The sequence below is a fragment of the Bradyrhizobium sp. BR13661 genome (genome assembly GCF_029892425.1).
Classification (GTDB): domain Bacteria; phylum Pseudomonadota; class Alphaproteobacteria; order Rhizobiales; family Xanthobacteraceae; genus Bradyrhizobium.
Window position 1 is genome coordinate 223,697 of sequence record NZ_JARXWB010000007.1, and the last position, 112,244, is coordinate 335,940.

Annotated in this window: 113 protein-coding genes, 2 tRNA genes and 3 pseudogenes (2 of these 118 running past the window's edge); 64 read left to right on the forward strand and 54 right to left on the reverse strand. The window is 60.8% G+C overall.

The genetic code is table 11. The features are described from left to right. Together M2427_RS14515 and efp are read right to left on the reverse strand one after the other, a co-directional pair. On the reverse strand, nt 1–1,618 hold the 5' portion of the coding sequence (locus M2427_RS14515; RefSeq protein ID WP_280707035.1) for a M23 family peptidase. It extends 2 nt beyond the left edge of the window; the window shows 1,618 of its 1,620 coding nt (coding positions 1–1,618); it begins with the start codon at nt 1,616–1,618; the stop codon is cut by the window's left edge — 1 of its three bases falls inside, at nt 1. 26 nt (nt 1,619–1,644) lie between these two features. Beyond that, nucleotides 1,645–2,211 carry an elongation factor P gene (efp, locus tag M2427_RS14520; RefSeq protein WP_195798251.1) on the reverse strand — a complete coding sequence of 189 codons (567 nt, stop codon included), beginning with the start codon at nt 2,209–2,211 and terminating at the stop codon, nt 1,645–1,647. 162 nt (nt 2,212–2,373) lie between these two features. Between efp and epmA the strand changes: the two genes are divergently transcribed. Genes epmA through M2427_RS14535 form a run of 3 tightly spaced genes read left to right on the forward strand, consistent with a single transcriptional unit; the run spans nt 2,374 to nt 4,813 of the window. Beyond that, nucleotides 2,374–3,426 carry an EF-P lysine aminoacylase EpmA gene (epmA, locus tag M2427_RS14525; RefSeq protein ID WP_280707036.1) on the forward strand — a complete coding sequence of 351 codons (1,053 nt, stop codon included), beginning with the start codon at nt 2,374–2,376 and terminating at the stop codon, nt 3,424–3,426. Continuing rightward, nucleotides 3,423–4,517 carry a lysine-2,3-aminomutase-like protein gene (locus tag M2427_RS14530; protein WP_280707037.1) on the forward strand — a complete coding sequence of 365 codons (1,095 nt, stop codon included), beginning with the start codon at nt 3,423–3,425 and terminating at the stop codon, nt 4,515–4,517. Before epmA ends, M2427_RS14530 begins: the two co-directional genes overlap by 4 nt. Before the next feature lie 44 nt (nt 4,518–4,561). Beyond that, nucleotides 4,562–4,813 (forward strand): hypothetical protein, encoded by a 252-nt coding sequence (locus M2427_RS14535; RefSeq protein ID WP_280707038.1) that lies wholly within the window; start codon nt 4,562–4,564, stop codon nt 4,811–4,813. A gap of 54 nt (nt 4,814–4,867) precedes the next feature. Here M2427_RS14535 and M2427_RS14540 read toward each other — a convergent pair whose 3' ends face one another. The 7 genes from M2427_RS14540 to M2427_RS14570 all read right to left on the reverse strand — a co-directional run bounded on the left by M2427_RS14540 (nt 4,868) and on the right by M2427_RS14570 (nt 11,483). Next, on the reverse strand, nt 4,868–5,953 hold the full coding sequence (locus M2427_RS14540; RefSeq protein WP_280707039.1) for a 3-deoxy-7-phosphoheptulonate synthase: 1,086 nt from the start codon (nt 5,951–5,953) through the stop codon (nt 4,868–4,870). Between the two features lie 234 nt (nt 5,954–6,187). Continuing rightward, nucleotides 6,188–6,766 carry an HdeD family acid-resistance protein gene (locus M2427_RS14545; RefSeq protein WP_280707040.1) on the reverse strand — a complete coding sequence of 193 codons (579 nt, stop codon included), beginning with the start codon at nt 6,764–6,766 and terminating at the stop codon, nt 6,188–6,190. A 70-nt stretch (nt 6,767–6,836) separates the two neighbouring features. Beyond that, complete coding sequence (locus tag M2427_RS14550) at nt 6,837–7,877, reverse strand: PrsW family glutamic-type intramembrane protease (RefSeq protein WP_280707042.1); 1,041 nt, start codon at nt 7,875–7,877, stop codon at nt 6,837–6,839. Nucleotides 7,878–8,497: 620 nt separating this feature from the next. Then, nucleotides 8,498–8,755 (reverse strand): hypothetical protein, encoded by a 258-nt coding sequence (locus M2427_RS14555; RefSeq protein WP_280707044.1) that lies wholly within the window; start codon nt 8,753–8,755, stop codon nt 8,498–8,500. A 137-nt stretch (nt 8,756–8,892) separates the two neighbouring features. Continuing rightward, nucleotides 8,893–9,900, reverse strand: a complete 1,008-nt coding sequence (locus M2427_RS14560) for an acyl-CoA desaturase (RefSeq protein WP_280707045.1) — start codon at nt 9,898–9,900, stop codon at nt 8,893–8,895. A gap of 117 nt (nt 9,901–10,017) precedes the next feature. Next, entirely contained in the window at nt 10,018–10,644 is a 627-nt protein-coding gene (locus tag M2427_RS14565; RefSeq protein WP_280707046.1) for a PilZ domain-containing protein, read from the reverse strand. Between the two features lie 197 nt (nt 10,645–10,841). After that, nucleotides 10,842–11,483 (reverse strand): hypothetical protein, encoded by a 642-nt coding sequence (locus tag M2427_RS14570; RefSeq protein ID WP_280707047.1) that lies wholly within the window; start codon nt 11,481–11,483, stop codon nt 10,842–10,844. 371 nt (nt 11,484–11,854) lie between these two features. Here M2427_RS14570 and M2427_RS14575 point away from each other — a divergent pair, with 371 nt between their 5' ends. From M2427_RS14575 to M2427_RS14585, 3 genes are all read left to right on the forward strand, one after another. Beyond that, nucleotides 11,855–13,306 carry a bifunctional class I SAM-dependent methyltransferase/glycosyltransferase family 2 protein gene (locus M2427_RS14575; protein ID WP_280707049.1) on the forward strand — a complete coding sequence of 484 codons (1,452 nt, stop codon included), beginning with the start codon at nt 11,855–11,857 and terminating at the stop codon, nt 13,304–13,306. Nucleotides 13,307–13,347: 41 nt separating this feature from the next. Beyond that, the gene (locus tag M2427_RS14580) at nt 13,348–14,955 is read left to right on the forward strand and encodes a hypothetical protein (RefSeq protein ID WP_280707050.1); all 1,608 of its coding nucleotides are present in this window, start codon (nt 13,348–13,350) and stop codon (nt 14,953–14,955) included. 273 nt (nt 14,956–15,228) lie between these two features. Beyond that, nucleotides 15,229–16,545 (forward strand): site-specific integrase, encoded by a 1,317-nt coding sequence (locus tag M2427_RS14585; protein WP_280707051.1) that lies wholly within the window; start codon nt 15,229–15,231, stop codon nt 16,543–16,545. 754 nt (nt 16,546–17,299) lie between these two features. On the opposite strand, the gene M2427_RS14590 is transcribed toward M2427_RS14585, so the two are convergent. From M2427_RS14590 to M2427_RS14600, 3 genes are all read right to left on the reverse strand, one after another. Continuing rightward, nucleotides 17,300–17,953, reverse strand: a complete 654-nt coding sequence (locus M2427_RS14590; RefSeq protein ID WP_280707052.1) for a hypothetical protein — start codon at nt 17,951–17,953, stop codon at nt 17,300–17,302. Between the two features lie 32 nt (nt 17,954–17,985). Beyond that, complete coding sequence (locus tag M2427_RS14595) at nt 17,986–18,354, reverse strand: hypothetical protein (protein ID WP_280707053.1); 369 nt, start codon at nt 18,352–18,354, stop codon at nt 17,986–17,988. A 160-nt stretch (nt 18,355–18,514) separates the two neighbouring features. After that, complete coding sequence (locus M2427_RS14600) at nt 18,515–19,831, reverse strand: hypothetical protein (protein ID WP_280707055.1); 1,317 nt, start codon at nt 19,829–19,831, stop codon at nt 18,515–18,517. A gap of 90 nt (nt 19,832–19,921) precedes the next feature. Here M2427_RS14600 and M2427_RS14605 point away from each other — a divergent pair, with 90 nt between their 5' ends. From M2427_RS14605 to M2427_RS14675, 15 genes are all read left to right on the forward strand, one after another. Further along, nucleotides 19,922–20,179: a hypothetical protein gene (locus M2427_RS14605; RefSeq protein WP_280707056.1), complete on the forward strand. Its 258-nt coding sequence runs from the start codon at nt 19,922–19,924 to the stop codon at nt 20,177–20,179. 321 nt (nt 20,180–20,500) lie between these two features. After that, on the forward strand, nt 20,501–21,640 hold the full coding sequence (locus M2427_RS14610) for a hypothetical protein (protein WP_280707057.1): 1,140 nt from the start codon (nt 20,501–20,503) through the stop codon (nt 21,638–21,640). A gap of 18 nt (nt 21,641–21,658) precedes the next feature. Beyond that, nucleotides 21,659–21,955: a hypothetical protein gene (locus tag M2427_RS14615; RefSeq protein WP_280707058.1), complete on the forward strand. Its 297-nt coding sequence runs from the start codon at nt 21,659–21,661 to the stop codon at nt 21,953–21,955. Continuing rightward, on the forward strand, nt 21,948–22,139 hold the full coding sequence (locus M2427_RS14620; RefSeq protein WP_280707059.1) for a hypothetical protein: 192 nt from the start codon (nt 21,948–21,950) through the stop codon (nt 22,137–22,139). Before M2427_RS14615 ends, M2427_RS14620 begins: the two co-directional genes overlap by 8 nt. Continuing rightward, the gene (locus M2427_RS14625; RefSeq protein ID WP_280707060.1) at nt 22,132–22,461 is read left to right on the forward strand and encodes a hypothetical protein; all 330 of its coding nucleotides are present in this window, start codon (nt 22,132–22,134) and stop codon (nt 22,459–22,461) included. The genes M2427_RS14620 and M2427_RS14625 overlap by 8 nt, the downstream gene beginning before the upstream one ends. Nucleotides 22,462–23,161: 700 nt before the next feature. Next, a complete protein-coding gene (locus tag M2427_RS14630; RefSeq protein WP_280707061.1) occupies nt 23,162–24,187 on the forward strand; it encodes a hypothetical protein in 1,026 nt (341 codons plus the stop codon). Nucleotide 24,188: 1 nt separating this feature from the next. Continuing rightward, complete coding sequence (locus tag M2427_RS14635) at nt 24,189–25,997, forward strand: hypothetical protein (RefSeq protein WP_280707062.1); 1,809 nt, start codon at nt 24,189–24,191, stop codon at nt 25,995–25,997. Nucleotides 25,998–26,454: 457 nt separating this feature from the next. After that, nucleotides 26,455–26,967, forward strand: a complete 513-nt coding sequence (locus tag M2427_RS14640) for a hypothetical protein (protein WP_280707063.1) — start codon at nt 26,455–26,457, stop codon at nt 26,965–26,967. A gap of 114 nt (nt 26,968–27,081) precedes the next feature. Further along, nucleotides 27,082–27,306, forward strand: coding sequence for a helix-turn-helix domain-containing protein (locus tag M2427_RS14645; protein WP_280707064.1), 225 nt, complete (start codon nt 27,082–27,084; stop codon nt 27,304–27,306). Nucleotides 27,307–27,359: 53 nt separating this feature from the next. Next, nucleotides 27,360–27,686, forward strand: coding sequence for a transcriptional coactivator p15/PC4 family protein (locus M2427_RS14650; RefSeq protein WP_280707066.1), 327 nt, complete (start codon nt 27,360–27,362; stop codon nt 27,684–27,686). Then, entirely contained in the window at nt 27,683–27,997 is a 315-nt protein-coding gene (locus M2427_RS14655) for a hypothetical protein (RefSeq protein WP_280707067.1), read from the forward strand. The genes M2427_RS14650 and M2427_RS14655 overlap by 4 nt, the downstream gene beginning before the upstream one ends. Next, nucleotides 27,987–30,134, forward strand: coding sequence for a DUF6371 domain-containing protein (locus tag M2427_RS14660; protein WP_280707068.1), 2,148 nt, complete (start codon nt 27,987–27,989; stop codon nt 30,132–30,134). The genes M2427_RS14655 and M2427_RS14660 overlap by 11 nt, the downstream gene beginning before the upstream one ends. A 56-nt stretch (nt 30,135–30,190) precedes the next feature. Further along, nucleotides 30,191–30,583 carry a terminase small subunit gene (locus M2427_RS14665; RefSeq protein ID WP_280707069.1) on the forward strand — a complete coding sequence of 131 codons (393 nt, stop codon included), beginning with the start codon at nt 30,191–30,193 and terminating at the stop codon, nt 30,581–30,583. 51 nt (nt 30,584–30,634) lie between these two features. Further along, nucleotides 30,635–30,841, forward strand: coding sequence for a hypothetical protein (locus tag M2427_RS14670; protein ID WP_280707070.1), 207 nt, complete (start codon nt 30,635–30,637; stop codon nt 30,839–30,841). Between the two features lie 1,092 nt (nt 30,842–31,933). After that, nucleotides 31,934–32,551 (forward strand): recombinase family protein, encoded by a 618-nt coding sequence (locus tag M2427_RS14675; RefSeq protein ID WP_280707071.1) that lies wholly within the window; start codon nt 31,934–31,936, stop codon nt 32,549–32,551. A 51-nt stretch (nt 32,552–32,602) separates the two neighbouring features. Here the strand turns inward: M2427_RS14675 and M2427_RS14680 are convergent, their stop codons facing one another. Both M2427_RS14680 and M2427_RS14685 read right to left on the reverse strand, forming a co-directional pair. Further along, nucleotides 32,603–32,803, reverse strand: a complete 201-nt coding sequence (locus tag M2427_RS14680; protein ID WP_280707072.1) for a hypothetical protein — start codon at nt 32,801–32,803, stop codon at nt 32,603–32,605. Between the two features lie 423 nt (nt 32,804–33,226). Then, a tRNA-Glu gene (locus M2427_RS14685) sits at nt 33,227–33,301 on the reverse strand. 227 nt (nt 33,302–33,528) lie between these two features. On the opposite strand from M2427_RS14685, the gene M2427_RS14690 reads away from it, so the two are divergent. Together M2427_RS14690 and M2427_RS14695 are read left to right on the forward strand one after the other, a co-directional pair. After that, the gene (locus M2427_RS14690; protein ID WP_128951962.1) at nt 33,529–33,783 is read left to right on the forward strand and encodes a PilZ domain-containing protein; all 255 of its coding nucleotides are present in this window, start codon (nt 33,529–33,531) and stop codon (nt 33,781–33,783) included. A gap of 46 nt (nt 33,784–33,829) precedes the next feature. Beyond that, nucleotides 33,830–34,060 (forward strand): hypothetical protein, encoded by a 231-nt coding sequence (locus M2427_RS14695; protein WP_280707073.1) that lies wholly within the window; start codon nt 33,830–33,832, stop codon nt 34,058–34,060. Between the two features lie 109 nt (nt 34,061–34,169). Here the strand turns inward: M2427_RS14695 and M2427_RS14700 are convergent, their stop codons facing one another. The 3 genes from M2427_RS14700 to M2427_RS14710 form a co-directional block, all read right to left on the reverse strand. Further along, complete coding sequence (locus tag M2427_RS14700; RefSeq protein ID WP_280707074.1) at nt 34,170–34,808, reverse strand: glutathione S-transferase; 639 nt, start codon at nt 34,806–34,808, stop codon at nt 34,170–34,172. A 374-nt stretch (nt 34,809–35,182) separates the two neighbouring features. Further along, a complete protein-coding gene (locus tag M2427_RS14705) occupies nt 35,183–35,635 on the reverse strand; it encodes a VOC family protein (protein ID WP_280707075.1) in 453 nt (150 codons plus the stop codon). A gap of 306 nt (nt 35,636–35,941) precedes the next feature. Beyond that, nucleotides 35,942–36,922, reverse strand: a complete 981-nt coding sequence (locus M2427_RS14710; RefSeq protein ID WP_280707168.1) for an alpha/beta hydrolase — start codon at nt 36,920–36,922, stop codon at nt 35,942–35,944. A gap of 119 nt (nt 36,923–37,041) precedes the next feature. Here M2427_RS14710 and M2427_RS14715 point away from each other — a divergent pair, with 119 nt between their 5' ends. After that, nucleotides 37,042–37,485 carry a MarR family transcriptional regulator gene (locus M2427_RS14715; RefSeq protein WP_280707076.1) on the forward strand — a complete coding sequence of 148 codons (444 nt, stop codon included), beginning with the start codon at nt 37,042–37,044 and terminating at the stop codon, nt 37,483–37,485. Nucleotides 37,486–37,587: 102 nt separating this feature from the next. Continuing rightward, nucleotides 37,588–38,016, forward strand: a complete 429-nt coding sequence (locus tag M2427_RS14720; protein ID WP_280707078.1) for a hydrogenase — start codon at nt 37,588–37,590, stop codon at nt 38,014–38,016. Nucleotides 38,017–38,196: 180 nt separating this feature from the next. On the opposite strand, the gene M2427_RS14725 is transcribed toward M2427_RS14720, so the two are convergent. After that, nucleotides 38,197–38,436: a hypothetical protein gene (locus tag M2427_RS14725; protein ID WP_280707080.1), complete on the reverse strand. Its 240-nt coding sequence runs from the start codon at nt 38,434–38,436 to the stop codon at nt 38,197–38,199. Between the two features lie 55 nt (nt 38,437–38,491). Here M2427_RS14725 and M2427_RS14730 point away from each other — a divergent pair, with 55 nt between their 5' ends. From M2427_RS14730 to M2427_RS14740, 3 genes are all read left to right on the forward strand, one after another. Continuing rightward, the gene (locus M2427_RS14730) at nt 38,492–38,755 is read left to right on the forward strand and encodes a hypothetical protein (protein WP_280707081.1); all 264 of its coding nucleotides are present in this window, start codon (nt 38,492–38,494) and stop codon (nt 38,753–38,755) included. Nucleotides 38,756–38,860: 105 nt separating this feature from the next. Next, nucleotides 38,861–39,079: a hypothetical protein gene (locus tag M2427_RS14735; RefSeq protein ID WP_280707082.1), complete on the forward strand. Its 219-nt coding sequence runs from the start codon at nt 38,861–38,863 to the stop codon at nt 39,077–39,079. A 6-nt stretch (nt 39,080–39,085) separates the two neighbouring features. Continuing rightward, nucleotides 39,086–39,250, forward strand: a complete 165-nt coding sequence (locus M2427_RS14740; RefSeq protein ID WP_280707083.1) for a hypothetical protein — start codon at nt 39,086–39,088, stop codon at nt 39,248–39,250. A 7-nt stretch (nt 39,251–39,257) separates the two neighbouring features. On the opposite strand, the gene M2427_RS14745 is transcribed toward M2427_RS14740, so the two are convergent. Together M2427_RS14745 and M2427_RS14750 are read right to left on the reverse strand one after the other, a co-directional pair. Then, nucleotides 39,258–39,494, reverse strand: a complete 237-nt coding sequence (locus M2427_RS14745; RefSeq protein ID WP_280707169.1) for a PilZ domain-containing protein — start codon at nt 39,492–39,494, stop codon at nt 39,258–39,260. A 680-nt stretch (nt 39,495–40,174) separates the two neighbouring features. Further along, entirely contained in the window at nt 40,175–40,477 is a 303-nt protein-coding gene (locus M2427_RS14750) for a hypothetical protein (RefSeq protein WP_280707085.1), read from the reverse strand. 350 nt (nt 40,478–40,827) lie between these two features. Here M2427_RS14750 and M2427_RS14755 point away from each other — a divergent pair, with 350 nt between their 5' ends. Continuing rightward, nucleotides 40,828–41,124, forward strand: coding sequence for an HU family DNA-binding protein (locus tag M2427_RS14755; protein ID WP_280707086.1), 297 nt, complete (start codon nt 40,828–40,830; stop codon nt 41,122–41,124). A gap of 448 nt (nt 41,125–41,572) precedes the next feature. After that, nucleotides 41,573–41,713: a hypothetical protein gene (locus tag M2427_RS14760; RefSeq protein WP_280707087.1), complete on the forward strand. Its 141-nt coding sequence runs from the start codon at nt 41,573–41,575 to the stop codon at nt 41,711–41,713. A 201-nt stretch (nt 41,714–41,914) separates the two neighbouring features. Here the strand turns inward: M2427_RS14760 and M2427_RS14765 are convergent, their stop codons facing one another. Next, nucleotides 41,915–42,220 carry a hypothetical protein gene (locus M2427_RS14765; protein ID WP_280707088.1) on the reverse strand — a complete coding sequence of 102 codons (306 nt, stop codon included), beginning with the start codon at nt 42,218–42,220 and terminating at the stop codon, nt 41,915–41,917. Here M2427_RS14765 and M2427_RS14770 point away from each other — a divergent pair. Further along, on the forward strand, nt 42,219–42,569 hold the full coding sequence (locus M2427_RS14770; protein WP_280707089.1) for a GrlR family regulatory protein: 351 nt from the start codon (nt 42,219–42,221) through the stop codon (nt 42,567–42,569). The two genes, M2427_RS14765 and M2427_RS14770, sit on opposite strands and share 2 nt — an antisense overlap. A gap of 343 nt (nt 42,570–42,912) precedes the next feature. Continuing rightward, nucleotides 42,913–43,185: a hypothetical protein gene (locus M2427_RS14775; protein ID WP_280707090.1), complete on the forward strand. Its 273-nt coding sequence runs from the start codon at nt 42,913–42,915 to the stop codon at nt 43,183–43,185. 70 nt (nt 43,186–43,255) lie between these two features. On the opposite strand, the gene M2427_RS14780 is transcribed toward M2427_RS14775, so the two are convergent. Beyond that, on the reverse strand, nt 43,256–43,636 hold the full coding sequence (locus M2427_RS14780) for a hypothetical protein (protein WP_280707091.1): 381 nt from the start codon (nt 43,634–43,636) through the stop codon (nt 43,256–43,258). Nucleotides 43,637–43,691: 55 nt separating this feature from the next. On the opposite strand from M2427_RS14780, the gene M2427_RS14785 reads away from it, so the two are divergent. From M2427_RS14785 to M2427_RS14800, 4 genes are all read left to right on the forward strand, one after another. Further along, on the forward strand, nt 43,692–44,453 hold the full coding sequence (locus M2427_RS14785) for an NAD-dependent protein deacetylase (protein WP_280707092.1): 762 nt from the start codon (nt 43,692–43,694) through the stop codon (nt 44,451–44,453). A gap of 199 nt (nt 44,454–44,652) precedes the next feature. Further along, nucleotides 44,653–45,285: a cold-shock protein gene (locus M2427_RS14790; RefSeq protein WP_177243663.1), complete on the forward strand. Its 633-nt coding sequence runs from the start codon at nt 44,653–44,655 to the stop codon at nt 45,283–45,285. Nucleotides 45,286–45,444: 159 nt separating this feature from the next. After that, the gene (locus tag M2427_RS14795) at nt 45,445–45,930 is read left to right on the forward strand and encodes a DUF192 domain-containing protein (protein ID WP_280707094.1); all 486 of its coding nucleotides are present in this window, start codon (nt 45,445–45,447) and stop codon (nt 45,928–45,930) included. Between the two features lie 93 nt (nt 45,931–46,023). Further along, nucleotides 46,024–46,100, forward strand: a tRNA-Pro gene (locus M2427_RS14800). A gap of 930 nt (nt 46,101–47,030) precedes the next feature. Here the strand turns inward: M2427_RS14800 and M2427_RS14805 are convergent. The 8 genes from M2427_RS14805 to M2427_RS14840 form a co-directional block, all read right to left on the reverse strand. Beyond that, entirely contained in the window at nt 47,031–48,824 is a 1,794-nt protein-coding gene (locus M2427_RS14805) for a ThiF family adenylyltransferase (protein ID WP_280707095.1), read from the reverse strand. Nucleotides 48,825–49,145: 321 nt separating this feature from the next. Further along, a complete protein-coding gene (locus M2427_RS14810) occupies nt 49,146–49,493 on the reverse strand; it encodes a hypothetical protein (protein ID WP_280707096.1) in 348 nt (115 codons plus the stop codon). A 232-nt stretch (nt 49,494–49,725) separates the two neighbouring features. Beyond that, complete coding sequence (locus M2427_RS14815) at nt 49,726–49,962, reverse strand: AlpA family phage regulatory protein (RefSeq protein ID WP_280707097.1); 237 nt, start codon at nt 49,960–49,962, stop codon at nt 49,726–49,728. Further along, complete coding sequence (locus M2427_RS14820) at nt 49,959–50,459, reverse strand: hypothetical protein (RefSeq protein ID WP_280707099.1); 501 nt, start codon at nt 50,457–50,459, stop codon at nt 49,959–49,961. The genes M2427_RS14815 and M2427_RS14820 overlap by 4 nt, the downstream gene beginning before the upstream one ends. Further along, complete coding sequence (locus M2427_RS14825; protein ID WP_280707100.1) at nt 50,452–53,271, reverse strand: DUF927 domain-containing protein; 2,820 nt, start codon at nt 53,269–53,271, stop codon at nt 50,452–50,454. Before M2427_RS14825 ends, M2427_RS14820 begins: the two co-directional genes overlap by 8 nt. A gap of 194 nt (nt 53,272–53,465) precedes the next feature. Further along, a complete protein-coding gene (locus M2427_RS14830) occupies nt 53,466–53,708 on the reverse strand; it encodes a hypothetical protein (protein ID WP_280707101.1) in 243 nt (80 codons plus the stop codon). 142 nt (nt 53,709–53,850) lie between these two features. Further along, nucleotides 53,851–54,726 carry a hypothetical protein gene (locus M2427_RS14835; RefSeq protein WP_280707102.1) on the reverse strand — a complete coding sequence of 292 codons (876 nt, stop codon included), beginning with the start codon at nt 54,724–54,726 and terminating at the stop codon, nt 53,851–53,853. A gap of 682 nt (nt 54,727–55,408) precedes the next feature. After that, nucleotides 55,409–56,872, reverse strand: coding sequence for an AAA family ATPase (locus M2427_RS14840; RefSeq protein WP_280707103.1), 1,464 nt, complete (start codon nt 56,870–56,872; stop codon nt 55,409–55,411). 1,106 nt (nt 56,873–57,978) lie between these two features. Between M2427_RS14840 and M2427_RS14845 the strand changes: the two genes are divergently transcribed. Then, nucleotides 57,979–58,218 carry a hypothetical protein gene (locus M2427_RS14845; RefSeq protein WP_280707104.1) on the forward strand — a complete coding sequence of 80 codons (240 nt, stop codon included), beginning with the start codon at nt 57,979–57,981 and terminating at the stop codon, nt 58,216–58,218. Nucleotides 58,219–58,830: 612 nt separating this feature from the next. Further along, a complete protein-coding gene (locus M2427_RS14850) occupies nt 58,831–59,352 on the forward strand; it encodes a hypothetical protein (RefSeq protein WP_280707105.1) in 522 nt (173 codons plus the stop codon). On the opposite strand, the gene M2427_RS14855 is transcribed toward M2427_RS14850, so the two are convergent. Next, the gene (locus M2427_RS14855; protein ID WP_280707106.1) at nt 59,315–59,596 is read right to left on the reverse strand and encodes a hypothetical protein; all 282 of its coding nucleotides are present in this window, start codon (nt 59,594–59,596) and stop codon (nt 59,315–59,317) included. The genes M2427_RS14850 and M2427_RS14855 overlap by 38 nt on opposite strands. 163 nt (nt 59,597–59,759) lie before the next feature. Between M2427_RS14855 and M2427_RS14860 the strand changes: the two genes are divergently transcribed. The 5 genes from M2427_RS14860 to M2427_RS14880 all read left to right on the forward strand — a co-directional run bounded on the left by M2427_RS14860 (nt 59,760) and on the right by M2427_RS14880 (nt 63,349). Further along, nucleotides 59,760–60,635: a metallophosphoesterase family protein gene (locus tag M2427_RS14860; protein WP_280707107.1), complete on the forward strand. Its 876-nt coding sequence runs from the start codon at nt 59,760–59,762 to the stop codon at nt 60,633–60,635. A gap of 1 nt (nt 60,636) precedes the next feature. Next, nucleotides 60,637–61,056, forward strand: coding sequence for a hypothetical protein (locus tag M2427_RS14865; protein WP_280707108.1), 420 nt, complete (start codon nt 60,637–60,639; stop codon nt 61,054–61,056). 6 nt (nt 61,057–61,062) lie between these two features. Continuing rightward, a complete protein-coding gene (locus M2427_RS14870) occupies nt 61,063–61,626 on the forward strand; it encodes a metallophosphoesterase family protein (RefSeq protein ID WP_280707109.1) in 564 nt (187 codons plus the stop codon). 102 nt (nt 61,627–61,728) lie between these two features. After that, nucleotides 61,729–61,989 (forward strand): hypothetical protein, encoded by a 261-nt coding sequence (locus tag M2427_RS14875; RefSeq protein ID WP_280707110.1) that lies wholly within the window; start codon nt 61,729–61,731, stop codon nt 61,987–61,989. 391 nt (nt 61,990–62,380) lie between these two features. Continuing rightward, a complete protein-coding gene (locus M2427_RS14880) occupies nt 62,381–63,349 on the forward strand; it encodes a DUF2971 domain-containing protein (RefSeq protein WP_280707111.1) in 969 nt (322 codons plus the stop codon). Nucleotides 63,350–63,499: 150 nt separating this feature from the next. Here the strand turns inward: M2427_RS14880 and M2427_RS14890 are convergent, their stop codons facing one another. The 3 genes and pseudogenes from M2427_RS14890 to M2427_RS14900 all read right to left on the reverse strand — a co-directional run bounded on the left by M2427_RS14890 (nt 63,500) and on the right by M2427_RS14900 (nt 66,516). Then, the gene (locus M2427_RS14890) at nt 63,500–64,942 is read right to left on the reverse strand and encodes an HAD-IC family P-type ATPase (protein WP_348521924.1); all 1,443 of its coding nucleotides are present in this window, start codon (nt 64,940–64,942) and stop codon (nt 63,500–63,502) included. Nucleotides 64,943–64,972: 30 nt separating this feature from the next. Beyond that, nucleotides 64,973–65,122 (reverse strand): annotated as a pseudogene (locus M2427_RS14895) (DNA-binding response regulator); the annotation flags it as partial. 131 nt (nt 65,123–65,253) lie between these two features. After that, entirely contained in the window at nt 65,254–66,516 is a 1,263-nt protein-coding gene (locus M2427_RS14900; RefSeq protein WP_280707112.1) for a DUF4010 domain-containing protein, read from the reverse strand. Between the two features lie 273 nt (nt 66,517–66,789). Here M2427_RS14900 and M2427_RS14905 point away from each other — a divergent pair, with 273 nt between their 5' ends. The 6 genes from M2427_RS14905 (at nt 66,790) to M2427_RS14930 (ending at nt 74,205) form a co-directional block, all read left to right on the forward strand. Then, complete coding sequence (locus M2427_RS14905) at nt 66,790–67,854, forward strand: AI-2E family transporter (protein WP_280707113.1); 1,065 nt, start codon at nt 66,790–66,792, stop codon at nt 67,852–67,854. A gap of 236 nt (nt 67,855–68,090) precedes the next feature. Further along, complete coding sequence (locus tag M2427_RS14910; RefSeq protein ID WP_280707114.1) at nt 68,091–68,912, forward strand: universal stress protein; 822 nt, start codon at nt 68,091–68,093, stop codon at nt 68,910–68,912. A gap of 109 nt (nt 68,913–69,021) precedes the next feature. After that, on the forward strand, nt 69,022–69,858 hold the full coding sequence (locus M2427_RS14915) for a universal stress protein (RefSeq protein WP_280707115.1): 837 nt from the start codon (nt 69,022–69,024) through the stop codon (nt 69,856–69,858). Between the two features lie 47 nt (nt 69,859–69,905). Next, nucleotides 69,906–70,643 (forward strand): ABC transporter ATP-binding protein, encoded by a 738-nt coding sequence (locus M2427_RS14920; RefSeq protein WP_280707117.1) that lies wholly within the window; start codon nt 69,906–69,908, stop codon nt 70,641–70,643. After that, complete coding sequence (locus M2427_RS14925; protein WP_280707118.1) at nt 70,640–73,003, forward strand: ABC transporter permease; 2,364 nt, start codon at nt 70,640–70,642, stop codon at nt 73,001–73,003. Before M2427_RS14920 ends, M2427_RS14925 begins: the two co-directional genes overlap by 4 nt. A 2-nt stretch (nt 73,004–73,005) precedes the next feature. Continuing rightward, a complete protein-coding gene (locus tag M2427_RS14930; protein WP_280707120.1) occupies nt 73,006–74,205 on the forward strand; it encodes an HlyD family efflux transporter periplasmic adaptor subunit in 1,200 nt (399 codons plus the stop codon). Between the two features lie 63 nt (nt 74,206–74,268). Here M2427_RS14930 and M2427_RS14935 read toward each other — a convergent pair whose 3' ends face one another. Beyond that, on the reverse strand, nt 74,269–74,949 hold the full coding sequence (locus M2427_RS14935; protein WP_280707121.1) for a cytochrome c3 family protein: 681 nt from the start codon (nt 74,947–74,949) through the stop codon (nt 74,269–74,271). Continuing rightward, the gene (locus M2427_RS14940; protein WP_280707122.1) at nt 74,946–75,533 is read right to left on the reverse strand and encodes a hypothetical protein; all 588 of its coding nucleotides are present in this window, start codon (nt 75,531–75,533) and stop codon (nt 74,946–74,948) included. Before M2427_RS14940 ends, M2427_RS14935 begins: the two co-directional genes overlap by 4 nt. 138 nt (nt 75,534–75,671) lie before the next feature. Between M2427_RS14940 and M2427_RS14945 the strand changes: the two genes are divergently transcribed. From M2427_RS14945 to M2427_RS14960, 4 genes are all read left to right on the forward strand, one after another. Next, entirely contained in the window at nt 75,672–76,019 is a 348-nt protein-coding gene (locus M2427_RS14945; RefSeq protein WP_280707123.1) for a hypothetical protein, read from the forward strand. A gap of 314 nt (nt 76,020–76,333) precedes the next feature. Continuing rightward, nucleotides 76,334–76,483: a hypothetical protein gene (locus M2427_RS14950; protein ID WP_280707124.1), complete on the forward strand. Its 150-nt coding sequence runs from the start codon at nt 76,334–76,336 to the stop codon at nt 76,481–76,483. Nucleotides 76,484–76,756: 273 nt separating this feature from the next. Then, nucleotides 76,757–79,054 (forward strand): heavy metal translocating P-type ATPase, encoded by a 2,298-nt coding sequence (locus tag M2427_RS14955; RefSeq protein WP_280707170.1) that lies wholly within the window; start codon nt 76,757–76,759, stop codon nt 79,052–79,054. A gap of 489 nt (nt 79,055–79,543) precedes the next feature. Next, on the forward strand, nt 79,544–80,017 hold the full coding sequence (locus tag M2427_RS14960) for a ferritin family protein (protein WP_280707126.1): 474 nt from the start codon (nt 79,544–79,546) through the stop codon (nt 80,015–80,017). 180 nt (nt 80,018–80,197) lie between these two features. Here M2427_RS14960 and M2427_RS14965 read toward each other — a convergent pair whose 3' ends face one another. Continuing rightward, nucleotides 80,198–80,824: a VIT1/CCC1 transporter family protein gene (locus M2427_RS14965; protein WP_280707127.1), complete on the reverse strand. Its 627-nt coding sequence runs from the start codon at nt 80,822–80,824 to the stop codon at nt 80,198–80,200. A 35-nt stretch (nt 80,825–80,859) separates the two neighbouring features. On the opposite strand from M2427_RS14965, the pseudogene M2427_RS14970 reads away from it, so the two are divergent. From M2427_RS14970 to M2427_RS14985, 4 genes and pseudogenes are all read left to right on the forward strand, one after another. Continuing rightward, nucleotides 80,860–82,258 (forward strand): annotated as a pseudogene (locus M2427_RS14970) (HAMP domain-containing sensor histidine kinase). Between the two features lie 502 nt (nt 82,259–82,760). After that, entirely contained in the window at nt 82,761–83,834 is a 1,074-nt protein-coding gene (locus M2427_RS14975; protein WP_280707171.1) for an efflux RND transporter periplasmic adaptor subunit, read from the forward strand. 2 nt (nt 83,835–83,836) lie between these two features. After that, complete coding sequence (locus M2427_RS14980) at nt 83,837–86,914, forward strand: CusA/CzcA family heavy metal efflux RND transporter (RefSeq protein ID WP_280707128.1); 3,078 nt, start codon at nt 83,837–83,839, stop codon at nt 86,912–86,914. Continuing rightward, nucleotides 86,911–87,234 (forward strand): DUF3240 family protein, encoded by a 324-nt coding sequence (locus M2427_RS14985; RefSeq protein ID WP_280707129.1) that lies wholly within the window; start codon nt 86,911–86,913, stop codon nt 87,232–87,234. Before M2427_RS14980 ends, M2427_RS14985 begins: the two co-directional genes overlap by 4 nt. Before the next feature lie 45 nt (nt 87,235–87,279). Here M2427_RS14985 and M2427_RS14990 read toward each other — a convergent pair whose 3' ends face one another. Next, complete coding sequence (locus M2427_RS14990; RefSeq protein WP_280707130.1) at nt 87,280–87,936, reverse strand: tetratricopeptide repeat protein; 657 nt, start codon at nt 87,934–87,936, stop codon at nt 87,280–87,282. 189 nt (nt 87,937–88,125) lie between these two features. Between M2427_RS14990 and M2427_RS14995 the strand changes: the two are divergent. Then, nucleotides 88,126–88,452, forward strand: a pseudogene (locus M2427_RS14995) (hypothetical protein). Nucleotides 88,453–88,677: 225 nt separating this feature from the next. Here M2427_RS14995 and M2427_RS15000 read toward each other — a convergent pair. Genes M2427_RS15000 through atpD form a run of 9 tightly spaced genes read right to left on the reverse strand, consistent with a single transcriptional unit; the run spans nt 88,678 to nt 95,188 of the window. After that, nucleotides 88,678–89,544, reverse strand: a complete 867-nt coding sequence (locus M2427_RS15000) for a FoF1 ATP synthase subunit gamma (protein WP_280707131.1) — start codon at nt 89,542–89,544, stop codon at nt 88,678–88,680. Continuing rightward, nucleotides 89,541–91,082 (reverse strand): F0F1 ATP synthase subunit alpha, encoded by a 1,542-nt coding sequence (locus M2427_RS15005; RefSeq protein WP_280707133.1) that lies wholly within the window; start codon nt 91,080–91,082, stop codon nt 89,541–89,543. The genes M2427_RS15000 and M2427_RS15005 overlap by 4 nt, the downstream gene beginning before the upstream one ends. Before the next feature lie 6 nt (nt 91,083–91,088). Beyond that, nucleotides 91,089–91,820 (reverse strand): hypothetical protein, encoded by a 732-nt coding sequence (locus M2427_RS15010; protein WP_280707135.1) that lies wholly within the window; start codon nt 91,818–91,820, stop codon nt 91,089–91,091. A gap of 3 nt (nt 91,821–91,823) precedes the next feature. Beyond that, nucleotides 91,824–92,066 (reverse strand): F0F1 ATP synthase subunit C, encoded by a 243-nt coding sequence (locus tag M2427_RS15015; protein ID WP_280707136.1) that lies wholly within the window; start codon nt 92,064–92,066, stop codon nt 91,824–91,826. 9 nt (nt 92,067–92,075) lie between these two features. After that, nucleotides 92,076–92,747 carry a F0F1 ATP synthase subunit A gene (locus M2427_RS15020; protein WP_280707138.1) on the reverse strand — a complete coding sequence of 224 codons (672 nt, stop codon included), beginning with the start codon at nt 92,745–92,747 and terminating at the stop codon, nt 92,076–92,078. Then, nucleotides 92,747–93,055 carry an ATP synthase subunit I gene (locus M2427_RS15025; RefSeq protein WP_280707140.1) on the reverse strand — a complete coding sequence of 103 codons (309 nt, stop codon included), beginning with the start codon at nt 93,053–93,055 and terminating at the stop codon, nt 92,747–92,749. The genes M2427_RS15020 and M2427_RS15025 overlap by 1 nt, the downstream gene beginning before the upstream one ends. Further along, nucleotides 93,031–93,312 (reverse strand): AtpZ/AtpI family protein, encoded by a 282-nt coding sequence (locus tag M2427_RS15030; protein ID WP_280707141.1) that lies wholly within the window; start codon nt 93,310–93,312, stop codon nt 93,031–93,033. Before M2427_RS15030 ends, M2427_RS15025 begins: the two co-directional genes overlap by 25 nt. Next, on the reverse strand, nt 93,309–93,761 hold the full coding sequence (locus M2427_RS15035; RefSeq protein ID WP_280707142.1) for a F0F1 ATP synthase subunit epsilon: 453 nt from the start codon (nt 93,759–93,761) through the stop codon (nt 93,309–93,311). Before M2427_RS15035 ends, M2427_RS15030 begins: the two co-directional genes overlap by 4 nt. Further along, nucleotides 93,758–95,188, reverse strand: coding sequence for a F0F1 ATP synthase subunit beta (atpD, locus tag M2427_RS15040; RefSeq protein ID WP_280707144.1), 1,431 nt, complete (start codon nt 95,186–95,188; stop codon nt 93,758–93,760). Before atpD ends, M2427_RS15035 begins: the two co-directional genes overlap by 4 nt. Nucleotides 95,189–95,283: 95 nt before the next feature. On the opposite strand from atpD, the gene M2427_RS15045 reads away from it, so the two are divergent. Continuing rightward, on the forward strand, nt 95,284–95,433 hold the full coding sequence (locus M2427_RS15045; RefSeq protein WP_280707145.1) for a hypothetical protein: 150 nt from the start codon (nt 95,284–95,286) through the stop codon (nt 95,431–95,433). Nucleotides 95,434–96,019: 586 nt separating this feature from the next. On the opposite strand, the gene M2427_RS15050 is transcribed toward M2427_RS15045, so the two are convergent. The 3 genes from M2427_RS15050 to M2427_RS15060 form a co-directional block, all read right to left on the reverse strand. Further along, on the reverse strand, nt 96,020–96,490 hold the full coding sequence (locus M2427_RS15050; RefSeq protein ID WP_280707146.1) for a histidine phosphatase family protein: 471 nt from the start codon (nt 96,488–96,490) through the stop codon (nt 96,020–96,022). Next, on the reverse strand, nt 96,487–96,669 hold the full coding sequence (locus M2427_RS15055) for a hypothetical protein (RefSeq protein ID WP_280707147.1): 183 nt from the start codon (nt 96,667–96,669) through the stop codon (nt 96,487–96,489). The genes M2427_RS15050 and M2427_RS15055 overlap by 4 nt, the downstream gene beginning before the upstream one ends. Before the next feature lie 234 nt (nt 96,670–96,903). Then, nucleotides 96,904–98,568, reverse strand: coding sequence for a divalent metal cation transporter (locus M2427_RS15060; protein WP_280707172.1), 1,665 nt, complete (start codon nt 98,566–98,568; stop codon nt 96,904–96,906). 1,115 nt (nt 98,569–99,683) lie between these two features. Here M2427_RS15060 and mgtA point away from each other — a divergent pair. After that, nucleotides 99,684–102,314, forward strand: a complete 2,631-nt coding sequence (gene mgtA / locus M2427_RS15065; protein WP_280707148.1) for a magnesium-translocating P-type ATPase — start codon at nt 99,684–99,686, stop codon at nt 102,312–102,314. A 420-nt stretch (nt 102,315–102,734) separates the two neighbouring features. On the opposite strand, the gene M2427_RS15070 is transcribed toward mgtA, so the two are convergent. Beyond that, nucleotides 102,735–103,001, reverse strand: a complete 267-nt coding sequence (locus M2427_RS15070; RefSeq protein ID WP_280707149.1) for a metal-sensing transcriptional repressor — start codon at nt 102,999–103,001, stop codon at nt 102,735–102,737. A 162-nt stretch (nt 103,002–103,163) separates the two neighbouring features. On the opposite strand from M2427_RS15070, the gene M2427_RS15075 reads away from it, so the two are divergent. From M2427_RS15075 to M2427_RS15090, 4 genes are all read left to right on the forward strand, one after another. Beyond that, on the forward strand, nt 103,164–103,442 hold the full coding sequence (locus tag M2427_RS15075) for a metal/formaldehyde-sensitive transcriptional repressor (protein WP_280707173.1): 279 nt from the start codon (nt 103,164–103,166) through the stop codon (nt 103,440–103,442). 8 nt (nt 103,443–103,450) lie between these two features. Next, nucleotides 103,451–104,734 carry a CDF family Co(II)/Ni(II) efflux transporter DmeF gene (dmeF, locus tag M2427_RS15080; protein ID WP_280707150.1) on the forward strand — a complete coding sequence of 428 codons (1,284 nt, stop codon included), beginning with the start codon at nt 103,451–103,453 and terminating at the stop codon, nt 104,732–104,734. 940 nt (nt 104,735–105,674) lie between these two features. Continuing rightward, a complete protein-coding gene (locus tag M2427_RS15085; protein ID WP_348521925.1) occupies nt 105,675–106,373 on the forward strand; it encodes an MgtC/SapB family protein in 699 nt (232 codons plus the stop codon). A gap of 345 nt (nt 106,374–106,718) precedes the next feature. Beyond that, the gene (locus M2427_RS15090) at nt 106,719–106,991 is read left to right on the forward strand and encodes a hypothetical protein (protein WP_280707152.1); all 273 of its coding nucleotides are present in this window, start codon (nt 106,719–106,721) and stop codon (nt 106,989–106,991) included. A gap of 235 nt (nt 106,992–107,226) precedes the next feature. On the opposite strand, the gene M2427_RS15095 is transcribed toward M2427_RS15090, so the two are convergent. The 3 genes in view from M2427_RS15095 to M2427_RS15105 are tightly spaced (at most 24 nt apart) and all read right to left on the reverse strand, a layout consistent with a single transcriptional unit that may run on beyond the window. Continuing rightward, on the reverse strand, nt 107,227–108,537 hold the full coding sequence (locus M2427_RS15095; RefSeq protein WP_280707174.1) for a nitrate/sulfonate/bicarbonate ABC transporter ATP-binding protein: 1,311 nt from the start codon (nt 108,535–108,537) through the stop codon (nt 107,227–107,229). A 17-nt stretch (nt 108,538–108,554) separates the two neighbouring features. After that, nucleotides 108,555–110,291: an ABC transporter permease subunit gene (locus tag M2427_RS15100; RefSeq protein WP_280707153.1), complete on the reverse strand. Its 1,737-nt coding sequence runs from the start codon at nt 110,289–110,291 to the stop codon at nt 108,555–108,557. Between the two features lie 24 nt (nt 110,292–110,315). Further along, nucleotides 110,316–112,244: the 3' portion of a carbohydrate porin gene (locus M2427_RS15105; RefSeq protein WP_280707154.1), read on the reverse strand. The gene runs 732 nt beyond the window's last position; the window shows 1,929 of its 2,661 coding nt (coding positions 733–2,661); its start codon lies off the right edge, out of view — the gene reads right to left on this strand; its stop codon occupies nt 110,316–110,318.

Here is a 112,244-nt window from a genome sequence, read left to right on the forward strand (position 1 = left end):
AGTTCTCTTCGCTGCTCGATCCCTCGCGCAGATCGGGCTTCACCACATCCTCGGGCAGCGTATGCGCACCCGGCTGCGGGTTGCCGGCGATCTCCGTGCCGATCTCGTGGCCGCGGGCGCGGATCAGGCGCTCATAGGCCGAAACCAGCGTGACGTAGGGGCTGACCCAGATCCAGCCGTCGCGGGTGAACACTTGAACGTCGAAATGCAGATGCATTGACGTGCCCGCAGGATGATCGAGGTAGTTCGAGATCACGCCGATCTTCTCGCCTTCGGTGACGATGCGGCCGTTGAGGACCCCGTCGGCATTCATCGCCAGCGGGTTCATGTGCATGTAGCGGAAGCGGATGTGTTCGGTCCGGCTGTTGACCTCGAGCGTCGCCGCCTGGTCCTTGGAGGCGCGGATCACCATGGCGTCGCGCACCGCAACGACACTGCGTTGCTTGGGATCGCAGGGTTCGCGACCGTCAGCGGGCGAGGGGCATTCGGCGGCGCGGATGTCCTCGCCCTGATGGCCGTAGCCGCCGCCGCATTGCCAGACTTCGAAGCTGCGGGACTCGCAGAAATTGTCGCGCCAGGGATAGGCTGTCGGGCCATCATTATCGCGCTTCGCGTAGGATTGCGAATGCACGAAGGCGGGCGCTTTTTCGAGCGGAAAGCGGATTTGCGCGTACGCCATCGCGTCGGGATGGCCACCCTGCTTGCGATAACCGGTGTTCGGAATGATGTCTCCGCTCGGCCGGTAGCTGAAATCCGCCGACCGCTGGGCGGGACGATCGGTAAGATCGGAGGCAACGTCCATCAGAGGCCGCATGCGCTGGCCGCCGGCGACGTGCAGCGCTCTCAGGAAACGCTCGGCGACGGGATAAGCTTCCTTGCAGGCAAGGCGTCGCGGCTTTGCGACGCTGTCAAGGCACTGGATCGATACCACATAGGCGACGCCAAAACGCGTGAAAGCGTAGCGGACATAGCCTTCGCGGATGAACTTGCGCAGGTCCGGATAGATCGCCGCGAGCGGCTTGACCGGTTCGCCCTTGCCGCCGGCGGGATCGGCGATGTCGTAGACGAGCGCAGAACCGGTGATCTGTACCTCGACCGGTTTTGTGAAGGTGCGCGACGGCATGCCGTCGCCGGCGCCAGGCTCAAGAGAGAACATCGCGCTGTATCCGGCTGGACCCGCGTCAAACATGTCGACGGGATTGAAATCAGCCTGGTGACGCGACAGCGAGAGCGTGGACGGCGCGCCGCTGCGTTGCGCGTCGAGATAGGCGGCGGCATCGAACGGCAGCAGCACGGGAACGGAGCTGCGGGCAATGCCGGTGAAAAACTGCGAGGAGACCGCGTTGAGCTGCACCAGCGCCGGCATCCCGCGTGGGTCGAAACGCGGCACCGAACGGCGCGGCACGAAGATGAAATCGCCCGCGACCTGTGGGCGGCTGCTGATCTCGGTGCGGAGCTGGTCGAGCGCTGCGCGCCAGTCGACGCGCAGGGCCGTGAGTGAGGGGCTGCGGAATTCGTCCGCGGCAATCGGAGATGCAAGGAGGAGCGAAAGCGACGCCAGAAGAAGCGAGACGAAGCGGAAACCCTTCCTAGCCACAGTCTCGCCCCCCGGCGGCACCTGTCCTGATTCCTCGATCCCTCGGCTTAGTCCTTGGCGCGCTCGGAATAGGAGCCGTCTTCGGTCATCACCACGATGCGGGTGCCGACCGAGATGTGCGGCGGCACAGTGGTGCGGATACCGTTGGAGAGCACCGCCGGCTTGTAGGACGACGAGGCGGTCTGGCCTTTGGTCACCGGCTCGGTCTCGACGACTTCCAGCGTCACGCGCTGCGGCAGAGCGAGCGAAACCACGTTGACGTCGTGGGTCGACAGCTTGACGGTCATGTCGGGCTGAAGATAGGCGGCGGCATCGCCGACGACGTCCTTGGAGACCTGCACCTGGTCGTAGGTCTCGGGGTTCATGAAGTGGAAGCCGTCGCCATCTTCATACAGGAAGGTGAAGTTGCGCTCTTCGATCGTGGCCTTTTCGACCTGGTCGGTGGTCTTGTAGCGCTCCGAGATCTTTACCCCGTCCGAGATTCGGCGCATTTCGATCTGGCTGACCGGCGTGCCCTTGCCGGGATGGATGTTCTCGGCGCTCACGACGACATAAAGCTTGCCGTCTTGCTCGATCACGTTGCCCTTGCGAATAGAACTGGCGATGACTCTCAAAGCTATATTTCCTGCTTGCTTGGCCCGGCTCAGGCCAGGACGTGGTCAAATCGATGGGGGACTTGGGGCCTCAAATCAGACCTCGGCGCCCGTTTCGGGCCGCAACATACGCATTTTGTCGTTGAATGCCAGCATTTTGCTGGCCCAAGGGGCGACCGGTTAATGGCTGGGGACAAGCCGATTTCGCCGTTCTGGAGCCCGTCGCGGCACCTCGACCGGCGGCCGTTCCTCCAGGCCAGGGGGGCCATCATCGGAGCCGTCAGGGGCTTTTTCGCCGAACAGGGCTTCGTCGAGGTCGAAACCTCGGTCCTTCAGGTCTCTCCGGGCAACGAGACCCATTTGCACGCTCCCCGGACCGAGATCATCCGGCACGACGGCAGCCGAGCCAGCCGTTACCTGCGGACCTCGCCCGAATTCGCCTGCAAGAAGCTGCTGGCGGCCGGCGAAGAGCGGATATTCGAGTTCGCCCGGGTGTTCCGCGACCGCGAGCGCGGCGACCTGCACTTGCCCGAATTCACCATGCTGGAATGGTACAGGGCCAGCGCACCCTATGACGCCATCATGGCCGATACGGTGGTCGTCATCGCCACGGCCGCGCAGGCAACCGGGATTGGGACTTTCGCGTTCCGGGGCCGGACCGCGGACCCGTTCGCCGAGCCAGAGCTGCTGACCGTCGCAGGCGCCTTCGAGCGCTTCGCCGGGGTCGACCTGCTGTCGACAATCTCGGACAACGAGGGTAACCGTGCCGCGCTCGCCGAAGCGGCCGCCGGCAAGGTCCGGGTTGCCGAGGACGACACCTGGTCGGACATCTTCAGCAAGGTCCTGGTCGAGCATGTCGAGCCGCATCTGGGGCAGGGGCGTTTGACCATTCTGTTCGAATACCCATCTCCGGAGGCGGCGCTGGCGCGAGTGAAGACAGACGACCCGCGGGTCGCCGAGCGGTTCGAGGTCTATGCCTGCGGCGTCGAACTCGCCAACGGCTTTGGCGAACTCACCGACGCCGGGGAACAGCGTAAGCGCTTCACGGAGTCGATGGCAGAGAAGCAGCGCCGCTACGGCGAGGCCTATCCGCTGGATGAGGATTTTCTGGCCGCGGTTGCCGCAATGCCGGAGGCGAGCGGTGTCGCGCTCGGTTTCGATCGGCTCGTGATGCTGGCAAGCGGCGCAACGCGGATTGATCAGGTGGTGTGGACACCGCCTGCGGACGAGAGATGACAAAGACCAATCTTGCACGAACATTGCGTGAGCCGGCCGAACTTGTCGCCGCGGACCTCGCGCCTGCCACCGCTCTGCCCACGCTAGAACGCGTCGCGGCCCGCTATGCGGTTGCGATCACGCCGGCGCTGGCCCAGCTGATCGATACCTCGGATCCTGACGATCCCATCGCCCGCCAGTTCGTTCCGACTGCCGCGGAGCTCCAGATGCAGCCGGGCGAAAGCGCCGATCCGATCGGCGATCACCCGCATTCGCCTGTCACCGGCATCGTGCATCGCTATCCCGATCGGGTGCTGTTCAAGCTCGTTCACGTCTGCGCGGTCTATTGCCGCTTCTGCTTCCGCCGCGAGATGGTCGGTCCCGGCAAGGAGAACGCACTCTCGGATAGCGCCTATCTTGCCGCGATCGACTACATCCGCGCGCATAGCGAGATATGGGAGGTGATCCTGACCGGCGGCGATCCGCTGATGCTGTCGCCGCGCCGGATGAGCGAGATCATGGCTGATCTCGCCGGCATCGATCACGTCAAGATCGTCCGCCTTCACACCCGGGTGCCCGTGGCCGATCCCGCGCGCATCAGCGACGAGATGGTCGCGGCGCTGCAGGTCGAGGGTGCAACCACCTGGGTGGCACTACATGCCAACCATGCGCGCGAGCTGACGGGGCCGGCCCGCGCCGCCTGCGCGCGGCTGGTCGATGCTGGAATTCCCATGGTCAGCCAGTCCGTGCTTTTGCGCGGCGTCAATGACAACGTCGCCGCCCTGTCGGATTTGATGCGGGCTTTCGTCGAATGCCGGATCAAGCCCTATTACCTGCATCATGGCGATCTCGCGCCGGGCACTGCGCATCTGCGCACGACGCTGGCGCACGGACAGGAGTTGATGCGGCAGTTGCGCGGGCGGGTGTCAGGGCTGTGTCAGCCTGACTATGTCATCGACATTCCCGGCGGCGCCGGCAAATCGCCGGTCGGGCCGAATTATGTGTTGGCGGCGCCAAATACCGCAGCTCATGCGGGTGATACGGTGACGGAAACGCGCTATCGTATCGTCGACTATTGCGGCGACGTTCATCTGTATCCACCAGAGACCTGAGCGGTTTGGATGCGAGACGTTGCTTTGGGAAACGGAGCGGAAAGATGAAGAGCGTCATCGTGGCACTAGCGCTGCTGGCCTTGTTTGGCGGCGTGGCCGTCGCGCAGACCGGCACCAAGGGATCGACATCGGGCGGGGCCACGTCCGGCTCGACGCCGCTCGCGCCGATCGGTCATCGTCAGCCGAAAGTTGGCGACGTGCCGAACGAGAAAAATCTAAGCGATCCCAACGATCCCCTGAGCAAGGAAAATCAGGCGCTCGACAAGAAGATCAAGAGCATCTGCCGAGGCTGTTGACGAGGGCGACGGGCAGGGCGCGAACAGCATCGCCCCGCCCGCCTTCGGCCCCGATTACGCAGAGCGCTCGTGCAGTCCGGCGCGCGCGCTATTGCGGCGGATCTCGACCGCATCAGCGAGCTGCTCGAGCGCCTTTACCGTCGTCGCCCAATCGATGCATCCGTCGGTGATGCTTTGGCCGTACACGAGCGGTTTGCCCGTCACCACGTCCTGGCGGCCGGCGACGAGATTGCTCTCGATCATCACGCCCATGATGCGGTTCTCGCCGCCCGAGATCTGACCGGCGATGTCGGCCATGACCAGTGGTTGGTTCTCCGGCTTCTTGCTCGAATTGGCGTGGCTCGCATCCACCATCACCAGCGGGGCGACGCCGGACTTCGCCAGGTCGTTGCAGGCCGCAGCGACGCTCGCCGCGTCGTAATTCGGCTTGGTTCCGCCGCGCAGGATGATGTGGCAGTCCTCATTGCCCGCAGTCGAGGCGATCGCAGAGCGGCCGAGCTTGGTCACCGCCATAAAATGATGCGGATGCGAGGCCGACTTCACCGCGTCCGCCGCGATCCGCACATTGCCGTCGGTGCCGTTCTTGAAGCCGACCGGGCAGGACAGCCCCGAGGCCAGCTCGCGATGGATCTGGCTTTCGGTCGTGCGGGCGCCGATTGCAGCCCAGGACACGAGGTCGGCGATGTATTGCGGTGTCGTCATGTCGAGGAATTCGGTGCCGGCGGGTAGGCCGAGATTGTTCACGGCCGACAGCACATTGCGTGCGAGCCGCAGGCCCTTGTTGATGTCGAAGCTGCCGTCGAGATCCGGATCGTTGATCAGGCCCTTCCAGCCCACCGTGGTGCGCGGCTTCTCGAAATAGACCCGCATCACGATCTCAAGCTGGTCGGCAAGCTCCTCGCGCAGGGCGGCGAGGTGCTCGGCATACTCGAGCGCCGCCTTGGGATCATGGACCGAGCAGGGGCCGACGACGACCAGAAGCCGGTCGTCCTGGCCATTGAGGATGGCGTGGATGGCGTTGCGCGCTGCCATCACCACGCGGGTCGCCGTGAGGGTGCGCGGGACCTCCCGCATCACGTCCTCGGGCGTGCTCAGCTCTTTCAGTTCGCGGATACGAAGATCGTCAGTCGTGCTCAGCACGGCGGGCTCCTGTTTGTTTCAGAATCTGCCGGCCAATAAAAAAGCCGCCAGGTCTGGCGGCTGTTCGGACGTTTGCTTCAATATTCTAGATTGAGCGCGATCCCCCTGCCGCCAGCGAGCTGTCGTAGCTAAAGTACCAAAAATAGCTGGTGGCGACGGTGATCATGGGAGGCCATATAGCGTGCCGTTGGCGGCTTGTCACCCCCAAACCGGCTCGGTACGCAACGAGACCCCTCAGGTGTTGCTTTTGCGTGCCGCCAAGGCCATGCCGATCAGGGTCGCACCACCGAACAAAAGGTTGATACCGACGAGCACGCCGATGGCCCATTCCGCCGAGCTCGGCAGTCCCGTGATCACCATGAACGCAATCGCGATGTCGACGAGGCCCGAGACCAGGAGCCACGACCAGCGGCCGCTCAGCTCACGACGGTGCTCCAGCGCGTACATGATGGTCGTGACGCCCTCGGCAAGGAAATAGGCGCCGAGCACGATCGTCAGCGTCAGCACGGCCTGCATCGGACGCGCCAGCAGCAACATGCCGGCGAGCACGGCCAGTGCTGCCGAGATCAGCGACCACCAGAAGCCCGGCGTGGCGCGGGCCCAATAGGTCACGATCAATCCGCCGATGCCGCTGATCAGGAACATCCAGCCGAGAAAGATCGTGATGGCGAGGCTTGCGAGTGGCGGCAGGATCAGCGCGCCAATGCCGAGCACGGCGAGCAAGATGCCTTCGCACAGAAAGGCCTTCCAATGCGCCTTCACCGTCTGACTCATCGCTGATTGCAGTCGTGAAAATTCCTCGGGCGATGTCATCGGCAAGCTCCAGATCGAAAAGATGTGCGCTCACTCTAGTACGCGCACGCCAGGCTTGCCATGCGGTGGATCAACCGCCGCCGTGCGCGGACGAAAAACCATCACCAGTTGTGCGGATGCGGTTGCGGCCGAGCACGTAAATCGCGGTCGTAACGACCAGCAGCGCAAGGCCAAGCAGGATCGAGGTAAGACCGATCGGGATCAGCGCCAGCGTCAGATTGCGCTCGGGATTGATGAGCCAGTGATGGATCGAGGTCAGCACGAAGGCGAGGCCGAGGAAGCCGACGCCGCCACCGGCGAGCCACAGCGCCCACATCCGCCGCAGCTGGCTGAGCCGCTCCCGCGCGATGTCGGTGCGGGGCGCGTGGTGGCGCGCAACGCGGCGCACCAGGCGCATAGCAAAGGCGATCGAGCTGAAGCCGACCAGCAGGCTCGCGCCGCCCAGCCACATCCGCAAGTTGGGATCGAGATCCGGCATGCGCTGGAGCGTGAGCAGGGGAAAATCGAAGGCCGAATGCAGCGCCAGCGGGCCGGCGAAGATCAGCAGCCGGCTGGAGAGACGGGCCCAGTCGCGGTGATGGCGGTTCGCACCCAGCGCCGTGCCGGCGCGCGCGATCGTGAGGTAGGCGCCGGCGATGATGCCAAGCGCGCCGTGGAAGGGTACGGTCAGCACGCTGCGCAGGGCCGCAAGCGACCGCCACATGTCGGCATGCTGCACGAGGTAAGCCAGGTTCTCATACGCCGCGAAGCCGAGGCCGACGGCGGCGCCATAAACCACCGTGTCCATCGGATTGGCGAAGGTTCGCCGCTTGGTCGAGGAGACCAGCACGATCGCGATCACCTTGACCGCCTCCTCCGGCAGCGCGACGCCGAAGACCGAGTGCATGGCGAGCGCGGCCCAGGGATTGTCGGGCGCTGCGACCATCTTGACGAAAGGGGCCCGGGCGAGACCCAGCAGCGAAATGCTGGCAGCACCGAGCAGGAAGGCGGTCCAGACCTGGGCGGGCGGTCCAGGGCGCTCCTCGGCGGCAATGACGAGCCACAGCATCAGCAGCGCCGGGGCGATGGCGGCTGTTCCGATGACGGTGGGCAACGCTTCGATCAGGTACATTGACGCCGAAGATAGGTTCCGTTGGTCCGCTTATCCACGGTTTCCCGATGCGACCATCTGTCATGCGTTCGCTGTCCCGTTGCTTAACAATTCGGACAGCTGGCGTTCATCAAGACCCGACAGCGCAGAATACGAGGACAATCAACCGCATGACAGAGCCATTTCGTCGTCAACGGCAACGCTTGCGCAACGTCGCGGGATCGCAATTGATGCGTCAGATCAAGGCAGTAGGTCAGTTTCTTCGATTGATGACGCACGTGTGCGAGCGGCGAGTCCAGCGCCGGGATTACCTCCCTCCGGACGCTGTCGAGGCGGTTCGAGCGGCCTAATCACGCTTCATCGTACCCCCGCGGGGGCGCGACGCAGCCCGGTGGGCTCGCACCTGCTCCAGCTCCCAGAGGGCGCGAATGAGGCAGGTGCCGAGGCAAGAGACGATGAGCAGCAGCAGGAAGGCCTGGTCGGCGGGAGGGATGTATATCATGGCGCTGATCAAGCAACGCGCATGCCATGCGTTCCAGAGGTCGCGTGCGTAACGCGCAGTCGGGCCCTACGCAAAATGTTGCTTGTGCGTGCCGGAATCGCCGGCCCTGGCAGATTTGCCGTGGCGGGCTTTCCCGGGCTCAATGGGTGGTGAAGGGCGGCGGTGCCTCGGGCGCGACGTCGAAGGATCCGAGATGAAATTCCTCGCTCGTGCTCTCGTCCGGCTCGGAATGGTGGGTGAGAAGCGTGAACGCGGCCTGCGGATATTGCTTCCAGATATCCAGATCGCCGGCCGTGATCGTCAGCCAGCCGAACGTGTACATGTAGCGCCCTGGCTCGGTAACCCGGCCAACCCTATCCCAGGTGACCTTATCGACTATGATCCTCTCGACTGCCATTCGGTCCCCCGATCGCAAGTCTGCAAATGACATCTTGGCGTAAGGCCCAGACCGTCAAAAGCTGATCCCGCAATGGGGCCGCGTTAGGGCAGCGATGCGGAAGCAAGACGGCCGCAACGCGGCCGTCGCCTGTCGGTTCAGCCCGTCGTCGAAGCCGCCTCCGCCTCGGACGCCAGCTCCAGTTGACGGTGCGAGGCGTGGAAGACGTCGTGGACGAGACCGATTTTCTCCATGCCCAGAATGATCAGGCCATTGAGATCGATCTCCCACCAGGCGTGCGAGATATAGGCGTCCCGCGGGAAGCGGTGATGGTTGTTGTGCAGACCCTCGCCGAAGGTGAGGATCGTCGTCACGAACTCGTTGGTCGAGGCGTCGTCGACCTCGAAGCGGCGATAGCCGTAAGCGTGGCAGACCGAGCCGGTGAGCTGGCTGGTGAGGATCAGCAGATAGGCGCGGAGCAGGCCGGAGAACAGTACGCAGCCGATCATGGTGTGCACGCCACCGAAGGTGTAGCCGACCACGGCGGGGATGAAGACGGCAGACATGCCGTACCAGACCCAGCGCGTGCGAACGAAGAACATCGCTATGGGATCGGCGAGGATGTCCTTGGCGTAATATTCGTTGTCCGTGGTCGCCTGGTCGAACACCCAGCTGCCTTGCGCGTGCAGGAAGCCCTTGAGCGCACTGACGTAGCGATTGCCGAAGCCATCGAACTGCGGGCTGTGCGGGTCGCCGACATCGTCGGCGTAGAGGTGGTGGCGGCGGTGATTGGCGACCCATTTGGCGATCGAGCCCTGGATCGCCATCTGTGCGATGGCACAGAAGAAGACGCGCATGATCGGGCCGGTGCGAAAGCTGCGATGGACGAACAGGCGATGCATTCCGGCACCGATGCCGAACGTGGTCAGTGCGAACATCCAAGCGAATGTAAACAGCTCGACCTTGCCGACGCCCTGCGTGACGGCCCAGATGATGCCAGCGGCAGCGCCGACATAGAGAATGCCAAGGAGGAGGTAGCTCTCGCGCAGCTTGGCCCGAACGAGCGGGCCTTCGGTGATCACGCCTGGCGGAAGCTGCGGCTTGGCCGCGGTGGCGGTGCTCTGGACGATTTCTGCCGGGGTCAGCTCGGCATCTGCGATGGACATTCCGGGACTTCCAATACTCAGGCCCGCAATGATTGCGGACGTACCGGCACACACCCTATCGCGCAGGAGGCCCTACCTCCAGCCTTTAGTTAAGAAAGAGTTAAGATTGAGCCGGCGTCAGGCCGGCTGCGGCACTGCCTGGCGCACGACCAGGCGGACGAGGTCGTCCCGCTCCTGCTTCTCGGCGAACTTCACGGCAAAGCCGTTGTCGAACTTGCGGATGACGCGTCCGACACATGCGCCGACCGCAAGTGGGGTTCCTAGCGGTGGGTCATATTCGCAGGAGATCGCGACGCCGGCCGTGGAGACATCGATGATAAAGCAGGAATGGATGCTGCCGTCGGCGAGCGTCATGATGGTGTGGGATGCTTGCGGAACGAAGCGGGCGTCGCGCCGCAGCTCTTTGATGCTGTCGTCTTTCTGCTTTTTCTCGAGCCAGGTCAGCTTCTCCGACATCCAGGCGCGGCGCGCTCGCGTCATGTCGAGCTCCATCAGAAAGCCGGATTTCAACGTGGCGCTGATGGTGCACTGGAATTCGCCGAAGTCCTGGAAATACGAGGTCACGCGCTCGCCGATCTTGCCGACGACCGGCACGTCAACGATCATGCGGAACGGCGACACGCGCTTGGTACGACAAGCGAATTGGCGCAGCCTGCCCTCGCAATCGTACCAGCGGTGGAGCGAATAGCTGCCCGTCACGTTCACTTCCACTGCACGCTGCCTGAGGAACTCTGCGACGGACATTGGCTGCCAGATTGTGTTTCGGATTGTTTCCGTAATTTCACGGTAGCAGTCAAATTCTAAGCAAGTGATACTGGCACTCCGAAGCAGGGGTAAATTTCCGGTAAATGACCGGGTCAGTAATGTCCCGGAGAAGGCAGCAAGACGTCCCGTTTATCGGGTGAGTGCATTCACAACCACGTCATTGCGAGAGTGGCGGCTTACGGACATTTGACGCGGCCTTGCTCGCTTGACCTGAACGGCGGTGAGCCCAGGCCGTCCGACCTGATCTCCCATCCGAACCACGGAAGAGCGGTCCGCACCGCGAGCGTCGCGATGGTTTCGATGATGGCGAAAGCCAGTGCAACCCCTGCGATGAATGACCAGGATGGCTCTGCCGGAGGCATCCATGGCGCGAGCCAGATCGGGACGAAGCCTCGCAACGACACGAGCAGCGCGAACCATCCGAACAGGGAGACGAAGCCCTTGATGATCCGGGGGCCGATCGCGTCGGGCTCGAGCCGGATCCCGATCGTTGCGAGCGCGCTCTCGATGCGTTCGCCATCGGTCAGGAAGATGAACGCCCCGATGTAAAGAGGGACGGGCGAACGGAAAATGAGCGCGATGATGCCAGACAGGACGGCGTAGCCGTAGGCGTCGCGGAGAATGTCCCAGCCGCTTGCGCGCGATGATCCCGCCATCTCGGCCTGGGCCCGCGCGGCCTGAGGCTGCAGGACCGATCTGGCGCGCGCCATGTGCTCCAGCATTTTGGCGCGCCGCTCCGGAGCGTGTGCAGGCGCACGATAGATCCAGGCCGGAGGCGCGCCAGACTGGCTGTCCGAGGTATATTTGCGCTGCTCCATGAGCCTAACGAGCCCCTTCGACAAGCGATCCCCTTGCGGCGGCCGATGCTGTTTCCTTGACATTGGTCGGAGACGAGGGGCGGGGAGGTTCACGCCGGAATGCGATTCATTCGCAGCCTGGTGGGCTGGCTGCCGGCGTCGTTGGCCGGCACCTGTTCCTGCGCCCGGTACAAGACCTATGCGGTCATCTTCCGATAAGGTCCGCCAACGACGTTTCTGTTGATCTCGCTCCCCAGTTGGGCTTGAGTGCCGACAAGGTCGGGGGGGACCAATTTGATGTTTGTTTTCACGGCCGCAGCGCATTGCGTCGGTGCGTTCGACTTCGCTGTCAATTCTCGTTCGAGCGGGCTCGATGAGGCCCGTGCCTTGTCATGGACCTGACCGTCAAGGCTGGCTGCCTGTCTCCGCGAAAAGCAGGCATTCTCGATCACGCCGAACGTATCGCCACGGATCGCGTCGCATGGCGCGCGAAAAACAGCTTTTTCCACGACGAGGATGAGCGCTATCTGCGGTTTCTGATCCCGCCCGGAAGTCGCGTGCTCGAAATCGGATGCGGCGTTGGCGATACGCTCGCGGGCCTCGCGCCGTCATACGGCGTTGGGGTCGATTTCTGCAGCAAGCAGATCGCGATCGCGCGGCAGCGTCATCCCGATCTCACTTTCGTCGAAGGCGATGCCGAGGAGCCCACGACGATCGATGCGCTGCAAGGTCCGTTCGACTACATCCTCGTCCTCGATACGATCGGCTCGCTCGAGGATTGCCAGAAATTCATCGCCCAGCTGCATCCGCTCTGCACGCGGGATACGCGCCTGGTCATCGGCTATTTCTCGCATCTCTGGTACCCGGTGCTGAAATTCGCCGAGCTCGTCGGCCTGCGAATGCCGCAGCCGGAGCAGAACGTGCTGTCGCCTTCGGACTTGCGCAGCCTTGCCAAGCTTGCGGATTTCGATCCGGTGAAATCGGAGCAGCGTGTGCTTTCGCCGGTCCGGATGTTCGGGCTCGGGCGTTTTCTCAATCGTTTCGTCAGCGTGCTGCCGGGGATTCGCCAGCTGTCGCTTCGACATTATCTGGTCGCGCGCTCCAGCCGCAGGGCGAGGGAAGATTTCGCATCTGCCACGGTGGTTGTCCCGGCGCGCAACGAGCGGGGGAATATCGAGCCGGCCGTGCTGCGCATTCCCGACTTTTGCAGCGACATCGAGATCATTTTCATCGAAGGCCACAGTCAGGACGGCACCTTCGAGGAAATGGAGCGGGTCAAGCAGGCGCACCCCACCAAGGACATCAAGGTGATGCGCCAGCCCGGCAAGGGCAAGGCTGATGCCGTCTTCACGGCGTTCGACGCCGCGCGCGGCGATGTGCTGATCATTCTGGACGCCGACCTGACCATGCCGCCGGAGCAGCTTCCAAAATTTGCCGAGGCGCTGCGGTCCGGCAAAGGCGAGTTCATCAATGGCTCGCGCCTGGTCTATCCCATGGATGAAGGCGCGATGCGCTTCCTCAACCTGATCGCCAACAAGATCTTTTCCTATCTGTTCTCCTGGCTGCTCAATCAGCGCTACACGGACACGCTGTGCGGCACCAAGGTTCTGCGCCGTAGCGACTATCAGCGCCTGAAGGCCGGCAAGGCCTATTTCGGTGACTTCGATCCGTTCGGCGATTTCGACCTGATTTTCGGCGCATCCAAGCTCAACCTGAAATCCGTGGACCTTCCGATCCGCTACGCCGCGCGCACCTATGGCGAGACGCAGATCTCGAGGTTTCGCCACGGCTGGATGCTGCTGAAGATGGTGGCTTTCGCCTTCCTCAAGATCAAGGCGATCTAGGCCCGCGCAAGATGTCAGACGACTGCTTTCCCGATGCGCGCATGAGCGGGAGGATCAGAACGCTGCTGATCCTGATCGTGCCGTCGCTGTATCTGGCGGCGACGTTGCAGTATTCGGCGTGGCAGGCGGTGTGGGGCGTCCAGGTCGACCCGGAATCGGCTTACACGATGAACGGGCTCGTCGCGGCTGCCGGATACGGCTCGCTGAAGTTCGATCATCCGGGAACGACGACGACACTTCTGGTCGAAGCGATCGTCAGGGGCTGGGCCTTGCTCGCCCGGTCCAACGACATCGTCGCGTTCGGGCTCGAGCATTACGATGCGATCACCTACGCAGCGCGGACGGGCGAGGCGCTGGTGCTCGCCGGCGCGCTGCTGGCGGGCGGGCTGATCGTCGGCCGAACGACGCATAGCGCGATCGCCGCGATGCTGTTTCAGGCCGGCGCGTTCGTGCATGCCGATGCGTTTCACTTTCAGACGGTGCTCGCGCCGGAAAGCCTGATGGTCGCGATTGCCCTGTTCGGCATGGCGATCGTGATCAAGGCCGCGCTCGACGAGGATCCGCCGGCGACCCGCCTCGGTGTCTTGTCCGGAGCGATCTTCGCGCTGGGGTTCGCGACCAAATATCTCTATCTGCCGCAGGCGCTGTTTGCCGTGTGCCTGCTGAGAAACAGGCGGGCATTCGTCGCGGCCTTGATCACCGGGGCGATCGGCTTCGTTGCATTCAGCCTGATCTTCAATCCGGGAACGATTACGCGCGGGTTCGGGTGGCTCGTTCAAATCGCAACCCACAAGGGATATTACGGCGGGGGCGAGTCCGGATTCATCGACTTCGCAACGTTCTGGTCGAACATGCGCGAGATCATCGCGGCCGTGCCGCTTGCGTTCGGCGTCTATGTGGCGGCCGCGGGCACGGCGCTGGCCTGGTGCATCAAGAACCGGACCTGGCGCGATCCCGTCAGTCTGACGCTGGGCGCGGCGTTCCTCATCTTTGCCGCGCACCTCGTGGCGACGTCGAAGCATTTCGCGCTGCATTACATGATGGCATCGTGGGCCCTGACCGGCGGCGTCCTGGTGCTGGTCGTGGTCCAGGTCCGGCGTCTGCTCCCGGGCATCCCATCGGCCGCGCTGAGCCTCGTTGCGGGCGGCCTGTGCGTTGCCATGGCGACGACGACATTGATCGACGCCCGCGCTGTCGCGCGCCAATCGGCGGCGTCGAATGCGATCGGGGCCCGGCTGTCGAAAGCCGTGGTTGCGGCGGGGCCCGCCTGCGCCAACGTATCCCGCATGTTCGTGCGCGCGCCGGAGAACGACATGAACCACGGCTGGGACATGACGCTGCAGCCCTGGGGGGACCAGCCGATGCGGGAGAGGTTCTCCGTCGCCTATGAACATGCCTTCGCGGTCCCGCTGCTGGACCACAACACCTATACGCGCGTCCTGAAGAAGAATTTCCGCACCTATAGCTATGCGAAGCTCGCCGCCGATTATCCCTGCATCATCGTCCGCTCAGCGGAGCCGCTGGACGAGGAAAATTCGATCGGCCTGCTGGCGCTCAAGCCGGAGCATTGCGTGATCGAGGGGATCCATGTCTACACGGTCGGGCTCGCCTGCGCGAAGGTGCAGGGCAGCTTCCTGAGCGAACGGTGAGGGGATCTGGATGGGATGGCGCTCCCTAGCGGAATCGAACCGCTCTCTCCACCGTGAAAGGATTGGGTTAGCGTTCGCCAACGTCCGCCATCGTCCAAAAAAGCCAAGTGACTTCAATAAGATAGTGCGATATAGTCCGCCTGTGTCCACTCAGATTTGTCCTCAATTACTGGACATCCGCTGGACACGGGGGCTCAGCACGGTTGTTCTTCGGTGCCTCCTTCACCAATCGGTAGCCGCGACCTGCGGCAAGGATTCGAGGGGGCGGCTCCCATGGCGCGCAGAGTGCTCGACGCAACGCTGGATTCCAGAACGGCGCGCGGGCGCCTCAAGGCCAGCGGGAAGCCATATTGGCGGCAGATCGAGCCGGGTGTGTCGCTCGGCTACCGGAAGCCCCTCAGCGGCCCGGGAAAGTGGGTCCTGAGGTTCCACATCGGCGGCAAAAACGACTATGTCACCGAGACCTTCGCGACGGCAGACGACTTTTCGGACGCCGACGGAGTGGCGGTCCTCAATTTTTGGCAAGCGCAGGACAAGGCTCGCGAGCGGATGGTCGACCGTGCACAGAGCGCGGCCGGCATAGCGGCGGGGCCAAAGACGGTGAACGACGCCCTGGACAACTACGTCGCCTATCTGGAGGCCGAGAAAAAATCTGCCCAAGAGGCAAAGTACGCAATCGACGCCCTCATCAGGCCTGTGCTGGGGAACACCAAACTGAACAGCCTGACTACCGAACAGATCCGGAAGTGGTTCAGGGACCTTGCCGCGACAGCGGCGAGGACTAGGACCAAAAAGGGGGAGGAACAGAAGTACAAGAAGGCAAATCCCGATGAAAAAGAGCAGGAACGGCAGCGCAAAAGCACGGCCAATCGAGTCCTTACGAAGCTGAAGGCTGCCCTGAACAGGGCATTCGACGATGGCCACGTCGCCAGCGATCGAGCCTGGCGTCGCGTCAAGCCATTCAAAAACGTTGACGCTGCTCGGGTGCGCTTCCTGTCCAGCGACGAGATCCCCCGCTTCTTGGAAGCCATTGAGGAAGACGATTTTGCAAAGCTCGCGCGTGGCGCACTTGAGAGTGGCGCCCGTTACAGCGAGCTCTACAGTTTCTTGGTTCGGGATTTTAATCCCTACACCGGCACCCTATCGATCTACGACTCGAAGACCGACAAACCGCGACACATCATCCTCAGTCACGATGCCACCGATTTTTTCCTCGAGCTTACGGCCGGCCGCGACAAATCAGAGCGGATGTTCCTCAGGAAGGACGGTTCGCCCTGGTGCGACGACGCTCAGAAGGCCCCGATGGGCCGCGCTGTCGAGCGAGGCGGCATCGTTCCCCGGATCACCTTCCATGGACTGCGGCATACCTGGGCAAGTCACGCCGTCATGAACGGAATGCCGCTTCTGGTGGTCGCCAAAAATCTCGGTCACACCACAACAACTATGGTTGAGAAGCACTATGGTCACCTTGCGCCTTCGTTCATTGTTGACGCGGTGCGTGACCACGCGCCCAGCTTTGGCCAAGCCGGGGAAGGCAAGGTGAAGCAGTTGCGACCGCCGACCACCTCCCGTAAGCGGGTTACTCGTTGATCGCCTCGTTCGATCCAACCACGATAGGGCAACGTGATCTTGCCCGCCGGCTCAAGGTGGTCTCTCGCGCTGAATTGCCGTCAGGCTGGGCGCCCGGGCGCCTTCCGCGGCCGACGCTGCCGATCGACGAATGTGTGCAGATCTTGCGCCGAAAGCGCCGACTTCGGGATCCGGTCGAGCTGCGCCGACAGCACCCGCTCGGGATATGCCCGTTTGCTCTTGCTCGTCATGGCGCGTTGCGGGCAGCACTCTACGCTGCCAGCGAACAGGAAAAGCAAGACAGCCTAAAACCTGTTGTCCTCGACGCGCTGAAGTATCTGCGAGAGGAGGGCCCGCGCCTGCGAACCGCCCTCTACGCTGGAGAGGTCAGGGCGGAAGTGATACGCGCAAATCTTGATCAACTTGGCGACGCTGTACCGCGAATTAAGCGCCTTTGCGAGAGCCTATCCCGGTCGAGGGAACTTCTTGAGGCGACGGCTGAGGGGATCGTGTCGGCGCGTCGCGATCTGTCGAAACGCAGAGGCAACGTCTGGCGCCTGTCGTTCGTGACTGCGCTCTTCGCGGAGTGGTGGATACTCACGGCGCACGATCCGAAAGCGTCCCCCGGCCCCTGTCAGGAGTTCATCTGCGCCGCCTGGTGTAGCCTATCGCCGCTCGCTGCGCCGACGGATGCGGATTGGGGCAGTGCCATCAAGGTGGCACGGTCACGGTGTCGGGCTGGATCATGGCGGGTTCCGCCGGATTAGCAACGTGGCTACGTCGGATCTGGTTCACCCGTCCTGGCCTCTCGCTGCGAGAAGATCAGAGGTTCGTTTCTCACCTCATCCCAAGCTTGCTCGGCTTCTCTAAATTCGCGATCCGCCTCCTCAATCTCGGTTTTGCGACTGCTAAGGGCGCGGCGCTCCCACTCGCGCGCCCACAGATATCCAACGAGTAATCCGGCGAGAGCACCAACCCAATTGAACGAAACGAAGCCCAATCCGATGAAGAGCGCGCCCCACAGCGCCCCGAATACCCACCAGTTCTGATGGGCTGATTTCGCGGTCGTTAGCCGACCCGCCGCGTTGTCCAATTCCTGCCGCCAATAGTGAACGTCAAGAGTCCCGATTTCCCGCTCCTTTGCGATTAAGGCTTTCCTGAGTCCGAGTTCGCGAACCGAAAAATATAGATCGCGCATGCGGCGAGTCGTTCTCTCCCGGTGCCGCTGTTCCTCTTGCCGCTCGAACTCCCGTTGTTGGTCGCTAAAGCGCTCAGCAGCATCGTAGATGAGTTCGTAATGGGGAAGATCTGTCCGCAGCTTCTCAGCGGCTTCGGCAACGCCGGCGCGCGCCTCCAATTCAACCAGGTCTCGCTGACGAGCTTGAATTTGCTTTCTGATTTCGTGCAGTTTGTCGGCCGGATGATCCATGGCGCGCGCCTCGAGCATCTCAATTGATGAAATCAATTTTTGACCACTAGGACATAGATGATCGGGGCCAAGACCATGAAAATAAGTACAAGCACCAGCGAAAGAATGAGACGAAGGGTCCGCCGTAGCGTTCCCAGCTGGTCAAGTAGCGCGGCGGTGTTGATTACGGCGTGCGCCGCATCTTGGCGGGCGTGGACGATCAGTCTATCGCGCGTGTCCTCGTCGAGATTGTATCGTGGCAGGAACGAGTCAAACCTTCCGAGATCTTCATGAAGGACGTTTTTGGCGACGATAGAATTTAGGATGCTCCCATCTCTCGCCCCCATATCTTTGGCGAACGCGAGTTGCTGTCTGAGGTGATCCTCGGGCTTTTCTTTGTCGTCCTGATCTCCACGAAACATGGCATTGCTCCCTGCATCCCAGATCCGCGATGTCTGTTGCGGCCCGCGGACTGTAGCGGTAACCGGAACCTCGGGACAGATGCAGCGAACAGAAAGGGCCCGTCAAGGTGACGAGCCCCCCGGTGTCCTTAGTCAGTCTAGCTCCGATGAAGCTTGAACGTCAGACGGTCTGGCTCTCGCCGCTCCACCTCTTCAAATCGTTGAACATCGAGAGCGCCATGACCTCCGCGCAACTTCCCCCTTCAATGCCATCGATCCTCTTTGTCCTCGCATAGTGATGAGCGCAGCGGAGCTTCGCGAACATCCCTTGGAAAGTCTGCGCGCGCATTTTGGCGATCTCCTTTTCGATCTTCATGTAAGCCCTTTCCGCTTGGTCGCGTTCTCGGAGTGCCTTCTTGTATCCGAGTGGAGGCCTCTTCGCCGTTGTTTGCCACTCCACGAAGGCCGCTATGATTTCGGCGGCTCTTGCCCTTGCAGCCGGCGTCGGCTCGTCATACTCGCTGGACAATTTCCATCCGCCGTCACCCTCGGATCGAGTGGAAGTGACCCATTTCTCCGCCTGCAGCCGAGCAATGTCCGTTTCGGTCTCGAATGCAGCTGGGTGATCCTCCAAGGTTCCGAGCTGGCCTCGAATGTACAGGCTGTGGGGAGAAGGCAGCCCCAGCTTTTCGTCGCTCTCCTGCCAAAACAAAGTTGCAGGAATGGGCCGGTCGTTTTGGTACCTGAATGTGCCTTCCATCTGATCCACCTTGGAGGTGAGATCGCTATAGATGCGCTCGGCAGCGATATACCGGTCGGCCAGAGCGATCAGTTGAGCATCGGCGATGCTGGTCGCTCTTGGAGAGTTTTTGGCTGCTCCGCAGATCAGCCCTGCGATGTCACCTCCGAATACCCAATCCAGTGACACACCATGGCTATGGAAAAAGTCCATCGCTGCCTCGCGTTCGTCGTCGGGATCGGAGCCGTCGGCAGCATATGCGCGACTATAGGCCAGCGTACGCTCGGCGGCGTCTTCATCGATCGTCCAGCCTTCTCGGATGTACCGAGTTCGCAAAAGGTCAATGACAGTCTCCGTGCGTGACAAACACGCCGCGCGTTTTGCGGTCTCATCCTGATTGTCGAGGTACACCAAGGCTGCAGGGATCAGCTTTGGGTCGAGGGCCTCGACCGCAGTCTGGAGATGCGCTTTTGTGAAGGCCTCCGACTGGTTGGGGATAGCGGTAGCGGTCGCGATAGCAGCGGTTGAGACGATCGTATTCATGATAAATCCTCTGCGCGATGTTTTGGCTCCGTGCCCCTCGGCCGAATCCTTGGCGAGGGAGGCAACCTTGTCGCTTCGACTTTCGCCATGGGGAGCAATTGCGAGGATTGCGGTACCGCCCTCAGATTTGCCGTCAATTCTCCCCTTCCTAGCCCGATTGACTTGATCCTCGCCTCTGGACGAAGTGCTTGCACTTTCCGGTGATGCTTTCGCCATGGCCGTCTCCCTGCTTTATCGGCATTTTAACTTTGGGTATGATATCCATTCTATAGATTGGGTACAACACCCAAAGTTGGGAGGGGGAAGATGAATTTGACGGGAAACCACATCAAGGCCGCACGGGCTCTCCTTGGGATTGATCAGGAGCGCCTCTCGGAGCTTGCAGGCGTCAGCATCAACACGATACGGACCCAGGAGGCGTGCGGAGATCAGCCCGTTGCCGGCTTTGCCTCGACCCGTGACAAGGTCCAGCAAGCGCTTGAGGAGTTGGGCATAGAGTTCACCAACGGAGGAACGCCGGGAGTGCGTCTGCATAAGAAGGGCAGGCTGCCGCGGCGAAAGTAGCCCACTAAGAGAACTCAACGGACATGTCCATTGATGTCCGATGAGAATAGGAGACGAGCGTAATACGTTCAGCAACCACTAAACTTGCTGGATGCATTGATGCGCTGCGACAAGTTAATTCAGATACGCGCCCCGGAAACGTTGGCCAAAGCGTTGACGAGTGCCGCTGATAAGCGGCTCACCTCCCGATCTGACTATATACGCGGCGCTTTACTGGATCGGCTGCGTGCCGACGAGATCGAGCTTTCTCTCCCATCCTCGGCTCAGGTCGAATAGGAGGGCCGCGAATTGCCTTGGAATGGCTCAGGTGGTTTTTCGAGGTTGTACAGCTGGATTGCCGACAAGGCAGCCGGCCTCAACATCACTGCCAGCCGGATGGACGCCGACAGCAATGATTTGGCGACTTCCGGCTTCGGCAACTGCTTGACGCGCGATGGCCAGGGACAACCTACGGCAAACCTGCCGATGGCGACCTTCCGGCATACAGGCGTGGGTAACGCAGCCAATCGGACGGACTATGCGGCGCTCAACCAGGCGCAGGACGGTCTGATCGGCTGGACCATCGCCGGCGGCTCGGCCGATGCCTTGACCGCGACGTTCACGCCGGGTCGGGGGACACCTTCTGACGGCGCTCTCTACTCCGTCCGCGTCGCGGCGCCGAATGCAACGCCGACGCCGACCTTCGCCCCTGATGGCCAGACGGCGCGCACGATCACGAAAAGCGGTGGCGGCGCACTTGTCCCCGGCGATATCCCCGGCAACCTCGCCGAGATCATCCTGCGCTACAACAACGCCAACACGCGCTATGAACTGCTCAACCCCGTCAACACCGGCCTCATCACGACAGGTGCCGTCATGCTGACGGTCGCCACCTTGGCACCGACGGGCTGGCTGATGTTCGACGACGGCACTTTCGGGAGCGCGGCGTCAGGTTCTTCAAACAGCAATAGCGCGCTGAACCAGGCGCTGTTCACGCTGATGTTCAACAACCTGTCGGATACAGCAGCGCCGATCCTGACGAGCACGGGCTCGGGAACAACCCGCGCAGGGCAGGGGACCGCTGCAGCTGCGTGGGCTGCCAATTGCCGGATGACGTTGCCGAAGACGCTGGGACGAGCGCTAGGTGTTGCGGGAGCGGGAAGCGGGCTTACGTCGAGGGCATTGGGGTCAATAACTGGCGCCGAGAGCGTGACTCTGGGAACGGGCAATCTCCCTCCCTATACCCCGCAGGGAACGAACGGCTCTATCAGCGTGACGTCTACACGTAGCGACATCATGCTCACACCAACGTCTTCGACGACTGGCGGCGGCGGCTTTGGCATAAACTACGCCGGAGCTTCTGGTGCGGTAACCTCGACTGGTTCAGGGCCCACTTTTACCGGCACGGCGCAGGGGGGAACGAGCGTTCCGTTCGGAATCATGCAGCCGACGACATGGTTCAACGTGATGATCAGACAGTAACGGCAGGAGCGCAATTCAATGACGGAAGATCAGTTTTGGAGGATTCAGGGCCGTCTCAACGCCATCGAACTGCTTCTGATGTCCGAAATCTTCAATATGGCGCGGCTACAGCCTGATCCATTTCCTTGGATGCAACGATTTATCGAAGCCACCCGTTTCACCAGCAGAGGGTTGGCCCCCGACATCATGCCCGACAACGAAGCCGCCCGCTTAACACGCGAGACCCGGGATGCAGTCGACGAGTTCCTTGAGCAAGTCGTTGTGCACGCCGGCCATCTTCCCGGAGCGCCACAGGGTGGAGCTTCACATGGCTGACATCACCGTCACCGCGACCTATAAGCCCGGCGAGCCCTTCTACACCGCTCCGCTCAATAGCGAATACCTTCAGGCTAAGCAGAAGCTCGGCGGGGATGTGGATCTGGTCCGCGCCACCTCGGATGGCATCCAGAACGATGGTAGCTATACGCACCACAGCACATGGCGGGGACGCAATGCCTGATATCCAGGATCACGTCGCGGCCGCTATCGCTCGGTGCGAGTCCAAGCCATTGCCCTTCGTTGAATTGGACCCCGACAATCGGGACATCCCACGCTCTGCGTGGTCCGTGACCGAGACCGGCGACTATGAGGCCGACGTTACCAGGGGGCTTGTCTATGCAGAGGCGCTCATTCAGCACTCGAAGCGGTTCGGTTCGTTTCTGGGGCGCGGAGCGCTTGAGGCTGTGCTCCAGGAAGTGGTTCTGAGGGGCAAGGTCGGCCCGATCGAACAAGGTTTCCTCGGTCGCATCGCGATGGCCGCGATCGTGGCATCACAGAATTGACGGAGGGCAAAGTGCCGGCATCACCTCTCGCGGCGGCCATGTTGGGGGCCAACAGCAGTGGCCTTGGTCTGCTGGATCATCCTATGGCGGCGCCAGACCTTCAGCTCGGCCAAGCGATGGTTCAGCAAGGGCTACCGACTGCGCCGGCGTCACCGCTGCAAGCATTGGCGCGCGTCGCGCTGACGTCTCTGCTGGCTTTGTTGGTATAAGGTAGGGCGAGATGGCGACTTCTCCTCTGGTGGCAGCACTGCTTGGTGATAGTGGGGCAAATTCCGCAGCATTGATGGATCCTGCTGCGGCGGCCATTACGCCCGAGATGCAGCTGGCGCAATCGCTGCTGACCCAAGGCAACTCGGCGGCACCTGCTTCGCCCTTGCAGGCGCTCGCGCGTGTTGCGCAGACCGCGGCTGGCGGCTACTTGCAGCGCAGCGCTACGTCTGATCTTGCCAAGCTCTATGCGGGCGTTCCGGATAGTCTGAGCAGGGTGTTTCCGCCCGGCACGCCCATCGGCGACATGCTTGCGAGCGAGAATCCGCTGGTGCGGATGATGGGTGCGCGAAGCGCGGAAAAGGCCGCGCTTGTCAGCAGTGAGCCCTACACGACGCATGCCGGCGAGACGCGTCGGCAGGGCGCAAACACGATCGTGGAAGACACCAATCCGCAATCGAACGCGGGGAAAACGATCCAGGACGCCGCCAGATTGCAGGCCTCGGGCAATCCGGACGCCGCCAATGCCCTGACGTCCACCGTGCGCAAAGAAGCGCAGATCGGAGAAACCGGCGTGACGCCGCCTCCGATTCCATTGAACGGTCCGCGCCTCTCGGCGGCGCCCGTTCCGCCCATGGGACTCCGAATTGCGCCGCCATCGCTCCAACCGCAAGTTCCAGCGCCGACGCCCGACCAAATGTCGGCCGCCAAGGAAAAGCTCGGGCAGAAGCTGCAGAAGGTTGCCGACGCTGGGATCACCAATCCGACGGCGACCGGACTCACCGATGTTCCGGCGCAGATTGCGGCGTCCAAGGGCATGCAGAAGGATGCCGAGAATACAGCCGCAGCCAATGCAAAATACTATGACTCCCTGCACAAGGGCTTGTCTGGCTCTGCGATGATCTCGGCCCAGCAAAAGCAGAACCTTGATGTCTTGCGCCAGGTAGCGGCCTCGCCGAATTTCGTGCCCGGTACCGGCAGTGATGCCGCGCTGCAATTGCAGCGCATGGCCGCTCAATTCGGGATCAAGACGGAAGGTGCGGCACCTCGCGAAATCTTCAATCAGGTCGCTGCGCGCGTTCTGGCCGACCAGTTCTCCGGCATCAAGTCAATGGCTTCGGAAACGGGAGAGCAGGGCGGACGGATCTTCAAGCCGATGCTCGACCTGGAAGAAAAGGCCAACATCACGCCAGAGGACTCGCTCGCCGGCATCAAGGCGAAAATTGACCTGCTGGATCGCGCCGGCAATTTGATGATGAAGTGGGGCGACAAGGCAGACGATTACATCAAGGAGCATGGCCGCCTCGATGCGGGTTTTGACAAGCAATTGCGCGCTGATATCGCCGCGGCGCGGGTTCCGGATGTTGTGCCGAAGGCAGCTGAAAAAGCATCGGCGAGTCCAGCTAAAGCCGGCGCTGCTGCGCCCCACCAAGATCCTGCGGTGCGCTACAAACAGCTGGTATCCGGCGGCATGACGAAAGAGCAGGCGTTCGCCAAGATGCATGCGGAAGGATACTGACGTGGCGGATGGCTTTGATCCGGCTGAATTCGCTGACTTCAAAGGAAAGGCAGCCCCTTCAGCGTCGGCGCCGGCGGCCGACTTTAACCCAGACGAATTCGCAAGCTTCAAGACACAGCAGCCCGGAAAATCGGCTGACGCTGCGCCTGCCCAATTGTCGCGCGTCATCGGCGTGACGATGGAAGGCTATCCGATCTTTGAAGATCCCGCGCACACTGCGCAGATGATGAAGTATGTGACGGAGGGCTACAAGGAAGGCGGCAAGTCCTTCCTGCGCGGCCTGCGGGATCCGATTGATGCTGGCGCGCAATTACTGACGAGGGGGCTTGAAGCGGTTGCGCCCGCGGGATCGTCCTTCGAAAACTTCATGCATGGCGAGCGCGAGCGCGTCGAGGGCATCAACAAGAAGGGCGAGGAGGAATATCAGGCGGCGCGGCAGTTCAAGGAGGTGCCGGATGTGGCGCGCGGAGTCGGCAACGTTGTAGCGACGGCTCCGCTCGCGGCTGCCGCACCTGGAGCGGCGGCCCCCGGCCTTGTCGCACGCATGGGGGCTGGTCTCATCGGCGGCGCGGAGGCCGGCGCGCTGCAGCCGGTGTTCAATACGGAGAATGATGATTTCTGGGCCCAGAAAGGTGTCCAGACCGGTACCGGTGCCGTCGGCGGCGCGGTTGCGCCGGCTGTCGTCAGCGGCGTGGCGCGGGTCGTGTCTCCCATTGCGTCGAAAGCCACCAGCCAGGCCCGGCAGTTGATGGATGCCGGGGTGACGCCAACCCCGGGTCAGATCCTGGGCGGCGGCGCCAATCGCGTCGAGGAGGCCGCCCAGAGTATTCCGGTCATTGGCGATGCCATCAAGTCGGCGCGCGGTCGCGCAGTGCAGGATTTCAATCGCGCTGCAGTCGATCAGGCGCTCCAGCCGATCGGCGAAAAACTGGCGCCCGGCACGCCGCTCGGCCGCGAGGCGGTCGCGGAGATGCACGACAAGATCGGCGCGGCCTATGACAAGCTGCTGCCGCAACTAAAGGTGCAGGCAGACCAGCAATGGGTTGGCAACATGCGCAATCTGTTGCAGGGCGCGCAGGGCCTGACGCCCGATATGTCGAAGAAATTCGAAAACACGGTCCAGAACGTCATCCTGCGCAAGATGAGCCCGGCCGGAGGCATGACCGGCGAGAGCTTCAAGGAGGTCGAGAGCGAGCTCGGTAAGCTTGCCAAGGATTATTCGACCAGCGCGCTCGCGAGCGAAAAAGAACTCGGCGGCGCCTTCCGGCAAGCGCAGGCGGAGATGCGTGATCTTCTGGTGCGCAGCAACCCTACGCATGCTGCCGAACTGAAGAATATCAACCAAGCCTTCGGCAATGCTCTTCGGGTGGAAGGCGCCGCCGGCCGCATCGGCTCTGATCAGGGCGTGTTCACGCCGGCGCAGATGCTCTCTTCCGTCCGCCAGCTCGACCCCTCGATGCGCAAGGGCGCTTTTGCCCGCGGTGAGGCGCCGATGCAGGATCTGGCGGAAGCCGGAAAGGCGGTGCTTGGCAACAAGGTGCCGGATTCCGGGACGCCGTTCCGGTCGATGGCCGTTGCTGCGCCGACGCTGGCCGGCATGTATCTGGCAAGCCCGGCAGCGGCGATCGGGACTGGCATCGGCGGTGCGGGCGTCGTCGGGGCCTATAGTCGGCCCGGACAGTCGCTGCTGGCGTCCCTTTTGGCCTCGCGGCCGTCAGGAATGGGCGATGTGGCCGACCTGCTGCGGCGAGCGACGCCTGTTGCCACCACGCTGCCAGCCATTCTTGCGGCGAATCAATCGGGCTACTGAGCGTCCCAGGAATAGGCCAACGGTCATTGGCCACTGCGGCTGCCGGGATCGCGGCGTGTTTCGCCACTTCGCAATCCATTGGCCCAGGGCCACGGACCCGGCGGCGATCAGGATTCCTTCAATCATCACGGCATCTCAACGGGCTGGATTGGACGCGGACTCCACCGCATGGCGATTTATTGCGCTTGTGCAAAATATCAGAAGATCCAGTCCTTGTCGCAGGAACAAGAGTAGAATCCGAATCGCGCGGGGCTAGGCCGGCCAGCCGAAAGCCGATCACCACACTCGGTTGCCCCCGCAGCGTTGCTGTGTGGCTCGCCGTGGTGTGGAGGCGATTTTGCCGAAATATTCAGGCCTTCCTGAATTGAATTGCGATAGCACAGACCGAGAGGAACGGTTCGGTAAGACGAAGTTTGGAAGTCGCTGGATCGGACCTCAAACTAGAAATGATCTGGCCTTGCTGGAGCAGGTACGAGATCGAAATCGCGACTGGGTGACCTTAGTCTGGATCTCCGAGAAGCGATCGCCCGACTATGTCTGCTTGCGAAATGATCCGGCCGTCTCCAACGCGCTCCAACGCGCACTACGTCGCGGGCGCCTGTTGGCAGATGTCCGCGAGTATTTGTCATTGCTTGATGGTGATGGAAAGCAGCCCGTAGACATCGAGAAGCCTGTAAACATCGAAGAGCGGAGAAAACTCAGCGAAGCGCAGAGAATTGATCGGCGGGCTGATATCTCTGAAGCTCTTGAATGTCTCAGAGCTGAAGCGCACTCACGTCCTGTAGATTCAAAGCTTGAGAAAGTATTGAAGGCGCGCGGCTACGACGAAGGCCCACAAGGCAAAAAGATCGCCGAAATTGCCCGCGAGATCGATGGCGATTTTAACTCGGGCAATAAAGTGCCCATCTCGCTCGACGCAATTCGCCAGAGCCTGAAGAGATACTATCAGCGCAGAGGTATTCCGATTTAAGCCGCGTTCCTCGAAGCTGCTGAACCGATTTCGGACATGTCCGCCGATGTCCGATGAGATGAGCGCGTTGAAGTGCAATTGTTTGTCCATCGTGGTCCTACGAGAAACAAGCACATGCACACGAACAACGCCCCATCCACCGAAGCAGCGGCACCGCTGGCATACACCATCGCGCAAGCCTGCGCCGTGGCGTGCGCCGGACGATCCTCGCTTTACGAAGCAATCCGCTCCGGCGATCTGGTCGCCGTCAAGCGCGGTCGGCGCACTCTGATCCTCGCTGGCGATCTGGAGTCCTGGGTCAAACAGTTGCCCAAGGTCGCTCCCGCACAATCCGCATAACTCAAAAACAAAAAAATGCCCGGCGCGATGGCCGGGCAAAAGGAAAATTCGCAATGACGACACTCGCACAAGAAGCGCCTCGGCGCAACAATTCTCGCTCACCAACAGACGACGTTGAACCAATCCTGATCGCTGAGTGGCCGCTTAGCCGCGGCGAGATCGCTCGCGTCGCGATCAGAAGCTTCAAGGGCACCTGGCTGATTGATCTTCGGAAGTGGTTTGAGGCTGGCGACGGTCAATGGCGCGCAGGCCCAAAGGGCATTTCGCTGAGCCTCAAACATCTCCGCCCAATAAGTGTAGCGATCGAAGAAGCCGTCTCGGTTGCTCGATCGCGCGGCTTGATCGAGCAAGACCCGTCGGGCTCGATCGATCAGCAATGAACGAGCGGCGCCGGATCGCCTTTCGGCGTATTGCCGAGGCGTCTTTGCCCGCCTCGAGCGAGCTCGTGTCGCGGTGGCTGCCGAATGGACGTCGGGAAGGAGCGGAGTGGGTCGCACCCAACCCCACCCGTTCGGACAAGCGCCGTGGAAGCTTCAAGGTCAACCTGCGGACTGGTCGCTGGTCTGACTTCGCTGTCGACGCCTCCGGTGGCGATCTCATCTCGCTCGCAGCCTATCTCTTCCACCTTTCGCAAGCGCAGGCGGCCATCAAGCTCGCCGTTGCGCTCGGGATCAATCCGTATGACGAATAAGAACGATCCGTTTGCGCCTGTCGGAGGCGGCTCCTCTCGCCCGACTGCAAAGACTGACAGCGACGAATGGGAGATCATCACTCCAGTGTCGGCCGGCGCGAAGCCTGCGCCCGCAACCCATCGGAGCCTCGGCAAGCCAACATCCAGATGGACCTATACTGACCAGGACGGCCGCTTGGTTGGATATGTCGCTCGGTTTGACGGTCCGGACGGGAAGGAATTTCGGCCGTTGACCCTTTGGCGGCAAAAGGGCGGCACAGAGACATCGTGGCGCTGGACAAGCTGGCCTACGCCCCGACCGCTGTACGGGCTCCAGCGGCTCGCGGAGCGGCCCTCCGCGCCCGTCCTGGTCGTTGAGGGGGAAAAGGCCGCAGACGCTGCCGCGCGCCTCCTGCCGGCGTTCGCGGTGGTGACCAGCCCGAACGGAAGCAAATCCTGCGACAAGGCGGATTGGACGCCTTTGCGTGGGCGAGCGGTGACGATCTGGCCGGATGCCGATGCTGCCGGCTTGGCCTTCGCGAAGGCGGTGCAGCGGACGGCCACAGAAGCTGAAGCGGCGTCGGTAGCCATCATTGTACCCCCGCAGGGTGTGTCTGTCGGGTGGGACGCCGCTGATGCTGAGTCTTCCGGCTGGGATGAGCGACGGGCCGCAGATCTTGTGGCTGCGGCTGTGCCCTCGGCGGCTGCAGCCGGGCCCCGGCATCGTCGTCCGCGGCAACGTGATGACGTGATCGGCGCGGTGTTGAATACGGAAGGGGTCGAACTTTGGCGGGACTTTGGGGGCGCCACCTACGCCACGGTGCCTGTCAATGGCCATGTCGAGAATTGGTCTCTCCGTTCGCACGGGCTCGAACGCTGGCTGTCTGGCCTGTACTATCGGAAGACCGGCGTCGCTCTTCCAAGCCAAGCTCTCGAAGACATAAGGCGCACGCTCGATATCAAGGCCTATGAGGATGGCCACCGATATGATCCGTTTGTTCGGGTCGGAGAGTCCAACGGGCGCATATATCTCGACCTTTGTGACGACGCTTGGCGCGCTGTTGAAATCACCGCGAAGGGTTGGCGGATCGTCGATCGACCTCCCGTGAAATTTCTACGATCAGTTTCGGCCCGCGCGCTGCCCGAGCCCGAGGCAGGGGACGTTATCGAGCGGCTCCGCGGTTTCATAAACGTGGGCAGTGATGATGACTTCAAGCTGATCGTCTCCTGGCTGGTTGCTGCCCTGCGGCCCGGAAGGCCGTTCCCGATCCTGATCGTCAACGGTGTCCAGGGCACCGGTAAGAGCGTTCTGTGCCGATTGCTGCGGTCGCTGATTGACCCGGACGTTGCGATGATATGCGCAGCGCCGAAGGATGAGCGAGATCTTGTCCTGGCTGCATCGAACACCTGGGTGCAGGGGCTCGACAATCTGAGCGATGTGAACGGATTTCTGCCCGACGCCCTTTGTCGCCTCGCCAGCGGATCCGGCTTCAGAACGCGCGCGCTCCACACAAACCGCGATGAAGCTGTGTTCTCCGTGCAGCGGCCGATCCTATTGAACGGTATTCCAACGCTGACGGAACAAGCTGACGTCGGCCGCCGGTCTGTCGTGATCAATCTTACCAGCATCGCGCCGGAGCGCCGTCAGGCCGAAGAAGATTTCTGGATGGAGTTCGAATCTGTGCGCGGCCGAATTATCGGCTCTCTCCTCGAGGGGGTGTCGCGAGCTCTCTCCTCGATCGACACAATTAAAATCGAGCGACCTGGATCCATGGCCGACTTCGAGAAATGGTCGATGGCCGCGGCGCCGGCGTTCGGATGGCAAGGGGGTGAATTCCAGACCGCCTATCGGAAAAACCAGACGGCGGTCGTCAACGATACTTTCGAGGCCGATGCGGTGGCCGTCGCAATTCGCGACTTCATCATGTTGAAGCATGCGGAGGACGGATGGGAAGGGACGCCGACGGCATTACAGGTTGAATTGGACTCCGCGACGCCAGAGCGCATACGAAGCTCACGGTCATGGCCGAAGACCCCAGCTCAGCTGGGCAACCGCATCAAGCGCGCTCAGCCCTTACTCGAGCACAAGGGGTTCACGATCGATCGCCGACATTCGGGCAATCGAACGATCATAATCGTTCCGCCCCGGCAGGGATGATTCAGTCTACTCTTCCCGGTAGAGGGAAGCGTAGAAGCGGAGAGGATGCAACCGACATGGCAAAGCTTCGAAATCCAAATCACGAGAGATTTTGCCGCGCGATCGTGCTCGACGGCGAGGAGGCGCGGCAGGCATACGTAACCGCCGGATACGAAGCGAACAGAGCAAATCACAACAAGCTTCTAAATCGACGGGATGTCTCGGCTCGGATCGAGGAATTGACGCGGGAGCGGGACCTGGCCGCACGCGCGGCGCGTCAACCGATGGCCGATGTCCTCAGCGAGTTTGCGAGCCACGGCATAGATCGTCTGACGGATCTCTTCGAGACCGTCGATGGCGCTATTGCTATTCGGGACCTGCGGGGGCTGCGGCCGGAAACCCTGTTGGCCTTCTTGGGCGCGTTGCACGATGGCGCGGGCATCGCCTGGGAGCGTTCAACGGCCACTTAATGCCGCGCGCGGAACATTTTTTGCCCCGACGCGCCCCCAATCGTAATCCTCATGATCTCGTTGAAAGCGACGCACGCGTCGCTTTTTGCCGATGCGCTGTTGATGGTGAGCGAGCAAGCGGCAAATTTGCCTGTTGATCTGGGATTTTGCGCCAGCCCTGCCTGCCCGGATCCCGAGACGGTCAAGATGCAAATTTGCATCTTGAGCTGTTGTCCCGATCGGACCGGCCCCAAAATGCTGCACATGTGCAGCTTTTGAACGGCGACAAAAGCGCAATTCATTGCGGTTTTGTCGGTCGCTCGTATGCCGGCGCCTCCCTCAACTGGGGAAATTCCCCACTTGCTTCGCTGCTGACTGCAATATTCTCAGATTGCGAAGTTTCTCAGGTTCGCCTTTCGGCACCCGGCCCCCTTTGGATTTACACCCGCACGCCGTCCAAAGGCGCGCTTGTCGGCGATATTGCTGGTGTCAAAAAGGTGGCGCGAGCATGACTGCGAGGTCGGAAGTGGAACGTATTGGAATCCCGTTTGGTTGGCGCTCGTTTAGCCCGGCCTGGGGGAGAGAGAAATTCTCCGCCGATTTGCGCGTCGGAAGATGAACGCGGCGGACTCTTTTGGAAGTGTCTCGATCGACTCCAGGGCGGCGCTGGACGGCTTTGGACGACCCGAGAGATCGTCTCAGCACCTGAATTTCTTAGCACCTTGGACGACTTTGGACGGTTTGGACGACCTCATTCTATTCCAATTTATAGAGGCCTCTGTAAGGGGGCGGCGTTATGCGCGCTGATCATGACGTCGAGCCCGGACAACCGTGGTGGAAAAATGTGAATGAGGGGGAGGGGGCGCGTCCGCCGATATGCAGGATGATTTGCTCTCGTTCGTTGCGCGGTCGACTATGAAATCCTGAAAGCTTAGAGCGAGCTTTTGGCTGTCCAGACCGTCCAAGTCGTCCGTTCTCAATGAAAACAATAGGATGAGCATGGACACCTAGCTGCGAAGTGGTGTCCTCAGCCGTCCAAGTCGACGTGACGAGTTATGCGCACCTCGCCAACGGATCTATCGGTGGCGACGGGGCATGGTCGTCGCGCCGCTGCCGCGATGTAAACGGACTCCAGAGCAAAGGGATTACTGTGATCGAAAGCCGCGCGCTGCTCATCGCCGCGGCGCCACAGAAAGCGTCCTCCGCTAACTCCGTAGAGCGCTGACGCCGGCCCCTGAGTCGGTTCGCCTGCCGGTTCATTTTGGGTCTACCCCAAGTGCACTATTTCCGGAGTGGTTCAGTAATTCGGTTTGACAATCCAAAATGAACCGATATTATATGAACCATCCAAAGTGAACCAAGGGGGCTAAAATGTTCGTCCGAGCGTACCTCAGGGCCTCGACCTCCGAGCAGGATGCCAACCGCGCCCGCGAGCAGCTCCGGTCATTCGCCGCCGAGCGCGGTCTGACCATTGCGGCTTGGTACGTCGAGAACGAGAGCGGAGCCAAGCTCGCCCGTCCGGAGCTGTTCCGGCTGCTCGCCGACGCGCACCCGGGCGACGTTCTCCTGGTCGAGCAGGTCGACCGCCTGTCGCGTCTGACCGCGGAGGACTGGGAGCGCCTCAAATCGGAAATGACCGCGCGCCGCGTGCGGGTCGTGGCGTTGGACCTGCCGACGTCCTGGATGATGGCAACGAGCTCCGGCGATGAATTCACCGGTCGCATGTTCGAGGCGATCAACGGGATGTTGCTCGACATGCTCGCGGCCGTGGCCCGCAAGGATTACGTCGATCGGCGCCGCCGACAGGCACAGGGTCAAGAGAAAGCGAAGGCGGAGGGGCGCTACAAGGGCCGTCCCGAGGATACCGAACGCAACGCCGCGATCGGCCGGATGCTTTCCTCCAAACAATCGTGGGGCGAGATCCAGAGCGTGACTGGATGCAGCCGCGCGACGATCGCCAAGATCGCAAAGCGCATCAAAGCAGCTTAGCTGGCTCGGAGCTTCGAGGCTGCGCCAATTGGCGCAGCCCGGATAGGAGCATCATCGGTCGCTGCGCTTTGCGGGACCTGCCACCGGGAGGCTGCGCAGGAATGCTTGGAAGTTCTCGTGAGTGACGATCGTGCGTCGACCGGCCTTGTGCGCGATCAACCGCTTTTCCTTGATAGCCTGGAACAGATACGTCCGACGCAGCGGACCGGCTTTCGCCAATTCTTCGATCCCATATGCTGGCTTGCTTTCCACGGCCTCTCTCCACTCAACACTGACAAGACCACCTGCCAACATTAGGCGGAGCGCAGGCGGAAGATAGGTGAGCCGCCGGGGTCGTGAATCCTTGGACGTCTCACCCATCGTTTTGCGGTGGAGATCGCCGCTGTTGACGACAGAATTCCTGCGCCCCGGAGGATCGCTGCGCCCACTCCATGCTTGCTCAAGGGTCGATGCGCGGCAGCTGTCACGTGCTGAAGGCCCCGCGCTCGTCCGGTGCAGCCAAGGATATTGGCCGCCGCGCTCGTCGAGCACGTAGTTGCGCGCCCTCGCGCGCGCGGTGACATTGGAGCCGATCAGAGGTCAGAGCGCGCGCGGGGAAAGGGCATCAGCACGTTCCGAATGCTGGACATATGCTGGACATCAGTGGCGGACGGTTTGCTAAGCCATTGAAAAACATGGCGCTCCCTAGCGGAATCGAACCGCTCTCTCCACCGTGAAAGGGTGGCGTCCTAACCGATAGACGAAGGGAGCAAACGCAAGGCCACGCCGCATGTTGCGACAGGCCCGCTGGCCGGTCCGAGTCGTGCCCGGCGGCTTGCAGCGGGCGAACGTATAGTGGCGTTTGCGGCCGTGGGCAAGCCGTCCCGGCCGCTCTTTTGGGCCCGGTGGATAGCCCTGGCCCCGGAAGGATCGGGGCTGCGATTTCAACGGTTTCTTAGGGTTCCCGGGCTAGCGCTGGCGGGGGAGACTGAAAGCCGATGCCACAGCCCAAGAAGCGCGCAGCCCGCAAGCTGCTGTCGCAGCATGCCTGGATCACGCTCGACGGCGGATTCGCGGCGCGGCATTGCCTGGTCCAGGATATCTCGGCCTCGGGCGCCAGGATCACGCTGGACGAGGATGCGAGCCAGCTTCCGGGCGTGATCCGGATGGCGTTTGCGCGGGACGCGCGGACCGGGCGGAGCTGCCAGGTGGTCTGGCGCCGCGGCAAGTCGGCCGGCATCAGGTTCCTCTGACCGCCGCCGGATGGCGCCTGCCGCCGGTCCGGGCTACAAGGCGCGCATGCGCATCGCTGTCCTCGTTCTCTCTTTCGCGCTCGTCTCCGCCGCCGGGGCTGAGACCTTGCGCCTGCCGCCCACCGAGCAGCAGCCATCCGGCAAGACCCTGCCGCTGAAGGGCACCACCGCCAGGGCCAATGGCTGCGCCGCCTATGGCCGGGGTTTCACCATGGTCGAGGGGACCTGCGTGAAGATCGGCGGCGCGGCCCGCGTCGATGTCGTCGGCGGGCGCTGAACCAAAACCGCGAAAACAACCCCATGCACAGTAGAAGCCGGGCGCGGGCCGTTTGCGCGCCTACAGCGATTCAGCACACTCTCACTGCAACTTAAGCCGCCTCAGCGGCTCACGACATCGGCGGCGCCACGTGCTCTGCAAAACCGGGCCGCTTGGCGAGCTCGGCGAGCCACCGCGTCAGGTTCGGCTGCGCCGGACGGGTGATCCCCTCGACGCCGAGCCAGCGCCGCGCATAGGCGCCAACGGCGATATCGGCGAGCGTGAACGCATCGCCCTCCATGTAGGGGCGCGTGGCGAGCAGGTTGTCGGCGATGGCCCAGACCTCGGCGGCGGCATCGGCATCCTGCTGCACCTGGATCATGTCGCGCTCGGCCGGCGGCGTGCGCACGATGCCCCAGAACACCGGGCGGTCGACCGGCTGCACCATCGACAGCGTCCAGTCGAGCCAGCGATCGACGCCGGCGCGCAGCTTTGGCGCCTCCGGATATACAGGCGTGCCGCGCCCATGCGCGAGGCACAGATAGCGCATGATCGAATTGGATTCCCACAGCGCAAAGTCGCCCTCGACCAGCGTCGGCACGCGCGCATTGGGGTTCATGGCGAGATAGTCGGCGTCGCGGGTCTTGCCAAAAGCCATGCCGGCGTCGATGCGCTGATAGGGCAGCCCAAGCTCGGTCAGGCACCACAGCACTTTCTGCACGTTGACCGAATTGGCGCGGCCCCAGATCGTCAGCTGCGTGTCCGGCATGAAATCCTCCCCGCGGTGTATCATCTGCCGCGGGTGATAGCGGAATTTCGCGCGCACAGGGATGCGCCTTGCCGCGAGCCTCTCATGCAAAAAGCTCCGCTCTGGGAGCGGAGCTTTCGTTGCAAAGCAACCGGCGCGACATCAGCAAAAGGCGTTTGCGCTGGCGACATCAGCAAAACGCGTTTGCGCTGGCGACAAACGCAAACGCGTTTGCGCTGAGATCAACGGCCGAAGAACAGCCACAGCAGAATGATCACCGGGATCGGCACGCCCAGCAGCCACAACAAAATTCCGCGTCCCATCGCGTTCTCCTCCATCAGTTTTGTCGGAGGGGCAACGCCGGCCGCGGGAGCTTGTTCCTGCGGGAATTGGCCTTACCAATGGCCGGTGTTGGGCATCGACAACCACGGCTCGGCCGGCGCCTTCGGCTCGCCCTTCTGCAACAGCTCGATCGAATGCAGATCGGGCGAGCGGACGAAGGCCATGTTGCCGTCGCGCGGCGGCCGGTTGATGGTGACGCCGGCCTTCTGCAGCTTCGCGCAGGTTTCGTAGATGTCGTCGACCTCATAGGCGAGATGGCCGAAGAAGCGGTCCTCGCCATACTTCTCCTCGTCCCAGTTATAAGTGAGCTCGACCAGCGGCGCGCCGCGCGTCTTGGGCTGGTCGGAGAGCGCGTCGAGATCGTCCGAGGAGCACAGGAACACGAGCGTGAACCGCCCCTTGTCGTTCTCGATCCGCCGCACCTCCTTCAGCCCCAGCGCATCCTGGTAAAATTTCATCGCGACATCGAGATTGCGCACGCGCAGCATGGTGTGGAGATAACGCATGGTTGTTGCTCCCTTGGTGGACGGAGGGTTTTGCTTTGGGCCGGAACGGCGGGGGAGAGATAGCAGGAAACGGGGGGGAGGGGCAGGGGCGAAACGGCCGGCGAAGTTAGTTGCTACACGTCATCCTCGACGCCTGTTACTTCAATTGGCCTGTCTCACTTAAAGGGTGCGGTCCAGCACTGTCACCGTAATTACAGTGCACTCAATTGAGGTAAGTGAGAAATGAGTGCACTGTCAGCCTAATTATAACGAGGCCGGGAGCGATCGTCCCGCGTGCGCAGCAGGGGACGATCGCTTTGCGAAACCTTAGGCCCGGAAGAAGGCCAGCAGGTCCGCGTTGATGATATCGGGGTGGGTCGAAGCCATCCCATGCGGCAGACCAGGATAGGTCTTCAACGTGCCGCGTTTGACCAGCTTGATTGCCAAGTGGGCGCTATCGCCGATCGGGACGATCTGGTCGTCCTCGCCGTGCATGATCAGCACCGGCACATCGATCTTCTTCAGATCGTCGGTGAAGTCGGTTTCAGAGAAGGCCTTGATGCAATCGTAGTGCGCCTTGGCGCCGCCCATCATGCCCTGACGCCACCAATTGTCGATGAGGCCTTGGCTGACCTTGGCGCCGGACCGGTTGAATCCGTAAAACGGGCCCGATGGGACGTCCTTGAAGAACTGGGCCCGGTTTGCAACCAGCGCCGCGCGGAAACCGTCGAAGACTTCGAGCGGAAGTCCGCCGGGATTGGCGGCCGTCTTGAGCATGATGGGCGGCACGGCGCCGATGAGAACCGCTTTCGCGACGCGACCTGACTTTGCGCGCGCGACATAATGGGCCACTTCGCCGCCACCGGTGGAGTGTCCTACGTGGATGGCATTTTTCAGATCGAGTTGGTCGGTGAGAGCGATGACATCGGCGGCGTACGTATCCATCTCATTGCCGCTGTCGGTCTGTGTGGAACGACCGTGCCCGCGGCGATCGTGGGCGATGACGCGATAGCCCTTCAACAGGAAGAACATCATCTGGGCATCCCAGTCGTCAGCGCTCAGCGGCCAACCATGGTGAAAGACGATCGGTTGCGCGTCTTTGGGGCCCCAATCCTTATAGAAGATCTGGACGCCGTCCCGCGTGGTCGCGAAGCCGCTCTCGGTGCGGCTGGCGCCATGAGGACTCGCGGAGGGCTTCTTGGCGGCTTGGGCATCAGCGGTAGCGCCGAGGGACGTGGTTGCTGCGGCGGCTAAACCGATGCCTGCGGTGATCGCGCCGCGGCGGGTGGCTTGGTTCGGCTGGCTCATGGCTTTCTCCATTTGATATCGCAATAAATGATATTGCGATATATATCGGATAGGCCATCGGACTGGTGCTGTCCACAAAATTAATTGTCGCGATATCAATTATTGTGATATTTTAGAGCATGACCAGGAAAACCGCGAAGTTGCGCCCCCTAGATCGCCAAATTTGCTTCACTCTCTACGCTACCAGCATGGCTATCACCCGGGCCTACAAGCCTTTGCTCGACGATTTGGGCCTGACCTACCCGCAATACCTGGTGCTCTGCACCCTCGGCGAGGGCGGTCCGATGACGGTGGGCGCTATCGCCAGTCGGCTGGACCTCGAATCCAGCACGGTGACTCCATTGGTTAAGCGGTTAGAGGCCGCCGGACTGGTTGAGCGCCGGCGAGGCATGGAGGACGAACGCAAGGTCGCGGTGACGATGACCTCAGCCGGCCATGGTTTGCTGGAACGGTCGGGATGTCTGGGCGACCTGTTGCTGAAGCGCTCAGGCATGGACGCGACCGAACTGGAGGTTCTGAACAAGCGCGTGCAGGCTATGCGGGCGGAAATCGTAAAGGGCTAAGCGCTCGCTGCCGAATGCTCTTCACGGGTCGTCGCGCGACCTCAGCCCATCCTACGAGCTGTCACTGCAATTATCGTGTCTCACTTCAGGGGGGCAGTCCATATGGCGGATGAAAAACGAAGGCTCCTTTGGCATGGCGCGGCCTTGTTTCTGGTCGGATTGCTGACGGGGCTGGCCGAGCAGCATTTCACCAATGTGAGGATGGGTTTGGCCGCTCATCTGGAGGGCGTGATGAACGGCACGTTCCTGCTGGCGGTCGGCGCCATCTGGAACGAGGTCTGGCTATCGGCACGAACGAAGGCCGTGGCCTATTGGGCGCTGCTCGTCGGAACCTACGGCAATTGGATCGTAACGACGTCGGCCGCCGTGCTTGGGACAGCCGCGCTCTCGCCAATCACGGCAGTGGGGCATGAAGCTGCACCCTGGAAGGAGGCCATGATCACCGGCGGCTTCATGTTCATCGGCGTGGCCATCATCCTGGCTGTCGTCTTGCTGATGCTCGGGTTGCGGAGCAAGGCAAAGCCGGAGTGAGGAACTACGAACTAGGGCTAGCATCGGAGAGTGACAGTTCAGTAGCGGCCATAGCCGGCGGAAAGAAAGCCGAAACCACTGAGCGATACGATCCCTGGCCGCAACCTCGTGGAGAGATGGCATGGACCCCGGTCAGTACGTGATGGGCTTTTTGCTTTTGGCGATCTGGTACGGTTATGTCTACTGGCCGTTCGTGTTGTTGGCGGTTGTCGTGTGTTTCATCTTGGTGGTCCTGATAGGGGCGCCCAGGAAAAGCAGGACAAATTGAGCCGAATCCTCAGCCGCCGAGATCTGGTGTTTCGACCAGCTCGCCGCCTGCTCAATCGCGCTAAATGAAGCCGGGCATTCCGGCTCATCGTTCGTCGCGACCATCTGCGCGCCGCGCGGGTCCCGGGCGAGGATGTCGTCCCTGAACCCCATGGCAAAGCGGTGCGACTAAAAAGGCAAATCAAGATCCGCCCGCGACGGGATCGGCATGAAGCGCTGGCTGCGAAGGCTTGGAAGGATTGCGTGGGTTGCGGCGCTTTGCGGCACGATCGCGTGGCTTGCGCTTGTGACCATCTCTCCTCACGAGCCTGATGATGCGCATCCTGTGCGCTACGTATCCCGGCACGACGTCCGCTACGTGAGCGACGACACGAGCCTGGTCTTGCACATTCTATTTGGTGTGAATTTTTCGCTGATGTTGGTTGGGGCCGGACTCCACTTCGGAAGCAAGGACGCGGGCGATGGAAGTTAGCCAGGCGAGCCGCGTCACATCGCGGGCGGAGGGCCGGGGCTGCGGCCCAATGAACCGGGATGCTGTTCGGGGCGACGAATGCCCGGAAAACGAGGACATCTCGCCGTGAGTGGCTTCAAACGATATCTGGTCGGCTGCCTGGTCGCGATGGTCTTCTTCGCCGGCCTCGATAGCTACAAGCATCCCGGCGAGGGCATCCGCTACGGCGCTATCCTTCTGGTGTCGGCCGGCTGGCCCGTCGTCGCCGCGATGGTGGTGGGAAGCACCATTGGCGATATCGTGCATGACGCGCGCCAAGGCGAGGCAGAAGGCAAGGCAGGGTGAACAGCCATGCTTGACGCCTTGTTCGGCTTCATCTTCGAGATCGTCCTCAGTGCCGTCGGGACAGTCATCGCCAAATTGTTCGGCGTCGAAGACGCCGTCGATTTCGCGCCTGGTGTCATCGGCCTCGGATTGATCGGGATCGGCGTCGCAGCTGCCGTGTGGGGGCACTGACGGGGGATTACGCCGATTTCGCCGGCCGATCCGTGGCACCCTTGAGAAACCGGATACCGACTTGCTCACCATTGATCCACACCAGTTCGCAGCGTCGGAAGGCCGTTCCTCTCGTCGCGAGCACCAGAAAAAATTCCTTGAGCTTGGTACGATCGACCGTGTTTTCGACCAGCAATTTGGCGCCCATCTGCGAGACGTCGATCATCCGGCAGGGGCGGCTCCAGGTACCGTCGATGGCGACGATCTGGACATCAACGCCGCGCGAGAAATCGACCCGTGGTGATTTTCTGTTCTCGGTGCTGCTGCTCATGGTCTTGGTGCGGGTGTGAGTTATCCTCGCACCATCTCGCGCCGGAGTGCTGAAGATCAGGCTAATCGACTTGTCGGCCGCACGCCGGCACTGAGCACCGCTGCCGGTATTTCTCTGGCCTCAACCGGATTGGAGCACCGTCCTGATGGCAAATCTTCCGGAAGTCGATAGGTATCTTCAGCGTAAGTTTGCCGCGATTTGAATTCGATGCGGGGGCAGCGAGATGCGCTCGACGGGAGCGGTCTGAAAAATCGGTATCTGAATGCAAGCCGGCTCGTCAGCCTGTCGTCGGTTGGTCGCCCGAAGGGCCGCCGGGGGAGCGCGGGGATTGCTTTGCAATCCAGGCTTCTGCGGCACGCCTTGTATTGAAGCCTCCAACCAAACGTTCAGACGTTCCGTCGGCGTGGGTCTCCTCGATAACGAAGAGCCCTGTCACGTGAACACACACGGCGTATCGGCATGTGGGGTCAGGAAGCACGGGCCTGTCCTATGAAGGCAGCTCACCAGCTTCAACCTTATGCGCGCTTTGGTTGTGCTTCCTTGATGCAAATCATGATCGATCGGCACAGTGCCATCGAGATGACGATGACACCGTGCATTGGCGCCGTCTGCGACTACGCCGCGATCCGTTGCTCTGCGGATGCGGTCAGATATTTCAGCACTTCGGCATGCTCGAGATCAGGCACCGCGATCGCGGTGTGGCTGTAGCTCGCATGCGTGCGTGATTTGGCTAGCCCGTCCAGGATCTCTTTGCCCTTGATGACGTGGAGGCCCATGCCGTCTCCGGACGGGAAGATCGCCAGCACCACGTCGTAGGCTCTGATCACCGACTTGAGCGCCTCGGCCTTGTCTTCGGCGACATCGACAAAGACGCGGACATCGGCTGCGAGTTCGCGCAGCTCGTCAAAATTCAGCACTGTGGGGTACTCCAACGCAACAAGACTGGATGCAGAGTGGCGGCGTTGGGTTACCAGAGTCTGAACAACATCGATCGTATCGAAAGTTTCACGACGGAGGTGACACCTGATGTGGACAACTCCGCGCAGCTCGGCAGCAGGGTCAGGAAACATGACGGAACCCAACTCGAACTGCTGAACCCAAGTTGAACCCAAGTCGAACTGCTGCTTGCGTTTTCGGCCTCAATGGGCTCTAAGCCCGGCTGCTTCGTGGCCGACAGGCGCGAACAGACGCAGCGCGCGTAGTTTTACCGGTTCCGGGACAAGGCTACATCGCAGCGCGGGCACCCCATTCAGAGGACAATCCAGACATGGCGAAGATGACCAAGGCTCAATTGATCGATGCGATCGCCGAAGGCACGCAGCTTGCGAAGAACGACGTGAAGTCGGTCATCGAGTACATGGCGACGGTCGGCTACAAGGAGCTCAACGAGGCCGGTGAGTTCGTCATTCCCGGCTTTGTGAAGATGTCGGTGGTCAACAAGCCGGCGACCGAGGCCCGCATGGGCGTCAATCCCTTCACCAAGGAGCCGATGCAGTTTGCGGCAAAGCCGGCGAGCAAGTCGGTGAAGGCTTCGCCCCTGAAGGTTGCGAAGGACGCCGTCTGATCCGGTTCTCCAGAAAGGGGAAAACCCCGCCTGGGGGAAGCGGGGTTTTCGGATGGGGGTGAAGCCTGGGGGAAGCTTCACTCATTAAGACGCGCCAGCGCTGAAAAAGTTCAGCGCGGACTTCGCCAATCGGCATCAGCTCCAAAAAGAAAAACCCCGCGCTTGCGCACGGGGCTCTCTTTGCCGGCGGCGTTGGGATTTCAGCGCCTGGCCGCCAGCCCTGCATCTAACTTAAGGTTGAAAATCCAAAAAGCAACAGCGCCGCGGTGACGGAATATGTTCGTCCATCGCGGCGCTGCCAGATAACTGGGCGCTGAAATCCCCAGCTCCCATAGGTCTGTCGCGCGCAACAAAGGTTCAACGCGACATGCACAAGAAAGAACGCGCGAGGGACTGGACTTTTTGTTCTCATTTTGTTCTAGTGAGTCATCCGCTTTGGAGGTGATTCATGACCGTCGAGAAACAGCGCGAAGTGATCCGGCTCTGGAACCAGCTCAGGAAGGTGGAGGGCCCGGCCGCGGAAGAACTGCGCATCCAGATCCTCGAATGCTTTTCGGAGAAGGCGACCACTAAGCGCGCGGCTGCGTGAGTGTGTTTGGCGCGAGGCGATGGCCACCTGACGTCAGGTCGCCTTGCTTCATCGATCCTTAGGAAATGCTTCCCATCGATTTGCCTGATTCCGATTCGTTCTTCGAGAACGAAATGGAGTCGGATGCAGAACAGGCCGCGTGTGTTCGAAGTCCGGCCTGGCTTCTGTATCAAAACGAGTCGCTATCAAAACGAGTGGCTATCAAAACGAGTCGCTGCGTTCTTGGCGATGCGTCGCATCATGGTGTCGTCGTTGCCGGCGCTTCAAGCGATCTCCGGCGACATTGTCTGATCGCGCGCTCGCGGCGGTTGACCGCTCGTTTGCACGCAAACGATTTGTTAAGGCCTGTTGCGGGCTGATTTCGTCGATTCCGATTCGTTCTTCGTGAACGAAACGGAGGCGAAGCTGGAACAAATTGGGGCGGCGGACGGCAGCCTGCAGCAGATCGCCGTCTCGACGCTCCCGGCACGCCGCGCTATCGTCGTCCGTGACGGCGGGCGCATCCATGAAGAACGGGCTCTACTCCATCCACATCCACATGCTCGACGGCGTGAAGGGCCGCGACAGCGGCGTGTTGATCCTGCGCGATGGCATGCTGCTCGGCGGCGGGCCTTACTTCTGGTCACGCGGGTCCTACACGTCAGGCAACGGCACCTGGAAGGGCGAGCTCGCCACCAACCAGCATTCGCCGTTCGCCGATCCGCTGGTGAGGCCGCTGTTCGCGGGCAGCGAGGCGACCAGTGGCTTCTCCGGCACGTTCAACGAGGAGGGGGCCGAGGTCTACGGCACCGTGCTGGTCGCGGGCCATCGCAGCCTCGGCTTTCGCGCATCCCTGAAGTGGCTCGCTGACGCCTGAACGCGCCTCGCCGCCTGCTAACGAAAGCTTGCGCGAAAGCGGATAACCTCAACGTGCGCGAGGCGCGTGTCCGCAACGCACAACAGAGCGGCCGGCATTCTTGTCCGCGACATTGAAAACCCCGCCAGCACCGCGGAGATGCTGACGGGGTCTTCATGCTCTGCCTCACCCGGATGGCGGAGGCTCTCGCATCTGCAATCTCAATCCATCTTTCGCTCAATCCACCATCAGCGAAATCGTTCCCGCGGGCAGCGAGATTATTTCTGCGCGGCCCGGTTCCATCAGAGGCGAACCATTGCGCGTGGCCCGCGTTGTCCCTGCGAGATGCGAAGGAGGAGAGATCATGAAGAAGACACTCGCAGTTCTGGCGACCGTCGCAGCCGTCGGCGTGACCGCGGTTGCCGCCCCCGCGCAGGCGCGTGGTATCGGCCCGGGCCTGGCGTTTGGTCTTGCCGCCGGTGCGATCACCGCAGGCGCTATCGCTGCGTCCCATCCGTACGGTTATTACGGACCGGGCTACGGCTATTATGATGGCCCGGCCTATTATGGCCCTGGCCCCTATGCCTATTACGGTGGACCGTACTATCGACACCGCCACTACTACCGTCACTGGTAACGGCTGTGGAATCGAAAAGCCCGGAGCGATGCTCCGGGCTTTTTTCGTTGGCGAAGCTGGCGCGATGCGCTTACGGCCAGAGCGAGGGCCGTTCCACCTTGCGTGCGTTCTCGAGCGTCGCGACGAAATACTCTTCGCGCTCGCGCTTGAATCTTTCCTGCGTGGCACGGAAGGCGGCGACACGGGCGGCGATCTCGTCGCGTTCGCGAATCTTGCGTTGTTCGTCTTCGGTCATGTCAAAATCCCCACTCCACTTGAGTATGTGTGCACTCCTGAACTCAAGCACTGCCGCCGCAATCACGTTGAGTCGCGTCAACACATGCATTGGCGCTTCTGATTGGGGCGTCAATGGGGAGGCGGCATTGCAGGAATGTGATATGCGATGGCCGGAAAAAATTGCCGCGTGAATGCCGTCAATGACTTGCGCGGCGGTGGATAAGAGCGTCAACAATCTTGTCGCGTGCAGATGTTGCAGTGAGCCACGAATTTGAATCGGGAGGCGGCGCGTGATTGCATCTGATCTTCAGAGCGGCGTCGAGCAACTCGGCGAGATGATCGCGCGCGCCAAGATCATCGTGCCGTTCACCGGTGCCGGCATCTCGACCGAATGCGGCATTCCCGACTTCCGCTCGCCGGGCGGAATTTGGACCCGTAACCGCCCGATCCAGTTCGACGAGTTCGTTGCGAGCCAGTCAGCGCGCGATGAATCCTGGCGCCGCCGTTTTGCGATGGAGGAGGTCTTCGCCGCAGCCAGGCCCGGCCGCGGCCACCGTGCGCTGGCGTCGCTGCATCGCGCCGGAAAGATTCCGGCCGTGATCACCCAGAACATCGACAATCTGCACCAGGCGTCGGGCTTTGCGGCCGATCGCGTGATTGAACTTCACGGAAATACCACTTACGCGCGCTGTATCGGATGTGGGCAGGTCTACCAGCTGGACTGGGTCAAGCAGCGGTTCGACAGGGACGGCGCCGCGCCCGACTGCACCGCATGCGGTGAGCCCGTGAAGTCCGCAACGATCTCGTTCGGTCAGGCGATGCCCGAGGATGAAATGCAGCGCGCCACCGAGCTGTCGCAGGCCTGCGATCTCTTCATCGCGATCGGTTCCTCGCTCGTGGTCTGGCCGGCGGCGGGTTTTCCGATGATGGCGAAGAACGCAGGTGCACGTTTGGTGATCATCAATCGCGAGCCGACCGAGCAGGACGACATCGCCGACCTCGTCATTCACCACGACATCGGCGAAACCCTCGGCCCCTTCGTCGGTAATTGAGGCAGCAATTTGATTCGCGCCTGTGCAAGCTGTTCATAGGTTCCGGCGAATCTCTTTTTTGTCTATGCCTCGCAACCGGGAGTGTTATCTTTTGATTCGAAAGATTCGCGTCGCGTCGAAATGAGAACCTTCTCTTAAGGCGCGTGATTCGAGCGCCGCCAATGTGGCGGGTTGCATGACATGTGTGGGGTCCGGGGTTATGGGGTCGTCGGACGGATTTGAGTCCAAGAAGCTGGGAGTTCCCGCGTCGGGTGAGCACGGCGCCGGACGCGACAGTGCGCTCAGTCCCTTCACAGGGTTAGGTGAGGGCAGCGCCAACCTCGTCGAGGTTCATGGCGTCATCAAATGGTTCGACGCCTCAAAGGGCTACGGCTTCATCGTTCCCGACAATGGATGGCCTGACGTGCTCCTGCACGTTACCGTGCTTAGGCGCGACGGCTTCCAGACCGCCTACGAAGGCGCCCGCATCGTCGTCGAGTGCATTCAGCGCGCCAAGGGCTACCAGGCCTTCCGCGTCGTCTCGATGGACGAGTCGACCGCAATCCATCCCGCGCAGATGCTGCCGCCGCGCACCCACGTCACGGTGACCGCGACCAGCGGACTCGAGCGGGCCCAGGTCAAATGGTTCAACCGGCTTCGCGGCTTCGGCTTCCTGACCTGCGGCGAGGGCACGCCCGACATCTTCGTGCACATGGAGACGCTGCGCCGCTTCGGCATGACCGAGCTGCGCCCGGGCCAGTACGTGCTGGTCCGCTTCGGGCCCGGCTCCAAGGGCATGATGGCCGCCGAGATCCATCCGGAGACCGGCTCGCCGGGGCTCCAGTCGCACTAGCGGCTTCAAATTCCCGTATTCGTGAGCAGAAGCGCGCGGCCCCACGGGTCGCGCGCTTCTGGCTTTTGTCATGATCGCCGCGTAAGGATGTCGCAGTCCCGGGCCGTCAGGCCCGGTCCTCGCCGCCAGGCACTTTGAGTGTATTCCGAGAATCCTGCCATGAGCTCTGAATGTAAGGCCGTCCGGTCCATTGCCCGCGGCTGGCTTGCCGCCATCCTCGTCGTCGCTGGCTTCGCTGTCGCAAGCGTGTCCGTTCGCGCGGCCAGCGTCCAGCCGCTCGAGATCGTCACCAAGAATGGCGTTCAGGTGTTTTCGGTGGAGATGGCGACCACGGAGGACGAAAAGCAGACCGGGCTGATGTACCGCAAGGAACTGGCGGACGGCAAAGGCATGCTGTTCGACTTCAACCCCGAGCAGGAAGTCTCGATGTGGATGAAGAACACTTATGTGTCGCTCGACATGATCTTCATTCGCGCCGACGGCCGCATCCTGCGCATCGCCGAGAATACCGAACCGCTGTCGACCAAGATCATCTCGTCGAAGGGGCCCGCCCGGGCTGTCCTGGAGGTCGTGGCGGGAACAGCCCAGAAATACGGCATCCGCCCGGGTGACCGCGTTGGCCACCCCCTGTTTGGTAACAAATAGGCCTTGAAGGTGCGGTCCCGGCCGCCTTTCGGGTGGCTGAACGCGCTTGCTGGCCCTCCTGGAAGCGTGTATCGACGGGGCTCGCCGGACATTCGGGGTATAGCGCAGCCTGGTAGCGCGGCAGTTTTGGGTACTGCAGGTCGTTGGTTCGAATCCAGCTGCCCCGACCACAATTACTAGCAAAACCAAAAGCTTAATAGGGTCGACAAAAATACCGTACCTTAAGAATCGTTATCTGGGTAAGGTTGGGGTAAGGAATCCAAATACATCCCGGGAAATCCCAAACGCACCCACGCCAACCACAAAAGAAAAAGCCTGGCGCGAAGGCCGAGGCGTTTTCTCCCATGGAGGTCGCCTTTCTATTTGCCAGCGCCATCACCCTTCGGTCTGGCGTCGGTTACCTGCCTGCGGCGATGAGCATAAAAGGTTCATCTACTGCTTCTCCAAGGCATTGAAGAGACTGTATCCGATGCGCGATAAGCTGGACCCAGGCTCGGAGCGCAGCGCATAAAACGCCAGTTACGCTTTGAGATTCAGCAGTCGATAACAGGCGCAAAATGGCGGAATTCGACGGGAGCGTGGCGATCCCGGCGCAAGCGGACAGTCGGTCGTGACAGATCAAGCTGAAAAGAGCTGCAACTTAACTGCGCCGATCAAGAGCTGTTGCCAACCCCATCTTGGTTCGAGTGTTGCGACCCAAACCGAGGGCGTCCAGCGCTCGTGATTTCCGAAGAGCACGATCATCAAGGGCCGGCGAGCGCGAGCTTCGCGTGATTTGATGACGCGTCGGATAGAGCGCCGATCGGTCCCACTGAGGTCACCCGAACTTGCCTCGGGGTGCGAGTGCCAGTCGCCGATATAGACGTGCGAACGACCAGATCGATGATAGAGGACGGCGATCTGGGCAGCCTCCCACTCGTGGTCGTGTTGGTAGGAATACCGTCGGTGAACCGAGTCCGGGCCGGGTCCTACGAACTCGGTTACGACCACGGTATCAGCGTCGCTCCAGTACCCGATTAGAGCTCCGCCCGTTTCAAGCGGAAACTGCCGATCCGCCTCGGTCTTCAGCGACGACAGGGTTCGGGTCGAAAGCCAAACCGTTACCGGCGACATGAGCATCGGGAATGAGGCGGCAAACTGTTTTTGCGCCATGCCGGCGCGCGGATCCCATCTTGGTCTTCGAAGGCCAAGGTGTAAACGACAGAGGATGATGGAGGAACGCCGCCGGCAAAAAAGCCCGCCACCACTCGCATTGCCTGCAGAGAAAGTTCCTGGAGATCAAAGAAAGTACCGGAGAAGGTGCGCTCGGCGCATCCAGGAGGCTGGATCAGCTCGCCGTCTTCGAACATGCCTGGAGGAGCTGCAATGACGTTCGGTTCGTCCTTCCACGCCCACTCGAGACATACAAGACACCCGCTGCGGGGCATCGAAAGCGCGACCACTCCGCCACCGACGGTAGGGGTAGCGTATAGCGAAACGAAGGGCAGAAAGCGCGACCGCGAATGCTCTTGAATGAGAGATGTCAGTCCGAATGAGGCCGTTGCGTCGATGACGAGATCCGCGCCAGCGAGCGCTTGCTCGAATGCGGAATCGTCTCCCGTCCCCGATTGGAGCGAGTAAGTCCCCAGACAGTGATGTATGTAGGTCACATTAGTCGCCGGATATTCGCGAGCTATGAAATCCGCCAACGCTTGGCCTTTCAGTCGCCCCCAAGCCGAAGACCCCAAGGGCCAACGAACGGTGTTGCCCGGCTCCACCGTATCGTGATCCATCAATCTGAGTTCGCGGATGCCGCCGCGCGCCAATTCAATAGCAAGGGGAGCTCCGATCGCTCCGGTACCAACGAGTGCCACCGATTTCGTCGCTAGTGTCGCAGTGGCCGAAGCACGCGAACTGAGGTCGCTTTTCCCGGCTCGCAACGTCTTGATGACGAAAGCGCTGATTTCCGGCCCCTTCTTGCCCGGAGGCGAAGCCTTCTTTCCCGGATAGAATGCGGCGGGTTTCCCGCAAGCGAGCACGAAAAGCCACGACTCGCCATCGTGCCGAAATTGAGTTTCCGCAGGGTAGAGGGTTGCAACGAGATGACCTCGGGTCGATGTGGAATCAAAGCCAAACCCGTGAGTAGCGTTGATGCGCCCCTTCAAAAGTTCGCCCAATCCGGCGGTCTGATCGTGCATCATCGGGGTCGGCAGCAACTGTTCAGCCGACCGGACCCACGTGATCTCCATCTCCCGAACCGCACCGCTCTGCAACGTACTCGGCCATGGCCCATTCCAAGCGGCGATTTCATTACCATCCGCATCGAAGATGCTCTTCACCAGCGCGCACAGAACCGGCCGCTCGGAATCTTTATCAATATGAGCGACGTAAGCGATCTTCAACGTACCCGGGCCCTTGGCGTTTAGGAGGGACCAGTCGGAATCGATCAAGCAATACGAATCCGGTAGACTGTTAGTGTTCCACCATACCTCCGCCGGTTCTCCTTGCGGATCTTCGTCCCCTCCGCCCTCCATCGCAGCCTGCAACTGTTCTTGCAGAAGCTTCGGAACAGTCCAGTTCGATTGCCATTGGCGAGTGTCCCGTCCAAGGAGACACAGATTGCCATCAAGAGGCGAGCAGTGCCGCTTAGGGAAAAGCGCCGGGTCGATGAGGTTGATGTGCGGTCGGGCCTCTGGGTAGCCGTCCGGATAGATAGCGTGAAGGGGTATCATGCGATCTCCGAGCGGCCAATCGAACGTCAATTCCAGACGCCCGTCCGTGAGGACCTTCTCATCGATTTTCGGAGAAACGCCAGCGTCGGCAAAAGCCTTCAACTCCCGCTGGTACCATCCCGGATAGCGGCGGTCCCAGCGGGGGCGCGGAATATCCTGCTGTTCAGCAGGGTCCTCTGACATCAGCCGACGCGACGCGGCGGCGGACTTGGAGGCTGCGGCGGCCCTGGGGGCCCCGGCGGCGGGGGCGGTGGCTCGTGATGATGGGGGTGATGCGGTTCGTGCTCGTGGTGCTTCTGAGGTTCGTGAGGGTGATGCTCACGCCCGCCGCCTTCCTTTCCGTGGCCTGACATTTTTCCTCCAGTGGTCTGCCCGCAACCAAGGTCACGTAAGTACGTTTACCACTATGTCAACGTGCGTTGTTCTCAGTCACAACTGTACACCGTATTATTGCGGGTCCCGTCTCTCCCGCGACTAATTCCCACTCCGCAAGAAGCGGAGCTGCTACCCCGCATTCACGACGCAGGCCGCGAACCCCTCCCGGAACGATCCGGAGCAGCGGGTCATATTGCCATAGGCTTCGCCGGCCGCGATCTCGTCGGCGACGTGCGCAAAATCCACGAGCAGCAGGATGCCCTTGAGCAGCTCGCGCTCGCCCGGGCTGCAGACTTCCGCGTAGCGGCGCGCCGCCTTCGTGAAGCGTCCGTTGGGCGCGTCGTTGAGCCTAACGATGGTCTCTCTGAAGTCCATGTAGCTGACCGAGGACTCGAGAGCCTTGAGGAAGGCGGGACCGAGCGCTGCCAGGATGCGGCTTGGCGGACCGGCCTTGAAATGGGCATAGCAGTAAGTCATCGGGATTTTCCTTTCCTTGCTGTTTGATAGAAGGCCGGAAAAAGGGCACCCAATCGGGGTAGGGTGCCTTTATTAGGGGGCGCGTTATGGTCGTCGCCGCACTGCGGCCCCGTGAGCATGGTCCGGCACTGCTCTGGAGTGGAGTCATCTGTTTCTGGATTCCGAGGAATTGCTTCCAGCATGATCGGGGAGCCCGTTGCGAAGAATGAGCACGATGCTGATACACGGTCAGCTAGTTTGAGGGGCACGCGATCTTCGAGTCGATACGCTGCTGCCAAGCAAGCACATCTGACTTGTACCAAGCGATCCGCCGGGGTGCGATCTCTCGCGCCCTGGGGAAACGGCCGGCATCCATTTCGCGATAGAGCGTCGTCCTCGAAAAAGGCACGAGCGCCAGGACTTGGCGAAGTGACAGCATGGGCCTGATCTCGTCAAGCCGCCCTGTGTTGGCCTCGATCGCTTCACTCATGCTCGCACCAATGACTGGCAGCCTGATGCGTCAGGCTGACCTGCAACCGTGAAAAATACAAACGGCGATGCTTTGAGGAGACCGCTGGCAGGTGAAGCGTCGGACAAACGCCCGATGAGCGCGGTCTGATCGGTCATCCCGATCACCTGTGGCCGCCGCAGAGCAGTGGGGTATCCCTTCACTTCGAAGCGACAGGCGAGCGCGACCGGCTCAACACCCAACAAAATACCGGTGGAGCCGGGGACACCGGGGACGTTTGCGAGAACGTCCGAAAGATATTGTGCTTTTCCGTCCCCGGTTGGCGCGAGCGCCTGTCCCCGGTCCCTTGTGACCGGAGACAGCTCCTCTTCTTGACCGGGGACGGCGTCTCTCTCCGATCTCAATAACTTGGACGAGCGGTCACCGGTGCCACCGGTGTCCCCGGTGTTCCTGAACGACATTGAGTTAGCCGCCACAAGTACCGCGATGTCGTCGGCTGGGGTTCCGAAGCTATGCATTATCGTCGCCTTCCAAGAATGCGGCGACGACGTGATAAACGCGCTGTTTTCCAAAATTCGGAATGCGCATCGACTTCGTGAGGTGCTCCTTTTCAGCAACGACCAGGTGCCCCTTGGCGGCCATAACGCTCGCCGTTCGGCGGGGGTCTAGTCCCGCACAGATTTCCTTCCATGCTGACGGGGTGACGTAATAGTCCCAGGCGTCCCCACTCATTTGCCGATATCCGGCAACGTCGCGGGCAGCGATGCGAGCCGGCGGCGGGAGATTCGATGCCATCCTTGCCTCAGCAAACTTCGCGTCGTCCCAGGCCGGAATAAACCGCGCCATTCCGTTTGCGAGCAAGAAGGCGCGAACCGTCTCGATTCCTTCTCGCTCCTCGGCAGGCGCGCTCCCTCCACGCGCCACCATCCATGCTTCAAACGCGTTGGCAGCGGCAATCACGGCTTCGCCCCGCTCCCAAGGTAGCACGCCTGCACGGGTAGCTATCTCGCCGCCAGCTGCAATCAGTGCAAACCGCCGCGCTACCCGTTCGACCTGACCGTCGGCTCCGGGAGGAACGTACTTGATGGAAAACAGGGCCGTGATATCCGCGACCTGATTCTGGAGATCGGTCATTATCGGGACGATCGCCTTGAGGTAAGCGCGCGCTGCCACTCCGTAATGATGCTGCGCCGCTTTCGTCAAATGGCGCGCCAGCGCGTCAGGCGAGGGAAACTCATGGAGTTCCTCCAAAATACCCATCCCGGCACCGGCATCAGCCGCCACATCAACAATCCGAACCGCCTGTCCTGCTGCCATTCTCCTGGAACGGCCATCCTCCGCGATTTTGTCGGCCAATCCAATTTCGCCGGAGGAAAGGAACAACGTTCGCCAGCTTGCCGACCGACGCGCCGAGCCATCGCGAGCGCTGCGCGCTTTTCCTGATCCGTTAGCGAGCATGTAAGCCGCGTCGCCGGCCTCGCGTGAGGGGAGCTCCGACAGTTCATCGAGACACAAAAGAGTGTCGCAATGGCTGAGAGCGACTCCTTCTAGACCGTTCGAAGTGGACCGCCACGACCTCAAAAATCCTTTAACCCCACCTCCTCCCCAAACAGATCCGGCCACGTGAAGGGCGGTGGATTTACCTGTCGAAGAGGCTCCGCGAAAATGAATGCCACCACCTTCTGCAGAGCACGGCCCAATCAGGGGACCAGCAAACGCGGCCGACAATGCAAGTACGAGCAGACCATTGCCGATCGCATACCGTGCGACATTCTCCTGCCAACTCTCAAGCGTTCCGCTTTGACGGAAGGTGTGCTCGTGCGCGGTATTGGTCTGCAGGAGCAGCTTGTCACCATCCGCTTCGCCAAAACTCTCGTCGGGCAGCACGAAGGATAGCCCGTGCCAGCCGACCCGCTGAGTAGCCCTTGCTCGACCGCGCGATCTGACCTGCAACAGGAAGGCGTTGAATTGGGTCCGCGCCTTTTGCACCGGGCTTACAAATAATCCACCATCAAGCAGAGCTTTCCGCGCCTCAGAACCATCACCGGCGAGCGTTGCTTTGGGCAGAGCATACCGGTGTTGGCGGCCATCGCGGTCTTTCCATTCGAGCAACACGCCCCAGCTGGTGCCATCGCCATCGCGAGTTTCCGCTACGATATCGAAGCAACCCGCCAGCATGAGTTCAGGCTTTTCCGGGTCAGGGTCGATCCAATAGAGCCCGTCATCTCGAAAACGGTATCCAAACGGAAGCTTGAAGCAGTCATCAATTTGCCCGTTGGCAAGAGCTGCTTTATCCCCCAACGGATTGTCAACAGACCGCGATCGCCAGCCGTTTTGTGCCGCGTGCCAAAACAGCGTACCAATCGTGATCGAGTTGCCCGCCGCAAAGCTAGGCCATTTCTGCGCTGTAAGCTGCGGATCATTTTTGTGAGATTGAGCGGACCACCTTTCCCAAAGATCGCGCCCGCTCTCGCCGAGCCCTTCATACAGAGCGAATCCGATCCGTATCCACCCGTCGTAATCCATATCATTGGGAATACGATCGAGCGCATCGGATACTAACTCGCGGCTCGGTCTCTCGCCGCCCCAAAGGACCGGCGCAATCTCTTCATGACGTTCGCGCTGCTCGCGCCGCGGCTCTTTGATCGACTGTTCGCTTTTGGTGTCGCTTTTGATCTCTCGCGCTGTGCGCCCGCCTGCCGCGCGCAAAAACTGTTCAGCTTCGTCAACGAACTGCTTGAGCGCTTCGAACGTGACGAGGGGAATTTCCGAGGCTGCGGTATCGAGCGGGGATCTTTCGGGCCAACGGTAAGGCGCGTGCGTATCGGGATGAATGCCGAATGCCACGAACTGTTGACCGTCGGCCAAAATCTCCACCCTGGCTCGGTCGTCTTTTTTGTCAGCATCATCGCCAAAAATCAAATCTGGGGTCGCCAACTTTTTGTGAGGAGTTTCGACCCGGTAGAGTAATAGCGTCTTCGGTGCCCGGCCGATCCGGCGTAACGGTGAGGGTCCGAGCAGCTCAACCGTGCGGGCGACCAAACCTGATGCCAGTACATCATTGAGAACGTCAATATCGATTCCGATGAGTTCGCCGCACAGAATCCCAGTGTTGGTGCAGTTCCGCTGCGACAAAGACCAGTTTGTGATTTTCTCTGGAGTTGCATTGAAGCATTCCGTCGCCCAGGCCCTCATGCTTGGTCGCTTTCCGGCCGCGTTCATGTTGATGTGCGCACCGATAACGGGAACCGGATAATAGCCGTTGCTGCGCAACTGTAGTCGCAGTGATGTCAGCTCTTCAGGAGTAGCTATTTTGAATAGCGCGTTCACTTACGCGCCTCCGCGGACTTGTGGGCGCGGCGCGCGATTACGACAGCAGCAGCGGGCATCGACGGGATTACGCCGGCGAAGCCACAAGGCTTGCCGGCGCTGAAGACCCTTGGTGTCGCCGCTCTGTTGAGCGTTTTTGCGATCCGCCAGTGCCCGGATGCTGCCGTGGATCTCGCTTTGTGTTTCAGTGACCCTCATGCGGCGTTGGCCCTGAGGCGGTGCCCAAGGGCCGAGAGGGCACTGGGCCCGATGAGCTTAGCGGCCCAAACATCCAGTTCAGCCGGATCGTAAAGAACGTGGCGGTTAGCCTTGTGAAAGGCAGGGCCGGTGCCGTTCGAACCGAGCTTGGCGAGGTATTTCGGGGTGCGCCGTAGGCCGTGGCGCTCGAGCAGATATTCGCTCGCTTCCTTGCGGTTCAGGTATCTAACAGTATCCATCAGTAACCCTCGGTGCCGGCGGGTCAGCGCCGGTTTGCGAGGGTCAAGAATCGCCGCTTTGCAGGCGAATTTCAAAATAGCGGATAAACGGACTGGCCAGTCCGTGGGGAGACGATAAACGGACTGGCCAGTCCGTGCGGACCTAATCGCGCTTAGGCTCGCGATCCCTGATAATCGCGCGAAGCTGATTTTCTATAGTGCCAAGCGCGAGAGGCTCTAGATCGTACTTTTTCAAGGATTGGTTCACGGCTTTCAGAATCTGCGGAGCGACGTATTTGGCACTTTTCCGGTTCGCCTCTTTGGGCTCATTCTGAGCAAAGTCTTCGTAGATCATGGCGATGACCGCCGATCGAATAGCGCCCTTTTGCCGTTTTGCGGCGGGGCCTGCCTTCAGGGCCCGCTCAGCGTCAGCGCCCTTGGCTGCGAGTTCGTGCTCCCCAAAGAGCTCAAGATGTAGCCAATGCCACGCGTCGGCGTAGGCAAACGCCGCCTCCTGTACCTGCTCATTTTCGTTCAGCAGCATAAGGAGCTGGTCGGAGGCCTGGAGAAAACGAGCCGCTGCCGTTTCCACCGAAAGCAAACCCGTCTCGGATTGCATCTTCTCGATCCAGAGCCGCAAATGGCGCGAGATAGTTTCGGTCGGATCGTTGCCCTCGGCTTCTGCCATCTTGTCAGCCGATTCAACGACAGCGAAGAAATCCATTTTGTTTTTGGCCCGAAGATGCCGGTTCGCTGCCATGTACAGCAGCGAATGAATATCCGCCGGTGTTGCCGTGAACAACTCCTCTGGCTGGTCTGGATTTACGCGCACGCTGCGTTGCGGCCCGAATAAGTTGTCGCCCGTCCAACCTTGTATGGGGTCCCTGTACTGCTGCCATGTGGCGCTGCGAATGCCCCTGGTTTCGACGACCGACCTGATCAGGTCACCCTGTCCAGGCGTTTCCTCAATCCTGTGCTGCAATGATGAAGGGATTTCCCTCGCATCATCTTCCTCATGGTCTTCAACTTGCTCGATCAATTTGGCACCTCCGCCGGTGCAACCGCTCGGGGGACGACGCGGCAGGCCGGTGCGGTACCGGCTTGTCGGGAGCTAACCTAGCCGCGCCGAAACGGGCTCAATCCTCATCTTCGGACGGACCAGCTATCATGGTTCGCGCCTAACAACTCGTTATCGGAGGCGAGCGCAGACAAACGAACTCGCAGGCGGCGCGGCCTTATCTGTCTCGGGATGACGGAGGGGGGCTGCTGTGGCGTCCAGGTCCGCAGCTTGCGAAGGCGAAAATCTGATGGGAAGTAATTCGCTCAATGCTGCCCTTTGGGCCAGCTCCGCTGTAGAGACCCTGCATCTGGCCGGCCGTTGGCAATACCCGTTCGAGAACGTTTTTGCGCTGGACGACCCTTGTTGGCTGTCTGAGGATGTGTGCTCAGTTTCAATCGCGGGCTGGGTGGACAAATCCAAATTCCGACAGAATATCAGCTCGTTACTCTTGCAGCAGCCCGCGCGTTCCCGAGCGCGGTCGGCCCGGAAGGCACCGAAGCTACGGCGGGGCTGTAGAGCGCGCTGATCTCTAGGCATCGATCAAAGGGGTCTGGGTCAGCTTCGCGAACTCGAACATCTCCCTTGAGGTAGCACTTAAAGGTCGACTGTGAGGCTACGTGCTCTCGTTTTCTCCATTGCTGGCTTCCGATACTCCATGGGATCAATGCCAGACTGCCGCTCGATTGCGGAGTTCTAGCGTCGTGGAGAGGATCGCCCGCAACTTCCGGAGGCTGAAGCCAGACACGCTCCAGGCACGCGCGATGACGTCCAGCTCATCGTTCGCAAGGGGCTGAACGAATCCTTCCTCTCCGATTTCGATAGCAAGTTCGCGCATGACATTTCCCGCCAGCAACGGCAGGTCGGCTAGCCGGGGGGAAGGAATGTTGATAATGCGGTACCTATCCTTCAGGGGCTCTGGCAGATCCTTGATTGAAGTGGCCGTGGCGATGTGTACGACCCAACTTAGGTCGAGCTCGGCGTCAAGCGAGCTATCTCTGTAACGACAAGCAGTTTCGGGCTCGAGATGTGGCAAAATGGCATGGACCAACCGGCCGTTGTGCTGAGACGTGGCAGACTTGTCGATCTCATCGACGAAGCAAATCACGTTCGCGATGCGCGACTGGCAAATCGCGCGAGCTGGCGCGCATGGAACTGTGTTGGACCACGCTTTCGGCGTTCCGCCGAACGCAACCGCATCCGTCGAACTTGAACCATCGATCCGGTAAATTTCCAGTCCGAGTAGCTGACCAATTCTGCGGACCAGACGTGATTTACCGTTACCTGGGGGGCCCACGAGCAGGAGAGGCTTGAGGCGAACCGGATATCCTTCGCGCAACTCGCGAAGCACGAGATTGATAGCGTTCAAGGCGTGAGGATATTCAGCCGACAACACATCTCGAGCACCTCGCACATCACGGGCAATCACGAGAGGAAGCTTGGCGTCGACCATGTCCTTGAAGTCTTCATGAACTGCACCGAGCTTCGAACTCCTGGCTTTAGGCATGACAACAACGTTGCGCTCTTCAGGGGCCGCCGCCCAGGTCCATTTCTCCGGTTGAGGTGTGGGCGCGGCCGGCTGCGCCACCTGATTTGTCCCGATCAGCTGTAGATGCGCAATCCAAAAGATGCTGCGCTGATCGCCTTTAAAATGTCCCTCAGCTGCCTTCGACCAGGTGCTCAGCCTCGAGCGGATTTCCGCGATTTCGCGTTCCGAATGAGCGTCCCGCCACAGGTACTCGGCACCGGAGGCGAGGTGCGGAAGCACGTCGTCAAAAGTCTTTGGTTGGCCGGCATCAACGGAGAGCATCAGCGCACAGAGCGCCGCCTCGCCGGAGCCGAGGTCGAAGAGTCTGTTGGCCAGCCGCCTGCAAGCTTGCTTGCTGCGTTCTTTTTCGCCAGACCAGAACTCCGCCGCCACGTCATCCAGTTGAAGTCCTTCGATTTTGCTCAACTTGGCCCAGGTCCATGCCGCCGCGGCTGGCCAGGTGTTGAATAGCAATAGAGCAGTTGGGATCGGCTTAGCCGAGGTTGACAGGGAGGGCGAATCCCCAACATTTCGCGGTGTACAGTCGGCCCGATCTTCCTGAACGAGTCGTTGCCAATCCTTGAGGTGCTTGTCAGTCATCCGAGGAGTGTACACCATTAAATGTACAAACAAACCCGAGGGTACGATCGTGGTTAAGGGTTCGAAAAAGGGAAGGGGCCCCCAGCAGGCACTTCGGGGCGTCAAGTTGGGACGCCCGTTCGGCGACCCTCTGGACGTGCGAACCAAACGCCTGGCGCAGCGCGTTCATCCCCACCTCATGAGCGTGCTCGACCAAAGAAGCAGAGAGTATGGAATAACGCGCTCCCAATTTATCGAGCGGATTCTCGTCGACTATTGCAACGCCCACGAAGGGGCGCAGCTTGACCCCATCGGTCGATGGATGCCTCGCAAAGAATGGAATCCTCGGCTGGCAAGGCGCCTTGATACCTTACCGGTTTCCGGGAAAGCTTTGGAAATCGGCAACCAGGTTGAGGCGGAGGCCGACCTAAGCGAAGAAAGCCCGCTAAGGGGGGCCGAGGTGCACCAGGAAGCAGCAGCGTCTGGTCAAAAACGGACTCGTCGGCGGACTCGGAGTGAGAAGGCGAATTAGGGATTTCGCCTTGCTGGCGGAGATGCGACGATCCTTTTATGAGTGTGACCCGCGAGACAGTGGAATCTATCGATCGCGAACGCCAGGAAACGTGGTGGCGTCCTGGAGTGGATGGTGTGCGCCGAAAAGGAGTTCGGCAACCTGCCTCTGTTGTTAAGGCGAAGGCTCGCCTCCGTACAGCAAGATGGCGCGTCCTGAACGACCAAGCGAGGCGCCCCGAAGCGAACGTCGTGGCAATGGCCTTGCTGCGGGCCCTCGTCCAATCGGAACTTCGCGAGTTGACCGAGCGAGAACGTGGAATAGTCGCCAGAGCGCTCGTCGATCTACAGGAGCAGGGTTACTCTCTCGGTGAAGTTCTGAGGGTGTGCCGGAGGGTCCGTGAGCAGGCATTTAAAGAGAACGGTGCGCCCACGGTCGCCCAACGCAGTTCTGGAACGCGGGGCAAAGCGGGGCAACGAGATACCCGCTAGATCTTTCCCGTCTGCTAGCCATGATGACTGAGCGTGTCGCGGCTCCGAAAATACCTGAGGAAATTTGCTGGTGGTCAGCGAGACATGAGATTGTCGGCCGGCGACAAGAGCTGCACAAAAGTCCAATGGCGGCCTTGGGGAGCGAGGCCGCCCGGGCGTCGGGTGAGACCCGCGCGGCGGCGGCGGCCGTCATCGAAGAGATGATCGAGACGCTGGCCGAAGACCCGTCTTCCGAGGCGGTTCGTGGCGAAGCCATGCTCGACTACGCCACCATGATCGGCGCCATGACCTTGGCTCGGATCGTATCGGGGACGCCGATGTCGGAGGAAATCTTGAAACGCGCAAGGAAGCGCCTGCATCGCTAGCGGACCACTCGCGGCCGCCGCCTGAACGTCTGCTACGGTCGACGGCCGCCCCTAGGCGGGTACCAAGCGTCAGATTTGGACCACTAGCGCTTCCAACCGCCAAATCACGCGCCAGCCTAAGTCACGTCGTTTCGTGCGGGCATTATACTGGCATAATGCGGGCATTATACGGTGCGATCGCGCATTTGCCTACAATTTCAAGCGCTTGGGGAGCGCCAACTCGACGATACAACTAAGACATCATCACAGAGTCCGGTGCCAAAGCGGGCCAAATTGACCGTGCGGATAGACGTTCCTTCTCACACCAACATCTGTTTCTTTTTGCACCAAGTAATGGGGGGCGGCGAGAATTTAACGCGCACGAGTATGAACGCACGTGTGCGCCTCAAACGTGGCTACTTAACTCAACTGATCATTGCCGCGACGCACCCCCACGGATCTAAAACTTCTGGTCAGGACCGCTCTGCGATTGCCGAGTTTCGGCCGGCTTAGGTAATCATCCGGCAGCGCACACACTCGATAGAATTGTCCCTTGCGGCTTGCCGGACACCCAATGACATTGTTGGTGTTTAAAAAGCACTCTCAAGCTACAGCAACAGAGGGGTTCTTCGCATGCTTCGATCTATCTTGGCCGCGGTGGGCCGCGCGTTCCTCTGGGCTGCCAACCGATGTGTGGCGCTGATGCTGGCGCCCGTGCACGCAATCCTCGGCATTTTGTTCCCGGCGGCCTATGAGCCGCTCCTCAGCGACCACAACATTGGGGATGCCGCATCCGACGAGTTGTTTCACCCTGACCCGAGCTTCGATCCCTTTGCGGCTGCTGAACAGCTGCGCCAAGACAGAGAGCTCGAAGTCAATCGCATTCTAAGGTGGGCTGCGGATGTCTCCTGCGCCGATGTAGCAATACCGCTTCCTGATGTTCGGCCGGAGCTGCTTCCCTGGCTCGCTTGTTTATCGGAACACCAGCGAGATGCATTGGTGCAGGCGGGAAAACCCGCGGCTTACAGCCATCTGTACTGGTCCATTTCAATCCCCGGCGTCCCGACCGTCCCAAGCCTGGACGACCGCCCGCAGCTCGTCGGTTCGGAGAAGTCATTCAGCTCTGCTGAGTTCGGGCCTGCTCCAACTTTTTGAGATGCCATCGAGCGATCGCCGCATCGCATTGAGCGATCGCAAGATCGAGCTCCAGCTTGCGTCTCCCTTCGTGCCAGCGCCTTGTGGCTTGCAAGCGCGCGTGTTTTGCTTTGGCCAGCCGGGCGAGGGCGATCGAGCGATTAACCCGGTCGTGCGTCGCGCCCATCGCTGCGGTCGAGAATATCGAAGTAAGTGCAGCGGTGCCGCTAATATATGTGTACGGGTTGGTGCTGAAATCTGACAATCTGGCCCTCCAATTTGCTGGAAACGTGACAATTAAGGGTGTACGGTGTAAATCTTTACGCATCGTAAATGCGTTCGGGAAGGAAAGACCTCGTGCAGAACCTAGTCGCCATGGATCTCGACGTGACAAACTCAAGACCCGATCGGCGGGAGGTCCTCGTCTGATGCGCATCCGCGTTCTCTCCGACCTCCATGTCAGCCACGAGCACAATGCCTGGCGCAATGTCCCGGACGTCGATTGCGACGTTACAGTGATCTTGGGGGACGTTGCGAACCCCATGACCAGCGGCATGGAGTGGGTCGCCAGGACGTTCTCTCGACCGCTGATCTATGTGTGCGGTAATCATTGCTTCTATCGCGGGCTCCAGGGAAGTGGTGAAGAGCACACCTTCTATCAGCAGCAAAAGGAGCGTGGGCGCGAGATGGCGGAACGGTTCGGAATCACATTCCTGGATAACGAGGTCGCGACCATCGAAGACGTGCGATTTCTCGGGGCCACTCTCTGGTCTGACTTTTCGATCCTGCCGCCGGGCTTCACGGTTCGCGATGCGATGTCGCAGAGCCAAAAGGGATGGAGCCCAGCCGGAGGTCGTTTTTGGGACAACTCGTACCATAATGACTTCCGCGAAATCAGATTCGGAGGGGGTTCGAACAGGCATCGCTTCACGCCGGCGCAAATGCTCGCCCTTCACAGAGAGAGCCGCGCATTCCTGGAGCGCGAGCTCTCGACGCCTTTCGCTGGACAGACGGTTTGCCTGACTCACATGGCTCCATCCCGCCAGAGCCTCGAGCCCGATATGCACGCGCACGACTGGTTGTATGCGTGCTCGCTGGAGCAGCTCATGGAGGGCGAGAACGCACCGGCTCTGTGGTGCCACGGGCATATCCATCGCAATCGCGACTACGTTGTTGGCAACACGCGCGTGATCTGCAACCCGAGAGGATACGCAGCAGGGCCGCGCGCTCGCGAGAATCCGGATTTCATCCCGGACCTTGTTGTTGAAGTCGAACCGACGCTAAAACCTTCATTTGGGGTGTGACATGCTTGCATTTTTTCGCCGCCTCTTTCGGGACACCCCCGCGCCGCAGGTGCAAGTCGTCGATCAACGGGTGATATGGGAGACTTGGCTCGACGAACAGCGAAAGCACCAGGCAATTCAAAAGAAAGAGCTCGAAGCGGATCGCACTCGAATATCCATTGTTGTCTGGAGCTGGGCGCGCGACTGCGTGACCGAATGGCGCCAGCTTGAGCCGCCTAAGAAGGTGCCGCGCGACGTTCGTGTCTGGCTCGCTGGCCTGACAGTGCTCGAGATCGTGGCGATGGAGAGAGCAGGCGATGCGGCTGTCCGCGAGCACATGTACGGGTGCGGCGAACTCATTTCCGGCGTCCGCAAGGTGCAGCCGCTGTCCCCGATCACGCTGCGCTTCCCGCCGCGCAAGCGCAAGGCGGACGGCAAGTGATATCTCATGTCCACTTTTCTCATCTCTGACACTCACTTCGGACACGGCGCCGTTATCAGGATGTGCGGCCGACCATTCTCCGATGTCCATGAAATGGATGCAGCGATGGTCGAGAGCTGGAACGCGACTGTGCGGCCGGAGGATACCGTGATTCACCTCGGTGATTTCGCGCACCGATACGATGCCGCCAAGTTGCCGAAGCTGTTCGCGAGTTTGAACGGGCACAAGCATCTGGTGAAAGGCAACCACGACAACGCGGCAACGCTTGCGCTGCCATGGGAGAGCGTGCGTGACATTGCTTATGGATCGATTGATTCTCAGAATGTCGTTCTGTGCCACTATTCGATGCGCACCTGGCCGCGCATCCGCAAGGGAGCCCTGATGTTGTATGGCCACAGCCACGGGCGCCTGCCCGGAAATGTCCAGTCGTGCGACATCGGCGTCGACGTGCTCGGTTTCGCTCCGGTACGGCTGAGCATGATCAAATCGTATCTTGCCACGTTGCCGCCGATGAGCGATCCGGAAGCGCGCGACGAAATCGAAAGCGATCAAGGGCTGAAGCCTTCATGAATCGGGGCCGAACAGTATCCTTCCGGGCCGAGATAGCCGACATGGAAATCGAATTCCGAGGGGCGGGAAGTACTCATAGTACGTGGCCGGGGAGATCAGCTGATGCCGAAGGTGCGGCTCTATGACATCGTTTCCGCCCTTCAGAAGGACGGCTACAAGCTGTCGATAAGGGCCTTTACCGCCGAGGGGAACGACGACAATCATGTGATGCTTCTCGTAATCAAGGTACAGGAGGATGGTAGCAGCGAGGATCTCGTCGCCGCGCACCGTTTGCACAACAATGTTATCGGCTGGTACGAGGAGGACCGCCTCTGGGAGACGGTCAGCAAATTCGAGCGTCAGGCGAAGTCTGAAACGGCATAGTCGGTGTACGAGAGTCTTCCGCGACAGTAACAACCTAGCGCCTGATCAGATCGAACCACTTAGCTCCGTCTGGGTCTGTGACCACGCGGGTGTTTTTGAAGATGCCATGATATGAATACAGGCTTGGGCGATCCTGCTTCTTTACGAGGACCAGAATTGGCAATTCTGGGAAATCCTTTATCGATCGGTTTCCGGGGTGAGTTTTCATTATGTTTTTTCCATCCACGGTGGACTTGCGTCGATTGCCGCTGCGCGTGAGCATGCCCCGGGAGAGGGCGGGGGAAGGGCACCCGATGCCGGGACCTGGGTTGGCGCCCAACGCATAGAGCTTTTGGGCTGTGCGGACGTTCAGATAGCTTGATTCCGCTCGTTCGCGGCCTAAATCCGGGCCATGGACAAGCTGACTGACAACGAATACCGGCACGCGCTGCCGCCGCAGCTAATGGCGGCGGCCGAGAAATTCGATGCGTGGTCGAAGAAGCAGCTGCTGGAGGAGCAGGGCGCGGCAACCCCGATCGAGCCGCTGTACCATTATACTGGCGAGGAAGCGCTTGTCGGCATTCTGCGTCACGAAAAGCTCTGGTGCTTCAGCCACCTTCACCAGAGTGACCCCAGGGAGTTCGAGTATTCACTAGCCGGCGCGCTGGACGTCATTCGGCAGGTCGGCGGGTCAACCGACTTCTGGACCAAGCATTTTTGCGGCTGTCTCGAGGACATGCTGGTGACCAACGGGCTCGCCAGCCCGTTCGATTTCTACCTGTTCAGCCTCAGCCGGCATCGCGACGACCCGGGACAGTGGCGCGAGTACGGCAAGGCAGGTCAGGGATTTGCAGTCGGCGTTGCGCCTGTCCTGTTGCAGCCGGACACTGATGTCCTCCACGCGCAGGCCAACGAAAATCTGCACATCGGCCGTGTGATCTATGGCGATCGCGAAACCAATGCGCGGCATCGGCTGGTGATCCGAAAAGCCGCCGCCATTACCAGCCAGGTCGCGCGCCATAACCGGAAATGGATCGACATGGTGCGGCCAGTACCGTATCTCGCGGCGCTGGCGCGCGAGGTGATGGCCTCGCAGTTGGTCTGGAATTGTCTTGCCGCCAAGGAATCGAAATTTTCCAACGAGCGGGAGGTGCGCGGCATCGTCATGGGTGTACGCGAGCGCTTCGATCCGTACCGGAAGATGCTGGGAGCGCGGGCATACATCGAGGTGCCGCTGCCGTTGAGAACACCCGGTGGGATTGCGGAAGTCCTGGTCGGGCCGCATGCCCCGCCTGATGCCGAGGCGAAGGTGAAGGCGTTGTTGAAGTCCGAGGGGTATGCCGACGCTATTCCTGTGATCCGGTCTTCGGCTGTCTTGTGAAGGGCTCGGTGCTCGCCGCTCCATCTGCTGGAAGTGCCGGCAAGCGGTCGATCGCAAGACTATCCAACAGCCATCAGAGCGTAATCGAGCACGAGCAATTCGGCCGTACGGCACGACGCGACTGTAACGCGTCGACTGACAAATTGCCCGTCATTTCCTGAATCTTGTTCGTCGGTGGTGGTCAAGGAACTGCTTTTCCGACGATGACAGTTTTGACCGGAGACGTGCAGGAAGGCGAAACATCTTGCGATCTCTGGCGGTCAGTCTTGGCGAAAGCAGCATCGTTCCAGTATCCGCAAACGAGATCAACCCACGATCGAAGAGCGCATCAAGGTGTGCCGCAAGCAGGAAGCCGTTTGCCGGATCAAGTCGCTCCTTGTTGTTGCTGTCGGACCAGGGCTTGACGTGGGATAGTCCCGACTGGAAGTGACTGTTGAGAAAAGCGTACTCCAGCACCTCGTCGGAATCGCGCCCACTGATGTCGATGTGGCGCTTCAGAATGATCCGGTCCTGCGTCAGGGTGCCCGTCTTGTCCGTGCACAACACGTCCATCGCACCGAAATTCTGGATCGCGTTGAGACGTTTGACGATCACCTTCTTGCGCGACATGGCGATCGCACCCTTGGCGAGATTGACCGTCACGATCATCGGCAGCATTTCTGGCGTGAGACCGACCGCAACCGCGACGGCGAACAGCAGTGCTTCCAGCCAATCGTGCTTGGTCAGGCCATTGATCAGGAAAACAGCCGGCACCATGACGAGGATGAAGCGGATCATCAGCCACGTGAACTTGTTGATGCCGAGGTCAAAAGCGGTCGGCACGCGCCGGCCGACGATCTCGTAGGAGAGCTGGCCGAAGAAGGTCTTCGAGCCCGTCTGCGCAATGACGCCGGTGCCGTAGCCGGAAACGACATTTGCGCCCATGAAGCAGATGTTCGGCAGGTCGAAGGCGTCCTGACAGTCGGCGGAAGTCGGCTGCGCATGCTTCTCCGAAGGCATGGATTCCCCCGTCAGCGCGGACTGGTTGACGAAGAGGTCCTTGGCTTCCAGCAGGCGCAGATCGGCGGGTATCATGTCTCCGGCAGAAAGCCTCACCACGTCGCCGGGAACCAGCTGATCTATTGGGATTTCGCAGAATACGTCATCCGATCGGCTTGGGAGGCGCCTGACGCTTGCGGTCGTGTGCACCATGGCGCGCAGCCGGGCTGCCGCTTCATTCGACCTGTGCTCCTGGATGAAGGCAGTCGTTATCGCGAGTACCACCATAGTGGCAATCACCACGGCTGCACGTACGTCTCCCAGAAAATAGGAGACGGTCGCTAACGTCAGCAGCGGCGCATTCAGCGGGTTGCGTGCTCGGGACCAAAGCTCCTCCGGTATCGTGGCCTTGCGTTCACGCGCGATAAGATTTGGACCGAATTTCTTGGCGCGGGCGGCAGCCTCCGGCTCAGACAGGCCTTCCGGAGCGGATCCCAGCTTCGCGCAGGCCTCCTCAGGCCGAAGCCGGCTGATGGCCGCAAGCCAGCCGTCATGCACGGCCGCTTCAGTGTCAATGCGGCCGGTCTCCATGTGCGTTTTCGACCAGAAGTTCATGTGCGGTATCGCCGGGTTTTGACAAGCGGCTCAACCATCGTAGAAAGCAGGCTTGAGGTGTTGCGGCAGATCAAGCCCGCGAAGCGACGCCTCATCCGCCGCCCTAAGATACCCGCCGCCGGTTTCTCTCAGAACGTATTGAGGGCGCTCCGGATCGACCTCGATCTTCTGCCTCAGCTGGAACGCGCACCAGCGCGACAATCCGGAGCTGTTTGGAAGTCCGGCCTCAATGGGTAGCTCAGCGGAGCGCGGAGTCGTCACCACCGCGACTATGAAGTTCGCAGCTTGAAATCCGGTGCAAGCCGCGCGTGCTATTGAGCCTCGAAGATTGCGCCAGCCCAAGCTGCGGCGACAACGAGAATAAGGCCGGGCATCAGCCGAAGCGCGAAGGAGCGCCCGCCGCTGACCCAGCCAACGACGATCTTGCTGAGAGTATTTGTCGACAGCGCCGCCAGAACAGGGGCGACAGCGTCGGAGGGGGGGATCTTGCCCGAGGCAGCGAGGGCCGCTGCGGCCACGGCGGGAGAATGCGTATCCGCGAGCCCGGCTACGGCCGCGCTGACAACTAGGCCGATTTCTCCGAACGCCTCCTGTAAGCTGGCAGAGAGCAGGAGCACTCCAGAGAGCGTCAAAGCCAGCATCAAGGCGGACGGTAAGCTGAACGCACGTCCGTGCTCGAGCTCGGCTGTGCCGGTCTCCCTCATGCCTTTGAGCGTGAAGATTGCGCCATAGATCGTCGCCGCCGCGCCGGCGCAAAGAAGCGGAACCAGCAGACTTTGCAGCGTAGACAGATTCGTCGCTGCGAGCACCGCGACGAGTTGAACGATGGTCGCGACGGTCGAAAGCGTTGCGCCGGCGGCCGCCGCCCCAAGCAACTCTGGCGCCTTGCGAGCTCGCGCTCCCATCGCCCCGATCGTGGCTGTGCTAGAGACGAAGCCCGAGGCAAAGCCAGCGATCGCGAGCCCGCCTCTTGCGCCAAGCAGGCGAATTGAAATGTGTCCGACGGCGCCGATCGCCATAACGAGGATGACAATGATCCAGATTGCTCGCAGGTTGAGCGCGCCAAGGGGCCCGATCGGTCGGTCGGGCAGCAGTGGCAAGACGACGAGCGTAGCCGCGGCAAAGATCAATCCGTCCTTGACCTCGCCGTCGCTGAGTACCGAGCGGACAAAATGATGCGTTGCAGCGCGCGAGGCGAGCAGAATAGCCACAGCGACGGCAATGCCAGCGGCCAAAATGGGACGCTGCGTGGCCAGTCCGCCAAGCAGAACTGTCAGTATAAGCGCGATCTCCGACGTCAATCCTGGATCGTCGCTTGTAGATCGCAGATAGGCTATCGCGGTCAGGACAGCGACCCCCGCCGTTACCAAGCCCAGCAGTTCCTTGCCGCCGATCATAACGCTGACGGAGCCAGCGAGCGATGCGATGGCAAAGGTGCGCAGCCCGGCGGGCGAACGCCTCGGCCCCTCGCCTTTGCGGCGTTCTCGTTCAAGCCCGATCAGTAGTCCGATGCCAAGTGCAACAGCGACGGAAATGATCTCTGAGTTCAGGTTCAGTTTGAAAAAATCCATCATGGAAGCGGTGCTGTATCACCCGGTTGTGGCGGTGCGTTGATCGGGGCCGCTGCCCGCCGCGCCAGATGGGCACCCCCAGCTTCGAGCGAACGCGAGCGTCAGAGAAAAGGCATCTGCTAGTTCGGCGAATTGCCTGCGCCGCGCCTCAAGCGAATTTCTCAACCGGCGCCTGCGGAAAGTTGATTTGCGTCAACTGGGAATGCCGATTCGCTGACTTGTTGGTGGCGAAGGGGCGCGATCCCCCTAGGATGCACAAACAGCAGGGGACCAGCCGTGTTGCACGAACAGTCGGACGAGATTTACTGGCGGCGCTTCCCCCGCAGGCTCCTGCTCGTCTGCCTCGCTGGCGCGGCAGCGCTCGGCATCTGGAAGCTATCGGACGTTCTAGTACTTGCTTTCGGCGCCGCTCTTCTGGCGCTGATGTTGCGCGGCCTGGCGCATGAAGTGAGCCGCAGAACCGGATTGCCGGAAGCTTGGGCGTTATTACCCGTCGTCATCGCAATGGTCGGATCCGTCGTTGCCGTTGGTTGGCTGTTCGGGGCACAAATTGCGGCGCAATTTACTGTTCTAGCAAAGGACTTGCCGCAAAGCATCGCGCAGGTCGCCAGCGAGTTTCAGTCAAGTTCGTGGGGCTCCTGGCTTGTTGGACGAGCGAAGGATATGAACCTTGGTAGCGCGACAGGCCAGGCGGCAGGCTACGTTGCTGTTCTGTTTGGATCGGTCTTTCGAGCAGGTGCCTATCTCGCCATTTTGGCGTTCGCGGCTGTGTATCTGGCCATCCAACCGGCGCGATATGTGGACGGTCTACTGCGGTTGGTGCCCAAGACTCGTCGGGAATCGGCGAGGAATATGATCGATCTTCTTGGGGCAACGTTGAGGCGTTGGCTGATCGGGCAATCGCTCACGATGGCCGTCGTTGGTATCTTGACTGCGATCGGGCTCTTGCTTCTCGGAGTTGCAGCGCCGCTCGCGCTTGGACTGATTTCCGGCATGTTTGCCTTCGTGCCCTATGTTGGTCCGATCCTAGCATCGACTTCAGGGATTCTTATGGCCGCGATGCAGGGGCCAATGCAAACGGTCTACGTCATTGCACTCTACGCGGGGATCCATTTTGTGGAGAGCAATCTCGTCACGCCACTTGTCCAGGCAGAAGCTGTCGAATTGCCTCCCGTGCTCACGCTATTGTCTGCCCTCGTCTTTGGATTGTTGTTGGGGCCCATCGGCGTCCTGCTTGCAGCGCCGCTCAGTGTCGTGCTGCTTGTCGCACTGAATGTTCTGTACATTGAGGGTGTGCTAGGCGAACGCCGAGTGTGGCCGTCGGTTCGAGTGAATTCTTGAACGCGAGCTCTGCGGCTGCCCCAAGCCGTAAAGAACACGAGAGGTCTTCCCCGGCCTCGGCAGCGTGCTCGAAGGGCGACCTGACTTTGGGGCAATGTTTCCGTGTTGTTGTGCAGCGGCAGAAACTCCTCCATCTGCATGTCTGCGGGCCTGACGCTCAGCCAGTTGATTTGGGTCAATCGGTCAAAAGTCAGAGATGCCAAAAAGCAGACGAAGAAAATTATGGAGTAATGCCGATGACGATCGCCACCGTGATGGTCTATGTTGACCCCGAGCAGCAGGCGGAAGGTCAGGTTCGCGTTGCGCGCGACTTGGCGGACAGGTACCGAGCGCGGCTGGTCGGTGTGTCCGCTTTCGCAGTCGAGCCTCCATTTGTGGCGGAAGGCGTCATCATTCAGGAAACGACAGCCGATGACCTCAAAAGAAGGAAATCGGCCCTTGCGGACAAAGAGCAGTGGTTTCGTAGCGTGGCGGGACTGCCGAAAGAGCGCGTGGAGTGGCGCTACAGCGTAAACTACCCCACCGCATACCTGACCAATGAAGCACGATCAGCCGACCTGGTGGTGATCAGGCGTGCGCAGGCGAAGATGGATCAGTTCCATGACATTGATCCAGCCGAGGCGATGATGCGAATGGGAAGGCCGACGCTGCTGGTGCCGGACCACATTTCGGCGCTGAGTGCCGAACGCGTATTGGTCGGATGGAAAGACACCCGTGAAGCGAGGATCGCTGTGCGCGATGCGCTGCCGTTCCTGTCGCGGGCTTCGCAGGTCACGGTTGTCGAAATCTGCACGTCCAATGAACAGGACAACGCGCGCCAGCGCGTCCGCGATCTCGCAAAATATCTGCAGGGACATGGCGTAACTTGCCGGGTCGATGTACGGGTACACACCGCCGAATCCGATGCTCGACACCTTATTCGCCTTGCCAAGGACGAGGGAGTCGATCTGATCGTAGCAGGAGGCTATGGTCACTCCCGCCTGGGCGAGTGGATGTTCGGGGGCGTAACCCGGGACTTGCTGTTCGAGGCGCCAGTGTGCGTGATGATGTCGCACTAGGTCGCCTGTCGTGGCCTTATGCACGATGGTTGGTACTGCCACGAGCTGGAATCGTAGCCTAAAGCTCTCGACGCCACGTTCTAGCCAGTTTGCATCTCCGGAGACGCCCATGGGCATCAGAGACATTTTGCTCACGCTCACCAGCTATCCAGACCCGACGTCTGTCTCGGTGATTGATGGCGCGGTGTCGCTGGCCTCAACACTTGGTGCCCACATCACGGCTATTTCCTGTGAAGCTCATGTACAAGTTTCTGGTAGTTTCCTAAGTGGCGCAGGCAATCTGGGTTCTATCGTAGCCAGCGAGGCGCATAAGAGCAGAAAGAACGCACAGGACCTGCTGGCGGCGTTTGAGGAGGCCGCTCAGAAATCCGGCGTGTTACACGAGATTGTTCTCGAACGTTGTCTGACGTCTGAAGTGCCGGACCTGCTGGTGGAGTATGCGCGGCTGCGCGACTTCACCATCGTGCCGGTGCCAAAATCCTACGACCAATGGTATGCCGAAGCCCTCATCTTCGGTTCCGGACGACCGACTTTAGTGGTCCCCGAAGCCCCGCCCTCCGGGGTGATCGACCTGAACAGGGTGCTCGTTGCGTGGGACTTCAGCCGCGCGGCGGCACGCGCGGTCTCCGATGCCATTCCGATCCTAGAGAAGGCGCGCGAGGTGCGCATCCTCACGGTGACTAACGAGAAAGCGATATCGAGCCGGCGCTCGTCGTCCGAACTCGCCAAGAACCTGTCGCGGCACGGAATCGACGTGATCGTCGAGGAGGCGGATGCCGCCGGACGGGCGATCGGCGAGATTCTTGCGGCGCGGATTGCGTCCTGTCGAGCGGATCTCCTCGTCATGGGCGCCTATGGCCATTCGCGTTTCCGCGAATTCATACTCGGAGGCGCAACCCGAAGCATCCTGACGAGGCCGCCGATTCCCGTGCTGTTTTCCCACTAAACGGGTCGGACGACTCCGCAAGTGCCGCCTACTCCGCCCAAACGCACATGGACGCCAACCCGATCAGAGACGATAGGAGAATAGTCCCGGTGTTTCGTGCCCGGGGGCTTTCTAAAACGTATCTGATGGGAGAGGTCGAGGTGCACGCGATTCGAGACGTCGATCTCGACATCTTCGAAGGCGAATTCGTCGTGCTCCTCGGGCCGTCCGGGTCGGGCAAGTCGACCCTGCTGAACATTCTGGGTGGTCTGGACAGCCCAACTTCGGGCGAGGCCCGCTGGCGCGACCACGACCTGGTCGGCGCGACTGATGCGGAATTGACCCGGTACCGGCGCGAGCACGTCGGCTTCGTCTTTCAGTTCTACAATCTCATCCCAAGCCTCACGGTGCTGGAGAATGTCGCTCTGGTGAACGAGATTGCGGACAAGCCGCTTGATCCGCTCGAGGTACTCGCGCTCGTCGGGCTGGAAAAGCGGATCGACCACTTCCCCTCGCAACTGTCCGGCGGCGAGCAGCAGCGTGTCGCGGTCGCTCGCGCCATCGTCAAGTCGCCGGATGTTCTCTTGTGCGACGAGCCGACTGGGGCTCTGGATTACGAGACCGGCAAGGTTGTGCTGGCGGCGATCGCGCGGGCCAACGAGCGTCTCGGAACCACAACGATCATCATCACCCACAATGCCGCGATCGCGGGGATGGCGGACCGCGTGCTGCGGCTCGGCGGCGGGCGGATCGTCGGCGAGGAGCGAAATGCACACCGACTGTCGGCAGACGAGGTGCACTGGTGAGCCTGCTCGATCGAAAACTGCTGCGTGACATTGGCGCCATGCGGGGCCAGGTGCTCACCATCGCCTTGCTGGTCGCGGCCGGCGTTGCCGTCTTCGTCGGCTCGGTCTCGACTTACGACTCGCTCAGCGCGGCCGTGGAGCGCTTCTACGCAACCGCGCGATTCCCGAAGGTTTTCGTGACGCTCAAGCGTGCGCCGCTGTCCATCGTTCCGCAGCTCACCGCAATTCACGGAGTTGCTACGGTGGAGCCCCGAATCGTCCGTGAGGTCATCGTGGATTGGCCGGCCGCTTCGCAGCCGGTCTCGGCCCGCATGGTGTCGCTCAGCCATGCCGGCGACGAACGGCTTGCCCGACTGCATTTGCGCCGCGGCGCGGCGCCAGAGCCCGGTTCCGCAAGAAGCGCGGCGGTCAACGAAGCGTTTGGCGAAGCCAACGGCGTGAATCCCGGAGCCGACATCCGCGTGCTGCTCAACGGCAAGGTGGAAGCCTTTCACGTGTCCGGCGTCGCGCTCTCGCCGGAATATGTTTACGCTGTCAAGCCGGGCCTTCCGATTCCGGACGACCGGCTCTATGCCATTCTCTGGGTCGACCGCAGCGCGGCGGAGGCCGCCTTCGACATGAAGGGGGCTTTCAATGATGCCGTCATTTCGCTGGCGCCGGGCACCGATCCGAAACCTGTGATCGACGAGCTGGATCGGGTGCTCGAAGCTTACGGATCGGTCGGCGCTGTCGAGCGACGGGATCAGCCGTCCAACCGGTTTCTCGAAGACGAGCTAAACCAGCAGAGGGTGATGTCGACCACCATCCCGTTCATCTTCTTCGGCGTTGCAGCGTTCCTGCTCAACAGCGCACTGGGCAGGCTGGTAGCTGCCCAGCGCGAGCAGATCGCTGCGTTGAAGGCGTTGGGCTTTCCAACCGCGGCGCTGATCCTGCACTATCTGAAGCTGATACTTATCATCGTGCTGATCGGGTCGGTGCTGGGAATTGCAGCCGGCTGGGGCTTTGGAAAAGCGATGATCGCAAGTTATCACGGGTTCTTTCGTCTGCCGGAGCTGCCGTTCGGGCTCACCCCTTGGTCGGCAGCGCTGGGCATTGCGATCAGCCTGACCGCGGCTTCTCTCGGCGTCTTAACTGCATTACGGCAGGTCGTCCGCCTTGCGCCAGCGGTCGCCATGCGGCCGGCCGCGCCGCTTGGCTTTCGCCGCGCCTGGATCGAAGCGCTCCTGCCACGCACCGCGACCAGGTCACGCCGGCTGATGATCTTGCGGAATACGGCCGGACGCCCATTTCGCTCGCTCATGACTGTGATCGGGGTAGCCTTTGCCGTTCCGATGATGGTGCTGGGGATCTTCTGGCGCGACGCCTTCGACGAGATGATCGACCTCCAGTTCAACCTGGTCGAGCGCGGCAATACGACGCTGACGTTTCCGCACCCGATGGATCGTTCGATCGTGCGCGATCTGGCACGCGAGCCCGGCGTTCTCGTGGCGGAAGGGCAGCGCATCGTGCCAGTGCGCCTGCGCGCCCGGCAGCGTAGCTATCTGACGTCCGTGATCGGCCTGTCCGCCGGGGGCGAGTTGCGCCGGCCGCATGATGCCGCGCTGCGCCCGATTGCGGCTGCGCCTGACGGGATTACGCTCACCCGGCGGCTCGCCGAACGGCTCGATGTGAAGGCTGGCGATATCATTGCGGTCGAGGCGATGGAGGGACGGCGGCGCAAGCGCGATCTCCCGGTTAGCGCCATTGTCGACGAGTCGATCGGAATGGCATCCTACATGGAGATCGAAACCCTGAACCGCTTCACCGACGAGGGCGCCGTGATTTCGGCTGCGAGCTTGTACGTCGAGCATGCGGCGATGCCCGCATTGGGGCAGAAGTTCAAGAACCTCCCGGCCATCGAATCAGTGTCGATGAAGGCGTACACGATTTCATCCTTCATGGAGAAGATCGCCGGTCTCGTGTTCGTGACGGCCGGTATCCTTGCCGCTTTCGCGACGATCATCACGGTAGGTGTGGTCTACAACAGCGCGCGCATCAGCTTGCAGGAGCGCGCTTGGGAGTTGGCGAGCCTGCGGGTGCTGGGCTTTACCCGCGGCGAGGTTGCGGGCATCCTGTTCGGCGAGTTTGCCGTCGAGATCGTGCTTGGGATTTTGATCGGCCTGCCGCTGTCGCACGTCGTTATCGGACTGATCGCCAGATTTCATTCCAACGAGAGCTTCCAGATACCTGCTGTGATCGCGCCGCAGACCTATTTCGTCGCAACGGGTGTCGTGCTGGCGGCGGCCGCCGCCAGCGCTTACATTGTCAAAGGCCGTGTCGATCGGCTCGATCTGGTCGCGGCTCTCAAGACCAGGGAGTGAGCATGCGCATCACGGGCCGCCATATCAGGATTGCCGGCGGGCTTCTGGCCGCCGCCGGAATCACGGCCTGGCTCTTGATCCCGGCGCCGGTGCTGGTCGAGACTGCCGCGGTGACGAAGGGAAGGTTCGTCGCCACCGTCGATGAGGATGGCAAGACGCGTGTGCGTGAGCGATACGTGGTCGCAGCACCGCTCGCCGGGCGGCTGAGCCGAATCCGCCTCAAGGTCGGCGACCAAGTGGGGGTCGACGATGCCGTTGCAACGATCACGCCATCGCCAGCGCCGCTGATGGATTCCCGGACCCGCCGCGAAGTCGAGGAAATGCTCGGAACAGCCGAAGCTAACCTGGAGCGCGCCAAGGCAATTGTCGAGCGTGCGCAGGCCCAGAGGGAACAGGCCAAGACCGACCTGATGCGGACGAAAACCTTGGCTCAGCAAGGGGCCGCAACAGCGCAAGCTCTCGAGCGTTCAGAACTCGCGATGCGCCTTGCCGATAGGGATTTGCGTGCGGCGGAGTTTCAGGATCACGCCGCTGAGCATGAGATCAGTCAACAGCGCGCATTGTTGGCGCGATACGGTAGCGACGGCGGCGGGCAGCCGGAAAGCTGGAACGTCGCATCGCCAGTTGCCGGCGTGGTGCTGAAGGTCGCGCAGGAAAGCGAGACGATCGTCCAGCCGGGCGCTCCACTCTTGGATATCGGCGACGCCGGGGATATCGAAGTCGTCGTCGACGTCTTGAGCACCGATGCCGTCGAGATCCGGCCAGAAGCTGAGGTCGTCATCGATCATTGGGGCGGGCAGGGAAAGCTGAAGGGTCGCGTTCGCCGGGTCGAACCGGCGGCCTTTACCAAGATCTCGACGCTCGGCGTCGAGGAGCAAAGGGTCAATGTTCTCGTCGACATCCTTTCGCCTCCGGAGCAATGGGCGCGGCTGGGTGATGCCTATCAGGTGGATGTTCAGATCTCCGTCTTTGCACGGGACGATGCCACGATCATTCCGGCCGGCGCGCTGTTTCGTCGCGGAGAAGGCTGGAATGTCTATGTAGCGAAGGAAGGTCGTGCCGAATTGCGTCAGATCGAATTCGTACGCCGGTCCGGCCGCGTCGCGGCCGTCGCCGCCGGACTTACTCCCGGCGAAGATGTCATCATCTACCCTAGCGACCGCGTTGCACCGGGTACGCGCGTTGCACCACGACCGCGTTGAAGAGACCGCCCGCCTTCTTGCTTGTTCCGGGCCGATGCTGGTCCCAACCGCCACGCGACCATATCATTCACGGGCGCTTCGATGACAGCGCACACAATTCTCGAAGTTTACTATGCCTTCCTTCATGTGTTCGCGGCGAACGTTCTCCACGTTGTGGGCATGGCAGCCGTAGCACGTGTATTGCTTGAAATCGGTGCCGGGATGGCAGGTTGCGCAATTCGCATTGTGGTTTGAATCCAGCTTGAAGAACTCGGAATGATCGAAGGTAGCGGGCTTCCAGCGTTCCAGGCCATGGCACTGCATGCAGTTTGCGGTAGAATTCCCATGGAAATCGCTTTTGGGCGCTGCGTGACAGCTTTCGCACCGCTCCCGCTTTGAAGCCTGAAGTAGCTCATGGCGGAAAATTGTACGGCTGCGCGTCGGAAACAAGCCGACATGCTCGCTATGGCAAGCGACACAGTCCTCGACGGTGAGATCTCGATGGAAGCTTGCCTTTTGAGTATCGTTCGCGAGCGGGACACCGTTCGTTGTACGCAAGCCTATGTCCGCAACAGAGTGACAATTCGTGCATCGTTGGGATGATGCGCCGCGAAACGGTGCGTGGCAGCCGAAGCAATCCGTCGCGAGCGCAGCGTGCCCTTCGCTCAGATGCCCCGGACTGATCATCAAGTCCGGATAGGTACCGACGAGCGCCATGATTGCCGTGATGCTCAACGTGATTGCCAGCAGGGCGGCGCGTCTCATCGCCAGCCCCAAAACAGAAAAACAGTTACAACGTGCGCGATGGCTAGTACTGCGAAGGCGAGCGTGATCGGCAAATGCACGACCTTCCATTGCCTGACTGCATCAAACGCCAGGCTGTCCCAGTACAATTGCTCATCAAGGGCGGCCTGGGGCACGCCTTGCGCACGCAACTCCTGCCGTGCGGATTCCAGTCTGCGCCCCGCGCTCTTCAGCAAATACTTCCCCGTGAGGCCGCTCCCGACGTTGGTCAGCATCGCTCCGACAGCCAACCACGGCAGAATTGCGTTGAAATGGACGCCGGCGTGCACCAGGATTAGCAACGACCCGGTCCAGGCCATTCTCTGATGAACGACGAGGAGTTGTACGGGGCGTCCGAGGTCGAGCAATTTCCGCTTGTTGAGCGAATAGCTGAACGACCCGAGAATGAGGAGAGTTCCGGGAATTCCAAGATAGCGGCCAATCCAGACTTTGCCGAACGCATGAAGGGCGGCATCCGCGAGCAGAGCTGCAAGGACGAGCGCCGCAAATGCCGCGAAGAAAGGAAGGATCTCACGGCGAAGTAGGTCGGCTCGTGTCTTTGTCATCCGTCGAGCTCCGGGATGCGCCAGATCAAAACACAGAAGGGGAATAGCCCGAGGCTAGGACCCAAAAGACGATCCACGTTGCGCGAAATGGTCAAATGTTGCCCTGACGTGGATCAACAAGCGCTTAGGCAGAACGAAATGCGCAAAGAAGACCAAAACACAGACAACATTATCGAAATGCGCGTCGGCACGGTCGAACAGCTCTTTCACACGCTCGATCCGTACCCCATTCGCGACAAGGACCTCGACCGAGAAGTCGAGGACTACATCGTTGGATGGGCAAGAGAATTGCCGCGCAATCGTCCTTTCAGGATCATCGTCCACTTTCCGGGTGATCAAGGACAGACGCGACTGGCCCAGGAGCTTCCGGAAGCCTTCAGCCGGTACTTCGCGGGCCGGGCTGGCGCCATCCAAGGCGACCTAAACGAACTATTCCGGGTCGGCCGGAGGTCTCTCGCAATCGGCGTTACAATCTTGATCGCGTGACTTTTCTCGGCACATTTTGCCGCTGGATACCTCATTGAAGCCCCTTTCCGAAGGTTGGTTGAGGAAAGCTTCCTGATCCTTGGGTGGGTCGCAAACTGGCGTCCGCTCGAGATATTTCTTTACGACTGGTGGCCTCTTGCGAGACGCCGAGATCTCTACAGGCGGCTTTCCAGTGCGATCGTCGAGAGAAAACAGCGTACCCCCGGCAGTACTGAGTCTGCGCGGTGATCGCATCCTTGCCAAAACTAGCGCCGATCAGACCACGCGATTGCTTCTCGTCTGTCGTGCGCGAGCGCTGTTAGCATGGACGCTCAATGGCTTGGATTCTTGTCATCCCGCAACTGCCACTCGCGGCCAGCTTTGCGGTGATCCCAGTCCCGCTGGTCCATCATTCGCTGCAGCCGATGAGTGGTATTTCGGGTTTGGTCCGTCGCTTCCGGCTGATGCTCCCCAGCGCGCTGTGATGACTTGGACGGCGAGTAACCCTCGGTCGTTCCAAGCTGGCCGGCGGAGCAGGGCATGCCGAACGATAACACGGAAAACACCGTGAGAACGCGAGCTAGTGTGCGCATGACAGCCTCCTTCAGGAAAGTATCGGACAAACGATCGGGCAGAGGTTGATTCAGGTCATGGTCGCAGGAGGCTGCCGGATACAATGGTTATTGCACCGCAATTGGTTGCTCGAACGGCGAAGCTGGTTTCGGATCAGATTCATTTGCAAGATATGGAACGGAGCTATGTTGTTGGAGCGAGTGCTTCGATGGACGCTGGTGGCAATCGCGATTGCAGGACTGATCGCGGGCATTCTTGCGCGAGCCGCCGGCCGGCCTGATGTGGCCGATGTTGCGTGGGAGCTCGGAACGGCTCCCGTCATCGGAGGGCTGGCGATCTCGATGATCCGAGATCTCCTAAGTGGCCGCCTCGGAGTGGATGCGATTGCGCTGCTATCGATGAGCGCTGCATTGGCGTTGGGACAACCGCTTGCCGGCGTCGTGGTGGCGCTGATGTATTCCAGCGGCAATGTGCTGGAGGATATCGCCATCGCGCGGGCAGAGCGCGATCTCCGCTCATTGGTGGATCGTGCGCCCCGGCTGGCCCATCGCAAGACCGGAGAGCGGATCGAGGAGGTTCCGGTCGAAGCAGTCGCTGTCGGCGAAGTTTTGCTGGTGCGAGCCGGAGAGATCGTGCCGGCGGATGGTATCGTCCGCTCGGCCTTGGCGACCATCGACGAGTCCGCCGTTACCGGCGAGCCTATCCCGGTCGAGAAGACACGCGGCACGGCTGTTCTTTCGGGCTCGTTGAATGCCGGTGAGACCTTCGAATTGGCGGTGACCGCGCCGGCCGGCGAGAGCACCTACGCGGGGATTGTGCGCATGGTGACGGCCGCTCAGACCGCGAAAGCTCCGTTCGTGCGGATGGCTGACCGTTTTGCGCTGATACTTCTGCCGTTGACACTTGCCTTGGCCTTCCTGGCTTGGCGAATCTCGGGCGATCTCACGCGCAGTCTTGCTGTGCTCGTTGCGGCGACGCCTTGTCCGCTGATTTTGGCTGCACCCGTGGCCTTTATCGCGGGCGTGGCGCGGGCGGCCCGACGCGGCATCCTCGCGAAAGGTGGAGGGGCACTAGAAGGGCTGGCTCGCGCGCACACGGTGCTGTTTGACAAGACCGGTACCCTAACCGTCGGAGGCGCACGGCTGCTTTCTGTCGAGGTCGCTCCCGGCGAGGATCCGGACGAAGTACTGCGGCTTGGTGCTTCGCTTGAGCAGGCCTCGCACCACGTGCTGGCAAAGACCGTGGTCGCTGCGGCCGTCGATCGCGGTCTCAAGCTGGGCGCGCCCGAGCAGGTCAAGGAGATGATGGGTTCCGGCCTGAGCGGCTTGATAAACGGTCGCCGTATAACCGCGGGCTCCAGAGACATGATTCTCTCAAAGGCCGAACTTTCGCCTTGGGAGCAGCGTGCGATACGGCGCGCCTCATGGCGTTCAGCGCTAGTCGTCTTCATCGCTGTGGACGGCCGTCCGATCGGCGCGCTGCTGCTGGCAGACGAGTTGCGAACCGACACTCCGCGAGCGATTCGGATGCTGCGCTATGCGGGCATCGCACGAATGGTGATGGTCACCGGCGATCGTGCAGCCGCGGCGCAGGCCATTGGTGCAGCGCTTGATTTGGACGCAGTGCTGGCCGACCGTGTCCCTTCGGACAAGGTCGAGGCGGTGCGCAGCGAGCAGCGGTTGCATCCGACCATCATGGTCGGCGATGGCATCAATGATGCCCCGGCGCTGGCCGTCGCCGACATCGGGGTTGCGCTCGGCGCCCGCGGTGCGAGCGCCTCGTCTGAGGCGGCCGATGTGGTGATTCTGGCCGATCGGCTCGATCGCGTCGGCGAGGCGATCATCATCGCGCAGCGTGCACGAGGCATCGCCCTGCAAAGCATTGTTGTCGGCATGGGTCTATCCTTGGTGGCAATGGTAGCTGCCACCGTTGGCTGGCTAGATCCGGTGCCAGCAGCCATCGTTCAAGAGGTGATCGACGTAGCGGTCATTTTGAATGCACTACGGGCACTCACTCCCGGATTCACCGGGGGCGGCGCGCGCATCAGCGCGGAGCAGGGGGTGGCACTGCATCACGATCATCAGACCTTGTTCAAGGATCTTGACCGCTTGCGAAAGATTGTCGATGCGTTGGACGATGCGACGCCCGAATCCGCCTCAGCACTGATTGCTGAAGCTCAGCGCCTTGTTCAGAATAGCGTGGTGAGGCACGAGCGCGAGGATGAGGACAGCGTCTATCCGAAGCTTGCCGAGGTGCTGCGCGAACGCCACGGTCTCTCGGCCATGAGCCGCGCCCATCGGGAGATATTGCATCTTGCTCGCCTGCTCGATCGGATCGTGGATGATCTGCCGTCGGAGAAGGTCGATCGCTATCTTGTCCGAGACGCCCAGCGAGTGATCGAGGCGATCGAAACGCTGGTACGCATGCATACGGCTCAGGAAGAGGATATCTACGAAGCCGTGGCGGCCCAAGCGGCGGCCTAGCTGATTCGGCGCTATGGCATCGTGTCATGAGGCGAAACAGGGAGTCGAAGGCGCAAGCGGGTATTCGGCGCACGAGGGTGATGTTGGTCAGAGCGGGGCCGCTCCTCACATCGGTTAAATTGAGTCAGCTCGATCGCGACGAGAGGCGAGTGCGGAGCTTCGAAGCTCGAGAAGTGCGAGGGTCGCCACGAGATATTACTGTCGACATCTTCAACAAGAAGCATGCCGCTATGCGGCGCAACTTGATCGCACGGGCTGAAGATGAAGCTTGCCGGGGGCTTCGATAGCACGATGGGAGTTCATCCGGCGCGCGAAAACGCATCAACGACGCAAACAGAATCAACAAGTGCAAGAATGTTTTTCGCCTGGCGCGGACTGCGCGCGAATCATTCGCAGACGCTTACTTGACGTAAGTCAATGAGCGTGACGCGGATATGTGTTCATGAGCGGTGTGGCGAGCTGCTTCCGTGCGCTTAAGAGGAGGCTTTTATGAAGGATCGGATTAGAAGTGCGCTTCTTTCTGCAACAGCCACTGCCATGTTGCTATCCCTCGGTGCAGCTCTTGCGGATGAGATCAAGCCAGAGACCCGTCGCGACCTGCAAGTGGCACTACAGAAGGAAGCGTATTCCGTCTTGAAATACAGGGCGTTCGCAGAAAATGCGCGAAAGAATGGCAAGGTCACCCTGGCGGCCCTTCTCGAAGAAACCGCGAAATTTGAGGAGCAGCACTTTTTTGCAGAAGCCAAGATGTACGGTTTAGTGGGCGAGGATTGGAACAATTTGGCCAATGCCATCGTAAGCGAGTACAACGACTACACCGATAATTATGTCAAGCTTGCCGAACGTGCCGAAGAAAACGGTGACAAGCAGATTGCCACGATGTACCGCGAGATAGCCGCCGACGAAGAGAAACACCACAAGAACTTCAAGGCTGCGATATCGAAAGCGCTAAAGCCCGACTAGGCATAGTTCGCCGCGGCCTGCCTAGGAGCGGCTGTCATGCTAACGCAAGGAGAGGCGATCCCTCTCCGGCCCAGCAAATTCCGGTGCTGAGTGCAACTCGGAACTGCTGTGCTCTCGTAGTTCGGGCGCTGAGCGGACCTCCGGTGCCCCGAGTACACCTCAGGTTTACAAGTACCGACCTTACCCAAACAAGTGCGCGAGCCAATACGCCGCCCCGGCGGCCAATCCTCCCACCAACAACGTCTGCAGCGACGACTTGATCTTGTTGACGCCTGTGAAGTGTCCTTTGACTGCCCCGAAGCAAAGCAACGCGACTCCGGTCGCGGCGACAGAGATCTGCAGAGCCGTTCCAATGTTCTGAGTGAACATGTAGGGCACGAGCGGAATCAGGCCGCCCACCACGTAGGACCCTCCGATCGTGGCGGCGCTGATCGGCGCGCGCTTCGGATCGGGACGCTCCAATCCCAGTTCGAAGCGCATCATGAAGTCGACCCACCGCTGCCGGTTCGATGCGATTGCGCCGACGACCGAGTTCAGTGCCTCACCTTGGAGCCCGTACTCGCGAAAGATCTGCTCGACTTCCTCGATCTCCCGTTCGCGCAAGCGATCGATTTCGTGGTGCTCTCGCTGTTCTTCCGCGGCGTAATGCTCCGCGTCTGTGCGCGCGGCCAGATACCCGCCTAGCCCCATCGCGATGGCCCCCGCGACGACCTCGGCGAGCCCGGCGGTGACGATCACGTCCGTGTTGGTGACGGCGGCGGAAAGGCCGGCCGCCAGGGCGAACGGGACGGTCAAACCGTCGGCCATCCCGATCACAACGTCACGGACGCTTTCAGAGGCTACTGCGACTTGTCGCCGGCGGCATCGTCGCGATCCTGATCGCACTTGCGGCCGCCGGCGGCGCGCTCGTTGTCCTCTTCGAGCGCCATGTCTCACGCGCCTTGGCGCAAGATCTCGACGTCCATCTGAAGCAGCTACTCGCGAATATCGACGTCGACCCCCAAGGCAAGCTGATATTGACGCAGACCCCCCGTCGATCCGCGATTCGCAGATCCTCTTTCCGGGCTCTATCGGCAAGTCGGCGATGATCACGGGCAGTTGCTTTGCTCGCGGTCGCTGTGGGATTCAGCCATGGAGCTTCCGACCGACCGTCTACGGCCCGGCGAAACGCACCAGCACGAAGCTTCCGGCCCCGGTGGCCAGCGCGTGCTGGTTGCTGAGCGCGCCGTCACGCTTTCCGCGGGCGGGAAGCCGGTGACCGTCCGCGTTGCCGTCGCCGAGGACCTCGCGAGGGTGTCGGAGGCAAGCTCGGCGTTCGCCAAGGATCTCTCGATCGCACTCGTCCTTCTCGGCAGCGTGCTGGCCCTTGCGACCTGGATCCAGGTCGGCATCGGCTTGCATCCGCTGGTCGCGCTGCGCCGCGGAGTGGGCGATATCAGAGCAGGGCGAATTCGCCACTTGCCATCCTCGGTCCCGACCGAAGTCCAATCTCTCGTCGAGGAAGTCAACGCACTCATTGATGCGCAGGAACACGAAATCGAACGTTCCCGCGGTCGCGCCGTGGACCTGGCGCACGGACGGAAGACGCCGCTTGCTGCTCTTGCGGCCGATGCTTCGCGTCTCCGGGAGCGGGGCGAGCGCGACATTGCTCGGGACATCGACTTCGTCGGCGAAGCCATGGGCCGTCATGTCGACCGTGAACTCGCGCGCGCGAGGATTCGCGGTAGCACCGGGGGTAACCCCGCAACATCCGCCTCTGTGAAGCCGCTCATAGGGTCGATCATCGCGACCATCTCGCGCACTCCCGACGGCGCGCGAGTGACGTTCGAGAACCTTGTCGGCGACGATCTGTCCCTCCCGCTCGACAGGACCGACCTCGCGGAAGTGCTAGGCAATCTGATCGAGAACGCTGCCCGACATGCTACGGAACGTGTCCGCATCACCGTCGCCGACGATGGGCTGTTCCTTGTCGTCGAAGATGATGGCGAAGGGATCGAGCCTAGTCAGCTCGAGCGGGTGATTGAGCGCGGTGCCCGCCTTGACGAGCGCGGAGGAACCGCGGGCCTGGGTCTCGCAATCGTCCAGGACGTCCTGGAGGCGTATGAGTGGGGGCTGCACCTCTCGAAGTCGGAACTCGGCGGGCTGAAGGCGACAATGGCTCCGAGATCTACGATCTCCAAGCTCTCGGGTCCTTCCGCAACAGAATCCAACGCCTCTGCGACTTCGCAGCAGCAAGCTTGACGCTATAGGCGCCGGCGCCAATATTTCGATCAAGTCCGAGAAAGCCACTCAGAAAGTTCTCGCTTCGATCCAATCACTCGTTTTGGCTGAACGGGATTTATTGTCCCGGCGGAAATGCGCAGGGCGCACTCGAGAATCATCCGTGCAAATGCCTTGGCCTCCGCTTCCGTGAGAAAGGTTTTGGTCTCGCGCCGGTAAATGCGGTTTGTTCCGCGGTTCGCTGGTTCGAAGGAGATGTACCACTTCGGCTTCATAGCCGGTCTTTATCGCCGATTGGACCTTACAATTTGCTGACAGGCCTCAACAGCTTCCGGTCAGCGAAGGTGCCCTATTGTTCAAACAGCGATCGGCGAGGCAGTTGATGAATATCAACCCTCCGACATGCAGATCGGAGAATAGTTGGTTCAACGGCCAAATCTCCGGTCTCGATCGCTGCAATGGGATCTTGGCAATGCATCGGAGTTTAACAGCGCGCTTGTGGAGCAGCGGCACCCGCACCCTGATGGTAGCGGCGTTCCTGGCTGTGCCTTCTATGTCGATGGCCGAGGACGGAGTGAAACTCAGCCCCGAGCAGGCAACAAGCTTGGGGGTTCGTGTCGTTCATCCCGTTGCGAGTCCGACTGACAAGACACTCCCTTATCCGGCCCAGATCGTAGTCCCCACGCCACAATTGTGGGTCGTCAGCGCTCCCGTGGCTGGCATGGTCACCAATCTTTCAGTGGCGCGAGGGGACCGCGTCATCGCTGGGCAGCCGCTCGCCACCATGGAGAGCCAGGGCTTCGTGTCGCAGCAGCGCGACTATTTGCATGCCGTTGCGCAGGAAGTCCTGGTTACTCAGCAACTCAACCGCAACACCCAGCTCTTTCAAGGCAATGCGGTAGCACAGCGTGTTCTTGAGGCGAGCCAGGCGGAGGCACGGCAGGCGAGCATTGTGGTCGCGGAGCGCCGTCAGATGCTTCGTCTCAGTGGCCTCTCAGATGAGACAATCTCAAGACTGACCAACGAGGCAGCGATCAGCGCGGCTCTTACGGTTGCCGCTCCGCGGCCGGCGACGGTGATCGATATTGCCGTTTCTCCTGGCCAACGCATGGAACAATCGGCGCCATTGATCAAGATCGCACAGCTTTCTCCACTATGGGTCGAGATCGCGATTCCGGCATCGAACATCAAGGCCATTCGACAGGGCGCGAGGGTGGAGGTCGACGGCTACGAAACAGCAGGCCAGGTTGTGCTGGTGTCTGAAACGACCGATCCGGCTACGCAAACCGTGCTGGTCCGGGCAGAGGTACCAAATTCGGGCGATTTGCGGCCGGGACAAACTGCTGCTGCGCGAATCTCCTTTGCCTCCAAACGGGAGAACGCTTGGGAACTTCCTTACAGCGCGCTATTCCGCCGTGGTGAGCAAGCTTCCGTGTTCGTGGCAACGCAGGACGGCTTTCGCTTAGTGCCGGTTACGCTGCTTGAGGAGGACCAAGATCATGTCGTGGTCTCCGGCCCTATCACGAACAAGGACGAAGTGGCGGCCAGCGGAATTTCGGCGCTCCGCGGTATCCTGCTGAAGCTGGGAGCAGGCTAGTTATGCTCGAACGCCTCGTCGCTTTCGCGCTTTCCCAGCGACTGTTCGTCGCTCTTGGAGTGCTTCTATTGATCGGCGCCGGACTGGTTATGTTGCCTAGTCTCCCGATCGACGCCTTTCCGGATGTCTCGCCTGTTCAGGTCAAAGTCATCATGAAGGCGCCGGGTCTCACGCCGGAAGAGGTGGAACAGCGGGTCACCGTGCCTATCGAGCTCGAACTGCTTGGGCTGCCAAACAAGAAGATCCTGCGCTCGACCACCAAATACGCGCTCGCCGATGTCACAGTCGACTTTGAGGATGGCACCGACATCTACTGGGCACGCAACCAGGTGTCCGAACGCTTGGCCAACATCAGTCGCGACCTGCCTGAAGGGGTCACTGGAGGACTGGCCCCAATCACCAGTCCGCTCGGCGAAATGTTCATGTTCACCATCGAAAGTGCCGAGCTCTCGCTGGCCGAGCGGCGAAGTCTGCTCGATTGGGTGATCCGTCCGGCGCTGCGGACAGTGCCGGGAGTGGCCGATGTCAATGCGCTCGGGGGTTATGTCCGGGCGTTCGAGATCGTCCCGCTCAACGATGCCCTTGCAGCACGCGGCATTTCCTATGAAATGTTTCGGCGCGCGATCGAGACCAACAGCCGCAACGACGGAGCCGGTCGGGTCAATCAGGGCGAAGACAGCGCTCTTGTGCGTATCGAAGGCAGCATTCGGACCATCGACGACATCAGGCAAATCGTCGTCGATACCAAGGATGGCGTTCCGATCCGGGTCAAGGACATTGCTCGCGTGCAGCTGGGCGCGATGACTCGATACGGCGCAGTCACCGCGGACGGTCACGGCGAAACGGTCGAGGGACTTGTCCTTGGTCTGCGAGGCGCCAATGCGCGCCAACTCGTGGCCGACGTGCACGCACGGCTTGACGAGATCAAACAATCACTACCACAAAGCGTCAGTATCCAAGTCTTTTATGACCGCGGCCGGCTGGTCGACCGTGCGGTTGGCACCGTCATCCGCGCGCTCGGCGAAGCAACCGTCCTGGTCGTCGTTCTCCTTCTGCTTTTTCTTGGCAACTGGCGAGCTTCCTTGGTGATCGCCCTGAGCCTGCCGCTTGCGATCATGATTGCCCTTATCGTCATGCGCATCGTGGGCATGTCGGCAAACCTGATGAGCCTGGGCGGCCTTGCCATCGCCATCGGCATGCTGATCGACGCGCTGGTGGTGGTGGTCGAGAACGTCGTGGGAAATCTCAGCAAGGAATCGCAAGGCAAGGCCGCGCCGCTCGTCCATATCATCTATCGCTCGGTGTCCGAGGTGCTCCAGCCGGTCGCCTCGGGCGTACTGATTATCATGATCGTCTTCGTGCCGCTGCTGACGCTGGAGGGGCTCGAAGGGAAGTTATTCATCCCTGTGGCGCTCGCGATCATCTTTGCGCTCGCTGGCTCGCTGCTCTTGGCCCTCACGGTCATTCCCGTCGCGACTTCGTTTCTTCTCAAGAGCACGTCGCACCACGAACCGTGGTTGATCCGAATCGCGTCGCGGCTTTATGCGCCTGCACTTGCTTGGGCTCTAAACAATGAGCGCAAGGTGATCATCGCGGCAGTCGCGGCGCTTGTCGCCGCCGGCTACGCCTACACCCAGCTCGGCAAGACGTTTATGCCGACGATGGACGAGGGCGATATCATTGTCAGCGTCGAGGCGCTGCCATCGATCAATCTCGATGAAATGATCGCGATCAATGCTAGACTTCAATCGGCCATTCTCGCGAAAGTCCCTGACGTCAAGAGCATTGTGGCCCGGACCGGGTCCGACGAGCTCGGGCTTGACCCGATGGGGCCTAACCAGACCGACACGTTCCTGGTTCTGAAGCCCGCAGCAGAGCGAAAGACGCTCGACAAACCTGCCCTGATTGAAGAGCTGCGGCAGGTGCTCGGCAATTTCCCGGGGCTGTCGCTCAGCTTTACACAGCCGATCGACATGCGCGTGCAGGAGATGATCAGCGGCGTGCGCGGCGATGTCGCAGTGAAAATCTTTGGACCTGATATCGCCAAGCTCAATGAGATTGCGAGCAAGCTATCCACCATCTTGTCGGGCATCGACGGCGCTGAAGACGTCTACACTACTGTGAACGAAGGTGCGCAATACTACACCGTAGCCGTGAACCGAATGGAGGCGGGACGCCTCGGACTGACGGTGGACGCCATCTCCAATTCGCTGCGCACCCAGACCGAAGGGCGTACGATCGGAACTGTGCTAGAAGAAGGGCGCCGCACCCCCATCCTCGTGCGTGGCAGCGAATCCACACGTGAAGCGCCGACGCTGCTCGCAAGCTTGCCGCTAACTCTCGCCTCGGGTCAGCATGTGGCCCTGTCGCAAGTGGCCCGCATTCATCGGGTGGACGGTCCCGTCCTGGTCAATCGCGAGAATGGGAACCGAATGAGCGTTGTGCGGGCCAACGTTCGCGGTCGCGACATGGTGGGCTTTGTTGAGGCTGCCCGGCAGAAGGTCGCTGCGGAGTTGCCCTTGCCAGAGGGTTACAGACTCACTTGGGGCGGGCAGTTCGAGAACCAGCAACGCGCCGCCGCGCGCCTCTCGATTGTGGTGCCAGTGGCGATCGGGCTGATATTTGTACTGCTGTTCACAACCTTCGGTTCGATCCGACAGGCGCTACTGGTTTTGGTCAATATCCCGTTTGCCGTGATTGGCGGTGTCTTTGCCCTGGTGCTTACCGGCGAATATCTTTCGGTTCCGGCGTCGGTCGGGTTCATAGCGCTGCTCGGAATTGCGGTGCTCAACGGTGTCGTGCTGGTCTCCTATTTCAACCAGCTACGCGCTCATGGTGTGCCGGAGGGGCGCATCGTCATTGAGGGCTCCCAGCGCAGGCTCAGGCCGGTCCTGATGACGGCGAGCATCACGGCCTTGGGCCTGATCCCTCTGTTATTTGCGACCGGCCCGGGATCAGAGATCCAGCGGCCTCTCGCGATCGTGGTGATCGGCGGCCTGTTGTCGTCGACGGCTTTGACGCTGATCCTTCTGCCAATCCTCTATCGACGGTTTGGTGGCATTGTGAAGGGTGCCAAATGAGTGCCGAATTTGTCTGCCTCACGCTGATCGCCGGCCGATCACTCCGGGACGAGTTATTCGACTATCTTAGCGAACAACGCGATCTCGTTTCGGGTTTCACCGCATCGGACGCTGCGGGCCACGGTCCCGATGTACGATTGCAGACATCAGCCGAGCGGGTCAAAGGACATGCAGACGAGTTGATTGTGCGGATTATCCTTGAGGTACAAGCTGCGGCTCAGTTGCGGGAACGACTGAAGGCGGCCTTCCTTGGATCCAGGATTGTCTATTGGATCGCGCCGGTTTCGGAATTTGGCGTGATCGACGTCCCCTGTCGGTGAAGTTTGCCGATCCCTCGAACTTTCGTGTCAAATCGGGGGCGCACGTCATTTCGGGCGAACTGGATCCGTATTACCGGAGCCAAGGGCCTCTGCTCGGCGAAAATCCGCTTCCGCACCGACCCCGTCGCCCATTTTTGACTTGATCGTTCCGCGCTCGCGGATGAGAACCTGATTTTTCGGATCTGCTTTGATGACGACGTCGAGGTCGGCGATAGCACGGTCGAACAGACCCTTACGGCTATACGCCGCTGCTCGAGCACCAAACGCTGCGAGGTAGTCCGATTTCAGTCGAATCGCCTGATCAAAATCCACGATCGCGCGGTCTAACTCGCCCTTGGCCATCAACGCAACGCCGCGATTGTTAATGGCGACATAGTGGTCGGGCATCAGGCGAATGGCCTGATCGTAGTCCTCTATTGCGCGGTCCAGATCTCCATTTGCCCTGAACGCCAGCCCACGATTGTTGTAAGCCGCGACCAATTGGGCGACAATCCGCTCGCCTGCGGAGATGATCGCCGTGCATCCTCGGATGGGGCGATCAGACGATAGCTCGGCGGAACGTGCGCAGGTATCCCAATCTTCGTCGCTCAGCGCTGAAGCTGGCGAGGTGTAAAACGCGATTAGCATCGCAGTCATCGCTGCGCCTATCAGACCAACTCTGAGCGTTGCGCCGGCTGCAACTCTTGCGAGCGATTCTGTCATTGCCTGCACTCTTGCCGATTCGCGATTTCGGACGTTGTCGCTCGGTCTCGCTGTTTTTGGTGTGCGCCAATATGGCGGTTGGTAGCTGACATCTGACTGACATGGATCAACAGGATCTTGTCAGTCATCCTCTCAGGCGCGCGCGACGGTGGAGCAAATGGAAAGACGGCGGCTGTCGTCGGCAAGAACGTGCCGCCGAGGCCCGGATTGGCTCCGGCCGATGATTTGCCCGCCGAATACTGGCAGGCGCTTCTGGATGACCCGCGCGCCGACGGGGCGGATCCGGGCCGAGACGCACCCGGACGCGCGCTGCGGCTGGACCAAATTGCCAAGCATTTGCTGAGGGTAGGCTGCCGGCGGTGCGGCAGAACCGTCGAAATCCAGAAGGTCGATGCCGTCAGGATATAAGGTCGGGGCGCGATTTGGGGGGATGTCGGGCAGCGGCTCTTGGACAACAGCTGCACGCAGCGGACCGGGCGCCATGAGGAAGATGGCTGCTGGCCAGCGTTCGATTAATCGCCGGCACTACCGGAACTGGGTGCTGCCATGCCTCCGAAGTACCACCCGACTCCCCTCAGCGGCGGCGACCGCAAGGCGCTCGGGAAGGAGCTTGTCCGGGCGCGTGTGATGATGACTATCCTCGCCGGGTTGTACCAAATGCAGCACGGCCGGCCGCCGTCCCGCCGCCCACTCCGATCGGCATTCGGACCCTACGCCGGATCACAGTTAGCGCGCTTTCGACTAGCGAATGACCCGTCTCGACTCAACGTGCATAGCTTCTGCGCCGGCAATCAAATCGAGCAACTCCGAGGTGATCTCGGTTTGACGCGCCTGGCGCGCGTTTTCTTGCAATCCCGCGAGCTTCTTGCTGACATTGTCATGCGCCGACTCCATGGCGGCAAAGCGCGCGCCGTTCTCGCTTGCGATGGACTCGACCGCAGCCTCGGTCAGCAGCGCAAAGACGTATTCGGCCATCAGCTTTTCGAGCAGGGGGCGCGGCGGCAGATTGTGAAGGGGGACCTGGCACGATGGTTTGGCAACCAGCGTCGCCGTGTCGAATGGAAGCAATTGACGGCGCTCGATCGTCGGTCCGGCGCCTTGACGGTAGCGGCTGAACATGACGTCGACACGCGCTATTTCGCCATGCGCCATTCGCGCGTAAATCTCACTCGTTACACGGCTGACCGTATCGGGCGCTCCCGACGGACGAGTCGCCATGGGCCTCGTCCAGGCCACCTTGCGGCCACGCTCGAAAGCGAGCGCCGCCCCGCGGCTCCCTAGAACAAAGAGCAGATCAGCGGGGTCGAGAATCGCCTCGGCCGCCTCAAGCATCCTCTCATTGAAGCCGCCGACGAAGCCATGCTCGGCAGCGCACACAATGAGGGCGCAGCCCCTCTGCTGCTGAGGCGTCTCTGTGACGGGCTGCGGCATGAGCAGAAGCGCGCTACCAATTCCGGCCGCCATCGAATCGGCGTAGCTACGAATACCGGGAAGCGCATGCTGCGCTTCCTGCACCCGCATGCCGGCGAGCGAACGCATTGCGCCCACGATGTCGTGCAATTCGTCCATGCTCTTGATATGGCTTTGGATTTCCGAAAGGCGCGTCATCGCGCTTCCCCCTGGTAGATCTTCCCGCCGACCGATTGGGCCAGGGCGATCAGACTCTCCTTGAGCCGCGCGCGAACGGTGTCGGCGAGCGGCTTGGCGTCGTCATCGAGCGCCCGAATCTCGGGACAGTGTTCCCCAAGCCAGTCAGCTAGGCCGGCTCGAAACGCGTCGATGCGATCCTGCGGCAGGGGATCCAACACACCGTCGGCAACGGCGCACAGCAGCGCCACATGTTCGCCCAGCGACAGCGGCGCGAACTGCCGCTGGCCGAGAACGGCACGAATGCGCCGTCCATGCTCGATAACCTTGCGGGTGCGCTCGTCCACCATGGTCCCGAAGCGGGTGAACACTTCGAGCTCCAGAAACTGTGCATATTCGAGGCGCAGACTCTCGGAGAGGGCTTTCAAGACGGGCGCTTGCGTCTTGCCGCCGACACGGGAGACGCTCTTGCCGATATCGACCGCGGGTTTTTGATCCTCGTAAAAGAGGCGCGGATCGAGGTAGATCTGCCCGTCGGTGATTGAGATCAGGTTGGTGGGGATGTAGGCGCTGATATTGCCGGCTTGCGTCTCGGCGATAGGCAGCGCAGTCAGCGAGCCGCCGCCGTGCTCCGGGCCCAGCTTTGCCGCTCGCTCCAGTAGCCGCGAATGGATGTAAAAAATATCGCCCGGATAGGCCTCTCGACCCGGTGGTCGGCGCAAGAGCAGCGAAACCTGCCGGTAACAGGCGGCGTGTTTGGTCAGATCGTCGAGAATGACCAGCACGTCGCGTCCGCGCTTCATGAAATATTCCGCCATGGTAAAGGCCGAATAGGGCGTGAGCCATTGCAGCCCGGGTGGAGCGTCAGCTTCGCCGACAACGAAGATGCATCGCTCTGGCGCACCATATTGGCGCACGGCGTCGATGACGCGGGCGACTGACGATGCTTTCTGTCCAATTGCCGCATAGACGCAGATCATGTCACTGGATCTCTGGTTGATGATCGTATCGACCGCTATCGCGGTCTTGCCTGTCTCGCGGTCGCCGATAATAAGCTCACGCTGCCCGCGGCCGAGCGGAATCATCGCATCGACGACGAGCAGCCCGGTCGCAAGGGGCCTAGTTACCAGCGCGCGATCAACGATAACGGGTGCCGCCTGTTCCACGGGCGCGAGTTGCGCGCCTTCAATCGCGCCCTTTCCGTCAAGTGGTGTCCCAAGCGCATCAACCACGCGGCCGAGCAGCGTTTGGCCCACCTGAACGCGGGCCACCTCTCCAGTGCCACGGACAACACTGCCGGCCGCAATGCCGGCGGTGTCTCCCAAAAGGATGCAGCCGATGGCATCATCCCCAAGATCGACGGCAAGGCCGCGTACGCCGCCTTCGAAGATGAGCAATTCGTCCAGTCGTGCTTGCGGGAGCCCTGCGACCATCGCGACACCGTCGCCGATCTGAAGAACACGCCCGATATGTTCGAGATGCGGGACCAAAGGCAAAGCTGCGAGCCTTTGCCGGCTCTCCTGTGCCCAGTTTTTCAACTCCTCAACGAGGTCGGCCATGGGAACCTACTTCGTCCACGTCGCCGCAAGCGCGCTCTGCCACGAGAAGCGCAGAATCGCGGTCGGAAAATGCAGTTCTGCGCCCGCGATCAGGGCGGGATCGACTACGAACGTCATGCCGCCTGCGACGCCAAGGGACTGGCGCAACCGCGCGTTCCACTGATCGGCCGTCGCCGGGGGCAGGGCGCAGGCGGTGACGATCGTCAGCGGTTTGCCGTCGGCGAGCTGACGCACCAAAGCATCGCGTTCGGCTTGCGGCATTGCCTTCAGATGCTGCTCGATCCGCTCGATCCAGGCTTCCGCGCGATATTGCATGGGTACCTCCGCGAGGAGCCTCTGGGCGAAGTCGGCGCCGAGATCGAGGGCCAGCCGGCGCGCCTCATCGAGCGCGCTTTCGCGCTCGGAGGCGAGCGTCTTGCGCGTTGAATCCATCAGGGCCTGCGCGTCGCGTTCTGCCTGCACGCGGCGCGCTTCGGCCATCTCCTGCGTTTGGGCCGCTGCCGCCTTAAGTGCTGCCTCTCGTTCGGCCGCGATGCCAGCGCGCTCGGCTTCGACCGACGCCAGCTCCGCTTTCGCTTTCGCTTCGACATCCGTGACGGTGTCGAACTGTCGGCGGACCTCCGCTTTCCGCGCATCGATCATGGTCAGCACCGGCTTGTACAGAAACCGGTGCAGCAGCCAGACCAGGATGCCGAAGTTGATGGTCTGGAGACCTATGGTCCACCAGTCGAGGTGCATCACTCACCCGGCGTATGGATTGGCGAACAGCAGCAGCAACGCGACGACAAGGCAGTAAATCGCCATGGTCTCGATCATCGCGAGGCCGACAAAGAGCGTGCGCGATATCGTTCCGGCCGCTTCCGGCTGGCGCGCGATGGCGTCCATGGCTGCAGCAACAGAGCGGCCTTCCGCGAGCGCCGGGCCAATTGATCCGATCGAGACCGCAATGACAGCGCCGATGATCGAAATGAGCTTGAGATCCATTGAGCCTCCTTAGCCCTTCGCGACGCTGCCGACCGCGGCGCCGATGAAGACGGTTGCGAGTACGGTGAAGATGTAGGCCTGTACGAGGCCCACCAGAATCTCGAGCACCATGAGCGGGATCGGGACAAAGAGGCCGGCGAGCGCTACCACGAGACCGATGATGAACTCGCCGCTCATGATGTTGCCGAACAGACGCACCATCAGCGAAAAGGTGCGAGTGATTTCAGAGAGAATATTGAGGGGCAGCATGATCAGCTTGGGCTCGGCGAAGCTGGCGAGATAGCCGCGCAAACCGCGTGCGCGCACCCCGAAGTAATGCACCGAGAAAAAGACAATCAGCGCCAGGGCCGCCGGCGTCTCGATCTTGCTGGTTGGCGCCTCGACGCCGGGGAGTACACCGGAGAGGTTGGCGACCACCAGAAAGATAAATAACGTGCCCAGCAAGGGCAGGAACGGCCGCGCATCCTTGCGAATGACATCCTCGATCTGGCCGGCAACGCTGGTAACGATGCCCTCAAGCACCGCCTGCCGCCCGTCGGGCAGGATCGCCAGACGGCGCGTGGCGAACCGGCAGACGAGAGCCAGCGCAGCCATGATGACCCACGTTGTCACCACCGGACGCGTGATTGCCACCGGACCAATATGAAAAAGCAGCGTGCTAGTGAGGGGCGAGGATTGCATCAGCCCGCCCTCCTTTCCGCGCGCAGCGCCAACGCGCGCGCCACCAGGAACCCGGCAAAGCCGCTGAGCAACGGCGCTGCTCCGAGTTTCGCCGCGATGAGCAGGAAGCCGGCCGCAGCGCCGACACGTACCAGCGTCAGGGCCACTGGACCAAGCCAGCTATCGCTGCGGACAAGCAGCGTCACGCTGCGCTTGAGAGCCGCAAAATACGCCAGCCCAAACATCAGACCCGCAAATGCCGTCAACAGCGTGAGTTCGGGATGAGTGATCAAACTGGTACGGATCATGCGCTGTGCATCCTCTTCCACGCAAATGTGCAGCCCGCCGCCAGACCTGCCACGAGCAGGCCCAGGGTCCAGAAGATCCCGCTATGGAAGGTCCGGTCGAGCCAGCGACCGACGAAGATGCCCAGCAGTGTCGGAACCACGATGGTCCAGCCCAGTGCTCCGATCATGGCGAGGTTCTGGCCCAGCGACCGTTCGCCCTCGCGCTGCCAGCGCTCACGGCGTTCCTGCCGTCTTCTGACCGCCTGTCCCAGTCGCTCGTGATTTTCGGGCTGCTTCATGACTCCAACCCCTCCAGTGACACCGGGCCGGCCAGCCGCGGCACGGGGACGGAACGGTCGGGCCGCAGGAAGCGGTAGATCTGCCGGATCGCTGCGAGATAGAGGCGCTGCGCATCAGTGCGCGCCGTAACCTCCTCTTCGCTGCGCCGCCGAAAGCCTGCGAGCACTTCGGTTTCGAGACGGTGCAGATCATCTTCGGCCACGGCTTCGCGCGTCGCAATGGTAATTGCATTCCCGCCGTGCACCGCGAGCATGCCGCCGCGCACCGCGATGTGATGCTCGCCGCCACCCTCATCGCGCCAGCTCAGGACCGAGATTGCCAATGCCGTGAGAAAATCTGCATGCCCGCGCAGAATGCCGAAGGCGCCGGTGTCGTCCTCGGCGCGCACATGCACGACGTGGTTAGCCTTTGCGATGATCGCCAGCGGCGTGGTGACCGTGAGTTTCATGGCATCGCCTTGGCGCTGGCACGCTCGCGCTCTCGTGCTTCCTCCAGCCCGCCGATCATATAAAGAGAGCTCTCAGCCCAGTTGTCGGCTTCACCATCGAGAATGGCGCTGCATCCGGCCAGTGTGTCGGCAACCTCGACCGCTCGCCCTTCCTTCCCGGTAAAGGCAACTGTGACCATGAAGGGTTGCGTCAAAAATCGCATGAGGCGCCGCGCGCGCTTGACGGCCTGACGATCAATGGCGCTCAGCTCTTCGATCCCAAGGAGCGCAATAATCTCTTGAAGATCGCGATAATGCGCGATCGTTTTGCGTACCTCCTGTGCAATCCGGTAATGCACTTCGCCCACGAGTCGCGGATCCAGGAGAGTTGAGGTTGAGGCGAGCGGGTCGACGGCGGGATACATGGCCTCGCTTACCATCTCGCGCGACAGCACGATGGATGAATCGAGATGGCTGAAGATTTCGGCGACGGCAGGGTCGGTGAAATCATCGGCCGGAACATAGACAGCCTGAATTGAGGTGATCGCTGCGCCGGCAACCGAGGCGATGCGTTCCTGCAGTTCGGCGATCTCGCTGGCGAGCGTCGGCTGATAGCCAACGCGCGAGGGCAGACGCCCGAGGAGGCCCGACACTTCGCCACCGGCCTGCACCAGGCGGTACACGTTATCGATCAGCAGAAGCACATCCTCGTGTTGCTCGTCGCGAAAGTGCTCTGCGATGGTCAGCGCCGTGAGACCCGCGCGCCAGCGCGCGCCGGGCGGTTCGTTCATCTGACCAAAGACGAGCGCGGTTCGCGGAAGCACACCGGATTGCTTCAATTCGAGCAGCAACTCGTGCCCTTCGCGCGAACGCTCGCCGATGCCGGCAAACACTGAGATTCCAGAGTAACGTTCGACCGTCGTACGGATCAATTCCATGATCAGCACGGTCTTGCCCACACCAGCGCCGCCGAACATCGCGGCCTTGCCTCCCTTGACGAGCGGGGCGAGCAAATCGATGACCTTGATCCCGGTGTGGAAGATTTCCTGAGAGGCGCCGAGCCGGTCCAGTGCAGGAGCGGACGCATGAATGGGACGAAAAACTGTGCCTAGGGGCAGCTCGGGTCCGCGGTCTGCGGGCTCACCGACGGCGTTCAGCAGACGCCCGAGCACTGCATCGCCAACCGGTACCCGGACGGGTGCGCCCAGGGGGCGCGCGGACACGCCGCGGCTAAGCCCGGCCGTATTGCCGAGCGTGACGGCCCGGATTGTCACGGGATCAAGATGCTGCTGGACCTCTGCCAGCAGGGGCGTGGGTTCATCACGGTCGATCGCGATGCCCTCATTGAGGGCCGGCAACACCCCTTGGGGAAACCGGACATCGACGACCGAGCCATGGATCGCGGTCAGGTGCCCTGAGACCTGCGTGTCATGCGATGCGCCCGCCATTGCCCGTTTTCGCTTGCTCGCTCCAAACTTTAAGCTTCTCACGCCAACACTTGGCGTCGTTGACGTAAGTCAAGTGTTTGGCTTCGGAGGGTCCGATGGCGAGCCGCGACGTACTGACAGTGGGCAATCGTCTTTTGATGAAGCGCGAGCCACTAATGCCGGGAAGGCTATTCCTCATTAAGAAGCAATTTTCTTTGCGGGCTCCAGATCTGCAAGCCGTGCCGGTCTACTACGTAATGATCTGAACCCAAGGTTTCAGCGGCTTCGAGGGATTGAAACGTCTGCATGGTATGGCCGTGGTGAGTCGCGACGCGAAACGGAGCGTGTAGATCATGACCCTCCCTGGCTTGTCCAAGCAATTTGCGCAAGCGAGCTGTTACTTGACTTAGAATCCAGCTTTCCTAATCACCGACACCAATTGCAGCACGACCCGCGATGCCCAACGACGTCCTTGATTGTCCATTTGCGCAAAGAGTCAGCATTCTAAATTAGTCCCTCATCAATGCCACAATCGATCTTGATCCAAATCAAACGATGCGAAATCCATTGTAAGTATCTTTTTTTAGGGGTCGGGAGACGGATATGTCGACCGCTGTCGTCATTATCTACCTAGCGATAATTGTTGCGTGGGCCTTTGTGGCCACGACTTGGGCCTGGACTTCGGCAGATTCGGATTCGCAGACCAATTCCAAACACTCGAATTCCCACCGGCGACTCCAGACGAGTGACAAGGAATCCAAGTATCGGTCATAGCGGGCGGATCGCTAGAGCTTGTTGCGATCAAGGCGGATTGTAAGCGGCGGATCGTTTGCAAGTAACAACTTTTGCAATTCAAAAGGGTTCGACCACCTTTCGGACCGCTGGCTTTTCGCCAATGAAGTTCAGTTCTACGATCAAATTGAAGACTTTCGGATCCCACAAATCCGGATAATCGCCATGTTTCGCCCCGAGCGCGTGCGCGAGCGAAGGCAAATGTTTATGATGCCAGCAAATGAGAATTAATTGGCCCTGATAGCGAGAGTTCTTCAAGAGTTCAGCAGCAAGCGCTGGGTAATCTTGATCCGCGAATCTTAAGTCGATAGGTACTCCGAAAGCTCTTGAAAGTGGCTCGATTGTCTCAAGTGGTCGTCGACTGTGATCTGAGTTGGCCGACGCGAAAAGAAATGCGGGTATACCAAAGGTCTTTTCAATAAATCCGACTAGATGCTTCGCGCGCTGATGGCCTTCTTGCGACAAATTCGGATCCAGCGGATGATCAGGCTTTTCAGCGTGACGCATTAGTAAGATTCGACCCGACGTCATTGAAATTTCCGTTCGTTTTGAATCATTCGAAACATCGGGTCGACGAGCTGATCGCCCTCGCTCTCGATCGATCGCTTGAGATTGTCCGCCATGTGGCGGTCGGGATTCATGTCGAGAAGAATTGCACCGGTATCGCGAATAAGCCCAAACGACCAGCGCGCTCGCCGCTCCGCACTCACCTCGAATCCGGACGATCCGGATCCTGAAGCGGAGCAAGCACAGCCGCCCGTGATCTCCGTCGGCGCCGCGCTGTTTGGGCAATTAAACATATCATATAAAGAGTGAGATGCCCGCCTGGACAGTCACGCGTGGTCTTGACCCGGCTCATCATACCGAATGGGCGCTCGGTCGTGTTGGAGCCACCCCGGCGCGGATGTCGCGGGATATCGCAAGCTCGCCGAGACAATGGCCCCCTACGCGCCTGCCGTCGCGAGCTGAAAGATGCGCACCAGGACCAGGCCGCCGGCCAGGACGAGATAGCCGCGCAAAACGATCATCCAGATTCGGCTGAGCAGGCTCAGTCGGGCCGGGGGCAATTCGCCGAGCGGCGGCATCCGCCAGTTGTCATAAACATCTATCTTTTGCTTAGCTTGCTTAGCGTTGACCTGAGCGCTGACCCGGTGACGGGAAAGTTCAAAAAGCTTTGCGCCGACGGTAACAAGGATGCCCAGAACGCTGCCGCCGACCAGGATGCCGACGATCCATTGCTCGTTCATGTCCGGGAAAAGCACGGAAGCGGTGAGAATGATCGACAGCATCACCAGCACCGCGACGACGGCTCCAGTGAACAGGTTAAGTATCCGCGAGTTCGCCCAGGGGCCAAGGACCGCCTTGTCATTACACAAGAGCAGCAGGAACACCGTGGCGCTCGGCAGCAAGACGCCGGCCAGCGTCTGCACGGCGTTGGTCAGCAGTCCAAGTGGCGTTCCCGGTGTCAGCACCAGCACGGCCGCGATGACGATCAGCGCGAAATAGACGCCGTAAAAGCCTTTCGCGTCGGACGGCTTGCGATGCAGCGAGTGCTTCAGTGAGAATACGTCCCCGATCGCATAGGCGGTGGACAGCGAGACGGCGGCGGCGCCGACAATGCTGGCGTCCAGCAGGGCGAGCGCGAACAGCACTGCCGGCAGCCGGCCGGCGTATTTCTCCAGCCCCATCGCCGTCCCCAGCGCGTCCGTATAGTTACCGAACTCCGGCCGTCCCGCGAAGATCCACGCCGAGAAGCTCATCATCGCCACTGCGCCAAGGACGACGAGCGCGATGCCGAGACAAAGGTCCCAGCGCTCGTAATGGATGAAGCGCGGCGTGATCCGTTTGTCGATGAGATAGCTCTGCTGGAAAAACAGCTGCCAGGGCGCAACCGTAGTGCCGACGATGGCGATGATCAGCAGCATCACTTCGCTGAGATTTCCGTCCTTTGGCAATTTCGGTACGAGGAAATCGGTCGCGATTTGCTCGACCGGCGGGTGAACCATCAACACGATGGGCACCAGAAGCAGGCTGCCGAACACCAGGAAAATCGCAAACCGCTCGAAACGACGGAAATTGCCGGTGCTCACGGCGAGCATCACGATCAGGGCAGAAGCCAGCACGCCCCAGAACTGCGGCAGACCGAGATAGCGCAGTGCCAAGCTGATCCCGATGAACTCGGTCACCAGAGTCAGCGCGTTGAGCAGAAAGAGGTCGATCACGCTGAACGCACCCCAGAACTTGCCGAAGCGCTCAAAGATCAGCCGCGCATGGCCGACCCCGGTCACTGCGCCAAGCCGCACCACCATTTCCTGGTTTACGTAGAGCACCGGAATCAGCAGCATCAGCGTCCACAAAAGCGTGGTGCCGTAGTTCTGGCCGGCCTGGGTGTAGGTGCCGAATGCACCCGCATCGTTGTCGCCGACCATGACGATCAGGCCCGGTCCGAGGATCGCGACCAGCGTCTTCCATCGCGCCCAAAATCCCTTCCGGGGTCCATGATCGTGGTGCCGGATGGTGCCGAGGGCCCCGTGAATATCGCCGATATGAGCCTCGTCGAGCACGGCGGCTCGGCTGACCTCTTTGTGAGTGGGATTAATCATGTTCATGCATGCACCTATACGGCCCAATTCCGGCTTTCCGGCTAGATGGCGATCTGGTCGAGCGCGGTCATTTGACCGGTGTTCGGGACAAGTGGAGGACTGCCCCAGTGCCATGGCCGGGCTCGCTTGCTGTCCGACTGGTCGGCAGTGGCTGCAAGCTCCCACCGGCATTCCAGACGCGTTCCGTCGGGTGCTGGAAACCATTGACATGCCAGAGCCTGGCGGCGACGCAGGCCCCGGCTCCCGAGGCGGCAAAACCCCGACCGGTTGTCATTGGAATGGATTGGCTGGAAACACACCGGTGCGCTCAGCGGCTCCTTCAGCCACAGCGCGACAAACCGGATCTTTGCGAGTCTTTCGAACATCGCTCACCTCCACTTCCGCGTTCTGCGGCAGGCCGGTGAGGATGGAGGCGGCGCTAGGCGCGACCTGCAATTCTCACGCGGCCGCAGCCGACGCGATCGATTTTCATGTTCTGCGGCATCACGAACCCCACAATGGGGCGGGTCATGCCAGAGATGGTACTGCCCATGGTTCCTTTCGGAGCCTTTCGACTCCGCTCAGATTGCCTTCGGTTCTCAATGCGGTTCGGAACGACGGGTTCCGGCCACAGATCGGCCCGTACGCCCGTTCGCCGACCGTGTCAAGCCAATTTAGCTATCCTCCGTGGAGGATGCTATTATCCTCTGGGGAGGATATGCTTGGGACCTTGAGTGCCGGGCCTGCTGCTTATTTGCAAATGATTGTCGATACGACTGGGATGTAAAATAGTGAAGCGATAGGCCGCGGGGACGATGCGGATTTTCAACATTGCGGCATCCGAGCACACATGCGGCATGACCGGATCAGCTCCAGGGAAGAGCGGAAGGGCGATCAGACGAAACACCGCCCCTTCATGCCGCGGGTTGGGACTGAGACCATTCGTTCAGATGCATCCTTTGGAAGCTGGCGAAAGGCTGCGCTACCTGTCCTTCCTCCACCGAGAACGCTTGGGCGACCTGTGACATTTCCGTGACCCCGCGGCGGCGCCCTGGAGTATCCAACCGTTTGATCTCCCGCAAGATGGTGCGACGCAATGATGATTGTATGGCTCTTGCTATCCCTCAGCCGGATACGAGCCCATGCACTTGCTATCGAAGCCGACGAAGAAGATTGATCACCACGGTGGAGACGCGGCGGCAAGCGACGGCTGGCTTGCCGCAATGAGTCGCCTTGAGCCCCGCGAAGCCTGCGCGAAGATGGGGTCGACGCCGGAAGGGATGTTTGCTGCCGAAGCAGCAGCGCAGCTAAAGAAGCTTGGACCTAACCTCGTTGCGCGGGAACGCAAGCCGACCATTCCCGAGGAAATATGGAATCGCGCGCGCAATCCTTTGAACGCGTTGCTCTTGACGCTGGCAATGGTCTCTTATTTCTTGGGAGACGTACGCGCTGCAATTGTGATTGCTGCGATGGTCGTGCTGGCCATTACAACAGCCTTCATCCAGGAGCACCGCTCCAACGAGGCTGCGGCCCGGCTGCGTGCCATGGTTCACACGACTGCCAGTGTCAGGCGCAGGCCCAGCCAATCGGATGATCCGTTCACCGAGATTCCTATTGATCATCTCGTGCCGGGGGATGTGGTGCGGCTTTCAGCCGGAGACATGATTCCGGCCGATCTGCGCCTGCTCGAGGCCAGGGATCTGTTCGTCAATCAGGCCGTCCTGACGGGCGAGTCTATGCCCGCCGAAAAGTACGGCCAATCCTGCGCGTCAGTGAACGAGGACCCTCTCGACCTGCCGAACGTCTGTTTCATGGGAGCGAACGTTGTTTCCGGTTACGGTACTGGCGTGATCTTGAGAACCGGCCAGAGCACCTTCTTTGGCCAACTTGCCCACGAGATTGCAGGCCGCCGCGTTCCGACCGCTTTTGACCAGGGCATCAACAGGTTCACTTGGCTGATGATCCGTTTCATCCTCGTGATGGTTCCTACCGTTTTTCTGATCAACGGCCTAACGAAGCACGATTGGTTGGAGGCCTTACTTTTCGCCGTAGCAGTGGCCGTCGGCCTCACGCCTGAAATGTTGCCGATGATCGTGACCGTCAATCTCGCCAAAGGCGCGATCGCAATGTCGCGCAAGAAAGTGATCGTCAAGCGGCTGAATGCCATTCAGAACTTCGGGGCGATGGACGTGTTGTGCACCGACAAGACGGGCACTCTCACGCAGGACCGAATCATTCTCAAACGGCACATCGATATCGAGGGAAATGACTCGGACGAGGTGCTCCAGTACGCGTTCTTGAACAGCCATTTCCAATCCGGGTTGAAGAACCTCCTCGACAAAGCCGTGCTGGCACATGCTGAACTCGATGAACGATTGCGGGTCGACGGAGGTTATTCGAAAGTCGACGAAATCCCCTTTGACTTCGAACGGCGGCGCCTCTCCGTTGTGGTGAAGCGCGATGGCACGAAACATCTGCTCATTTGCAAGGGCGCCGTAGAGGAGATTTTCACCGTTTGCTCGAGCTACTGCCTGGATGGCGAGGTGGGTCGACTCGACGAAACTCATTTCGAGACAGCCAAAGAGCAGACCAGAGTCCTAAATTCCGACGGATTTCGCGTCGTTGCGGTGGCCTACAAGGAGATGGACCCGTCGAAGACGGTGTATTCACTTGAGGATGAGGCGGACCTGACGCTTCTGGGATACATTGCGTTTCTGGATCCGCCGAAAGAAAGCGCAAAGGAGGCGATTGCGGCGCTGGCGCAAAGAGGGGTGCAGATCAAGGTACTCACAGGCGACAACGAGGTCATTACCCGCAAGATTTGTCACGAGGTCCAACTGGAGGCAGGCGAAATTGTGCTGGGCAGCCAAATTGGCCCGATGAGCGATACCGAGCTGGCCAAGGTCGCCGACCGCACGACGGTTTTCGCCAAACTGAACCCTGAGCAGAAGGAAAGAGTCGTACGGGCGCTTCACGTCAAGGGACACGTAGTTGGATTCCTCGGCGACGGCATCAACGACAGTCCGGCGCTAAAAGTCGCGGACGTCGGTATCTCCGTCGACACTGCAGTTGATATCGCAAAGGAGTCCGCAGACATTATCCTACTCGAAAAGAGTCTCCTCGTTCTTCAGGAGGGTGTAACGGAAGGTCGCAAGGTTTTTGCGAATATCACGAAGTATATCAAGATGGGCGCGAGTTCGAACTTCGGGAACATGTTCAGCGTGCTCGGGGCGAGTATCTTCCTGCCGTTCCTGCCGATGGCGCCAATTCAGGTCCTGACGAATAATCTGCTTTATGATTTCTCGCAGACGACGATTCCGACCGACAACGTCGACGATGAGTATGTGGCCTCACCCCGAAAGTGGGACATAGGCAACATATTCAAGTTCATGATCTTCATTGGACCAATCAGCTCGATATTTGACTACGCGACCTACGGCATGATGCTCTTTGTCTTCGATGCCTGGAATAACCCGCCTCTGTTTCAAGCCGGATGGTTTGTCGAATCGCTTCTGACGCAAACGCTGATCATTCACATTATCAGGACGGCCAGGATCCCTTTCATCGAGAGCCACGCAAGTCCTGCACTCATCGCAACGACGATAATCATCTGCACGATCGGCATGACGTTGCCCTTTACCTGGGCGGGGGCAGCCTTGGGATTCGCGCCATTGCCGTGGGCCTACTGGCCGCTCGTGGCGGGCATGCTGCTAACGTACGCAGTACTTACACACTTCGTAAAAGTCTGGTTCACGCGAAGATGGGGCCTTTGATATGTCTGATCCGAGTTGACGCCTGAGGCACAATGCTTAGCGCTCATGGCCCCACTGCCAAGTTAGGACGACTAGCCTTTCGGTTAGCGGTCGTACTCGTTCTGTCTTTGCTCTGGTCCGGAGATGCACCTGCGCGGGCGGCCGGTCTTCTCAGCTGCGTGCTTGGAGTTATCGTGCTGTGGGCCGCCTACTCAACGGGGGAGAAGTTCGCCGGTTCTGGTCTTAATCGTTGGCACGAAGGTGCCTTTCTCGTGATTCTGGGAGGTGTGCTGCTAATTTGGTTTGGCCGCGAACCCAGCCCAGGCGGAACTTCGACAAACCCCACCGCGATTGTGACGTCGTTGGGCGCAAAGTCGCTTTACATAGGCCTGCGGGCACCCGGCAGCATGCGCCTTTGAATCGCGCGGCTGCGCCTTGGCTCTACAGATATTTCGCAATCAGCTTGAAGTCCTTCAGCGCTGCCTGGCCTTTCGAGCCGTGTGCCTTGAACGACCGTTCCAGGCTGTGGCTGATATGGTCATGGATCAACGCCTTCTTCGCGCTTTCGATGGCGCTCTCGACCGCCTGCAATTGCTGGGCGATCTGAGCGCAAGGCCGGTTGTTTTCGACCATTTCGATGATGGTTTCGAGATGACCATTGGCGCGCTTGAGACGGCGCGCAATAGCCGAGTGCGGATGATCCGGCATCTGAGTCTCCTGCAAGGCAAGATACCAGCGATCCTCCGGGGAGGATAGGGCCGGCCGATGCTCCTTGAAATGACACCCGATCGGCCAATTGCGGCGTGCGGCCACCGGTTCGTCGACCTCACGGGGTTGACATCGGATAGGTGGGTACCCTATTTTTTCTGCATGACACATACGGTCAGAGAAAAGAAAAAGCTCATCGCGCGGGTTAGTCGCATTCGGGGGCAGGTCGAGGCGATCGAGCGAGCCTTGGCGGAAGAAGCGGGATGCGACCGCATCATGCATATGATCGCCGGTATTCGCGGGAGCGTCGCAGGCCTGATGGCCGAGGTGGTCGAGGACCACATCCGCACCCATCTGGTTGACCCACAGAAGAATCCCGGCGCGCTCGACAGCGAGGCCGCGGATCAACTCATCGAAGTCGTCCATAGCTATTTGAAGTGAGGCATCTCATGCCGGAAGCCAGTTCCCTGTTTCAATTCGCGTCGCACGATCATGTCTTTCTGGGCGCCGATCATGAGCGCGCCGAACGCCGGACCTGGGCGGTTATCATCCTTTGCAGCGCCATGATGATTGTCGAAATCGTCGGCGGCGCCATGTTCAGCTCGCTCGCCCTGATCGCCGATGGATTGCATATGTCGACGCATGCCGGCGCCTTGCTTCTGGCTGCTCTGGCCTACACGTTTGCCCGCCGTTATGCCTATGACCGTAGTTTCACTTTCGGCACGGGCAAGTTCGGCGATCTGGCAGGCTACAGCAGCGCTATCGTGCTCGCGATGATCGCCATCCTGATCGGCTATGAGGCCATCGATCGCTTCCTGAACCCGCTTCCGATCCACTTCCGTGAGGCCATCCCGATCGCTGTCATTGGGCTTGCGGTCAACGTCGCGAGCGCCTGGCTGTTGTCCGGTGGGCATGATCACAGCCATGGTCATGGCCACAGCCATGGTCACGGTAATACCCATGATCACGATGAAGGACCGCGCCGCATTGAGTTGGGCGGAAGCGCCTACCAAATTGAAGTCTTTGAAGACAATGTGCCGCCGCGCTTTCGGATAAGACCAGATACGGGTGTCCTGCCGAATGCCTCTGCGTTGACGATCGAGACCCTCAGGCCGGACGGCCAGCGCCAGCTCTTTTCCTTCGAGAATAAGGGCGAGTTCCTCGAGTCACGCGAGGAAATTCCCGAACCTCATGCTTTTGTGGCCAAGGTCCGCCTCGCGCACGATGCCCAGCAACATGAGGGTGGGCTGGAATTCGAGGAGCACGATCACGGGGCTAACCATGGTGCGCACCACCGCGACAACAACATGCGCGCCGCGGTCGTTCATGTCATGGCGGATGCGGCCGTTTCCGTTCTGGTTATCGTTGGACTTCTGCTGGCCCGTGCCTTCGGTTGGCTTTGGATGGATCCGCTCGCCGGTTTGATCGGCGCACTTGTCATCGCCAATTGGTCGGTCGGGTTGCTGCGAGATACTGGTGGTATCCTGCTCGATCGCACCCCCGATGCGCGCATGATCGAGAAGGTGCGCTCGGTCGTGGAAAGCGAAGGCGACCGGGTCACCGATCTGCACCTCTGGCGCCTTGGGCCGGGGCATCTCGGCGCCATCGTTTCGGTCGCAACCACAACAGCGCGCGACTCGGCGCATTACCGGCAAAGGCTGGCCAGGCTGGCTGATTTGTCGCATGTCACAGTGGAGGTCCAGCGTCCGCAATCGTCAACTTCGCGATTGTAGAATTGGCCCTGATGGGTAGAGCGTGATCCGAGCAATCATCAGAGGGGGCCGACGTTGGACAGCAATTGGAGCATTTCGCCTGGCGGAGCTCAGCTTGCACTACGCATTCAGTCTTCACCGGAAGCGCAAGATCTCTCATAACAGTCTTCGAGCCGTCTTGTCTGGGACGCGCTGGCTGCAAAGGCTCGCAACCATGGTCGCTTTCGGCCATCGGCGAAAGCCATCGAAAAACCAGATGTGACGATTATTGAGCACGTCGTTGTGTGGTGTTGACCTTCACACGATCCAAAGGCGTGTTATCTGACGATCCTCCCCCGGGGATAGCTCATCGTGCTTGACACCTCTACGCGTTAGGCCTATGTGCGCGAACGTGGTTCCCGCCTCGGCGGGGCCGCATCTCAATCTGAAGAAAGAGCCATGGGCAGTACTCGCAATGGCAGCGCTACTCCGGTGCATCGGACCGGACCCGCGCTGCCGCAAGACATAGCTATCGCGACGGCCATGGCCGTGAGGATCGGCGACCGTAGATAGGCGGTCGCGTTTGCTCACCGGCCTGCCGCGCGAAGCGGAAGTGGAGGTGAGCGATGTTAAAGACACTCGCACGATTTCGATTTGCTGGGTCCTGGCGCCATGCGCCCGGATTGCCGCCGAACCACACGTCTCGCCGGACGATCCAATCTGCCCGTTGGCTTAAGCGGCGCGGACCCTAGCGTGATCAGGGCCGCCATCGGGGAGGCGCGACGCTGGGCGGCGATTGCGCTGTTTCGGCTGGCCAGCCAAGGCTTGCGCTGCGCGCGGATGCTTCACGGGCGGGGCAGGATTTCACACGGCAGTCTCCTACTTCTTCTATCAGGGACACGGCTGCTGGAGCGGCTCGGAGCCTGGTTGGCCGTGGGCCACCGGCGAAAGCACAACTAAGTTGAGCGGGATATTCGACGTGATCGCATCGATTGATCAGGCCATCATCAATCTTGGCGCAGCAACCCTGATGGGAGCGTGCATTGGCTTCGAACGCCAGTGGCGTCACCGGATGGCCGGTCTGCGCACCAACACGCTGGTCGCAATCGGCGCAGCGAGTTTTGTCGTTTTCGAGAGCTTATTCCCTGACGACGGCAGCCCCACGCGGGTGGCGGCGCAGGTCGTCTCCGGCATCGGCTTTCTCGGCGCGGGAATCATTTTCCGCGAAGGACTTCAGGTCAGCGGGCTCAACACCGCAGCGACATTGTGGTGCTCGGCGGCTGTTGGTTTGCTGGCGGGAAGCGGCCATCCGCTCCATGCGGCCGTTGCCACAGGCTTTGTCATTCTGGTCAATCTGGCCTTACGGCCGCTGGTGCGCTTCATCAACCGGCAGCCGATCTCTCAAGTTGAGACGGAGCTCCAATATCTCGTTCGCGTTGTCTGCGGTGGTTCAGAAGAGGCGCATGTTCGCGCTCTGCTCCTGCACGGCACCAACAACGGCCAGCTCAGTCTACGGCGGCTGGACAGCACGGATCTTGAGCAAAGTGGGCGAGTCGAAGTCACCGCGCAGCTCACCGCGCAGTCGAACAGCGGTGCAATCCTGGAACAGATCGTGGGCCGGCTTAGCCTCGAACCGACCGTTTCGGCCGCAAGCTGGAGCGTCGGGCCTGTCCTGGAATAACGGTCGTTGAAATGTAACAGTGAGAGTGCAGACTGATGGTGCGTTTGGGGGCAACAATGAAGCTCAGGCGCTCGCGGCGGATCTGCTGGTGAAAGCGCCAGTATCGAAGGCCGTCTACGATTGGACCGGCTTCTACGTCGGCGGCCATTTCGGCTATGGCGGCGGCAGCCTGGGCGCTGACGCCAATCCGCTCCCCTTGCAGGGCGTGTTCTTTCCGCACAGTGCCACGGGACTGATCGGCGGTTATCAGATCGGCTACAATCGCGAGTTCGCCAACAATGTCGTGCTGGGGTCGAAGCCGACAGCACGTTCACGAGTCCGCCGGACCAAGCGGCGCTGGGACGGATGCCGCCTGCGGCCTTCAACACCACGCTCGACTATATCGGCACCGTGCGTGGCCGTATCGGCTACGCGTTTGGGCGCTGGATGCCCTATGTGACTGGCGGTTTAGCCTGGGGTCACACCCGCGCGCTGATCAACGACGGCAGCGGATCGATCATCGGACAATACCAACCGGGCTGGACCGCGGGGTTGGGTCTGGAATTTGCGGTCAGCGGCAATTGGACCGCCAAGCTCGATACGACTATGTCGACCTGGCAAGCCGGATGTACGATTTGAGCGGCTTGGCCTGCCGAGCGTCAACGTCGATCCTCGCATCCATTTCCTCAAGTTCGGCCTCAACTACCATTTCGGCGACCTGCCGCTGAAGCCGACCGACAAGACTTTGCTGCCGGAATCGGACGTCTGGAATGTCCACGCGCAGACGACATTCCTGCCTCAGGGCTATCTGCCAATTCGGGCACCTTCGGCGAGAAGATGTGGCAGGATCGCTGGGGACGCTAGGCCTGTCGCCTTAGCCCGGGTTTTCGAGACTGAACGCCTCGGATTGCTCGTCATAGGCAAACAGCTCGGCATAGCGGCCCCACGAGACGATCGTCTTCAGCGTCTCGTCCGCATCCTCCTCGGACATGTAATCCTCCAGCTCGTTCCGGAAGCGCGCGACCGGCGCAGTATGTGAGGGCCGGTCATCCAGCACACGCCTGATCAGGGCCATTACCGGGACATAGGTGAGGGCATGTTCGGCGAACAGCTTCTTGCGGGCGTCGGTTTCGAGATTGGCAAACCGCTGGCCGGCTTCGGTCAGCATCAGGTCGCCCTCGCTCAATTGGGCGAACCGCAGCAGTTGCAGGGATTCGCCGAGGTGAATTATCTCGCCCGCCTCAAGCTGCAAGCTGCTGGCCAGCACAGGTAGGTCGGCATGACCATTGTAGGGCGGCCCAGCCAGCGTCTCGATCAAGCCAGAAAGGACGTTCGATGAGACGTGATGCAGGACCATGCCAACGCCGGTGCCGGAGATGCCCTCGATCGAAGGAGGCCTGGGTTCGGGGCGCTGGGTCATGCGGGCATAGATGCTATCGACAAGTTGCCGGAACACCGGATCCAACCGATTGCGCGGGTGCGGCAGATCGACCTTGATTTCGGCGGCAACCCGTCCTGGGTTCGACGAGAACACGAGAATGCGGTCACACATCAAGACCGCCTCTTCGATATTGTGCGTCACCATCAGGATCGATTTGATCGGAAGCCGGCCCTCTATCCAGAGATCGAGCAAGTCGGTGCGGAGCGTCTCAGCGGTCAACACGTCGAGCGCGGAAAATGGCTCGTCCATCAAGAGCAGGTCGGGATGGACGACGAGCGCACGTGCGAAACCAACGCGTTGGCGCATGCCGCCCGATAGTTCCTTGGGGAAGGCGGATTCGAAGCCGTCGAGGCCGATCAGGTCGATTGCCGCAAGCGCCCGCTTGCGCCGTTCGGGGCTGTCGATGCCGAGCGCCTCCAGCCCCAGCTCGACGTTCTGCAGCACTGTGAGCCATGGAAACAGCGCAAAAGACTGGAACACCATCGCGACAGCGCTCGGCGGTCCCTTGATGGTCTCCCCACGGCATTCGGCTTCGCCCGATGTGGGCGCAATGAGCCCGGCGATAATGCGCAGCAGCGTCGACTTGCCTGATCCGGAGCGGCCGAGTAGGCCGACGATTTCGCCGGCATGAATTGTGAGATCGACGTTTTCCAGCACCAGAAGGTCTTCACCGCTTCCTTTAGGGAACGACCGGCAGACACTGCGGAGATCGATCAACTTTGTCTGATCAGCGGTATCGAGCATGAAGGGGTCCCTTTGGATCAGCCGAGACGTACGCGTCGCTCGCCAAAGGCATAGAGTGGGCGCCACAGTAGTCGATTGAACAATGTCACCATCACGCACATGACGGCGATGCCGAGCACGACTCGCGGGAAGTCGCCAGCCTCGGTCGCAGTCGCGATATAGGCGCCCAGGCCTTTGGCGGCCAGATGTGTATCGCCCCAGCTCGCAACTTCCGCGACGATCGACGCGTTCCAAGATCCGCCCGATGCAGTGATGGCCCCGGTGATGTAGTAGGGGAAGATGCCCGGCAGGATGACTTTGACCCACCAGCGCCATCCCTTGAGATGGAAGCTGCCCGCGGCTTCGCGCATGTCGGTCGGAAAGGCACTGGCTCCGGCTATCACGTTGAACAGGATGTACCACTGCGTCCCCAGGATCATCAGCGGGCTGAGCCAGATATTTGCATCGAGCCCATAGCGCACGATGACCACCACAAAGACTGGGAATGCGAGGTTGGCCGGGAATGCGGCAAGAAACTGCGCGAGCGGTTGCATTCGCTCGGCCAGCTTCGGGCGCAGTCCGATCCAGACCCCGACCGGCACCCAGATCAGGCTCGCGAGTGCAATCAGAACCACGACGCGCAACAGCGTGACGAAGCCGTCACTGACGGCAATGTAGAGGTCCGATGGCGCGAGATGCTCAGACAGATATTGATAGATTTTCCAGCTCATGAAGCCCGTGGCCGCAGCAACCACGGTAAACCAGAGTACATCAACCGCGCGCGAGGGTGGCCCCGACGGTTTTGCGTAGAACCGCATGCTGGTCGGCAAGCCAATCTGCATGTTTGAAAACGCACGGTTCAACGCTGCAAACGGATAGGTCAGTGCCCGCAATGCGCGCGTCCTTCGAAACAGGTCGAGCATCCAGGAGGTCGGCGCGCTGCCGGATGCCGTCTGTTCGAAGCGGAATTTGTCAGCCCACGCCACGATCGGCCGAAACAGGCACTGGTCGTAGATGATGATGACGACCAGCATTGTCACCAGCGCGTAGACGATTGCGGCGAGGTTGCGCTTTTCGATCGCAAGCGCGACATAGGAGCCGACTCCGGGCAGTGTCACGGTGGTGTTGCCGACCGTAATCGCCTCCGACGCCACCACGAAGAACCAGCCGCCCGACATCGACATCATCGCGTTCCAGATCAGGCCCGGCATCGCAAACGGCACCTCCAGTCGCCAGAAGCGCTGCCAGCCCGAGAGGTGGAAGCTCTGGGTCGCCTCCTCCAGATCCTTCGGTACGTTGCGGATGGACTGGTACATGCTGAAGGTCATATTCCAGGCCTGGCTCGTGAAGATCGCGAACACGCATGCGAGCTCCGCGCCCAGGACCCGTCCGGGAAACAGGTTGAGGAAGAACACGACGGTGAAGGTCAGGAAGCCCAGGATCGGCACCGATTGCAGAATGTCGAGGAGAGGGATCAGCACCATCTCCGCGCGCCGGCTCTTTGCGGCAAGCGCCGAGTACACGAAGGTGAATATCGTCGAGCAGACGATCGCGAGCAGCATCCGCATCGTCGTCCGCAAGGCGTAGACAGGTAAATTGACCGGATCGAGCGACACCGGGGTCACGTCGAGCGCAGACAGGGGCAGCGCGGTCTGTTCGCCGCCATAGACGATCAGCACCATGGCGCCGATCACGAGAACCAGTGCCACCAAATCCCATATGTTGGGCCGCGGCGCTCGTGTCAGCACGGTGATGCGAAGGTCCTGTAGATTCATCGGTCGGCTCCGCGGCAGCAATACCTAGTATTGGGTGTGGACACGCACACCGAACACCGAGGCTGGACCTCGGTCACGATTGTAAGCGGGATTGATGATCAGCTGATAGTCGAGCGTGATCCTCGATGCAAACCAGGGAAAGCTATAGTAGGTCTCCAAGATCCCTTCGCTCCCGGGATGCGGCAGTTGCCCGTCGCCGACCAGGATGCCCAGCCCGCCTGCATTGAGAAAGGCCTGGTGCACATTTGAGATGCCATTGACGACTCCGGCAATGCCGAAGACATCGTCATCCCGTTGCCAAAGCTTGCCGGAGACCGAGAGCCCGGCCGCGACGGTCCGGTCGATATCAGTGAACTCGTAAGGCTCCTTGTGGCCATCCGCGTATCCGGCGCGAGCAAAGAAGCCAACATTCTCGATCAGCTGCTGCTCGAGATTAATGCTGATGCCGCCGCGGCTCTGATAGCGTCGTACCGCGGTGATATCGGCCGGTCCACCGGTTATGGCAGCGAGATCGATCGCATCCTGGAAGCTGCCCATACCGCCACGCGTCAGGAATCCGGTCAGGGCCACTTTGCCCGGCTGGCCGAAGATTGCATACCGGCGCTCGATTTCGCCGATCCACTGGAATTGACTAAAGCGGGAATCGAGCGAGGTCGTATTCGGCGCGATCGAGAGATCGAACACGCCACCGCGGATGGTCCAGGGTCCGGTATACCATTCGATGGCACCGCCGACCGAATAGCCCCAGGCGTCGGCTGCATAGTCGAATGTGCCGGTGTCGACCAGCGACCAATTCATGAAATCGCCGCGCGGATCGTGGGCGTAGCGGTTGGTGTCAAAGATATCCGGAACGCCGATTTTGCCGACTGTAATCACCAACCGGTCCGCGGTCTGCTTTCCGGAGAACTGGTTGAAACCCGCGCTGACGTCTTGAACCTCGCCGCCAAGGTCGATTGTTTGCCGGAAAAACGCCCGGTGCAGGCGCGTATAGGGATAGCTCGCGCCGACCTTGTAGGCCTCGCCGCTCGGAAAGCCCGCAACTCCGACCGAACCGCTCAAGCCGAAGCCCTGGTCGATTTCCGGATTGAGCCAGACTTCTGCGCCTTGCCACAGCCGAACGCCGGCGTACAGCGTCACGTCGGTGGTCTCGCGGCCCTGGCTCGGATTGAGACTGTTGGTACCAAGATAGGGACTTCGGAACGCGGGAGTGGCCTGGTTGAGAAAGGTCGCCTGCGCGTGGAAGGCGAAGCGGTCAGTTTCGAGTGCAGAGGGGCCTTTCGTGAATAGTTCTCCCGCGGGGTTTGTAGCGTCGAGGCGATAGTTCAGTCCGAACCGGACGCTCTGCATCGCCAGGGTCGAATGGAACGTATCAGCCGATGTCGCAAAGAATGCACTCTGGCGGCCAAAGCCGGTTTCGAGGAATTCGGCCTTGCCCGTCCAATTCCCGGCGATCGGAATCTCAACGCCGATGCCTGCGACCCAGCCGAGACGCCACAGCCGCACCATATCGATGGTGCCCGCCGCCGCTATCCCTCCGGCTGCGGGAGCCGCGTCCTGGCTCCGGCTCAGCTGATCATACGTCCAGGCGAAGCCGCCCGTTCCGTAAACCAGAAGCTGATCAAACGCATAACCGACGCGAGCGCGCACGCTCCCATAGCTGATGACGGACTCGCCGTAAGTGACCTGACCGATTGCGGGCGAGGCGACAGTTTGGTTACCGGATACAGAAAACGGCACCACCACGTCCGAGTTGGGCAAGCTCACGTCCGCCTCGACGCCCAGCATCAGGCGTGACGGAGAGACATAGTTGTACCCACCTTGAAGGCCCGCGACGTAACTCCCAGTCCCGCCCATAAAGTCGAAATGGAGGGGGAGGTCGAACGCGCCGCCCAAAGTTGGCCCCGCTGGACCGAGTGGCGTTGAGGTCCAGCTGGAAGATCCACGGATCAGACC

What these genes read in the sequence shown, in the direction of transcription:
- M2427_RS14555 (WP_280707044.1), bottom strand. Translation starts at nt 8,755, where the DNA reads ATGGCAGTCGAGAGGATCATAGTCGATAAGGTCACCTGGGATAGGGTT.
- M2427_RS14945 (WP_280707123.1), top strand. Translation starts at nt 75,672, where the DNA reads ATGCGCAAAGAAGACCAAAACACAGACAACATTATCGAAATGCGCGTC.
- M2427_RS14980 (WP_280707128.1), top strand. Translation starts at nt 83,837, where the DNA reads ATGCTCGAACGCCTCGTCGCTTTCGCGCTTTCCCAGCGACTGTTCGTC.
- M2427_RS14535 (WP_280707038.1), top strand. Translation starts at nt 4,562, where the DNA reads ATGAAGAGCGTCATCGTGGCACTAGCGCTGCTGGCCTTGTTTGGCGGC.
- M2427_RS15015 (WP_280707136.1), bottom strand. Translation starts at nt 92,066, where the DNA reads ATGGATCTCAAGCTCATTTCGATCATCGGCGCTGTCATTGCGGTCTCG.
- M2427_RS15100 (WP_280707153.1), bottom strand. Translation starts at nt 110,291, where the DNA reads ATGAATCTACAGGACCTTCGCATCACCGTGCTGACACGAGCGCCGCGG.
- M2427_RS15045 (WP_280707145.1), top strand. Translation starts at nt 95,284, where the DNA reads ATGGCGAGCCGCGACGTACTGACAGTGGGCAATCGTCTTTTGATGAAG.
- M2427_RS14575 (WP_280707049.1), top strand. Translation starts at nt 11,855, where the DNA reads ATGGACCTGACCGTCAAGGCTGGCTGCCTGTCTCCGCGAAAAGCAGGC.
- M2427_RS14580 (WP_280707050.1), top strand. Translation starts at nt 13,348, where the DNA reads ATGAGCGGGAGGATCAGAACGCTGCTGATCCTGATCGTGCCGTCGCTG.
- M2427_RS14650 (WP_280707066.1), top strand. Translation starts at nt 27,360, where the DNA reads ATGACGACACTCGCACAAGAAGCGCCTCGGCGCAACAATTCTCGCTCA.
- M2427_RS14965 (WP_280707127.1), bottom strand. Translation starts at nt 80,824, where the DNA reads ATGGCCGACGGTTTGACCGTCCCGTTCGCCCTGGCGGCCGGCCTTTCC.
- M2427_RS14765 (WP_280707088.1), bottom strand. Translation starts at nt 42,220, where the DNA reads ATGGATGCGCCCGCCGTCACGGACGACGATAGCGCGGCGTGCCGGGAG.
- M2427_RS14900 (WP_280707112.1), bottom strand. Translation starts at nt 66,516, where the DNA reads ATGATGGATTTTTTCAAACTGAACCTGAACTCAGAGATCATTTCCGTC.
- M2427_RS14985 (WP_280707129.1), top strand. Translation starts at nt 86,911, where the DNA reads ATGAGTGCCGAATTTGTCTGCCTCACGCTGATCGCCGGCCGATCACTC.
- M2427_RS15095 (WP_280707174.1), bottom strand. Translation starts at nt 108,537, where the DNA reads ATGCTCGATACCGCTGATCAGACAAAGTTGATCGATCTCCGCAGTGTC.
- M2427_RS14665 (WP_280707069.1), top strand. Translation starts at nt 30,191, where the DNA reads ATGGCAAAGCTTCGAAATCCAAATCACGAGAGATTTTGCCGCGCGATC.
- M2427_RS14645 (WP_280707064.1), top strand. Translation starts at nt 27,082, where the DNA reads ATGCACACGAACAACGCCCCATCCACCGAAGCAGCGGCACCGCTGGCA.
- M2427_RS14655 (WP_280707067.1), top strand. Translation starts at nt 27,683, where the DNA reads ATGAACGAGCGGCGCCGGATCGCCTTTCGGCGTATTGCCGAGGCGTCT.
- M2427_RS15020 (WP_280707138.1), bottom strand. Translation starts at nt 92,747, where the DNA reads ATGCAATCCTCGCCCCTCACTAGCACGCTGCTTTTTCATATTGGTCCG.
- M2427_RS14695 (WP_280707073.1), top strand. Translation starts at nt 33,830, where the DNA reads ATGCGCATCGCTGTCCTCGTTCTCTCTTTCGCGCTCGTCTCCGCCGCC.
- M2427_RS15030 (WP_280707141.1), bottom strand. Translation starts at nt 93,312, where the DNA reads ATGAAGCAGCCCGAAAATCACGAGCGACTGGGACAGGCGGTCAGAAGA.
- M2427_RS14820 (WP_280707099.1), bottom strand. Translation starts at nt 50,459, where the DNA reads ATGCATAGCTTCGGAACCCCAGCCGACGACATCGCGGTACTTGTGGCG.
- M2427_RS14810 (WP_280707096.1), bottom strand. Translation starts at nt 49,493, where the DNA reads ATGACTTACTGCTATGCCCATTTCAAGGCCGGTCCGCCAAGCCGCATC.
- M2427_RS14880 (WP_280707111.1), top strand. Translation starts at nt 62,381, where the DNA reads ATGGACAAGCTGACTGACAACGAATACCGGCACGCGCTGCCGCCGCAG.
- M2427_RS14840 (WP_280707103.1), bottom strand. Translation starts at nt 56,872, where the DNA reads ATGACTGACAAGCACCTCAAGGATTGGCAACGACTCGTTCAGGAAGAT.
- M2427_RS14560 (WP_280707045.1), bottom strand. Translation starts at nt 9,900, where the DNA reads ATGTCCATCGCAGATGCCGAGCTGACCCCGGCAGAAATCGTCCAGAGC.
- M2427_RS14910 (WP_280707114.1), top strand. Translation starts at nt 68,091, where the DNA reads ATGACGATCGCCACCGTGATGGTCTATGTTGACCCCGAGCAGCAGGCG.
- M2427_RS14955 (WP_280707170.1), top strand. Translation starts at nt 76,757, where the DNA reads ATGTTGTTGGAGCGAGTGCTTCGATGGACGCTGGTGGCAATCGCGATT.
- dmeF (WP_280707150.1), top strand. Translation starts at nt 103,451, where the DNA reads ATGCCGGAAGCCAGTTCCCTGTTTCAATTCGCGTCGCACGATCATGTC.
- M2427_RS14600 (WP_280707055.1), bottom strand. Translation starts at nt 19,831, where the DNA reads ATGGCGAAAGCATCACCGGAAAGTGCAAGCACTTCGTCCAGAGGCGAG.
- M2427_RS15000 (WP_280707131.1), bottom strand. Translation starts at nt 89,544, where the DNA reads ATGACGCGCCTTTCGGAAATCCAAAGCCATATCAAGAGCATGGACGAA.
- M2427_RS14660 (WP_280707068.1), top strand. Translation starts at nt 27,987, where the DNA reads ATGACGAATAAGAACGATCCGTTTGCGCCTGTCGGAGGCGGCTCCTCT.
- M2427_RS14760 (WP_280707087.1), top strand. Translation starts at nt 41,573, where the DNA reads ATGACCGTCGAGAAACAGCGCGAAGTGATCCGGCTCTGGAACCAGCTC.
- M2427_RS14530 (WP_280707037.1), top strand. Translation starts at nt 3,423, where the DNA reads ATGACAAAGACCAATCTTGCACGAACATTGCGTGAGCCGGCCGAACTT.
- M2427_RS14620 (WP_280707059.1), top strand. Translation starts at nt 21,948, where the DNA reads ATGGCTGACATCACCGTCACCGCGACCTATAAGCCCGGCGAGCCCTTC.
- M2427_RS14715 (WP_280707076.1), top strand. Translation starts at nt 37,042, where the DNA reads ATGACCAGGAAAACCGCGAAGTTGCGCCCCCTAGATCGCCAAATTTGC.
- M2427_RS14805 (WP_280707095.1), bottom strand. Translation starts at nt 48,824, where the DNA reads ATGTCAGAGGACCCTGCTGAACAGCAGGATATTCCGCGCCCCCGCTGG.
- M2427_RS14725 (WP_280707080.1), bottom strand. Translation starts at nt 38,436, where the DNA reads ATGGGGTTCAGGGACGACATCCTCGCCCGGGACCCGCGCGGCGCGCAG.
- M2427_RS14605 (WP_280707056.1), top strand. Translation starts at nt 19,922, where the DNA reads ATGAATTTGACGGGAAACCACATCAAGGCCGCACGGGCTCTCCTTGGG.
- M2427_RS14845 (WP_280707104.1), top strand. Translation starts at nt 57,979, where the DNA reads ATGGCGGCCTTGGGGAGCGAGGCCGCCCGGGCGTCGGGTGAGACCCGC.
- M2427_RS15010 (WP_280707135.1), bottom strand. Translation starts at nt 91,820, where the DNA reads ATGCACCTCGACTGGTGGACCATAGGTCTCCAGACCATCAACTTCGGC.
- M2427_RS14890 (WP_348521924.1), bottom strand. Translation starts at nt 64,942, where the DNA reads ATGAACTTCTGGTCGAAAACGCACATGGAGACCGGCCGCATTGACACT.
- M2427_RS14710 (WP_280707168.1), bottom strand. Translation starts at nt 36,922, where the DNA reads ATGAGCCAGCCGAACCAAGCCACCCGCCGCGGCGCGATCACCGCAGGC.
- epmA (WP_280707036.1), top strand. Translation starts at nt 2,374, where the DNA reads ATGGCTGGGGACAAGCCGATTTCGCCGTTCTGGAGCCCGTCGCGGCAC.
- M2427_RS14930 (WP_280707120.1), top strand. Translation starts at nt 73,006, where the DNA reads ATGCGCATCACGGGCCGCCATATCAGGATTGCCGGCGGGCTTCTGGCC.
- M2427_RS14590 (WP_280707052.1), bottom strand. Translation starts at nt 17,953, where the DNA reads ATGGATCATCCGGCCGACAAACTGCACGAAATCAGAAAGCAAATTCAA.
- M2427_RS14990 (WP_280707130.1), bottom strand. Translation starts at nt 87,936, where the DNA reads ATGACAGAATCGCTCGCAAGAGTTGCAGCCGGCGCAACGCTCAGAGTT.
- M2427_RS14615 (WP_280707058.1), top strand. Translation starts at nt 21,659, where the DNA reads ATGACGGAAGATCAGTTTTGGAGGATTCAGGGCCGTCTCAACGCCATC.
- M2427_RS14795 (WP_280707094.1), top strand. Translation starts at nt 45,445, where the DNA reads ATGAGCTCTGAATGTAAGGCCGTCCGGTCCATTGCCCGCGGCTGGCTT.
- M2427_RS14705 (WP_280707075.1), bottom strand. Translation starts at nt 35,635, where the DNA reads ATGCGTTATCTCCACACCATGCTGCGCGTGCGCAATCTCGATGTCGCG.
- M2427_RS14690 (WP_128951962.1), top strand. Translation starts at nt 33,529, where the DNA reads ATGCCACAGCCCAAGAAGCGCGCAGCCCGCAAGCTGCTGTCGCAGCAT.
- M2427_RS14720 (WP_280707078.1), top strand. Translation starts at nt 37,588, where the DNA reads ATGGCGGATGAAAAACGAAGGCTCCTTTGGCATGGCGCGGCCTTGTTT.
- M2427_RS14585 (WP_280707051.1), top strand. Translation starts at nt 15,229, where the DNA reads ATGGCGCGCAGAGTGCTCGACGCAACGCTGGATTCCAGAACGGCGCGC.
- M2427_RS14545 (WP_280707040.1), bottom strand. Translation starts at nt 6,766, where the DNA reads ATGACATCGCCCGAGGAATTTTCACGACTGCAATCAGCGATGAGTCAG.
- atpD (WP_280707144.1), bottom strand. Translation starts at nt 95,188, where the DNA reads ATGGCGGGCGCATCGCATGACACGCAGGTCTCAGGGCACCTGACCGCG.
- mgtA (WP_280707148.1), top strand. Translation starts at nt 99,684, where the DNA reads ATGCACTTGCTATCGAAGCCGACGAAGAAGATTGATCACCACGGTGGA.
- M2427_RS14865 (WP_280707108.1), top strand. Translation starts at nt 60,637, where the DNA reads ATGCTTGCATTTTTTCGCCGCCTCTTTCGGGACACCCCCGCGCCGCAG.
- M2427_RS14730 (WP_280707081.1), top strand. Translation starts at nt 38,492, where the DNA reads ATGAAGCGCTGGCTGCGAAGGCTTGGAAGGATTGCGTGGGTTGCGGCG.
- M2427_RS14870 (WP_280707109.1), top strand. Translation starts at nt 61,063, where the DNA reads ATGTCCACTTTTCTCATCTCTGACACTCACTTCGGACACGGCGCCGTT.
- M2427_RS14815 (WP_280707097.1), bottom strand. Translation starts at nt 49,962, where the DNA reads ATGAGTGAAGCGATCGAGGCCAACACAGGGCGGCTTGACGAGATCAGG.
- M2427_RS14565 (WP_280707046.1), bottom strand. Translation starts at nt 10,644, where the DNA reads ATGTCCGTCGCAGAGTTCCTCAGGCAGCGTGCAGTGGAAGTGAACGTG.
- M2427_RS14675 (WP_280707071.1), top strand. Translation starts at nt 31,934, where the DNA reads ATGTTCGTCCGAGCGTACCTCAGGGCCTCGACCTCCGAGCAGGATGCC.
- M2427_RS14570 (WP_280707047.1), bottom strand. Translation starts at nt 11,483, where the DNA reads ATGGAGCAGCGCAAATATACCTCGGACAGCCAGTCTGGCGCGCCTCCG.
- M2427_RS14860 (WP_280707107.1), top strand. Translation starts at nt 59,760, where the DNA reads ATGCGCATCCGCGTTCTCTCCGACCTCCATGTCAGCCACGAGCACAAT.
- M2427_RS14740 (WP_280707083.1), top strand. Translation starts at nt 39,086, where the DNA reads ATGCTTGACGCCTTGTTCGGCTTCATCTTCGAGATCGTCCTCAGTGCC.
- M2427_RS15035 (WP_280707142.1), bottom strand. Translation starts at nt 93,761, where the DNA reads ATGAAACTCACGGTCACCACGCCGCTGGCGATCATCGCAAAGGCTAAC.
- M2427_RS14875 (WP_280707110.1), top strand. Translation starts at nt 61,729, where the DNA reads ATGCCGAAGGTGCGGCTCTATGACATCGTTTCCGCCCTTCAGAAGGAC.
- M2427_RS14670 (WP_280707070.1), top strand. Translation starts at nt 30,635, where the DNA reads ATGATCTCGTTGAAAGCGACGCACGCGTCGCTTTTTGCCGATGCGCTG.
- M2427_RS15075 (WP_280707173.1), top strand. Translation starts at nt 103,164, where the DNA reads ATGACACATACGGTCAGAGAAAAGAAAAAGCTCATCGCGCGGGTTAGT.
- M2427_RS14550 (WP_280707042.1), bottom strand. Translation starts at nt 7,877, where the DNA reads ATGTACCTGATCGAAGCGTTGCCCACCGTCATCGGAACAGCCGCCATC.
- M2427_RS14830 (WP_280707101.1), bottom strand. Translation starts at nt 53,708, where the DNA reads ATGGATACTGTTAGATACCTGAACCGCAAGGAAGCGAGCGAATATCTG.
- M2427_RS14775 (WP_280707090.1), top strand. Translation starts at nt 42,913, where the DNA reads ATGAAGAAGACACTCGCAGTTCTGGCGACCGTCGCAGCCGTCGGCGTG.
- M2427_RS14595 (WP_280707053.1), bottom strand. Translation starts at nt 18,354, where the DNA reads ATGTTTCGTGGAGATCAGGACGACAAAGAAAAGCCCGAGGATCACCTC.
- M2427_RS14770 (WP_280707089.1), top strand. Translation starts at nt 42,219, where the DNA reads ATGAAGAACGGGCTCTACTCCATCCACATCCACATGCTCGACGGCGTG.
- M2427_RS14935 (WP_280707121.1), bottom strand. Translation starts at nt 74,949, where the DNA reads ATGAGACGCGCCGCCCTGCTGGCAATCACGTTGAGCATCACGGCAATC.
- M2427_RS14850 (WP_280707105.1), top strand. Translation starts at nt 58,831, where the DNA reads ATGCTTCGATCTATCTTGGCCGCGGTGGGCCGCGCGTTCCTCTGGGCT.
- M2427_RS14755 (WP_280707086.1), top strand. Translation starts at nt 40,828, where the DNA reads ATGGCGAAGATGACCAAGGCTCAATTGATCGATGCGATCGCCGAAGGC.
- M2427_RS15050 (WP_280707146.1), bottom strand. Translation starts at nt 96,490, where the DNA reads ATGACGTCGGGTCGAATCTTACTAATGCGTCACGCTGAAAAGCCTGAT.
- M2427_RS14920 (WP_280707117.1), top strand. Translation starts at nt 69,906, where the DNA reads ATGGACGCCAACCCGATCAGAGACGATAGGAGAATAGTCCCGGTGTTT.
- M2427_RS14940 (WP_280707122.1), bottom strand. Translation starts at nt 75,533, where the DNA reads ATGACAAAGACACGAGCCGACCTACTTCGCCGTGAGATCCTTCCTTTC.
- M2427_RS14700 (WP_280707074.1), bottom strand. Translation starts at nt 34,808, where the DNA reads ATGCCGGACACGCAGCTGACGATCTGGGGCCGCGCCAATTCGGTCAAC.
- M2427_RS14625 (WP_280707060.1), top strand. Translation starts at nt 22,132, where the DNA reads ATGCCTGATATCCAGGATCACGTCGCGGCCGCTATCGCTCGGTGCGAG.
- M2427_RS14950 (WP_280707124.1), top strand. Translation starts at nt 76,334, where the DNA reads ATGGCTTGGATTCTTGTCATCCCGCAACTGCCACTCGCGGCCAGCTTT.
- M2427_RS15060 (WP_280707172.1), bottom strand. Translation starts at nt 98,568, where the DNA reads ATGAACATGATTAATCCCACTCACAAAGAGGTCAGCCGAGCCGCCGTG.
- M2427_RS15005 (WP_280707133.1), bottom strand. Translation starts at nt 91,082, where the DNA reads ATGGCCGACCTCGTTGAGGAGTTGAAAAACTGGGCACAGGAGAGCCGG.
- M2427_RS14790 (WP_177243663.1), top strand. Translation starts at nt 44,653, where the DNA reads ATGGGGTCGTCGGACGGATTTGAGTCCAAGAAGCTGGGAGTTCCCGCG.
- M2427_RS15090 (WP_280707152.1), top strand. Translation starts at nt 106,719, where the DNA reads ATGCCGCCTGCGGCCTTCAACACCACGCTCGACTATATCGGCACCGTG.
- M2427_RS14915 (WP_280707115.1), top strand. Translation starts at nt 69,022, where the DNA reads ATGGGCATCAGAGACATTTTGCTCACGCTCACCAGCTATCCAGACCCG.
- M2427_RS14960 (WP_280707126.1), top strand. Translation starts at nt 79,544, where the DNA reads ATGAAGGATCGGATTAGAAGTGCGCTTCTTTCTGCAACAGCCACTGCC.
- M2427_RS15070 (WP_280707149.1), bottom strand. Translation starts at nt 103,001, where the DNA reads ATGCCGGATCATCCGCACTCGGCTATTGCGCGCCGTCTCAAGCGCGCC.
- M2427_RS14975 (WP_280707171.1), top strand. Translation starts at nt 82,761, where the DNA reads ATGGTAGCGGCGTTCCTGGCTGTGCCTTCTATGTCGATGGCCGAGGAC.